Origin of the sequence: Novosphingobium sp. (genome assembly GCF_037133355.1) — a bacterium.
GTDB lineage: Bacteria > Pseudomonadota > Alphaproteobacteria > Sphingomonadales > Sphingomonadaceae > Novosphingobium.
Window position 1 is genome coordinate 56844 of the sequence record NZ_JBAXOI010000012.1, and the last position, 87876, is coordinate 144719.

The 87876-nt window shown below is 66.3% G+C and carries 88 protein-coding genes (1 of these 88 cut by a window edge); 57 read left to right on the forward strand and 31 right to left on the reverse strand.

All coding sequences use genetic code 11. From position 1 onward, the window contains the following. The 3 genes in view from nusB to hisG are tightly spaced (each overlapping or abutting the next) and all read right to left on the reverse strand, a layout consistent with a single transcriptional unit that may run on beyond the window. Nucleotides 1–304, reverse strand: the 5' portion of a protein-coding gene (nusB, locus tag WCL10_RS12935; protein WP_336896067.1) for a transcription antitermination factor NusB. 161 nt of this gene lie to the left of the window's left edge; the window shows 304 of its 465 coding nt (coding positions 1–304); its start codon is at nt 302–304; its stop codon lies beyond the left edge, outside the window. Next, nucleotides 301–1587, reverse strand: a complete 1287-nt coding sequence (hisD, locus tag WCL10_RS12940) for a histidinol dehydrogenase (protein WP_336896068.1) — start codon at nt 1585–1587, stop codon at nt 301–303. Before hisD ends, nusB begins: the two co-directional genes overlap by 4 nt. Further along, nucleotides 1587–2264, reverse strand: coding sequence for an ATP phosphoribosyltransferase (gene hisG, locus WCL10_RS12945; RefSeq protein WP_336896069.1), 678 nt, complete (start codon nt 2262–2264; stop codon nt 1587–1589). The genes hisD and hisG overlap by 1 nt, the downstream gene beginning before the upstream one ends. On the opposite strand from hisG, the gene WCL10_RS12950 reads away from it, so the two are divergent. From WCL10_RS12950 to WCL10_RS12965, 4 genes are all read left to right on the forward strand, one after another. Then, nucleotides 2263–3360, forward strand: coding sequence for a DUF2332 domain-containing protein (locus WCL10_RS12950; RefSeq protein WP_336896070.1), 1098 nt, complete (start codon nt 2263–2265; stop codon nt 3358–3360). The two genes, hisG and WCL10_RS12950, sit on opposite strands and share 2 nt — an antisense overlap. Nucleotides 3361–3466: 106 nt before the next feature. Continuing rightward, nucleotides 3467–4132 (forward strand): HD domain-containing protein, encoded by a 666-nt coding sequence (locus WCL10_RS12955; RefSeq protein WP_336896071.1) that lies wholly within the window; start codon nt 3467–3469, stop codon nt 4130–4132. Nucleotides 4133–4140: 8 nt separating this feature from the next. Then, nucleotides 4141–4719 carry a hypothetical protein gene (locus WCL10_RS12960; RefSeq protein ID WP_336896072.1) on the forward strand — a complete coding sequence of 193 codons (579 nt, stop codon included), beginning with the start codon at nt 4141–4143 and terminating at the stop codon, nt 4717–4719. Nucleotides 4720–4769: 50 nt separating this feature from the next. Further along, nucleotides 4770–5261, forward strand: a complete 492-nt coding sequence (locus WCL10_RS12965) for a GNAT family N-acetyltransferase (protein ID WP_336896073.1) — start codon at nt 4770–4772, stop codon at nt 5259–5261. A gap of 10 nt (nt 5262–5271) precedes the next feature. Here WCL10_RS12965 and WCL10_RS12970 read toward each other — a convergent pair whose 3' ends face one another. From WCL10_RS12970 to WCL10_RS12995, 6 genes are read right to left on the reverse strand one after another with little or no spacing between them, the layout of a single operon-like run. Further along, on the reverse strand, nt 5272–6516 hold the full coding sequence (locus WCL10_RS12970) for a low temperature requirement protein A (RefSeq protein ID WP_336896074.1): 1245 nt from the start codon (nt 6514–6516) through the stop codon (nt 5272–5274). Next, on the reverse strand, nt 6509–7411 hold the full coding sequence (locus WCL10_RS12975; protein WP_336896075.1) for an alpha/beta hydrolase: 903 nt from the start codon (nt 7409–7411) through the stop codon (nt 6509–6511). The genes WCL10_RS12970 and WCL10_RS12975 overlap by 8 nt, the downstream gene beginning before the upstream one ends. Further along, complete coding sequence (locus tag WCL10_RS12980) at nt 7408–8232, reverse strand: SDR family NAD(P)-dependent oxidoreductase (protein WP_336896076.1); 825 nt, start codon at nt 8230–8232, stop codon at nt 7408–7410. Before WCL10_RS12980 ends, WCL10_RS12975 begins: the two co-directional genes overlap by 4 nt. Nucleotides 8233–8256: 24 nt before the next feature. Then, nucleotides 8257–9159 (reverse strand): pirin family protein, encoded by a 903-nt coding sequence (locus WCL10_RS12985; protein ID WP_336896077.1) that lies wholly within the window; start codon nt 9157–9159, stop codon nt 8257–8259. After that, nucleotides 9156–9608, reverse strand: coding sequence for an NUDIX domain-containing protein (locus tag WCL10_RS12990; RefSeq protein ID WP_336896078.1), 453 nt, complete (start codon nt 9606–9608; stop codon nt 9156–9158). The genes WCL10_RS12985 and WCL10_RS12990 overlap by 4 nt, the downstream gene beginning before the upstream one ends. Beyond that, complete coding sequence (locus WCL10_RS12995; RefSeq protein WP_336896079.1) at nt 9601–9873, reverse strand: BolA family protein; 273 nt, start codon at nt 9871–9873, stop codon at nt 9601–9603. Before WCL10_RS12995 ends, WCL10_RS12990 begins: the two co-directional genes overlap by 8 nt. 40 nt (nt 9874–9913) lie before the next feature. Between WCL10_RS12995 and WCL10_RS13000 the strand changes: the two genes are divergently transcribed. Both WCL10_RS13000 and WCL10_RS13005 read left to right on the forward strand, forming a co-directional pair. Next, nucleotides 9914–10507: a J domain-containing protein gene (locus WCL10_RS13000; protein ID WP_336896080.1), complete on the forward strand. Its 594-nt coding sequence runs from the start codon at nt 9914–9916 to the stop codon at nt 10505–10507. A 67-nt stretch (nt 10508–10574) separates the two neighbouring features. Then, nucleotides 10575–12575: an NAD(P)-binding protein gene (locus WCL10_RS13005; protein ID WP_336896081.1), complete on the forward strand. Its 2001-nt coding sequence runs from the start codon at nt 10575–10577 to the stop codon at nt 12573–12575. Nucleotides 12576–12666: 91 nt separating this feature from the next. Here the strand turns inward: WCL10_RS13005 and WCL10_RS13010 are convergent, their stop codons facing one another. Both WCL10_RS13010 and WCL10_RS13015 read right to left on the reverse strand, forming a co-directional pair. After that, nucleotides 12667–13113 carry a hypothetical protein gene (locus WCL10_RS13010; RefSeq protein WP_336896082.1) on the reverse strand — a complete coding sequence of 149 codons (447 nt, stop codon included), beginning with the start codon at nt 13111–13113 and terminating at the stop codon, nt 12667–12669. 82 nt (nt 13114–13195) lie between these two features. After that, the gene (locus tag WCL10_RS13015) at nt 13196–14800 is read right to left on the reverse strand and encodes a phosphoenolpyruvate carboxykinase (RefSeq protein ID WP_336896083.1); all 1605 of its coding nucleotides are present in this window, start codon (nt 14798–14800) and stop codon (nt 13196–13198) included. Between the two features lie 399 nt (nt 14801–15199). Between WCL10_RS13015 and WCL10_RS13020 the strand changes: the two genes are divergently transcribed. The 8 genes from WCL10_RS13020 (at nt 15200) to WCL10_RS13055 (ending at nt 21084) form a co-directional block, all read left to right on the forward strand. Further along, nucleotides 15200–15916 carry a response regulator transcription factor gene (locus WCL10_RS13020; RefSeq protein WP_336896084.1) on the forward strand — a complete coding sequence of 239 codons (717 nt, stop codon included), beginning with the start codon at nt 15200–15202 and terminating at the stop codon, nt 15914–15916. A 28-nt stretch (nt 15917–15944) separates the two neighbouring features. Beyond that, nucleotides 15945–17486 carry an ATP-binding protein gene (locus WCL10_RS13025; protein ID WP_336896154.1) on the forward strand — a complete coding sequence of 514 codons (1542 nt, stop codon included), beginning with the start codon at nt 15945–15947 and terminating at the stop codon, nt 17484–17486. Then, complete coding sequence (locus WCL10_RS13030; protein ID WP_336896085.1) at nt 17483–17941, forward strand: HPr kinase/phosphatase C-terminal domain-containing protein; 459 nt, start codon at nt 17483–17485, stop codon at nt 17939–17941. Before WCL10_RS13025 ends, WCL10_RS13030 begins: the two co-directional genes overlap by 4 nt. A gap of 66 nt (nt 17942–18007) precedes the next feature. After that, nucleotides 18008–18937, forward strand: a complete 930-nt coding sequence (rapZ, locus tag WCL10_RS13035) for an RNase adapter RapZ (RefSeq protein ID WP_336896086.1) — start codon at nt 18008–18010, stop codon at nt 18935–18937. Between the two features lie 178 nt (nt 18938–19115). Beyond that, the gene (locus WCL10_RS13040) at nt 19116–19520 is read left to right on the forward strand and encodes a PTS sugar transporter subunit IIA (protein ID WP_336896087.1); all 405 of its coding nucleotides are present in this window, start codon (nt 19116–19118) and stop codon (nt 19518–19520) included. A 2-nt stretch (nt 19521–19522) separates the two neighbouring features. Continuing rightward, the gene (locus WCL10_RS13045) at nt 19523–19846 is read left to right on the forward strand and encodes an HPr family phosphocarrier protein (protein WP_336896088.1); all 324 of its coding nucleotides are present in this window, start codon (nt 19523–19525) and stop codon (nt 19844–19846) included. A gap of 22 nt (nt 19847–19868) precedes the next feature. Then, complete coding sequence (locus WCL10_RS13050; protein ID WP_336896089.1) at nt 19869–20672, forward strand: RNA methyltransferase; 804 nt, start codon at nt 19869–19871, stop codon at nt 20670–20672. A gap of 10 nt (nt 20673–20682) precedes the next feature. Then, nucleotides 20683–21084 carry a GFA family protein gene (locus WCL10_RS13055; protein WP_336896090.1) on the forward strand — a complete coding sequence of 134 codons (402 nt, stop codon included), beginning with the start codon at nt 20683–20685 and terminating at the stop codon, nt 21082–21084. Nucleotides 21085–21100: 16 nt separating this feature from the next. Here WCL10_RS13055 and rmuC read toward each other — a convergent pair whose 3' ends face one another. The 3 genes from rmuC to recR form a co-directional block, all read right to left on the reverse strand. Beyond that, complete coding sequence (rmuC, locus tag WCL10_RS13060; RefSeq protein WP_336896091.1) at nt 21101–22627, reverse strand: DNA recombination protein RmuC; 1527 nt, start codon at nt 22625–22627, stop codon at nt 21101–21103. A 68-nt stretch (nt 22628–22695) separates the two neighbouring features. Continuing rightward, nucleotides 22696–23262 carry a peptide deformylase gene (gene def, locus WCL10_RS13065; protein ID WP_336896092.1) on the reverse strand — a complete coding sequence of 189 codons (567 nt, stop codon included), beginning with the start codon at nt 23260–23262 and terminating at the stop codon, nt 22696–22698. 70 nt (nt 23263–23332) lie between these two features. After that, nucleotides 23333–23929 (reverse strand): recombination mediator RecR, encoded by a 597-nt coding sequence (gene recR, locus WCL10_RS13070; RefSeq protein WP_336896093.1) that lies wholly within the window; start codon nt 23927–23929, stop codon nt 23333–23335. A gap of 51 nt (nt 23930–23980) precedes the next feature. On the opposite strand from recR, the gene fmt reads away from it, so the two are divergent. From fmt to WCL10_RS13085, 3 genes are all read left to right on the forward strand, one after another. Next, entirely contained in the window at nt 23981–24886 is a 906-nt protein-coding gene (gene fmt, locus WCL10_RS13075; protein ID WP_336896094.1) for a methionyl-tRNA formyltransferase, read from the forward strand. 13 nt (nt 24887–24899) lie between these two features. Further along, the gene (truA, locus tag WCL10_RS13080) at nt 24900–25652 is read left to right on the forward strand and encodes a tRNA pseudouridine(38-40) synthase TruA (protein ID WP_336896095.1); all 753 of its coding nucleotides are present in this window, start codon (nt 24900–24902) and stop codon (nt 25650–25652) included. 66 nt (nt 25653–25718) lie between these two features. Continuing rightward, nucleotides 25719–26831 (forward strand): zinc-binding dehydrogenase, encoded by a 1113-nt coding sequence (locus WCL10_RS13085; protein ID WP_336896096.1) that lies wholly within the window; start codon nt 25719–25721, stop codon nt 26829–26831. Between the two features lie 3 nt (nt 26832–26834). Here WCL10_RS13085 and WCL10_RS13090 read toward each other — a convergent pair whose 3' ends face one another. Together WCL10_RS13090 and WCL10_RS13095 are read right to left on the reverse strand one after the other, a co-directional pair. Further along, complete coding sequence (locus WCL10_RS13090; RefSeq protein ID WP_336896097.1) at nt 26835–27755, reverse strand: hypothetical protein; 921 nt, start codon at nt 27753–27755, stop codon at nt 26835–26837. 34 nt (nt 27756–27789) lie between these two features. Beyond that, a complete protein-coding gene (locus WCL10_RS13095) occupies nt 27790–28782 on the reverse strand; it encodes an AAA family ATPase (protein ID WP_336896098.1) in 993 nt (330 codons plus the stop codon). Between the two features lie 76 nt (nt 28783–28858). Here WCL10_RS13095 and WCL10_RS13100 point away from each other — a divergent pair, with 76 nt between their 5' ends. The 5 genes from WCL10_RS13100 to WCL10_RS13120 are packed head-to-tail and all read left to right on the forward strand — an operon-like array spanning nt 28859 to nt 31823. Next, nucleotides 28859–29524, forward strand: coding sequence for a glutathione S-transferase family protein (locus tag WCL10_RS13100; RefSeq protein ID WP_336896099.1), 666 nt, complete (start codon nt 28859–28861; stop codon nt 29522–29524). Nucleotides 29525–29551: 27 nt separating this feature from the next. Beyond that, on the forward strand, nt 29552–29923 hold the full coding sequence (locus WCL10_RS13105; protein WP_336896100.1) for a DUF1428 domain-containing protein: 372 nt from the start codon (nt 29552–29554) through the stop codon (nt 29921–29923). An 11-nt stretch (nt 29924–29934) separates the two neighbouring features. After that, nucleotides 29935–30729 (forward strand): VOC family protein, encoded by a 795-nt coding sequence (locus WCL10_RS13110; protein WP_336896101.1) that lies wholly within the window; start codon nt 29935–29937, stop codon nt 30727–30729. A 3-nt stretch (nt 30730–30732) separates the two neighbouring features. Then, entirely contained in the window at nt 30733–31368 is a 636-nt protein-coding gene (locus WCL10_RS13115; RefSeq protein ID WP_336896102.1) for a glutathione S-transferase family protein, read from the forward strand. Continuing rightward, the gene (locus WCL10_RS13120; protein ID WP_336896103.1) at nt 31368–31823 is read left to right on the forward strand and encodes an SRPBCC domain-containing protein; all 456 of its coding nucleotides are present in this window, start codon (nt 31368–31370) and stop codon (nt 31821–31823) included. Before WCL10_RS13115 ends, WCL10_RS13120 begins: the two co-directional genes overlap by 1 nt. 10 nt (nt 31824–31833) lie before the next feature. On the opposite strand, the gene WCL10_RS13125 is transcribed toward WCL10_RS13120, so the two are convergent. Further along, nucleotides 31834–33666, reverse strand: a complete 1833-nt coding sequence (locus WCL10_RS13125; protein ID WP_336896155.1) for a DUF885 domain-containing protein — start codon at nt 33664–33666, stop codon at nt 31834–31836. 498 nt (nt 33667–34164) lie between these two features. Between WCL10_RS13125 and WCL10_RS13130 the strand changes: the two genes are divergently transcribed. The 7 genes from WCL10_RS13130 to WCL10_RS13160 all read left to right on the forward strand — a co-directional run bounded on the left by WCL10_RS13130 (nt 34165) and on the right by WCL10_RS13160 (nt 41897). Further along, nucleotides 34165–34725: a hypothetical protein gene (locus WCL10_RS13130; RefSeq protein WP_336896156.1), complete on the forward strand. Its 561-nt coding sequence runs from the start codon at nt 34165–34167 to the stop codon at nt 34723–34725. Nucleotides 34726–34883: 158 nt separating this feature from the next. After that, nucleotides 34884–35243, forward strand: a complete 360-nt coding sequence (locus WCL10_RS13135) for a hypothetical protein (protein ID WP_336896104.1) — start codon at nt 34884–34886, stop codon at nt 35241–35243. Nucleotides 35244–35253: 10 nt separating this feature from the next. Further along, nucleotides 35254–35451 carry a hypothetical protein gene (locus tag WCL10_RS13140; protein ID WP_336896105.1) on the forward strand — a complete coding sequence of 66 codons (198 nt, stop codon included), beginning with the start codon at nt 35254–35256 and terminating at the stop codon, nt 35449–35451. Between the two features lie 88 nt (nt 35452–35539). After that, nucleotides 35540–36376: an SDR family oxidoreductase gene (locus WCL10_RS13145; protein ID WP_336896106.1), complete on the forward strand. Its 837-nt coding sequence runs from the start codon at nt 35540–35542 to the stop codon at nt 36374–36376. Nucleotides 36377–36591: 215 nt separating this feature from the next. Then, nucleotides 36592–38937, forward strand: a complete 2346-nt coding sequence (locus WCL10_RS13150) for a TonB-dependent receptor (RefSeq protein WP_336896107.1) — start codon at nt 36592–36594, stop codon at nt 38935–38937. A gap of 462 nt (nt 38938–39399) precedes the next feature. Next, nucleotides 39400–41013, forward strand: coding sequence for a choline dehydrogenase (locus WCL10_RS13155; RefSeq protein WP_336896108.1), 1614 nt, complete (start codon nt 39400–39402; stop codon nt 41011–41013). 122 nt (nt 41014–41135) lie between these two features. After that, complete coding sequence (locus WCL10_RS13160) at nt 41136–41897, forward strand: SDR family oxidoreductase (RefSeq protein WP_336896109.1); 762 nt, start codon at nt 41136–41138, stop codon at nt 41895–41897. A 52-nt stretch (nt 41898–41949) separates the two neighbouring features. Here WCL10_RS13160 and WCL10_RS13165 read toward each other — a convergent pair whose 3' ends face one another. Further along, a complete protein-coding gene (locus WCL10_RS13165) occupies nt 41950–42606 on the reverse strand; it encodes an alpha/beta hydrolase (protein WP_336896110.1) in 657 nt (218 codons plus the stop codon). 126 nt (nt 42607–42732) lie between these two features. Here WCL10_RS13165 and WCL10_RS13170 point away from each other — a divergent pair, with 126 nt between their 5' ends. The 4 genes from WCL10_RS13170 (at nt 42733) to WCL10_RS13185 (ending at nt 45870) form a co-directional block, all read left to right on the forward strand. Next, nucleotides 42733–43752, forward strand: coding sequence for an aminotransferase class V-fold PLP-dependent enzyme (locus tag WCL10_RS13170; protein WP_336896111.1), 1020 nt, complete (start codon nt 42733–42735; stop codon nt 43750–43752). After that, nucleotides 43749–44816: a cysteine desulfurase family protein gene (locus WCL10_RS13175; RefSeq protein WP_336896112.1), complete on the forward strand. Its 1068-nt coding sequence runs from the start codon at nt 43749–43751 to the stop codon at nt 44814–44816. The genes WCL10_RS13170 and WCL10_RS13175 overlap by 4 nt, the downstream gene beginning before the upstream one ends. 2 nt (nt 44817–44818) lie before the next feature. Further along, nucleotides 44819–45151 carry a 2Fe-2S iron-sulfur cluster-binding protein gene (locus WCL10_RS13180; protein ID WP_336896113.1) on the forward strand — a complete coding sequence of 111 codons (333 nt, stop codon included), beginning with the start codon at nt 44819–44821 and terminating at the stop codon, nt 45149–45151. 68 nt (nt 45152–45219) lie between these two features. Next, nucleotides 45220–45870, forward strand: coding sequence for a hypothetical protein (locus WCL10_RS13185; RefSeq protein ID WP_336896114.1), 651 nt, complete (start codon nt 45220–45222; stop codon nt 45868–45870). Nucleotide 45871: 1 nt separating this feature from the next. Here WCL10_RS13185 and WCL10_RS13190 read toward each other — a convergent pair whose 3' ends face one another. Continuing rightward, nucleotides 45872–46828, reverse strand: a complete 957-nt coding sequence (locus WCL10_RS13190) for a GlxA family transcriptional regulator (RefSeq protein ID WP_336896115.1) — start codon at nt 46826–46828, stop codon at nt 45872–45874. Between the two features lie 82 nt (nt 46829–46910). On the opposite strand from WCL10_RS13190, the gene WCL10_RS13195 reads away from it, so the two are divergent. The 4 genes from WCL10_RS13195 to WCL10_RS13210 all read left to right on the forward strand — a co-directional run bounded on the left by WCL10_RS13195 (nt 46911) and on the right by WCL10_RS13210 (nt 51468). After that, on the forward strand, nt 46911–47600 hold the full coding sequence (locus WCL10_RS13195; protein WP_336896116.1) for a DJ-1/PfpI family protein: 690 nt from the start codon (nt 46911–46913) through the stop codon (nt 47598–47600). Nucleotides 47601–47752: 152 nt separating this feature from the next. After that, nucleotides 47753–48295, forward strand: coding sequence for a hypothetical protein (locus WCL10_RS13200; protein ID WP_336896117.1), 543 nt, complete (start codon nt 47753–47755; stop codon nt 48293–48295). A 114-nt stretch (nt 48296–48409) separates the two neighbouring features. Next, nucleotides 48410–50704 (forward strand): DNA topoisomerase IV subunit A, encoded by a 2295-nt coding sequence (parC, locus tag WCL10_RS13205; RefSeq protein WP_336896118.1) that lies wholly within the window; start codon nt 48410–48412, stop codon nt 50702–50704. Next, nucleotides 50701–51468, forward strand: coding sequence for an SDR family NAD(P)-dependent oxidoreductase (locus WCL10_RS13210; RefSeq protein WP_336896119.1), 768 nt, complete (start codon nt 50701–50703; stop codon nt 51466–51468). Before parC ends, WCL10_RS13210 begins: the two co-directional genes overlap by 4 nt. A 136-nt stretch (nt 51469–51604) precedes the next feature. On the opposite strand, the gene WCL10_RS13215 is transcribed toward WCL10_RS13210, so the two are convergent. Further along, nucleotides 51605–53683, reverse strand: a complete 2079-nt coding sequence (locus WCL10_RS13215; RefSeq protein ID WP_336896120.1) for a protein-disulfide reductase DsbD domain-containing protein — start codon at nt 53681–53683, stop codon at nt 51605–51607. 208 nt (nt 53684–53891) lie between these two features. On the opposite strand from WCL10_RS13215, the gene WCL10_RS13220 reads away from it, so the two are divergent. Then, complete coding sequence (locus tag WCL10_RS13220; RefSeq protein ID WP_336896121.1) at nt 53892–55652, forward strand: alkaline phosphatase family protein; 1761 nt, start codon at nt 53892–53894, stop codon at nt 55650–55652. Next, a complete protein-coding gene (locus WCL10_RS13225) occupies nt 55649–56872 on the forward strand; it encodes an FAD-dependent monooxygenase (RefSeq protein WP_336896122.1) in 1224 nt (407 codons plus the stop codon). The genes WCL10_RS13220 and WCL10_RS13225 overlap by 4 nt, the downstream gene beginning before the upstream one ends. 9 nt (nt 56873–56881) lie before the next feature. Here WCL10_RS13225 and WCL10_RS13230 read toward each other — a convergent pair whose 3' ends face one another. The 3 genes from WCL10_RS13230 to hemC are packed head-to-tail and all read right to left on the reverse strand — an operon-like array spanning nt 56882 to nt 59481. After that, nucleotides 56882–57799, reverse strand: coding sequence for a hypothetical protein (locus WCL10_RS13230; protein ID WP_336896123.1), 918 nt, complete (start codon nt 57797–57799; stop codon nt 56882–56884). Between the two features lie 27 nt (nt 57800–57826). Further along, the gene (locus WCL10_RS13235) at nt 57827–58525 is read right to left on the reverse strand and encodes a uroporphyrinogen-III synthase (protein WP_336896124.1); all 699 of its coding nucleotides are present in this window, start codon (nt 58523–58525) and stop codon (nt 57827–57829) included. Next, nucleotides 58525–59481, reverse strand: coding sequence for a hydroxymethylbilane synthase (hemC, locus tag WCL10_RS13240; protein WP_336896125.1), 957 nt, complete (start codon nt 59479–59481; stop codon nt 58525–58527). Before hemC ends, WCL10_RS13235 begins: the two co-directional genes overlap by 1 nt. 45 nt (nt 59482–59526) lie before the next feature. Between hemC and tsaD the strand changes: the two genes are divergently transcribed. From tsaD to WCL10_RS13260, 4 genes are all read left to right on the forward strand, one after another. Further along, nucleotides 59527–60576 carry a tRNA (adenosine(37)-N6)-threonylcarbamoyltransferase complex transferase subunit TsaD gene (tsaD, locus tag WCL10_RS13245; RefSeq protein WP_336896126.1) on the forward strand — a complete coding sequence of 350 codons (1050 nt, stop codon included), beginning with the start codon at nt 59527–59529 and terminating at the stop codon, nt 60574–60576. Next, nucleotides 60573–61586 carry an NAD(P)H-dependent glycerol-3-phosphate dehydrogenase gene (locus WCL10_RS13250; protein WP_336896127.1) on the forward strand — a complete coding sequence of 338 codons (1014 nt, stop codon included), beginning with the start codon at nt 60573–60575 and terminating at the stop codon, nt 61584–61586. The genes tsaD and WCL10_RS13250 overlap by 4 nt, the downstream gene beginning before the upstream one ends. Further along, on the forward strand, nt 61579–63102 hold the full coding sequence (locus WCL10_RS13255) for an oligosaccharide flippase family protein (protein WP_336896128.1): 1524 nt from the start codon (nt 61579–61581) through the stop codon (nt 63100–63102). Before WCL10_RS13250 ends, WCL10_RS13255 begins: the two co-directional genes overlap by 8 nt. Nucleotides 63103–63188: 86 nt before the next feature. Further along, on the forward strand, nt 63189–63665 hold the full coding sequence (locus WCL10_RS13260; protein WP_336896129.1) for a hypothetical protein: 477 nt from the start codon (nt 63189–63191) through the stop codon (nt 63663–63665). Here the strand turns inward: WCL10_RS13260 and WCL10_RS13265 are convergent. From WCL10_RS13265 to uvrB, 4 genes are read right to left on the reverse strand one after another with little or no spacing between them, the layout of a single operon-like run. Next, on the reverse strand, nt 63662–64186 hold the full coding sequence (locus tag WCL10_RS13265) for a hypothetical protein (protein ID WP_336896130.1): 525 nt from the start codon (nt 64184–64186) through the stop codon (nt 63662–63664). The two genes, WCL10_RS13260 and WCL10_RS13265, sit on opposite strands and share 4 nt — an antisense overlap. A gap of 4 nt (nt 64187–64190) precedes the next feature. Further along, nucleotides 64191–64613, reverse strand: coding sequence for a type II toxin-antitoxin system VapC family toxin (locus tag WCL10_RS13270; protein WP_336896131.1), 423 nt, complete (start codon nt 64611–64613; stop codon nt 64191–64193). Beyond that, complete coding sequence (locus WCL10_RS13275; RefSeq protein ID WP_336896132.1) at nt 64610–64852, reverse strand: ribbon-helix-helix protein, CopG family; 243 nt, start codon at nt 64850–64852, stop codon at nt 64610–64612. The genes WCL10_RS13270 and WCL10_RS13275 overlap by 4 nt, the downstream gene beginning before the upstream one ends. A 55-nt stretch (nt 64853–64907) precedes the next feature. Continuing rightward, complete coding sequence (gene uvrB, locus WCL10_RS13280) at nt 64908–67097, reverse strand: excinuclease ABC subunit UvrB (RefSeq protein WP_336896133.1); 2190 nt, start codon at nt 67095–67097, stop codon at nt 64908–64910. A gap of 120 nt (nt 67098–67217) precedes the next feature. Here uvrB and WCL10_RS13285 point away from each other — a divergent pair, with 120 nt between their 5' ends. After that, complete coding sequence (locus WCL10_RS13285) at nt 67218–67796, forward strand: DUF3617 domain-containing protein (protein WP_336896134.1); 579 nt, start codon at nt 67218–67220, stop codon at nt 67794–67796. On the opposite strand, the gene WCL10_RS13290 is transcribed toward WCL10_RS13285, so the two are convergent. Beyond that, a complete protein-coding gene (locus tag WCL10_RS13290) occupies nt 67793–69859 on the reverse strand; it encodes a molybdopterin oxidoreductase family protein (RefSeq protein ID WP_336896135.1) in 2067 nt (688 codons plus the stop codon). The two genes, WCL10_RS13285 and WCL10_RS13290, sit on opposite strands and share 4 nt — an antisense overlap. A gap of 180 nt (nt 69860–70039) precedes the next feature. Between WCL10_RS13290 and WCL10_RS13295 the strand changes: the two genes are divergently transcribed. The 7 genes from WCL10_RS13295 to WCL10_RS13325 all read left to right on the forward strand — a co-directional run bounded on the left by WCL10_RS13295 (nt 70040) and on the right by WCL10_RS13325 (nt 76596). Continuing rightward, the gene (locus WCL10_RS13295) at nt 70040–71473 is read left to right on the forward strand and encodes a circularly permuted type 2 ATP-grasp protein (RefSeq protein ID WP_336896136.1); all 1434 of its coding nucleotides are present in this window, start codon (nt 70040–70042) and stop codon (nt 71471–71473) included. Between the two features lie 16 nt (nt 71474–71489). Continuing rightward, nucleotides 71490–72437 (forward strand): alpha-E domain-containing protein, encoded by a 948-nt coding sequence (locus WCL10_RS13300; protein ID WP_336896137.1) that lies wholly within the window; start codon nt 71490–71492, stop codon nt 72435–72437. A 14-nt stretch (nt 72438–72451) separates the two neighbouring features. Further along, nucleotides 72452–73264, forward strand: a complete 813-nt coding sequence (locus WCL10_RS13305; RefSeq protein WP_336896138.1) for a transglutaminase family protein — start codon at nt 72452–72454, stop codon at nt 73262–73264. 40 nt (nt 73265–73304) lie between these two features. Beyond that, nucleotides 73305–74066, forward strand: coding sequence for a proteasome-type protease (locus tag WCL10_RS13310; RefSeq protein WP_336896139.1), 762 nt, complete (start codon nt 73305–73307; stop codon nt 74064–74066). 267 nt (nt 74067–74333) lie between these two features. Continuing rightward, entirely contained in the window at nt 74334–74954 is a 621-nt protein-coding gene (locus tag WCL10_RS13315) for a LuxR C-terminal-related transcriptional regulator (RefSeq protein ID WP_336896140.1), read from the forward strand. A gap of 141 nt (nt 74955–75095) precedes the next feature. Continuing rightward, a complete protein-coding gene (locus WCL10_RS13320; RefSeq protein ID WP_336896141.1) occupies nt 75096–75422 on the forward strand; it encodes a hypothetical protein in 327 nt (108 codons plus the stop codon). Nucleotides 75423–75702: 280 nt separating this feature from the next. Then, complete coding sequence (locus tag WCL10_RS13325; RefSeq protein ID WP_336896142.1) at nt 75703–76596, forward strand: hypothetical protein; 894 nt, start codon at nt 75703–75705, stop codon at nt 76594–76596. A gap of 22 nt (nt 76597–76618) precedes the next feature. Here the strand turns inward: WCL10_RS13325 and WCL10_RS13330 are convergent, their stop codons facing one another. Both WCL10_RS13330 and WCL10_RS13335 read right to left on the reverse strand, forming a co-directional pair. Beyond that, on the reverse strand, nt 76619–77758 hold the full coding sequence (locus WCL10_RS13330) for an energy transducer TonB (protein ID WP_336896144.1): 1140 nt from the start codon (nt 77756–77758) through the stop codon (nt 76619–76621). A 102-nt stretch (nt 77759–77860) separates the two neighbouring features. Beyond that, on the reverse strand, nt 77861–78532 hold the full coding sequence (locus tag WCL10_RS13335) for an extensin family protein (protein ID WP_336896145.1): 672 nt from the start codon (nt 78530–78532) through the stop codon (nt 77861–77863). 160 nt (nt 78533–78692) lie between these two features. Here WCL10_RS13335 and WCL10_RS13340 point away from each other — a divergent pair, with 160 nt between their 5' ends. The 6 genes from WCL10_RS13340 (at nt 78693) to WCL10_RS13365 (ending at nt 87320) form a co-directional block, all read left to right on the forward strand. Further along, nucleotides 78693–79823 (forward strand): phosphoserine transaminase, encoded by a 1131-nt coding sequence (locus WCL10_RS13340; RefSeq protein WP_336896146.1) that lies wholly within the window; start codon nt 78693–78695, stop codon nt 79821–79823. Between the two features lie 146 nt (nt 79824–79969). Continuing rightward, on the forward strand, nt 79970–81553 hold the full coding sequence (serA, locus tag WCL10_RS13345) for a phosphoglycerate dehydrogenase (protein ID WP_336896147.1): 1584 nt from the start codon (nt 79970–79972) through the stop codon (nt 81551–81553). Between the two features lie 204 nt (nt 81554–81757). Next, the gene (locus tag WCL10_RS13350; RefSeq protein ID WP_336896149.1) at nt 81758–82174 is read left to right on the forward strand and encodes a nuclear transport factor 2 family protein; all 417 of its coding nucleotides are present in this window, start codon (nt 81758–81760) and stop codon (nt 82172–82174) included. A 260-nt stretch (nt 82175–82434) separates the two neighbouring features. Continuing rightward, the gene (locus WCL10_RS13355) at nt 82435–84432 is read left to right on the forward strand and encodes a hypothetical protein (protein WP_336896150.1); all 1998 of its coding nucleotides are present in this window, start codon (nt 82435–82437) and stop codon (nt 84430–84432) included. Nucleotides 84433–84791: 359 nt separating this feature from the next. Next, on the forward strand, nt 84792–86099 hold the full coding sequence (locus tag WCL10_RS13360; RefSeq protein WP_336896151.1) for an FAD-dependent oxidoreductase: 1308 nt from the start codon (nt 84792–84794) through the stop codon (nt 86097–86099). Nucleotides 86100–86726: 627 nt separating this feature from the next. Then, entirely contained in the window at nt 86727–87320 is a 594-nt protein-coding gene (locus WCL10_RS13365) for a hypothetical protein (protein ID WP_336896152.1), read from the forward strand. Here the strand turns inward: WCL10_RS13365 and WCL10_RS13370 are convergent. Continuing rightward, nucleotides 87317–87640: a hypothetical protein gene (locus WCL10_RS13370; RefSeq protein ID WP_336896153.1), complete on the reverse strand. Its 324-nt coding sequence runs from the start codon at nt 87638–87640 to the stop codon at nt 87317–87319. The two genes, WCL10_RS13365 and WCL10_RS13370, sit on opposite strands and share 4 nt — an antisense overlap. Nucleotides 87641–87876: the final 236 nt, after the last annotated feature.

An 87876-nucleotide genomic window follows, 5' to 3' on the forward strand; every position in this document is an offset into this window, starting at 1 on the left:
GGATCTGCAGCATCGTGCGGTCGAGCCGCGCGACCGACCAGCCATCGGCGAGCCGCCGCGTCAGCAGACCGTCGATCTCCTCGCGCCGCGCCGCCACGCCGCGCACCACGTCGTCGAAGAAGGCGACATCGGCCTCAAGGTACTGGTCGTCCTCGATCTCCGCGCCCAGCCGGTGCATGTGGAACTCGTCGAGCAGCGATGCCAGCGGCGGCTGCTCCATCTCAAGCTGGTAGAGCGCCTGCACCGCGGCAAGCCGCGCGGCAGAACGGGCTGGCAGGCGGGCAGGGCCTTTAACGCGCGTCATATTCCAAGCCTCAATTCGATCGAGCGGGCGTGCGCGGCAAGGCCCTCGGCCTCGGCCAGCGCGACGGCGGCAGGCCCGACCGCGCCAAGCGCCGCCTCGCTTACCGCGATAAAGCTGGTGCGCTTCATGAAATCGAGCACCGACAGCCCGGACGCAAAGCGCGCGCGCCGCCCGGTGGGCAGCACATGGTTGGGCCCGGCGACATAGTCGCCGATCGCCTCGGGCGTATGGCGGCCGAGGAACACCGAACCGGCGTGCCGAATGCCGGCAAACAGCGCCTCGGGGTCATCCGTCGCGATCTCGACATGTTCGGCCGCCAGCGCATTGGCAAGGGCAGGGGCCTCGTCGAGCGAACCCGCCACGATGATCACCCCGTGCGCATCCCAGCTTGCCCGCGCCACCGCCGCCGTCGGCAGCAGCGCGATCTCGGCTTCCACTGATGCCGCCACCGCATCGGCAAACGCGGCATCATCGGTGATCAGGATCGCCTGCGCGGCGGGATCATGCTCAGCCTGGCTGAGCAGGTCTGCCGCGATCCACTGCGGATCGTTGGCCGCATCGGCAATCACGAGGATCTCGGAGGGGCCCGCCACCATGTCGATGCCGACGACGCCGTAAAGCTGGCGCTTGGCTTCGGCCACCCAGGCATTGCCGGGGCCGGTGATCACATCGACCGGCGCAATGCGCTCGGTGCCATAAGCCAGCGCCGCAATCGCCTGTGCCCCGCCGATGCGCCACACTTCATCGACGCCGGCCAGATGCGCGGCGGCCAGCACCAGCGGATTGACCGCGCCCTTTGGTGTCGGCGTCGTCACAACCAGGCGGCCCACGCCCGCCACCTTGGCCGGAATCGCGTTCATCAGGAGCGAGGAGGGATAGGCCGCACGTCCGCCGGGCACATAAAGCCCCGCGCCGTCGACACCGCGCCACTTCGCGCCGAGCCGGACCCCTGCGGCATCCTGATAGTCGCGGTCCTCAGGCAGTTGCGCCTCGTGATAGGCGCGGATGCGCTGCGCCGCGAGTTCGAGCGCGGCGCGAAGGCCGGGCTCCAGCGCATCGAATGCCTCGCGGCAGGTCTCGGCGGAGATGCGCCATTCATCGCCGAGGTCGTGTCCGTCAAACCGCGCGGTATAGTCTGCGAGCGCCGCATCGCCGCGTGCGCGCACATCGGCCAGAATCGCGGCGACATCGCGCGCGACGTCGGCATCGCTCTCGCGCCGGTCGCCGACAACGGCAGCAAAGGCTGCGGCAAACCCCGCCTCGCGCGTGTCGAGCCGCAGCATCAGGACGCCTTTCCGCTGGCGACCAGTTCGCGGAACGCATCGATCAGGGCGCCCATGCGCGCCGGATCAGTCTTGAGCGCGGCGCGGTTGACGATCAGGCGGGCCGAGACCGGCATGATCCGGCTCGTCTCGACAAGGCCGTTGTCCTTGAGCGTGCGGCCCGAAGACACGAGATCGACGATCCGGCTGGCAAGGCCGAGCGAAGGCGCCAGTTCCATCGCGCCGTTCAGCTTCACCACTTCCGCCGCGACGCCCAGCTTTTCGAAATGGCGGCGCGTGAGGCTGGGATATTTGGTCGCGACGCGGGCATGGCTCTCGCGCGTGTTGGCACCGCTGGCCACCATGTCGGCGGGCTCGGCCACTGACAGCCGGCAATGCCCGATGTCGAGATCGACCGGCGCGTAGAGGTCGGCATAGTCGAATTCGTCGATCACGTCCGAACCGACGATCCCTGCCTGCGCCGCGCCATGCGCCACGAACGTCGCCACATCGAACGCGCGCACGCGAATGATCGTCATGTCCGGCCGGCTCGTGGCAAAGCTCAGCTTGCGCGAGGCCTTGTCGAAGAAGTCGGCCTCGGGCACGACTCCCGCCTTGTCGAGCAGGGGAAGCGCCTCCTCGAGGATGCGGCCCTTGGGCAAAGCGAAGACGATAGGGGCAGGTGTGGGAGCGGACATGGCTCGGCGCCCCCTATGGCAAAGGGCCGGAAAGGGCAACCTTATGGACGCGGTGATGGACGGCAATGATGTGGCGGCAGCGATCACCTGGCAGGCGGACCACGCCGCGAACAACGGCTCGCCCTGCACGGCGCGGGTGGTGCGTGCCCAGCTTGCATTGCTCGGCGGCGAAACGGAGACCGGGCGCCGCCTCGCAACTTGGCCGGGCAAGCCGCTGGAGGATGCGCTGCCGCTGCGCCTTGCGGGGGGATTCCACCATCTGGCGCTCTCCGGAACGGACTTGCGTCTCTTCCCTGTCTATCGCGGCGAACTGACTGATCAGCATGCCATCGACTCCCTGATCGTGGACCTCGCCCACCAGTACGACGCCACGCTTTCACCCTGGCTCGATGGCCCGCCGCAGACCAACGAGGCGGGCCGCTCCGCCTCGATCATGGCCGCGCTGCTCTGGCTTTCCCCGCGCCTCGGCCCGCGCTTCGAGTTGAACGAACTGGGCGCGAGTGCGGGCGTCAACACGATGATGGAGCGATACCACTACGATCTTGGCGGCACCGAGGTCGGTCCGGAAAGCTCGCCGATGCGAATCAGGCCCGAATGGCGGGGGCCGCCGCCCGCGCCCGCGCGGGTGGAGATCACCTCCATTCAGGGCTGCGACCGCGCTCCCGTGAACCTTGCCGATCCGACAGAGGCGCTGCGCCTGAAAAGCTACGTCTGGGCCGAAGTGACTGAACGCCTTGCGCGCATCGACGCCGCGACTGCATTGGCGGGTGAGCAGCCCCCGCACCTCGTGCAGATGGATGCGGGCGAGTGGGTCGACCAGCGCCTCGCCGCACCGCTGGAAGCCGATACCACCCGCGTATTCTACCACTCGATCGTCTGGCAGTATCTTCCGCCTGAAACCCGCACCCGGATTACGCGGGCGATCACCGGGGCGGGCGAGGAGGGCCAGCGCCTCGCGTGGATCATGCTCGAAACCAACCGCGAAACCTTCCGCCACGAACTCACCGTCCGCTACTGGCCCGGCGGCGGCGAGCCGGTGCTGCTGGGCGAGGCCCACGCCCACGGCGCTTGGGTAGCATGGCACGGCAATAAATAGGGACAGTCCCCATTTTCTGAGTCGAACCGGCAATGGCCGCACAGGCCAATTGCGCCATCCCGCCCCCATGCTAGCATCCAGCGGTTATCGCCCCGAAAGGCCCCCCATGCGCCCGTTCAGACTGCTCCTCGCTGCCCTCGCGCTCACCGCCGGACCGGCGCTGGCCGATTCCCCGCCGCTCGACTGGCGCGGGCAGGTGCTTGCGTTCAATGCGGAGCATTGCAAACACCCCGCCTGGGGCTTTTCGCATTCCGCGCGCGACTATGCGCTCGCCAAGTCCATGGCCGCCGCCGACAAGGTCACGCTGGATGACGACGTGCTCTTCGCCGCTGCCTACCTGCACGACATCGCCGCGTTCAAACCCTACGAGAAGCCCGATCTCGACCACTCTGATGTCGCGGCCGATCTGGTAGGCGAGATCCTCGCCCCGATGGGTTTCCCGATGGCCAAGCTGCCCAAGGTCCAGGCCGCGATCCGCGAGCATATGTACTACCGCACGCCGACGGTGCCCGAATCGCTCTACCTCCACGACGCCGACGCGCTCGACTGGCTCGGGGCCATCGGCGCTGCGCGCATCATGGCGCTGGCGGACCCCAATGGCGGCCAGCCCGATACCCCAGCCGTGCTGCCGATGCTGAAGGAAAACCTGCGCGACGTGCCAGCGCGGGTGCTATCCCCTGCTGGCAAGGCGCTGATGCCGGCGAAGCGTGATCTGCTCGCCAAATGGCTGGAGACGCTTTCGGCCGAGACGGACGGGTTCAAGACGCTGTAAGCCGGATCATGCGCGCAGCCCCTGCCTTTGGACTTGCGTGTATCGCGGCGCTGCAGGCGCTGCTCGGCGGCTGCGACGGCCACAAGCAGGCTCCAGCCCGGTCCCTGATTGGCGATGGCACCCAGCCTGCTCTCCCGCTTGCTCCGGATGAGACGGTGACGATCGGCTACAACGCGAACAGTCGCTCCGAGCAGCACAATTCCATCATGATCCGTCCCGATGGCACGATCACGCTTGATACCGATGGCGGCACACGCGAATGGCGGACGGTTTCGACCAAGCGAATTCCTGCAAGCGCGTTGAAGGCATTGCGGGACCGGCTTGCGGTCCTTCGGCCTCCAGTTCGGCAGCCGGGCAAGCCAGAGGAGGTCGAATGGTTCCTGCCGGTCGGCTGCCATACAGTGTACGATGGCGGTACATATGGCGGGCTGATATTCCAGAAGACGGGTTACGCTGCGCGTTGGGTAACGATCCCGATGTCAGGCTGCGATACCAACATCGCCAAGCGGATCATGCGCATGCTGAAGCCGATCGTGAACGATGAGCCGATCAATGCGCGGGCGGTAGGGCTGGAGCTTTCGAACTGATCGCATGATCCCTCTTGCAGACGGCGCCTTCTGTCAGCACAGCGCACAATATGTCTACCATCACCTACCGCCCTTATGCCAAGTCCGACGAGGATGCGGTCATTACCCATATCCTTGGGATCCAGCAGGGCGAATTTGCGGTGCCTGTGACTCCCGAGGAGCAGCCCGATCTGCGCGCGGTGGCCGAGGTCTATCAGTCCGGCGCAGGGGGTTTCTGGGTGGCCGAGAAGGATGGCCGGATTGTCGGCACCATTGGCCTGATCGGCTTCGGCAAGGATCAGGGCGCGCTGCGCAAGATGTTCGTCGCGGCGGAAGCGCGGGGGCGTGAGCATGGTGTGGCAGCGCGCCTGCTGGCGATTCTTGTCGATCATGCCCGCGCCAATGGGATCACCGCGGTCACCCTCGGCACCATCGAACGCCTCCATGCCGCGCGGCGCTTCTACGATAAAAACGGCTTTGCCTTGATCGACCCCGATGCCCTGCCCACCGGGTTCCCGCGCATGGCTGTGGACACGCACTTCTACCGGCTCCAACTCGCGTGACGCCAACAGTCTAGGCCGGGCTTGAGCCCCCCGGCCAGAGCCGCATCAGCCGCTCGCGCCAACCACCGTTGTAGGAACCCCATTCCCACACCGCCACCACGCCGAGCGCCATCACGGACGCCTCGGCAAACTGTGTCGCGGGCAGCGGGTGCCACCAGGCCCATCCGGCCAGCGCCAGCAGCAGCACGCTGCCCACGGTGTGCGAGAGCGGGAAGTTGCCGAGCGCATTGCTGAAGCGCTTGAACAGGCCAAGGCCGACCAGATAGGTCACCAGTCCGCCGCATGTGGTCAGGATCAGTTCGTGCGTCGCGTGCGGGTGCGTTCCCTCCAGCAGCAGGGCATCGGCAACCGCGCAGACAATGATGCTGCCTACAATCGGCATGTGCAGATACGTATAGGCCTCGCGCGCTACGCGGCCGGGCTGGGCATGCGTGGTTATGTGCCGCGCGCCGCGCTCCGCGCCGAGGTCGAAGTAGATCCACCACATCAGTACCGATCCGGCAAAGGTGGTCAGAAATGCGGTCACGCGTTCCGTGGTCAGTTCCGCCGCCGCAAGGTTGGTGCCGATCACCACCACCCCTTCGCCCAAGGCTATGATGATGAACAGCGCGCAGCGCTCGGCCATATGGCTGCCCGAGATGTTCCAGTCCGACGGCAGCGAAGTGCCAAGGCCGGGGGCGCGGAAATTCGCGATTGGGCCAAGGTATTCGATGCCGAGTGCGGCCATCCACCAGGCCAGCCGTGCGTCGCCCTCCACGCCAAGGCCCGCAAGCCAGAACACCGAGGACATCGCGAACCAGCTGGAAATCCGCAGCATGTTGAACATGCCGCGCGGATCGTCCCGCCGCATGATTGCAGCCATGAACAACGTGCGCCCCAGCTGGTGCGCCAGGTAACTGCCGGCAAACAGCGGCCCGCTGTCCGCCGCGCCGCTGGCAAAGGCATGGGGCAGCGCGACGGCCATGAGCAGGCTCGCCAGCATCGAGAGCAGCAGCATGATCCGCACCGGCGCGCGGTCCGGATTGGCCCAGTTGGCCGCCCAGGTGGTATACATCCAGGCCCACCACACGGCGAGGAATGCCATCCCAGCCTCGGCCAGTCCGCGCCAGGTCAGGTTTTCCAGCAGCGCATGCGAAATCTGCGTGATGGCAAAGACATAGACGAGATCGAAGAACAGCTCGAGATAGCTGACCGGCGCATGCCCGCCGCCGTGATGGCGCAGCAGCGTGCAGGGGCGCGGGGTGTCTTCAGCCACCGGTCCTATCCAGAAACGCATCCAGCGCCGCGTTGACCTTGGCCGGTGCTTCCCATGGCACGAAATGCCCGCAATCGGGCACCTGCACGAGGGTCAGGTTCGGGATCATCGCGTCCAGCCCCTCAAGATTCGCCGGCGGCAGCGCCATGTCGTCCATCGCCCAGATGACCAGCGTAGGGATCATCAGCGGCGGCAGAGGCGGCGGGGCAAAGCCGTCCGGCAGCGCATAAGGCGCGTCCATGTCCGGCACGTCCATCGAGCTCGCGCGGTACCAGTTGAGCATGGCGATGGCCGCATCGGGGTTCGCCCAGTCGGCCAGCAGCGCGGCGCGCTCTTCCTCTTCCATCACCGGCGCGCGGTCCCAATTCAGCGCCTGCATCAGCAGCGCGCCGAGGCCATGTTCGCGCACCATGGCATCGTTGGCGGTATCCCGGAACGCGCGCATGTACTGGCTCGCCCCGCGCTGCACCGGATCGAGATAGAGCAGCTTCTGGAAGATCCCCGGATGCGGCGCATTGGCGACGACCGCGCGGGTGACGCGGGTGCCTTGCCCCATCAAGGCCACACCCCAGGCAATCGCGCCGCCCCAGTCGTGGCCCAGCACAGTGAATTGCCCCACACCAAGTGCATCGGCGAGAAGGAAAATGTCGCCGATCAGCTTGTCTGGCGAGTAGTTCTCCGCACCTTCCGGTTTCGACGAACCGCGATAGCCGCGCTGGTCGGGTGCGATGCAGCGGAAGCGGCCGGACAAGTGCGCGATCTGGTGGCGCCAGGTGCGGTGCGATTCGGGAAAGCCGTGAAGGAACATGAGTGCCGGAGCATCGCGCGGGCCCGCATCCACAACGTCGAGCTCGATACCGTTTGCCAGCGTAACGCGCTTCAATTCGCTGCTCATGTGCCTTTCCCCATCTTCGCCACGTAGCCATCGGCAAACAGCGCGGCCATCTTGTCGAATATCGCATCGGGGGTGCGGGTCGCTTCGCCGATGTCCAGCTCAAGCCCGCGCGCGATGATGATCTCGCGCTCACCTGCCGCCATCGCCGCGATCATGGCCGCCGCCGCGTCTGCCGGATCCATGCCCTTGTCGATTGCGCGGTCGCTAACGCCGCGCGCGCTGCCATCGCCGTTGAGGGCATTGCGCGAAACTTCTGTGCGCACCGATCCCGGCGCGATCACGTGGACCTGCAGCCCATCGCTGGTCACTTCGGTGCGGAGCGCGTCTGCATAGCCGATCAGGCCGAACTTGGCGGCGCTGTAGGCCGTGCGCATCGGCGAGCCGACCTTGCCGGCAATGCTCGCGACCATCGCGACGCGGCCTTTGCGCCGGGCCACCATGCGCGGCAGGAGCGCCTGCGTCAGCGCGATGGGTGCAAGGAGATCGACCGCGATGATCCGCTCATAGACGGCAAAGTCGGTCTGCGCGGCGATACTGCGCTGCGAGATGCCGGCGTTGTTGAACAGGAGGTCCACCCCGCCGCTGCGCGCCGCTGCCCAGTCCCATGCGGCATCGGCGGCACCGCAGGCAGCCGCGTAGTCGGTCGCCTCGAAAGGCAGGACCAGCGCTTCCCCGCAATCCGCCGCGACAGCCTCGAGCGCTTCCCGGTTGCGGCCCGACAGCACCACATGCGCGCCCTCGGCCGCAAGCCCCCGCGCAATGGCCGCGCCGATCCCCGATGATGCCCCGGTAATCCACGCCACCTCTCCGGCAAAAGCCATGCAGTCTCTCCCTCTCGTTTGTTCTTATGGATTGGCTATCGTGTTCGGCACTTTGGGCAAGGGGATGAATTCGTCCTCGTCCCCCGGCACTTTGGGAAAGCGCCCCTCATCCCAGTCGTGCTTGGCCTGGTTGATCCGCTCGCGGCTGGAGCTCACGAAGTTCCACCAGACGTGGCGCCTGGTGGTGAAGGCCTCGCCGCCCAGCAGCATGACCCGCCCCCCTTCGCGCGAGGTCAAGGTCAGTGCCGCCCCCGGTGCCAGCACGGCAAGCGCAAAGGGCTCAAGCTCCACCCCGCCAACGCGTCCATCGCCGCCTACCAGCATCACCGCGCGCTCGTCCGCCGAGGCGTCGACGGGAATTGCCCCGCCTGCCTGCAGCATGATCTCGGCATAGATTGTCTGGCTGTGCTGCGTCGTCGGTGCGGTCCGGCCCCATAGGGTGCCCATGATCACTTGCGCGCGTACGTCGGTGTCCTCGATCACCGGCAGGTCGGTCTGCTGCTCGAAAGCGGGGTCGATCTCCTCGCGCCCGTCGGGCAGCGCGAGCCAGGTCTGCATGCCGTAGAGCCTTGGCCCCGCCGCGCGCTCGGCTTCCGGCCCGCGCTCGGAATGGACGATGCCGCTGCCTGCCGTCATCAGGTTGACCTGCCCGGGGCGGATCGTGGCGAAAGTGCCCAGACTGTCCCGATGGTCGATCGCGCCCGCATACTTGCCGCCGAACAGCCACGTTACCGTCGCGAGATTGATATGCGGATGCGGCCGCACGTCCATCGCGGTCCCGGCGGGCAGCACCGCCGGGCCGAACTGGTCGACGAAGATGAACGGCCCCACCATCGTGCGCGAAGGCGAGGGCAGCACCCGCCGCACTTCGAACCCGCCGAGATCGTGCGACACGGGCGTCAGGGTCTGAAGAACGGGATCGGTCATGTCGCCCTCTCGGCCTGCAGCAGATCGAGGATGTTCACCGGAAACACCGGCTCGTGCCATTCTGCCAGTTCGGCGGCGGTAAACCAGCGAAATTCCTTGATGAGCGCGCGCTCAAGGTCCGTGTGCCCGGCGCTGTCGGGCGTGAAGCTTGTGGTGCGCACACAGAAGAATCGCTCGTCCGACGTGACCGGCTCGCCCTCCAGCGTGATGAAGTCATCGGTGCGCCGCGCGATCTCCGGCCCGCAGTTTCCGACGCTGAGGCCGGTTTCCTCGAAGAGCTCGCGCACGGCCGCCGCGTGATAATCCTCATCAGGATCGCACTCGCCGCCCACCCCGCACCAGAAAGCGCGGCGCGTGGGCGGGGCGAAGCGGATAAGCAGCAGGCGCTCTTGTTCGTCGATCAGCAGCAGGCGCGCCGCGCGCCGGATCCTGCGCGCCCCCTCACTCACCCGGCGCACGCGCCTTGATCGCGAGGGCGTGGACGCGCTGCCCCGGAATGTCGCCCAGCGCGGCATTGATCATCCGCTGGCGCTGTACCCGCGAAACCCCGGCAAAAGCCGCGCTTTCGATCTCCACGGTGAAATGCGATTCGCCCGAACCGTCATCCCCCATATGGCCGCTGTGGCGGGCGCTGTCGTTGATCACGGCAAGGTGTTCGGGGGCGAAGGCTGCGGTGAGCAGCCGGGTGATTTCTTGGGCAATGGGTCCAGTCATGTCTTCCATCTTAGCCGATCATTGCCCATGTGGAAGCCGAATGAGACATGATCGCTTCCACGGCCGTATCCCGAACTCCGGGCGGCGATGTGCTGTCCCGGGCTGCGCCGAGGCGGGCGAATTCCGCGCGCCCGGCACCCGCGCCCCGGGTTTCGACGGTCCGGGTGACTACCGCTTCATGTGCCTTGAACATGTGCGCGCCTTCAACGCCGGTTACGATTTCTTCAAGGGCATGACGCCTGAAGAGATCATGGCCGCGCAGTCGCCGCTCGCCGGCTGGGCGACCGAAACCCGCGCTTTCCGCCCCACCGCCGGGATCGACCAGGCCCCCCGCTGGAACGATTTCGCCGATCCTCTGGAAGCCATCGCGGGCCGCGCCAAGGCGCGCCGCGCCGATGCGCTGAACCGGCAGGAGGCCGCCCGGCGCGGCATCGGGCCAGAGGAGCGCAAGGCCTACGAGGTCATGGGCCTCGGCTTCGATGCCGACAGGAAGGCATTGCGCAGCCGCTATTCCGAGCTTGTCCGCCGCTTCCACCCCGATCGCAACGGCGGGGATCGCAGCCACGAGGGGCAGCTGCAAACTGTGGTGGAGGCCTACAACCTGCTGCGTGCTACCTCCGCCTTTTCCGGCTGAGCGCTTTCGTGCTGGACAGCGCCGCCGCTGGGCGCAAATCTGCCCTTAAAGGCAAGGGGCAAAGCACATGACCAACGATGACCGGCAGCTCGGAATGGACCGGGCGATCTCGCGGCGCGATTTCATCAACGGCGTTGCCGTTGGCACCAGCGCGCTGGCTGCGGGAATGCCCGGCCTCACCATGGCGGGCGCACCAAAAATGCCCGCCGTGATGGCCGCGCAGAGCGATGCCAGCCCTTATCCCCCGGCGCGCACCGGCCTGCGTGGTTCGCACGCCGGCACGTTCGAGGCGGCGCACATGCTGCGCGACGGCTCGCTCAAGCTGGCCGAGGCGACCGACAGCGGCGAGGTCTATGATCTCGTGATCGTCGGCGGCGGACTTTCCGGGCTCTCGGCCGCGCACTTCTTCCACAAACGCGTCGGCCCCGGCGCCAAGGTGCTGGTGCTCGACAACCACGACGATTTCGGCGGCCATGCCAAGCGCAACGAATTCACCGTGAACGGCCGCAAGATCGTCTGCAACGGCGGCACGCTCAATATCGAAAGCCCGTCGCGCTACGACCAGTGGTCGCGAACCCTGCTCGATGATCTTGGCGTCGATATCGCACGCTACGAGCGCGAAAACAGCGCCAATGCCACGCTCTACAAGTCGCTTGGGCTCGGCCACGGCATGGTGTTCGATGCCGAGACGTTTGGCGGCAAGGATGTGGTGCTGGCCATGGGCGGCGGTTGGCGCGGCGGGCGGATCGAGCCTGAAAAGCTCGAGAAGGCGCCGCTCGGCCCAAAGGCGCGCGCCGATCTTGCCCGCCTCTTCGCGCAGCCCCAGCCCGATTACCTCCCCGGCCTCGACCAGGCAGCCAAGAAGGACTGGCTCGCGCGCCATTCCTACAAGGACTTTCTGATGGAGAAGGTCGGCGTCGACCCACAGGTCTACTGGCTGTTTCAGGATATCGGCAAGGCCAGCTTCTGCGTCGGCGGCGATGCCGTGCCCGCGCTCTTCGCGTGGGTGCAGGGCTATCCCGGCTTTTCCGGCATGGCGCTGGGCGATGTGCCTGCCGATCTCTTCGCCGATCTTCCCGGCGGGCAGCACGGCCGCCAGCGCGAGGGCGACAAATCGATCCACTTCCCTGATGGCAACGCGACGCTCGCGCGCCTCCTCGTCTCGAGACTCGTGCCGGAGGCAACCACCGCCCGCACCCAGGAGGAGATGGGCACCGCGATGATCGACTATGCCGCGATCGACCGGCCCGGCACGCCCACCCGAATCCGCCTCTCCAGCCTCGTTCTCAATGTCGCGCACCGCGGCGATCCCTCCAGCGCGGGCGAGGTTGCGGTGCACTATGCCAAGGACGGCAAGCTGGTCGAAGTGCGGGGCAAGGCGGTCATCATGGCCTGCTGGAACATGATGATCCCCTATCTGATGCCCGAACTGCCGCAGCCGCAGAAGGAAGCGCTCGCCTATGGGGTCAAGGGCCCGATGGTCTATACCAGCGTGGCGGTGACGAACTGGCGGCCGTTCGTGAAGCTGGGCGCTGCCAATTTCCACTGCCCGACGATGTACCATCAGGAAGTCGGCCTTACCGAGGCGGTCAGCCTTGGCGACTTGAAGCACCCGCAGACGCCGGACGAGCCGGTCGTGCTCCACCTCGTCAAGTATATGAACAAGCCCGGCCTGCCTCGCCGCGATCAGCACCGTGTCGGCCGCGCCGAACTGCTCGAGATCACCTTCGCCGATTTCGAGCGCGAGACACGCCGCCAGCTCCAGCGCATGCTGGGCGCCGCCGGCTTCGATGCCGCGCGCGATATCGCTGCGATCACCATGAACCGCTGGCCGCACGGCTATTCCTACACTTACAACTCGATCTATGATCCGGTGGAATGGGTCTACAGCGAAAGCCCTACGCGCCCTTGCGTGATCGCGCGCCAGCCCTTCGGCCTCGTCAGCATCGCCAACAGCGATGCCGCCGCCAGCCCCCATACCGACGCCGCGATCAAGGAAGCCCATCGCGCGGTGCAGGAAGTGGTAGAGCGCCGCACCTTTCCCTTCGTGCCCCGGCGGACGGGGTAAGGGGGTAGACGGGTTCGCGCAGAGGCACGGAGCCGCGGGGGTTTCGCTTCTGGCGGCGCAACCGCGCCTCTGCGCGAACCTGTTACCTTGCTCAACCCACCGCCGCCAGATCGGGCTCCACCCACCCCCGCCGCGCGTCCACGCTGAACAGGCGCTCCTTCGAATAGAAGCACAGCGGCCACCGGCGGTCTCCGATCTCGCTCATCAGCAGCGCGTTGACCGCCTCGACCAGCCCGGTGCCCTCGGGCAAAGTCTCGGCAAAGGCCCGAACCCCGCGGATGTAGAGCTGGGTGAGCGTCTCGTGATAGCCCGCGCTGTCGCTGTTCTCGCCGCCTACCGCCACGTTGTAGCTGCGGATCGTATCAGGCAGCTCGCGCTCCGGCGCAAAGTCCGGCCGCTCGCGGATCAGCCAGAGGCAAGCGGCCAGATGTGCCTCGTGCGTCCATTCCGGCTTGGGCAGGGTGCGCGCCAGAAGGCCTTCGCCGACATGGCGCACCGCCGCATCGTCGGCAAAGGGGCGGATGGAATGCGCGGACATGTTCTGGCCTCTCGAAACAAAAAAGAGGCCTCGCACAGGGCGAGGCCTCTTGCCAGAAAGATTGGGTGAGGCGGTCCAGGCCTCAGGCAGCAACCGGCGCCGCTTGCCGAACGCCTTCGTCGACGTGGTCGGCGAACTGGGCGAAGTTGTCGATGAACTTGCGCACCAGTTCCTTCGCAGTGCGGTCATAGGCGTCCGCATCGGCCCAGGCGCCGCGTGGATCGAGCAGCTTGGTGTCCACGCCCGGCACCGCCACCGGCACTTCGAAGCCGAAGTTCGGGTCGATGCGGAATTCGGCGCTGTTCAGGCTGCCGTCGAGCGCGGCGTTGAGCAGCGCGCGCGTCGCCTTGATCGGCATGCGCTTGATCCCCGGCATCGTGGCGAGCCCGCCCGACCAGCCGGTGTTGACCAGCCAGCACTTCACGCCGCCCTTGGCGATACGCTCCTTGAGGAGGTTGCCGTAGACCGAGGGGTGACGCGGCATGAACGGCGCGCCGAAGCAGGTGGAGAAGGTCGCTTCCGGCTCAGTCACGCCGATTTCGGTGCCTGCGACGCGCGCGGTATAGCCCGAGAGGAAGTGATACATCGCCTGATCCGGGGTCAACCGCGCGATCGGCGGCAGCACGCCATAAGCGTCCGCAGTCAGGAAGATAATGTTCGCCGGGACCGGGCCGAGGTTCTTCTCGCTCGTGTTCGGGATGAACTCGATCGGGTAGGACCCGCGGCTGTTTTCTGCGAGCGAGGCGTCGTCGAGGTCGATCGTGCGGGTTTCGGGATCGATCACCACGTTTTCGAGGATCGTGCCGAAGCGCTTGGTTGTCGCGAAGATTTCCGGTTCGGCCTCGGCCGAAAGGCGGATCATCTTGGCATAGCAGCCGCCTTCGAAGTTGAAGACCGCCGTATCCGACCAGCCATGCTCGTCGTCGCCGATCAGCGTGCGGCTGGCATCGGCCGAAAGCGTCGTCTTGCCCGTGCCTGAAAGCCCGAAGAACACCGCCGTAGTGCCGTCTGCGCCGATATTGGCCGAGCAGTGCATCGGCATCACGCCCTTCACCGGCAGTAGGTAGTTGAGAATTCCGAAGACCGACTTCTTCATCTCGCCGGCATAAGCCGTGCCGCCGATCAGGATCAGCTTCTCGGTGAAGTTGACTGCGACAATCGTCTCGGTGCGGCAGCCGTGGCGCGCGGGATCGGCGCGGAAGCTGGGCAGGTCGATGATCGTGTATTCCGGCGCGAAGCTGGTAAGCTCCTCTGCCGAGGGACGCACCAGCAAGGTGCGCACGAACAGCGAATGCCATGCAAATTCAGTGATGACGCGCACGTTGACGCGGTGATCGGCCTGCGAACCGCCGAACAGATCGGCGACATAGGCCTTGTCTTTCGCGCCCAGGGCGGCGAGGAAATCGACCTTCAGCGCGGCGAACTGCTCCGGCGTCATGGCGACGTTGGTCTTGCCCCACCAGATCGTGTTCTCTGTCTCGGCATCGCGCACGAAGAACTTGTCCTTGGCACTGCGACCGGTGTGCTTGCCGGTTTCGACGACCAGCGGGCCATCCGCTGAAAGCACGCCCTCGCTGTTCCGGATCGCATGCTCGACCAGCGGCGCGGTGCCGAGGTTGGCAAAGATCTGCGCAGGCTCGGGCAGACCCTGCTGCGCGAGGGTAACATTCAATGCGGTATCAGACACAGGTCGGTCTCCCATTGCGGTTCGCCGCTGCCCGTGCCGGTTTGGGCTCCAGGCGAGGCGAGGCCCGCGCGTTGCAATCACACCCAGAATGCACTCGTCCGCCAGGCGACTCCGTACACAGTTTGCATACGAATGCGCTGAGTCCGAAGTGGCGCATAGTCACTGCGCCATGCTGCGTCAAATGGCCTTAGGGCAATGTAGTTTTTTGCGCAGCAAGTTGCACTCGGTACAACTGCCCATTAAACCAGTCGGCGTCCTCCGCCCGGTTGCCAGCCGCGTCTGGGGCCGGTAATCCGGCTCTCCCCGTTCGCTGTACCGGAAACCGCCCTGTCCGAAGTCCCGCCCGTCCCGGTATCGCCAGCAGCCCGCGCCGCGCCGCGCGGCGCCGATGATCCCCGCGTGATCGCGCTGGTGGACGATGACCGGAACATCCTCACCACCGTCTCCATCGCCCTGCAGGCCGAAGGATTCGCAACCCGCCTCTACTACGACGGCGCCGCGGCGCTGAAGGCCTTGCTTGAAAACCCGCCCGATCTTGCCGTGTGTGATATCAAGATGCCGCGCATGGACGGGCTCGAACTGCTCAGCCGCCTGCGCGAGAAGAGCCAGCTCCCGGTGATCTTCCTTACCAGCAAGGATGCCGAGGCGGACGAGGCGCAGGGCCTCGCCATGGGGGCGGACGACTATATCGCCAAGCCGTTCAGCCAGCGTCTGCTCATTGCCCGCATCCGCGCAATCCTGCGCCGGAGCGAGGTCGCTCGCCGCGATGCTGCCGCGCCGGAGGAAGGGCGCGAGGACAGCCAGCCGCTGCCCGAGCCGATCCGTCGCGGCCGCCTCGAGATGGACCCCGCGCGCCATACCGTCACCTGGAACGGCGCGCCCGTCTCGCTCACCGTCACCGAGTTCCTGATTCTGGAAGCGCTGGCGCTGCGCCCCGGCGTGGTCAAGACGCGCAACCAGCTGATGGACGCGGCCTATCACGACGATGTCTTCGTCGATGACCGCACCATCGACAGCCACATCAAGCGGCTGCGGCGCAAGTTCCGCGGGGTCGATACCGCCTTCGCCGCGATCGAGACGCTTTATGGCGCCGGTTACAGTTTCGCCGACGCCTGAGCCGCCCCGCGCAGCCTCCCGCCGCCGCATGTGGCGCGTGCGCGGCGTCTCGCTCACAGCGCGTATCCTTGCGGTTAACGGCATTGCGCTGGCGCTGCTGGCCGGCTCGTTCTTCTATCTCGACAGCTATCGCAAGCAGCTCCTCGCAGAACGCTTCAAGCTTGCCCGCGCCGAGGCGGAAATCGCCGCCATTGCTCTCACCGAGGCAAGCCCTGCTCAGCGCCGCGCCGTGCTCGCCGAAATCGGCAATGCCCAGAAGCTGCGCCTCACGCTCTACGATGCGCACGGCGCGCTCGTGGCCGACAGCTTCCGCCTTGCCCCGCCCCCGTTCGCCTTTGCCGATCCCGCCAAAGGGGCCTGGTACCAGACCGCTGCGAGGCTGCTCGATCGCGGGGTTGATTTCGTGGTCGGCGCCCCTGCGATCGAACGCTACCGCGAACCGCCCGAGCCGGGCGCGGCCAACTGGCCCGAAATCGCCAGCGCCCGCACCGCGCATGCGACGCAGGTCTATCTGCGCTACGCGCCCGACCGCACGCCTGTGATCACCGCAGCAACGCCGGTCGGTACCAGCGGCGAGATGCTGCTCGCGCTGCGTAACGCGAAGGACGTCACCCAGTCGGTGCGCGATGCGCGCCAGTCGCTTGGGGTCATCATTGGCATTGCCTTCATGCTGTCGATCCAGCTCTCGCTGTTCCTGGCGCGCACCATTGTGCAGCCGCTGCGTGCGCTGGTCCGCGCCGCCGTGCGTGTGCGGCTGGGGCGCGACCGCGCGGTGGTCGTGCCGCGCCTGCCCGAACGAGGCGACGAGATCGGCCTCCTCGCCCGCGCCTTCTCCGATATGACCAGCGCGCTGCGCCAGCGCATCGACGCGGTCGAAAGCTTCGCTGCCGATGTCGCGCACGAGCTCAAGAACCCGCTCGCCTCGCTCTCCAGCGCGCTTGAAACGATGGACAAGATCGAGGACCCGGCGCTGCGCGGCCAGCTTGCCGCCATCGCCGCGCACGATGTTCAGCGCATCGACCGCCTGATCACTGAAATCGCCGATGCCAGCCGCATCGATGCGCAGCTGAGCCGCGCTACATTCGCCCCGCTCGACCTTGCGCAGCTTGCGCGCGACGTGGTCGGTGCACGCGGCATGCGGCCCGACCGGCCCGACCGCGCGGTTTGCCCGATCCGCTTCGCGCGCGGTGGGGGCGCAGCCATGGTGCGCGGCGATGCTCTGCAACTCGAACGCGTGCTCGACAACCTGCTCGACAATGCAGTCTCCTTCTCGCCACCGGGCGGCACCGTCGAAGTCGTCGTCTGGGGCAGCGAGGGCCGGGTCTACCTCGCCGTCACCGACGACGGTCCCGGCGTGCCCCCGGCCGAGCGCGAGAAAGTGTTTGAGCGCTTCCACTCCGTGCGCCCACCGTCCGAGGCCTTCGGCGCGCACAGCGGCCTCGGTCTGGCCATTGCGCGCACGATTGCCGAGGCGCACGAAGGCACGCTCGCGATCACCGACCGCCCCGGCGGCGAACCCGGCGCGCAGCTCGTGCTCGAACTGCCAATGGCGGGTGAGGACGAGGAATGACGGAGCCGCTCGATATTCTCCATCACCAGGCCACGGCCGTGTGGATCGACGGGCAGTGCCTGCTCATCGAAGGGGCGCCGGGCTCGGGCAAGTCCAGCCTCGCGCTCGCGCTTATCGATCGCGGCGCGGCGCTTATCGGTGATGACGGGGTTTCGCTTGAGCGCGACGGAACGCGGCTTGTCGCGAGCCCCGTGCCAGCGACATGCGGCCTGCTCGAAGTGCGCAATCTTGGCATCATCGAGATCGCGCCGGTGATGCTGGGTGTGCCGGTCGCTCTCGTCGTCCTGCTCGACCGCGAGGCGCCGCGGTTCATCACCGAGCCCGAAATCATCACGCTGCACGGTGTGGAGCTTCCGCGCATCCGCCTCTGGCCGGACACGCCCGTCCTCCCGCTGCGCGCCGAGCGCGCGCTGCAACATTATGGCCTGCCACCCCCGCGACCTGTCTCCACCTGAAACATAGCCGGGGGCATGCCCTTCTGTGGTCTTTTCAAGGCGCAGCGAACGGCGCAAACGAAGGCCATGCCGCCCGACTCGGAACCGGAAAGCGCCCCGCAGCGCATCCTGCTGGTCACCGGTGTGCTCGGTGCGGGCAAGACAACCGCGCTGCGCACACTCGAGGACATGGGCTGGGAAGCGATTGACAACTTCCCGATCCGTCTGCTCGACCGACTGCTCGAAACCGAACCGGGCTCAGCGCAGCTCGATGCCGGCTCGCCGCTGGCCATCGGTTTCGATACGCGCACCCGGGGCTTTGACCCCGCGCGCACGATCGAGCGGGTCAAGCGCCTTACCGCGCGGCCAGATCTTTCGGTTACCACGCTGTTCCTTGATTGCGGCGGGTCCGAGCTTGAGCGCCGCTACAACGAGACTCGCCGCCGCCACCCGATGAGCGAGGACAAGCCCGCCGCCACGGGCATCGCCGCCGAACGCGAACTGCTCGAACCGCTGCGGCGCTGGGCCGACGTGGTCATGTCCACCACCGATTTCACCACGAACGACCTCCAGCAGGCGATTCGCGAACAGTTCGGCCGCCTCACGCCGCAGCGCACCACGCTCACCATCTCCAGCTTCGGCTTTTCGCGCGGCACGCCTCCGCTTGCCGACCTCGTTTTCGACATGCGCTTTCTCGCCAATCCGCATTGGGACGATGCCTTGCGCCCGCTTTCCGGGAAGGACGCGCCGGTGGGCGAATATATCCGCCGCGATCCGGCATTTAGCGAGGCCTTTACGCGCATCCGCGATCTGCTTCTGCTGCTGCTGCCCCGCTTCGAGGCCCAGGGCAAAGCCTATGTGAATATTGCGTTCGGCTGCACCGGCGGGCGGCACCGCTCGGTCTTCATGGCCGAACAGATTGCTTCTGCCTTGCGCGATGCGGGATTTTCTCCCACATTGCTGCATCGCAACCTGGCCTCTCGTGCCGCCGACATGGTCGAAGGCACGCAGACGTGAGAACAACAAGCACAGCGGCCCCGGCCAGGAGGGTTCGCGGCAATCGGGGGAATGGGCATGCACTGGAAGTTGGCGGCACCGGTCGGGCACTCAGCCGGATATGGTGCCGGACTGTCTTGCCAGTGCGCAGCCTGATCGCGGCCCCGCGCCGCATCGCCCTTCGGAGCCACAGCCCCCAATGATCGGTCTCATCCTCGTTACCCACGGCGCCCTTGCCGATGAATTCATCCACGCGATGGAGCACGTCGTCGGGCGCCAGCCCGATATCGTCGCGGTCTGCATCGGCCCCAACGATGACATGGAGCGCCGCCGCAAGGAAATCGCCGAGGCGATCCGCCGCGTCGACAGCGGGGAGGGCGTGATCGTCCTCACCGACCTGTTCGGCGGCACGCCTTCCAACCTCGCGATCTCGCTGATGGAAGCGGGCAAGGTCGAGGTTATCGCGGGCATCAACCTGCCCATGTTGATCCGCCTCGCCAAGGCGCGCAGCAGCATGGGCGTGCGCGAGGCTACTGCCGCGGCGCGCGATGCGGGGCGCAACTACATCACCATCGCATCCGAATTTCTGGGGCAGGACGCCTGAGCATGACCGACGACGCCGCCGCTGCTTCCGCTTCCGGGTCTACCGAAGTCACCACGGCGCGCGAAACGGTTCTCATCATCAACCAGCGCGGCCTGCACGCGCGGGCGAGCGCCAAGTTCGTCAATGCCGTGGCACGCCTGCCCGAAGGCGTCGATGTCCTCGTGATCAAGGACGGGACCGAGGCACAGGGCGGTTCGATCCTCGGCCTGATGATGTTGGGTGCGGCAAAGGGCGATTCGGTCGAGATCGTCGTGACCGGGCCTGATGCGGAGGCCGTGCTGATGAAAGTTGCCGGGCTCGTCAAGGACGGCTTCGGCGAAGATTGAAGCAGGGACTGTCCTTCCGGCCATGACCCGCCGCCAGATCACCGGGTTCTCCAACCCGACCATCAAGGCCGTGCGCGCCCTGCGCGAAAAGAAGCACCGCAAGCGCGAGGGCCGCTTCCTTGCCGAAGGCCTGCGCCTGCTGACGGATGCGCGCGAGAGCGGGCGCATTCCTGAACTGCTGCTGATGGCCGAGGGGCGCGAGGGGCATCCCCTGCTCGATGCATTAGAAACGGCTGTGGTGCGCGCGGGCGGCGACGTAATCGAAATGCCCGAGGACCTGCTCGCCAAGGTGACCGGCAAGGACAATCCGCAGGCGGTGGCCGGGGTTTTTGCGGAGTGGGACACCCGACTGGAAGCGCTGGACCGTGGCCGCGCACCGCTCTGGCTGGTGGCGCAGGCGATGCGCGATCCCGGCAATCTCGGCACGATGTTGCGCACGGCGGATGCGGTGGGGGCCGGGGGCGTGATCCTGCTTGACGATTGCGCCGATCCCTTCTCGGTTGAAGCCGTGCGAGCCAGCATGGGCGCGGTGTTCACCGTGCCGCTGGCACAGGCGCGCTGGGAGGATTTCCTGCCTTGGCTGCGCGCCGGGGCGGGCCAGCTGGTTGCAGCCTCGCTGCGGGAAGCAGTGCCCTATCGCGGCGCGGCGTATGCGGCGCCTTGCTTCGTCATGGTCGGCAACGAATCGCGCGGGCTGCCGGAGGACTACGAAATGGCCTGCGATGTGCGCGTGACGATGCCAATGAAGGGCCGGGCTGACAGCCTCAATGCAGCGGTCGCGGCTGCGGTGCTGGCATATGAGGTGCTCGCGGCGCTGGGGGGATAAGGAGGACGCCATGACCACGGTTCGCACCGGAAGCTGTCTATGCAGAGCGAGGGCCTACGAGATCGCAGGGGAACTGGACGGCGTCTGGGTGTGTCACTGCTCGCTTTGCCGCAAGGCCAGTGGGGCCAACGGCAACTGGATCCTCATCGTGCCCCGCGCGCAGTTCCGCTGGCTGCGCGGCGAAGACCACGGCGAGACGTTTGCCTTGCGCCAGAGCTACACGGTCACGCGCTGCAAGACTTGCGGCACCCCGCTTCCAGCCGAAGTCGACGACGCCAACATCTACGTCACCGCCGGCACGCTTGATGAACCGCTCGGCGCAGGTGTGCGCGCTCATCTTTTCTGCGCCTCACGCGCGGATTGGGATGCCGATGCACCGGGCGTGCGGTTATTCGACGAGCGCCCGCGCTAGCCGCTCCGCCCGACCCCTATTCCGCTGCTTCGCCGTCCGTGTCCGGCTCGACCAGCGCAAGCTTGGGGCCGCCGTCCGCATCGCCGTGGCGCGGCGCGGTTTCCACCAGCGGCACGTCCTCGATCTCACGCTTGCCGATCTCGATATGCTTGTCGCGCAGGCGGCGCCCGGCCGAAAGCACGTTGCGTTCGAAGCTGCCGACGAACTTGTTATAATGGCCCACCGCGCTGTCTAGGCCCGAGCCGACGCGCTTGAGGTGCTCCGCCGCCACCGCGAGCCGGTCATAAAGCTCGCCGCCCATCTTGCCGATCTCGCGCGCCTCGCGCGCCAGGCCGTCCTGCCGCCAGACTTGCGCGATGGTGCGGGCGATGGCGACGAGGTTGGTGGGGGAAGCCAGCAGCACGCGCCGCTCGAAGGCAAAGTCCCACAGCGCTGGATCACGTTCCAGCGCGGCGGCGATGAAGTGCTCGCCCGGCACAAACATGAGCACATAATCGGGCGCTTCCTCGAACTGGCTCTGATAGCTCTTCGCGCCCAGCGTCTGGATATGATTGCGCATCGACTGCACATGCGCGCCCAATGCGAGCGCGCGGGCATCGTCATCCGCCGCCTCGAAAGCATCCTGATAAGCGTTCAGGGAGACCTTGGCGTCGATCACGAGGATCTTGTTGCCCGGCACTTTCACGATCGCATCGGGCCGCAGCCGTCCGTCCTCGGTATCGACCGAATGCTCGGTGACGAAGTCGGTATGTTCGGCCAGCCCGCATTGTTCGAGCACGTTGCGCAGCTGCAGTTCACCCCAGCGCCCGCGCGTCTTGGGGCCATTGCGCAGCGAATTGCCGAGCTGGAGCGCGGCGGTGCGCACTGCTTCCTGCCCCTGTCGCATCCCCTCGATCAACCCGGTCAGCTGCCCGAAGGCATCGACGCGCTTCGCCTCCAATTCCTGCACTTGCGCTTCGTACTTTTCGAGCCGCGCGCCGACCGGCTCCAGCACCGCTTGCAGCCGGGCCTCGCTGGTCTTCTCGCTTTCCGCAAAGCGGGCGTTGGCGCGCGCAAGAAACGCTTCCTGCGCACGCTCAAGCACCTTGTGCCCGGCGTTTTCGAACTCCTTGCGCAAGGTCTCCTGCGCCTCGATCAACAGGCGCTTCTGCTCGGCAAAGTTCTCAGCATCGGCCTTCATCCGCTCCAGCTCGGCGCGCAGCGCCTCGCGGTCGGCGCGCAGCGCGGCGAGTTCGGGGCGCATCCGCTCCGCCTCGGCGGCGCGCTCCTGCATGGTCGCAAACTTCTCGGCCAGCCCATCGCGCTCCTCGCGCACCGAAGCCACCTCGGCGGCTAGCGCATCATGCTGCCCAGCCTTGACGCTGGCTGCCGCCAGCTCAGTGATGGCGCGGCGGAACTTCTCGTCGAGATCGCGCGCCTCGCCCTCACGCGCCGACAGCCGCGCCTGCAATTCGGCAATCGGCCGCGCACCGAGGAACCAGCCAAGCGCCAGCCCGCCGAGCAGCGCAAGGATCAGGACAACAAGAATGAGAGGACTTTCCACGCATGCTCCGATTCTGGAACGAAGCGTGAACTTATCCTGACTCTACCCGCAGCGCAAGCCGCCGCCTGTCACGCCGCGCGGCGCAGCTTTTCCAGCTTCTTCAGCACCATCGTCCGCTTGAGGCGCGAGAGGTGGTCGATGAACAGGATGCCTTCGAGATGGTCCATCTCGTGCTGCAGGCAGGTTGCCATCAGCCCGTCCATGTCTTCCTCGTGCACCGCGCCATCAAGGTCCTGCCAGCGCGCGCGGATACGGGCGGGGCGCACGACTTCGGCGTACATTTCGGGCACGGAGAGGCAGCCCTCGTTATAGACCGTGCGCTCTTCCGAAGGCGCCAGAATTTCCGGATTGATGAACACGCGCGGTTCGCGCTTGGTCGGCTGGTGATGGTGGTGATGGCCATCATGCGCGCAGGGAATCGGCTCGGCATCCGGATCGTCGGGCTGCAGGTCGATCACCAGCACGCGTGAGGGGATGCCCACTTGCACCGCAGCAAGGCCGATGCCCGGCGCATGGTACATCGTCTCGAACATGTCGGCGACGAGCGTTTTCAGCTCCTCGTCGAACACGGTGACGGGGGCGGAGATCTGCTTGAGGCGCGGATCGGGGACTTCGAGGATTTCGCGGATAGCCATGAGGCTCAGATAATCCCGGCGGGCGCGACTCGCAAGGTGTGGCGAGCAAGGGAGGGCCCACCCCCTGCGCCTAACCCACCGGCCTTCGCGCCCTGAGCGCCTGCGCCAGTGTCCCTTCGTCGAGGTAGTCGAGCTCACCGCCCACGGGCAGGCCGTGCGCCAGCTGCGTCACCCGCAAGGGCAGGGTCTCGATCCGCTCGGCGATATAGTGCGCGGTGGTCTGGCCTTCCAGCGTTGCGTTCATTGCAAGGACCACCTCGTCGATCCCCCCGGCTTGCAGCCGCGCCAGCAGCTTGCCGATCGAGAGGTCCTCTGGCCCCACGCCGTCGAGCGCCGAAAGCCGCCCGCCCAGCACGTGATAGCGCCCGGTGAAAAGCCGCGCCCTATCAAGCGCCCAGAGGTCGGCCACATCCTCCACCACGCAGAGCGCGCGGGCGTCGCGGCGGGGATCGGCACAAATGGCGCATGGGTTTATCGTATCGACATTGCCGCAAGTCTGGCATTCTACAAGCCGCGCGCGCACGCCTTCGAGCGCCTCGGCGAGCTGGACAAGGCTGGTTTCGCGCCGCTTGATCAGCCACAGCACGGCGCGCCGAGCGCTGCGGGGCCCAAGCCCCGGCAGCCGCGCCAGTGCGCTCGCCAGCGCCTCGATCTCTTGCGATGCCATGGGGTGAGAGATAGGGCCGGATGCCGCAAACGAAAGGCCTTTCGAAGCGTTATGCGCATTGTCTTCATGGGAACCCCGGATTTCGCGGTGCCGACGCTGCATGCGCTCGTCGCGGCGGGTCATCAGGTGCTTGCGGCCTACAGCCAGCCGCCGCGTCCGGCGGGGCGGGGCAAGCAGCTCCAGCCGTCTGCGGTGCACCGTGCGGCAGAGGCGCTCGGCATTCCCGTTCGCACGCCGGTTTCGCTGAAGGGCGCGGAGGAGCAAGCCGCCTTTGCCGCGTTGGAGGCCGATGTAGCGGTGGTTGCCGCCTATGGCCTGATCCTGCCGCAGGCGATCCTCGATGCCCCGCGGCTCGGGTGCCTCAATGTCCACGGCTCGCTCCTCCCCCGCTGGCGCGGCGCCGCCCCGGTGCAGCGCGCGGTTCTGGCGGGGGATGCGCGGACGGGCGTCACCATCATGCAGATGGAGCGCGGGCTTGATACCGGGCCGATGCTGGCGACGGTGGAAACGCCGGTGGACGGCAAGACATCAGGCGAACTCACTGCCGAGCTTGCGGAAAAGGGTGCGGCGCTGATGGTGGAGGTGCTGGCCGATCTTCCCGCGCATCCCCCGGTGGTGCAGCCGGACGAGGGCGTGACGTATGCGCACAAGATCGAGAAGGCGGAGAGCCGCCTTGATTTCACCCGGAGTGCAGCCGAGGTGGAGCGACAGATCCGCGCGTTTGCCCCGGCGCCGGGGGCATTTTTTGAACTGGATGGCGAGCGGTATCGGGTGCTGGCTGCCGAAATCGTTTCCGGCGACGATATGCCCGGCACAACGCTTGATGACGCGCTTACGATTGCCTGCGGGGAAGGCGCGCTCCGCCCGACGCTGATCCAGCGCGCGGGCAAACCGGCGATGGAAACCGCGGCGCTCCTGCGCGGGCGGGCGATTCCGGCGGGAACTCGTTTTGCTTGAACAACCCGCACCCATGATCCGATATGCCCTCACCCTCGAATACGAGGGCACCCGGTTCATGGGCTTCCAGCGGCAGGCGCATGGCCCCTCGGTCCAGCAGGCGGTGGAGGAAGCCGCCGAGAGCATTGTCGGCCACGCGGTCACGCTCCATTCCGCTGGTCGCACCGATACCGGTGTCCATGCCCGCGCCATGCGCGCGCATTTCGACAGCGCCAAGCCGCTCCCGCCATTCCGCCTCGGCGAGGCGCTCAATGCCCGGCTGCGGCTGGCGGAGCATGCGGTTGCGGTGCTCGATTGCGTCGAGGTCGATCCCGAGTGGCACGCCCGTTTCACCTGCATCGGCCGCTCCTACGAATACGTCATCGCCAACCGCCGCGCCCCCCTCGCGCTCGAAGCCGGGCGCGCCTGGCGGATCGCGCAGCCGCTGGATGCGGGCGCCATGCACGAAGCGGCGCAAGTTCTTGTCGGTCGGCACGATTTCACCACGTTTCGTTCGGCGCAGTGCCAGTCGGCGAGCCCGGTCAAGACGCTCCGCCACCTTGCCGTCCGGCGCGAGGCCGACCACGTGATCATCGCGGCTGAGGCGCGGAGTTTTCTGCATCATCAGGTCCGCTCGATGGTCGGCTGCCTTGCCATGGTGGGCGAAGGGCGTTGGTCCGCCGCCGATCTGCGGGATGCGCTGGAGGCGTGCGACCGCCGCCGCCTGGGCCACAATGCACCGCCGGGTGGGCTCTATTTCATGCGCGCGCTTTACCCCGGCGAATGAGCCGTTAAGTTGCGGATTGAAACCCGCGCGGAGCACTTCCGGCGCGGCAGCAATCGGGAGAGAATCATGGCATTTACCGGCAAGCAGCTCACCACAAGGCTCGACGCGGACGGCACGCTGACCGTCCAGATCGTGCCCAAGACCTGGGATGCGCCCACTGGCAGCCAGGTCCTCGTGCAGATCGAGGCGACGCCGATCAACCCGTCTGACCTCGGCCTGCTCTTCGCCTCCGCCGATACCGACAATGCCGAATACACCCCCGGCAAGGTCGTGGCGAAAATGCCCGACAACGCCACGCGTGCGATGAAGGCGCGCCACGGGCTTGATATGCCTGCGGGCAACGAGGCGGCCGGTGTCGTCGTCGCCGCCGGTGATGCTCCGGGCGCGCAGGCGCTGCTTGGCAAGCGCGTCGCCTGTGTCCCTGGCACCGCCTATGCCAGCTACGCCTATGCCGAGAGCGGCATGTGCCTTCCGGTGGACGATAGCGTGACCCCGGCGCAGGCCGCCTCCAGCTTCGTCAATCCGATGACCGCGCTGGGCTTTGTGGAGACGATGCGCATGGAAGGCTTCACCGGTCTGGTCCATGCCGCTGCTGCCTCCAACCTCGGCCAGATGCTCGTGCGCATCTGCCAGGAAGACAACGTACCGCTCGTCAACATCGTCCGCAGCGAGGAGCAGGTTGCCCTCCTCAAGGGCCTCGGCGCGACGCATGTGCTCAACATGACCGATCCGGGCTTCAACGCCGCGCTCACCGATGCGATCCACGAAACGGGCGCGATGCTCGGCTTCGATCCGATCGGTGGCGGCACGCTCGCGGGCCAGATCCTCGCCGCGATGGAATCTTCGGCCAGCCGTGGCGCCGCCTTCAGCCGTTATGGCTCGTCGGTGGCGAAAAAGGTCTACATCTACGGTGCGCTCGACCTCGGGCCGACGGTGCTCAACCGCGCGTTCGGCCTCACCTGGGATCTGGCGGGCTGGCTGCTCACGCCGTTCATGGCCAAGGCGGGCATGGAAACCGTGGGCCGCATGCGCGGGCGCGTCGCGCGCGATCTTACGACGACCTTTGCCAGCCACTACAAGGCCGAAGTCAGCCTCGAAGGCATGCTCGATCAAGCCGCAGTCGCGGAATACAACGCGCGCCGCACTGGCGAGAAGTATCTGGTGGTGCCGACCGCCTGAGGCTCAGTAGAAGATGTAGATCGTCTGCGGCGTCGGTTCGATCACGAACCCGTCGAGACGGAAGTCCGTCAGAAGATCGACCGTTGCCGCTCTTGTCACCGGGTCGATCTTCTTGACGGTAAGGCTCGCCGCTCCGAACAGGAACGTGGTCGGCAGCTTGGTGGGCTTGATCGATTGGGTGATCGGCACCCGCGTGCGGAAACTGAAGCCGCGCAGCTGGAACATGTGCAGCGCGGCGAACTGGAACTTCTCCCCCTTCACGCGCATGTTCAGCCAGAACTTGGGGCCGGTGAGCGCGCCGCCGTCGAGGTATTCGACTTCGAGCACGGAGTCGCCGTCAATCGGCGTCAGCGTTCGGGGCACGTAGCGGACAGGTTCGATTGCGACGAGGTGGCGGTCCTCGGCCTTCTTCGTGCCGATCACGAAGGCGCTGTCGAAGTCGCCGTTCGCGTCCTTGTCGACGAGACACACCTGCGTGTCGCTACGCAGCCGCGCGCCGAGCGAAAGAATGCCACCAGTGGCGAGGTTGGCGAGGCCCTTGGCCATGTTGTGGCGGCTGGCGTCGCAGAAGGTGCGGGCAGTCTTGGACAGATCGGCGAGATCGCCGCCGCGCACGCCGACGGCCAGGCGCAGTACGGCATCCTGCGCGACCGCAAACTTCGTCCCGACCGCGTCGAACGACACCGCGCCGGCGAGGTCAGCGGTGCTGAACCAGGCCAGCTTGCCGGAGAACACAATGTCATGCTCCTTAAGCACGACATCCTTTGCCAGCGGCATCGACTTGCCCGAGGCCTCAACGACATAGCCGGTGAGAGTCACGTCAAATGGCTGGTTGCCACCGGCATGGGCGGGAACTGCCGAGAGCCCGAGCCACGCAAGCGCAAACGCCGCGAACTGCGCCGCTGTCTTCCATCTTGCAAACATCTGCTTCCCCAAGGCAGCCGCTCGCAAGCGGCAATCAGTTCTTGCCGACGACGCTTTCCGGCAGGTCCTTGCCGAAAACGCGCTGGTAGTATTCGGCCACCAGCACCCGCTCGGTCTCGTCGCACTTGTTGAGGAACGACAGGCGGAAGGCAAAGCCGGTGTCACCGAAAATGCCCGTGTTCTGCGCCCAGCTGATCACCGTGCGCGGGCTCATCACGGTCGAGATGTCGCCGGCGATGAAGCCCTTGCGGGTGAGGTCGGCGACGCGGACCATGTCGGCTGCGGTCTTTGCATCGAGCCCGGGGACCTTCCCCGTCACCACGTCGATTTCCGTCGCGGCGGGCAGGTAATTGAGCGCGACGACGATGTTCCAGCGGTCCATCTGGCCCTGGTTGATCGCCTGCGTGCCGTGATAGAGCCCGCTCGTATCGCCGAGGCCTACCGTGTTCGCCGTTGCAAACAGGCGGAACCACGGGTTGGGACGGATCACGCGGTTCTGGTCGAGCAGCGTGAGCTTGCCTTCGGTTTCCAGCACGCGCTGGATCACGAACATCACGTCGGGGCGGCCCGCGTCGTACTCGTCGAACACCAGTGCGGTCGGCGTCTGTAGCGCCCAGGGCAGCAGACCTTCGCGGAATTCGGTCACCTGCAGGCCATCGCGCAGCACGATCGCATCGCGCCCGATCAGGTCGATACGGCTGATATGCGCATCGAGGTTGATGCGGATGCACGGCCACTTGAGGCGCGCGGCTACCTGCTCGATGTGCGTCGACTTGCCGGTGCCGTGATAGCCCTGCACCATGACGCGGCGGTTGTGGGCAAAGCCCGCCAGGATCGCCAGCGTGGTATCGGGATCGAACACGTAGTTCGGGTCGATATCCGGCACCCGCTCGTCGGCCACGGAAAAGGCCGGCACGGTCATGTCGACGGGAATGCCGAAAGTCTCCCGCACGCTGAGCGTGGTATCGGGGGCGGCAAGGACGGTGGTGGCGCGGGTGTCGGCCTGCAGGTTCGGGATATCGGTCATCGCTGCATCGCCTATACGGGCCTGCGAAAGGCTGCAATAAGCTTTCCGTGCAGACTCGGTGTGGGAGCGGCAAGCCATGAAATTGTATGGGGGTCTTCTCTCGCCTTTTGTGCGCAAGGTTGCGGTTGTGCTGGGTGAAAAGGGCGTGGATTACACGCCCGCACGCGGCGGGCCCGGCAGCACCGATCCAGAATTCCTCGCGGTGAGCCCGTTCGCCAAGATTCCCGCGATCGATGATGAGGGTTTCACGCTCGCCGATTCGTCGGCCATCGTTCATTATCTCGAGGCGAAGTACCCCGATCCGGCCTTGATCCCGGCCGACCCGAAGGCGCGCGGCCTTGCCATCTGGTTCGATGAATTCGGCGATACGATCTTTGCCGCCTCGGGCCTCAAGATCCTGTTCAACCGCGTCGTCGGTCCGCGCCTACTCGGCAAACCGGGCAACGAAGGGTTGGCTCAGGAAGGCGAGGCTGAACTTCCGCAGATCTTCGCCTATCTCGAAAGCATCGTCCCGGAGGAGGGCTGGTTGGTCGAAGGCGGCTTCTCCATCGCCGACGTTACAGTAGCCTCGGTGCTTTGCACGCTCGTCTATGTCGGACAGGGCCCCAATCCGGCGGCCTGGCCGAAAACCGCCGCGTGGCACAGCCGCGTAACCGCGCGGCCCTCGTGGCAGGCGGTGGCGGCGAGGGAGGCCGCGCTGATGCAGCGCATTCTGCCCGATCTTGCCTGCTTGCAGGCGTGATCGCGGCGCGGGCGGGGGAGGCAAGCCATGGCCTATGTCGATGGCTACATCGTCCCGGTCCGCACCGAAGACCGTGAAGCCTATCGCAGCGCTGAAGCCGCATTCGGCGCTCGGCTGATCGCGGCCGGCGCGCTGCGGGTGGTCGAATGCTGGGGCGATGAGGTTGCGCACGGCAAGGTCACCGATTTCTACCGCGCCATCGCCGCCAAAGACGGGGAGACAGCGGTGTTCAGCTGGATCGAATGGCCCTCCAAGGCCGTGCGCGATGCCGCCATGGCCCGGATCGAGAGCGAGCCCGATCCCGCAGGAGAGCAGGGCCACCCCGCACCGTTCGACGGCAAGCGCATCGTTTTCGGCGGCTTCGTCCCGCTTGTCGACCTTCTCTCCCCACAGTCCTGAGGAGCCCAGCAATGGTCCGCGTCCCCTGCAGCTTCATCTGGTACGAACTCATGACCACCAATGCCGATGCCGCCGCCGCATTCTATGGCGCGGTGATCGGCTGGACGGTGCATCCGCCCGAGCCTGGTTCGCCCATCGCCTATCGCATGATCACGCGCAGCGACGGCGGCGGCCAGGGCGGTGTGCTCCAGCTCACGAGCGAAATGGAGGCCGGAGGCGCGCATCCGGCCTGGGTGCCTTATCTATATGCAGACGATCTTGATGCCGTGATTGCGGCAATTCTGGCAGATGGCGGCCGTCTGCTCGCCCCGCGCATGGACATCCCCGAAGGCAGCTTTGCCATGGTGACCGATCCCGCCGGCACCCCGTTCTATCTCATGCGGCCCAATCCGCCGGCAGACCAGCCCGATGCGGCGAGCGACGTCTGGTCGCGCGAAAAGGCGCAGCATGTGCGCTGGAACGAACTTCCCAGCCCCGATCCCGAAGGGGCCAAGGCGTTCTATGCGCGGCACTTCGGTTTCGCGTTCAACGATGTGATGCCGATGGGGCCGATGGGCGACTATTGCTTCATGGATCAGGGCGACTTGCGGCTCGGCGCGATCATGCCGCGCCAGAATCCGCAGCAGCCTGCGCTGTGGACGCTCTACTTCGGCGTGCCGGATATCGATGCTTCCGCCGCGGCCATCACGGCCGCTGGCGGCACGATCCTGTTCGGCCCGCACGAAGTCCCCGGCGGCGAATACAATGTGATTGCCCTCGATCCGCAGGGCGCCGTGTTCGGCCTTGTCGGCCCCAAAGGAACCTGAACGATGGCAGACTACACTTTCTTCACCGTTCCCATGTCGCGCGGCCAGATCGCCCGCTGGGCGCTGCATGAGGCGGGCGCCGACTACGAGCACGTGCTGGTTGACTGGGCCAGCCGCCCACCCGAACTTGCCGCCGCCAACCCGATGAACAAGGTGCCGACGCTCATCCACCATGCGCCCGAAGGCGATCGGGTGATCACCGAATGCGCCGCGATCTGCGCCTATCTGGCGGATGTCCATCCCGAGGCCGATCTGCTCCCCCACGATGCGGAGAAGGCCGATTACTACCGCTGGCTGTTCTTCGCAGCTGGCCCGCTCGAACAGGCCGTCGTCAGCCGCGCGATGGGCTGGGAAGTGCCCGAGGGCAAGTCGGGCATGGCCGGCTTCGGCACATATGAACGTGCCATCGCAGTGATGGACGGTTTCCTTGCCGGCCGGGACTGGGTCTGCGGCGCGCGCTTCACCATGGCCGATGTCTATGTTGGCAGCCAGGTCGACTGGGGCCTCAATTTCGGCTCGATCCCGCCGCTTCCCTCCTTTGCCGCCTACGCCGAACGCATCCGCACCCGCGCCGGCTATCAGTCCGCCAAGGCGATCGACCGCGAATTGATCAAGGCGGCGCGAGCGGGAGAAGGGTGATGAATGCGCTGACGATAACCCGCACGATTGCCGCCCCCCATGGGCTTGTGTGGGACGTGCTGGTCAACCGGATGGAGGACTGGTGGTGCCCCAAGCCATGGCGCGCCGAAATCGTGCTGCAGGAGCGGCGCGCCGGTGGGGCCGCCAACATGGTGATGCACGGGCCCAACGGCGAGCTCATGCCGAACGAAGGTCTCTATCTGGCATGGGAAGAAGGGCGCCGGTTCGTGGTCACCGATGCCGTCAAGGTCGATGTGGCAACAGGCGCTTTCCTGCCGTCCGGGCCGTTCATGATCGGCAGCTGGGAAGTGGCGGCTGAAGGTGATGGCACCCGCTACACCGCCAGCGCACGGCATTGGACCGAGGATGCGATGAAGCAGCACCAGGACATGGGCTTCGAAGCGGGCTGGAACGCCGCCGCCGATCAACTTCAGGCGCTGTGCGAAGCGGGCTGAGGGCCTTCGGTCAGCCCCGCTTCTCCGCAATGTACCGGTCAATATTCGCAGCCAGCACATCGAGCGGCACGTTACCGCCCTCGACCACCGCGTTGTCGTAGTCGCGCAGGTCATAGGCCTTGCCCAGCGCCGCGATCGCCCGTGCGCGCTGGCGCAAGATTTCGCTGCGGCCGATGAAATAGCCGCAGGCCTGCCCCGGCCAGCTGCAATAGCGCTCGACCTCGCTGGTCACCTCGTCGCGGCCGGAGCCGTTGGTGCTGGAAAACCAGTCGATTGCCTGCTCGCGGCTCCACTCGCGCGCATGAAGTCCGGTGTCGACCACCAGACGGCAGGCGCGAAACGCGATGGACTGGAGGTAGCCCAGCTGCCCCACCGGATCGCCGTCATAGGCGCCCAGCTCGTCGCCCAGTGTCTCCGAATATAGCGCCCAGCCTTCCGAATAGGCGTTGAACGCCAGCAGCGCCCGGATCGTGGGCAGCTGGTTCGAGTATTCGCCCTGCCACACGTGGCCGGGGATCGCCTCGTGATGCACCAGCGTGGGCAGGCTGTAAGTGCTGTGGAGCCGTGTCGTGCCCAGATTGATCCACATCTTGCCCGGCACGGTTCCGTCGATCGATCCTGCCCCGCCATAGGCACCGGGAGCGCCGGGCTCCTCGGCCAGTGGCAGGCGCCGCACTTCCACATTGCCGCGCACGAGCCGTGAAAACGCCCGCGGCATCTGTGCGCGGATATAGGTAAGCCGCTTCTGGATGAACGCGATGATCTGGGCCCGGCCTTCGTCGTTGTCCGGGAACTGGAAGCGCGGGTCGTTGCCCAGCGCGGTCATCCGCTCGCCCACCGTGCCGCTCGTATAGCCCAGTCCGCGCAGGATCGGGTCCATCCGCCCCTGCAGTTCGGCGAGCGATTCCAGCCCCAGTTTGTGGATCTCGTCCGGCGTCATCCGCGTCGTCGTGCTCGCGCGCAGTGCCCAGGCATAGAAGGCATCACCGCCGGGCCGCTGGTGCATGCCCGCATCGTTCGTCGCCTTGGCGCGCTGTGCGATCAGTTCGGCCAACTGCCGCTCCAGCGCGGGCGCGATCCGGGTCGTCACGATTTCCCGCGCCCGGATGGCCCAGTCGCCGGGAATGCCCTTCCCCTGCGTGCGCCGCTCGATCGAGGCAACCAGATCGCCGCCGCCATTCTGCGCGCCCATTGCGGAAAGGCTCGCCCCCATCTGCCGGATTGCTTTCTGGATCAGGAACAAGGGCGCGATCACCCCTTGCGCCGCCGTGGTCCTGAGCCGCTCGGTCTCGCCCGCCAGCACGGCCGGGAATTGCGCCAGCCGCGCCAGATAGGCCTCGGCATCCGCCGCCGTGTCGATCGGATGGTCCGAATCAAGGAAGCGCGGCACATCAAGATAGGCGCCGACGTTCTGGATCACGACATAAGGCGTGTTGCGCCATGACCCCACCGTGATGTCGCCATAGGGCAGGGCAAAACCGTCGAGCGCGGTGCGATAGGCGCTTCTCACCACGGCAAGGCTTGTCCGCGTCGCCGGATCAATCGCGGCATCGGAAACCGCCTCGACTCGCCCAAGGTCGGCGCGCACCAGCGCCGCCACCGCCGCCTGGCCGCCGGCCGAACGATCCTCAAGCATTCCGCGCAAGGCCGCATGCGCGCCCGTATCGATCCCCAGCGTGGTCGCGTTTTCGGGCTTGAGCGCCAGCAGGCGCCACGCCGCCTTGTCGAGCAGCGCAGCGGGGCCTGGCGCGGCCCCGGCCGAAGCGGGGAGCGCAAGGGTGGCGGCGCCGACGGCAAGTCCGGCGATGGCTTCGCGCCGCGTCAGGGCGGCAGGCTCATGCATGGTCATGGCGTCGGACACTGGCTCACCCGCCGCGCGCTGTCAAAGTTGCGGAGCGGCCAATCCACTTTCGGCCAAATGCTCCGATATGGAGAATCTCTGCGGACCAGTGCTGTGGACGCCTGAGCCTTGTCCGCCGGGCCGAAGCGCCTCGGTACGGAAGCCTTCGATCGATTGTACACGGGCTCGGCGTGTGTGTCAGTCCCTGCGGCAGGAGCGGATACCCGCCCGTCCCAATCGGTCACTTTGTCGCCGTGAGTAACAACCAGTCCGGATAGGACGGTTCATTTGGCCCAATTCAGATGATTTATGCGTCCCGCAATTGTCGGTTCAAATATAGTATCGTCTGGAGCCGAATGGGGCAAATTCTGACAGGAAACATAATGAAAACATTGGGCGGGATCTGAAAGTATAAGAGTTTTTACCTAGTACAACATCGAATCTGGCGTCCGAACTCGGGCGTCATGCACTCTTTCAATCAGGAGATTTAACGTGGCAAACATGATTAGCGGCAGCGGGGGTGCCGATATCCTCAAGGGTTCCGGAACCAAGGACGTCATCGCCGGCGGCACGGGCGATGATCAGCTCTGGGGCGGCCGCGGCAAGGACTGGCTTTATGGCGGCGATGGCAACGACGTGCTCAAGGGCGGCGGCGGCCAGGATTCGCTCACCGGCGGCGCCGGCGCGGACCAGTTCGTGTTCCGCTCTGCCGAAGGCTGGGCACCGCTCGCCTACAACGGCCCGGGCGCGCCGCAAACCGATGTGTACCAGTGGGTGATCGTCACCGATCTCACCTTCAATGACGGTGACAACGTGCGCATCACGGGCTTCGACAATGTCTTTGCCACTCTCGGCATGTCGAAGGGCGGCTCCTACTTCATCGACGACCAGGGCGACGTCAACCGCATGGCCGCCTTCCTCAAGGCCAACCCCTCGCAGGGGAGCTACAAGGAAACCTTCGGCACCGACAAGGACGGCACCACCTTCCTGCTCAACGACGGCATGGGTCATACCCAGGTGCTCCAGTTGCTGGGCATCCACCCGGATGCAGTCGTGATCTGATCACGCCGGGCGAAGACCTCGCCGAATTGCGGGCAAGCGCCGGGGGTCACCTCTCGCTTGCCCGCCCCTCGGTTCCGTGTCACTCGCCATCATGGCAGTGGCGTCACACCGCCACAGCGGCTAGTCTCTCTGCTCAGTGAGCCCAAGGGAGATATGCCATGAGCCTTTTTGACCAGATCCTCGGCCAGATCAGCAGCAACGTCGATGTGAAGAACCTCGCAGCCAAGGTCGGCATCGATCCCTCCATGGTCGAAAGCGCGATCGCCGGCCTTGCCGCCGGTCACGCCGCGCCGACCGACACGGTCGAGACCGCCGCCGCCAACACCGGCATCGATGCGGGCATCCTCCAGCAGATCGTCGGCCACATCGGCGGCGAAGGCTCGCTCGCCAGCTTCGCCACCATGCTCACCCAGCACCCGGAGGCCGCCAAGCTTGTCGGCGGTGTCCTCGGTCAGGCTGGCGGTGAAAGCCCGCTTGGCGATATCGGCGGCCTCGCGTCCGGGCTGTTCAAGTCCTGATCCTCCTGCCGTGACCGACGCGGCCCTGTCCCTCGCCATGCTCACCGCGTTCGCGCTCCTGGCGGGCGCGGTGTTCCTGTGGCGCCGGGGCGAACGCCAGCGCCCCGCGCTCATGGCGATACTCGCCGCTGTGATGATCACCAATGTCGTGATCTGGTCGCTGCCGACCAGAGACGGCCAGACCCTTGCGACCACACCCAACCCCTGACCCCTCCATTTTCACGATCCGGAAATGGGGGGGCAGCGCGAAGGGCTGACGGAGGGGTAAAGGTCCCAAGACACCAAGGTAGCCCCTCATGACCAACCACATCGCCGGCAAATCCATCGTCATCACTGGCGCCGGCGGCGGCTTCGGCCGCCTCGTCGCGCAAAAGGCGGCCGCGCTTGGCGGGAAAGTCACCTGCGGCGACATCGACCTCGCCGCCGCACTGGCCACCGTGGACGCCGTCACCAGCGCCGGCGGCACCGCGCAGGCGGTCGAGACCGACGTGCGCGACCTCTCCGCCGTGAAAGCCCTCGTCGCCCAGGCGCTCGAGGCCTACGGCGCGATCGACGTGATGATGAACAACGCCGGCATCATGCCGCTCGCGTTCTTCTCCGATCACGAAGCCGCCTACGATGCGTGGGAACGCTGCATCGATATCAACATCAAGGGCGTGCTCAACGGCATGGTCGCCGCCTATGATCCGATGATCGCCGCCGGGCGCGGCCAGATCGTCAACCTCTCCTCGATCTACGGCAACTTCCCGGTGATCGGTGCCGCCGTCTATGGCGCTTCCAAATCCGCCGTGAACTTCCTTTCGGAATCGCTGCGCGTCGAAAGCCGCGGCAAGATCAAGGTGACCACGGTCAAGCCGACGGGCGTCCCCACCACCGGCCTTTCCGGCACCGTGATCAACCCCGCCGCCGGGGTGGGTATCGTGGCGCACAACATGCCCGATTTCATGGACATGGTCGGCCAGATGGGCGCTGGAACCTTCCCGGCAGAACGCCTCAGTCCCGATTCCATCGACTACGCCAGCCTGGCTCCCGACCATATCGCCGACGCGATCATCCACGCCATCAACCAACCCTGGGGCGTCTCGATCTCCGAAGTCACCGTGCGGGCAGCGGGAGATCATTTCGTGCTGTAACCACCCACCCGCGCCTTCCGCATAGACGGCGGGCGCGAGTTGCTCGGCCTGGCAAAGAGAACCGCATCCGGTCATTTGAGAAGCCACGCCGCCGGCAACAATCCGCCTAACGAATTGCGCAGTGGCCTCACGAACCCCAGAGGTTCACCTTCCCCTGATGGGTGACCGGCAAGAAACGGTATGCCCAATAACAATAAAAACTGGGGAGAGGTCAGATGAAGGGATTGGCGAGCGCCAATTTGGCGAAACTATTCAAGCTTTTGATGATCGGCGGTGCGTTCCTGCCTGCAGCCGCACTGGCGCAGGCGCAAACGTCCGGCACGGAGACCGCCACCGCCAGCGCGGGCGACACCGGAACGATCCAGGACATCGTCGTCACCGCCCGCTTCCGCAACGAGAAGCTGCAGGACACCCCGCTTTCGGTCAGCGCGCTCAATTCCAACATCATCCAGAACTCGGTGCTGATCGACGTCCAGAACATCCAGAAGTTCCTGCCCAACGTGCAACTCGCGCGCATTTCTTTCGCCGGAAACGCGCTTTCCGCCTCGATCCGCGGCGTCAGCTTCGCCGATCTCGAAAAGACCTTCGATCCCGCCATCGGCATTTCGATCGACGGCGTGTTCCTTGGCACCAACACCGGCGCCAACGTCGATTTCTTCGATCTGGAATCCGTCGAAGTGCTGCGCGGGCCGCAGGGCACGCTCTATGGCCGCAACACCATCGGCGGCACCATCAGCATGCGCCGCACAAAGCCCACCGGCGAACTCGGGGCGACGGTCCACGGCCGGTACGGCAGCTACGGCACTTATGACCTCGATGCCGTGATCAACCTGCCCAAGATCGGCGATGTCGCCTCGATCAAGCTCTTCGGCCTCCTGCGCAAGAGCGACAGCTTCACGCGCAACCGCTATACCGGTGAGCGCGAAAAGGGCCGCGATTTCTGGAACATCGGCGGCTCGATGCTGCTCGATCTTGGCCCAGATACCACCGCGCTGCTTTCGGTCGATTACCAGAAGGACCGCTCCGGTTATCCCTCCACGGTCAATCTCACCCAGGCCAGCGGCCTCCCGTTCGGCTTGGGGGGCAACATTTGCGATTTCACCCAGACGATCTTTGCGGCGGTTCCGCCGCTCAAGGAACTCGGCTGCGCCTCTGAGGGCTACCTGAAGCAGGCCAAGGAAAACTACACCCTTGCCAACACCTCGCTGCCCTTCCGCAGCTTCATCGACGGGGTCAACGCCAGCCTCGAAGTCAACGCCAAGCTCGGCAACTTCAAGCTCACCGCGATCACCGGCTATCGCGACACCAACGATTCGCTGCTCGAGGAAAACACCGGCACCCCGCCGATTCCGGTCGCACCGGGCGTCGCCCTGCCGCTGTTCGTTGCAGCCCGCGATCAGTCCTACAAGCAGTTCAGCCAGGAAGTGCGCGTCAGCGGCAACCTGACCGACAATATCGATCTCGTTGCCGGTGCCTATTACCTGCACACCGATTACGCCATCAAACCCTTCCCCTACAACGGCGCGCGCGCCGCGCAGGCCTATATCCTCAACGGGCCGGTGCAGAACTTTACCGCGGGGCAAAAGCTTGATTCCATCGCGGTCTTTGCCGAATCGATCTTCAAGCTTGGCCACAACGTCCGCCTCACCGTCGGCGGGCGCTACACCTGGGAAACCAAGGACTTCAACATCGCCTTCACTGTGCCGGGCAAGTTCTCGGCCGGCGCCAAGAAGACCTTCAGCGATCCCACCGGCCGCGTGATCCTCGATTGGAAGCCCAATCCTGACACGATGCTCTACGCCAGCTGGTCGCGCGGCTTCCGCTCTGGCGGGTTCAACGGCCGGGCCACCTCGGCCACCTCGATCGGACCCTACAACCCCGAACGCGTCGACAGCTACGAAGCCGGCATCAAGAGCGATCTGATGGGCGGCAAGCTGCGCATCAATCCCACCGCGTTCTGGGTGAACTACGCCAACAAGCAGGAAGACATCATCCGCGCCGCCGGGGCCGGCACCGAAACCATCGTCGAGAACGCGTCGTCGGCCCGCATCTGGGGCCTCGAGCTTGAAGTTCAGGCCCGCCCCACGCCCGATCTCACGCTGCGCGCCTCGGGCGGCTACCTCAACGGCAAGTACAAGTCGTTCCTCATCCCGGATCTTGCCAACCCCGGCAAGTTCCTCGACGTCGCCGCCCAGCGCAACTTCCGCCGCGCGCCCAAGGTCTCGTTCAACGCGGGGGTCGACTACGGGGTGCAGGTCAGCACCGCAGACCGCGTGACCTTGACCCTGGACTACGCTTTCATCGATGACCTCACCACCTCGCCGCTCGCCGACACCACCGGCGCCCGGCGCGATGTGATCCCTGCCTACGGCACCCTCGATGCTAGCGTCGCCCTCCTCCACGAAGGCTCCGCGATCAAGAACCTGCGTATCGCCGCCTATGCCCGCGACCTCCTCAACAAGGGCGGCCGCCTCTCCAACGTGCTCGACGCGGGGCTGTTCTACTTCGGCGTCGTCGCGCCGCGCCAGCAGTTCGGCGTCGAAGCGACGATCAAGTTCTGATCGGACGCCCCGTAAAGGCCCTCTCCCCAACAGGGGGGAGGGCCCGCGAGAGGGCAGTCAGACACCGCGTTGGCGGTTGAAAAGTAGCCTCCGGCGGGCAAGGGCCACAACCCTTGCATCCCCGAATATGGCGAATTGAGGGTGACACAGGGTTACACCGTGTCACCCTCAAATTTCGTTCTAAAATTATGATAATCAACGATAAACATGGCGATGGGCGACAGGTGACACACCTCGCCGCACGGTTTTCCAGACCCGACTGACAATGACAATGAGCTCGGCCCGAAAGCTTGTGCGGGCTTATGTCAGATCAGCGCGATGTAGGAAAATGGTGGTATGCTAGTGCGGGATTGGCTTCGGGGGGGGGGCACCTGTTCCGGTGATTCCAGTTCGCATGTTTGGTTCGCACCGATGGCAGCACCCGGATATGGGGCGCTTGGGTTCCGGGGAGAGTGCTTCAACATGGACGGCCAATTTGATTTTGTGATCGTGGGCGGCGGGTCTGCAGGGTGCGCGCTGGCCAATCGGTTGTCGGCCGATGCAGGCACGCGCGTGGCGCTGCTTGAGGCCGGTGGTAATGACAAGAATATGTTGATCCAGATGCCGGGCGGCATCGCCGAAATTATCCCGCCGGACAAGGACAGCCCGTTTGACTGGAGTTTCTGGACCGAGCCGCAGACCCACCTCGGCAATCGCAAGCTCTATTGGCCGCGCGGGCGCGCGCTGGGCGGATCGTCCTCGATCAATGGCATGGTGTATATTCGCGGCCATGCCAGCGATTACAATCGCTGGGCGCAGCTCGGCCTGACCGGCTGGGGCTGGGGTGATGTTCTGCCCTATTTCCGCAAGGCCGAAGACAGCGAGCGCGGTGCGGACGATTTTCACGGCAGCGGCGGCCCCTTGCACACCAGCCGCAAGGGCGCGCTGCCAAGCGTGCTCAACGAAGCCTTCGTGCAAGCTGCTGTGCAAGCCGGATATGCCCGCACCGATGATTTCAATGGCCCGCAATTCGAAGGGGTGGGCCAGTATGATGCCACGATCAAGGATGGCGAACGTTTCTCCGCAGCCAAGGCCTATCTGACCGAGGCGGTGCGCAAACGCCCCAATCTCACCATCCTGACAGGGGTGCAGGTGGAACGTGTGCTGTTTGAAGGCAAGCGTGCGACAGGGGTGGCCTATCGGCAGAACAACACCTCGTTCAGCGCCAATGGCCGTGAGGTCATTCTGTGCGGCGGCGCGGTCAACAGCCCGCAGCTGCTGATGCTGTCCGGCATCGGGCCGGCGGCGCATCTGCAAGGCTTCGGCGTGCCGGTGGTGGCCGAAAGCCCGGATGTCGGCGGCAATCTTCAGGATCACCTCGATGTGATGGTGCAATGGCATTGCAGCCAGCCGATCACGCTGAACAGCAACAGCAGGATGATCAACAAATTGATGGCGCTGGGCAAATGGGTGTTTCTACGCTCCGGCAACGGCGCGCATATGCCCACGCCTATGGGCGCGTTCCTTTCAACCCGCGAAGGTCTTGCCGCGCCCGATATCCAGATGCATTTCATGCCGGTGCTGGGCAATGCGCATGGCCGCAGCGGGCTTGCGAGCCGCCATGGGTATCAGCTCCACGTCTGCCAGCTGCGCCCCGAAAGCCGCGGCACAATCCGCCTGAAATCACCCGATCCGCTGGTGCACCCGGCGATCGACCCGAATTATCTGAGCGCGCCCGAAGATGTCGAAACGCTGCTCAGCGGGGTTGAAATGGCCCGGCGCATCGGCGGCCAGCCCGCGTTTGCTGCGTTCAATGATGGCGAAGCCTGGCCGGGCCCGCAAGTGACCGACCGCGCCGCCTTGCTGGAGAAAATGCGGGGCTGGGCGGAAACCATTTATCACCCGGTAGGCACCTGCCGCATGGGGATCGACGACCTGGCAGTGGTCGATGGCGCGCTGCGGGTAAACGGTGTGGAAGGGCTGCGGGTTGTCGATGCCAGCGTGATGCCGTGTCTGGTTTCGGGCAATACCAACGCGCCGACGATCATGATTGCCGAAAAGGCCGCTGACATGATCGTGGCCCGTAACCGGGCCTGAGATCGGGAGGCTTGGGACGGCGGATTGGAGTTTCGGGGGCACCCCTGCCCAAAACGGGAGTGGCCGCAGCCACGCGCCCTGCCCATGGTCGCGCATCGCAACACGCATAGAAGGAACGCGCAATGGATCTCGGGCTCAAGGACAGGAAGGCCATTCTCGTCGGCGCCAATGGCGGCATCGGGCGCCAGGTGGCGCTCGCACTCGCGGCTGAGGGCTGCCACGTTGCGGTCTGCGGCCGCACGCAGGCCAAGGTCGACAAGATCGTCGGCGAGCTCGCACCGAGCGGGGTCACGGTCTATGCCGAAGCGCTCAATGTCACCGATGCCGAGGCGGTTCCGGCCTTCGTCGACAAGGCGGCCGAAGCGCTCGGCGGGTGCGATATCTTCATCAGCTTCACCTCGGCCAATCTGGGTGAGGACAGCGATGCCGGCTGGGATGCGGTGATGCAGGCCGATATCCTGCCTATGCGGCGCGGCGTCGCGGCGGCGAAGCCTTATCTGCTCAAGTCCGATGCCGGTTCGATCATCTGCATGAGCTCGACCGGCGCGGTCGAGGAATTCATGGGCGTGCAGCCCTACAATGCGCTGAAAGCAGCGGTCATGGTCTATTCGTCAGACCTGTCGCAGGCGCTCGCGCCGCAGGGCGTGCGCGTCAACTGCATCACCCCCGGTCCGATCATGACCGAGGACGGCCCCTGGACTTACATCAAGAACAACATGACGCCCTTCTACGAAAGCACCCTCGCCAAGATTCCGATCGGCCGGATGGCCACGGGTGAGGAACTGGCGCGGGCGATCGTGTTCGTTGCGTCCCCTGCCTGCATGGCGATGACGGGCGCGAACATTGTTGTTGATGGCGGCTATACGAAGCGGGTGCAGTTCTGAGCTGAGAGTGCCCCTCTCCCAACCCTCTCCCCTGAAGGGGAGAGGGTTTGGATTATTTGATCGGGCAATCCGGCGAGAGGCGCATGTCCAGATAGGTGTCCACCGCGCGCATCATTTCGTCGAGTTCGTTCTCGAAGAAGTGGTTGGCGCGGGGCACTTCGTCGTGGTGGATGGTGATGTGCTTCTGCGTGCGCAGCTTGTCGACGAGCTTCTGCACCGCGTTCGGCGTCACCACCGTATCGGCCGCGCCTTGCACGATGATGCCCGAGGCGGGGCAGGGGGCGAGGAAGCTGAAGTCGTACATGTTGGCCGGCGGGGCGACCGAGATGAAGCCGCGGATTTCCGGGCGGCGCATCAGGAGCTGCATGCCGATGAGGGCGCCGAAGGAGTAGCCGGCGATCCAGGTCGTGCTGGCTTCGGGGTGGATCGACTGCACCCAGTCGAGCGCCGCAGCTGCGTCGGACAATTCGCCGATGCCGTTGTCGAATGAGCCTTGGCTGCGGCCCACGCCGCGGAAATTGAAGCGCAGGGTGGCGAAGCCGCGCGCGACGAATGTCTTGTACATCGCCTGCGTGATGCGGTCATTCATCGTGCCGCCCGCCTGCGGGTGCGGGTGCAGGATCATGGCGACGGGTGCGCGCGGGCGTGAAGCGGGCTGGAAACGGCCTTCGAGGCGACCGTCGGGACCGGGGAAGATGACTGCTGGCATCGGGTATCCTGCTATGCCGGCCGAGGGCGAGGCGGCAGCCTCGTAAAAGCCGGGGCTGGGAAAAGGGAATGGTCGCTATATAGAAACGGTTGCCCCAAAAGCAATCATTCCCGCCAGAGTGCCCCGATGTCCGCGATTTACCTCGATCATGCCGCCACCACGCCGCTGCTTCCTGCGGCGCGCGAGGCCATGCTCGAAGGCTTTGCGCGCTGGGCGAACCCTTCCAGCCCCCACGCACCTGGCCGCGCTGCTCGCGCTGCGCTGGAAGAGGCACGCGCCCGCGTGAAGGCCGCGCTGGGGTGGCGGGGTGAGGTGATCTTCACCTCGGGCGCGAGCGAGGCGCTGGCCCTTGCGATCACCCGCAGCGCGGCGCCCTTGGCGGCGGTTTCTGCAGTGGAGCATGAGGCTGTGCTGCGCTGGGCAGGGGATGCGCTGCGCCTGGCCGTAGACAGCGCGGGCCGCGTTCTGCTCGATGCAGCGTTGGGTGGCCTCTTTGCCGTGCAGCATGTGAACAACGAAACCGGCTTGATCCAGCCGCTCGACGAGATCGCCACCGCAGTGCGCGAGGGGGGCGGTGTGCTTCTCGCCGATTGCGCCCAGTCTGCGGGCAAGATCGCGCTTCCCGATGCCGATCTGATCGCCATTTCCGCCCACAAGTTCGGCGGCCCCATCGGCACTGGCGCGCTGCTGGTGCGCGATTGGGCCTTGCTCCGGCCCACCGGCGGGCAGGAGCGCGGCTATCGCGGGGGCACCGAAAACCTCCCCGGCGCGGTGGCCATGGCGGCGGCGCTCGAAGCCGGGCGCGACTGGCTGGTGATGGCGGCCCGTCTGCGGGCAGCGCTCGACGCAGGCATCATCGCGGCGGGCGGTGAAGTCGTCGCGGCAGAGGCTTCGCGCCTCGCCACGATCGCCGGATACCGCATGCCCGGCCGCTCTGCCAATGCGCAGCTGATCCGCTTCGACGGCATGGGATTCGCCGTCTCGGCGGGAAGCGCCTGTTCCTCCGGCTCGCTCAAGGCCAGCCCGGTGCTTACCGCGATGGGCCATCCCCATGCGGGAGAGGTGATCCGGGTTTCGATCGGGCGCGAAACCACGCAGTACGAGATCGACGCATTCCTTGCCGCGTGGCGGGAGATCGGGGGATGATCTACCTCGATTATCAGGCCACCACGCCGCTGGCGCCCGAGGCGCGCGAGGCCATGCTGCGCTGGCTGGGGGACGACGGCTTCGCCAATCCGCACAGCCCGCACCGACCGGGGCGGGCAGCTGCGGCGGCGATGGAAGTGGCGCGTGAGCAGGTGGCGGCGCTGCTGCCCCCCGGCGGCCGCGTGATCTTCACCTCGGGCGCGACGGAGGCGCTCAATCTCGCGATCCTCGGCTGCGGGGTGAAGCGCATAGCCGTCTCTGCCATCGAGCACGCCGCCGTGCTGGATACCGCGCGCTTTGCCGATCCCGCCTGCGCGGTGCTGCCGGTGAGCGGTGCCGGGCTGGTGGACGCAGGCACGCCGATCCCCGAGGGCACCGGTCTCGTTGCCGTCATGCAGGTCAACAACGAGATCGGCACGGTCCAGCCGGTCGAGGCGCTGACCGATGCCGCCCATGCGGCTGGCGCGCTGTTTCTATGCGATGTGGTGCAGGCCGCGGGCAAGCTCCCCCCGCCCGCCAATGCCGATATGATCGCCATTTCCGCGCACAAGCTCCACGGCCCCAAGGGCATCGGTGCACTGTGGGTGCGTGACGGCCTGAGCCTTGCGCCGCTGATTCACGGCGGCGGGCAGGAGCAGGGCTTGCGCTCCGGCACACTCAGCCCCGCGCTTTGCGCCGGTTTCGGCGCCGCCGCCGCGCTGTGCATAAAGCTGCGGGAAACGGACGCACAGCATGTGAAAAGCCTGTGGACCCTTGCCCGCAGCCTCTTCCCCGGCTGGACGCTCAACGGCGACGCCGACCAGCGCTGGCGCGGCAATCTCAACATCCGGCGCGAGGGGCTGGATGTCGCGCGGTTGATGTCCGATTGCCGCAATATCGCCTTTTCGGCGGGCTCCGCCTGCGCCAGCGGCTCGGGCCGGCCCAGCCATGTCTTGCGCGCGCTCGGACTTTCGGACAGGGAAGCGAAAACCGCGATCCGGCTTGGCTTCGGACGCTATACGAGGGCAGAGGAGCTTGAACGGGCGGCCGCGGCGATAAGCGTCGCGGCTGATGGAGCGTTATAGCCATGGTCAGGATCACCTTCGTTACCGCGCGGGACCAGCGCATCACGGCTGAAGCCGCCCCCGGGACGCGTCTGCTGGAAGTGGGGCAGAATGCCGGCATGCCGCTGGAAGGCACGTGCGAGGGGCAGATGGCCTGTTCCACCTGCCATGTGATTGTCGCGGCGGACTGGTTCGACAAGCTCGCCCCCGCCAGCGAGGACGAGGAGGACATGCTCGATCTCGCGGCCGGCGTCACCCGCACCAGCCGCCTCTCGTGCCAGATCGTGCTCACCGAAGCGCTCGACGGGCTGGAGGTGCGCGTGCCGGAGGAAGCGCGGGACATGCAGGGGCGCTAGCGCCAAAAACCCCTTGCGGCCTCGGGCCCATTCCGCGATGCCCTGCGCATCCGCCCGGAGCCGCGACAATGATCCCCGCGACACTACCCCAGCCCCGAAGCCTTGGCGCCTGCGCGGCTCTTGTGCTGGCGCTGCTTGCCCAGCCGCTCGCCGCCCAGCCCGCGCCGGAAACGGCGGCGCAAGCCCAGCCAGCCGAAATGCAGCTCGACCTTCACCGCCAGCTCGATATCAGCGCCCTGCGCGCCGCCACGGTACCTTATGGCCAGGCCGGGCGCTGGTCGGTGCGCATCGATCAGGTCGCGGGCTACGGCTGCTTCATGGCCGCGCAGTATGACAACGCGCTCGGCATCCGCTTCCAGTTCAGCCCCGCCGAGGGTGCCACGGTGATCTATGCCGGCAGCACCAACTGGCGCTCGATCAGGGAAGGCGACCGCAAGGACATGAGCCTTTCGTTCGAAGGCCGCGATACCTGGTCGGGCGCAGCGCTCGGCATGGATGTGGAAGGCATGCACTGGCTGACCTTCAAGGCCAAGGGCACCGGCATCTTCGACGAAATGCAGGCGGCCCGCTGGTTCGCGCTCAAGATCGACACGCTCGAACTCGGCGTCTACGAAACCGGCGAGATCACCCGCGCCGTCGCCCTGCTGCGCCAGTGCCAGACGGTGGCCGACAAGGCGGTCGATCCCTTTGCCGCCAAACCTCCCGCGCAGGGACAATAAGCTAAACGGTGCGCGCCATCCGGCGCAGCGCCTGCGGTGGCTGACCAAAGGCGCGCAAAAACGCGCGGCGCATCCGCTCGGGGTCGTGAAAGCCAAGGCCTGCCGCGATCTGCTCGATCGGCGCCGGGCTGTTCTCCACCCTTTCGCGCGCCATCTCGAGCCGCAGCCGCTCGACCGCCTTGGCCGGGCTCATGCCCATGTCGCGGGCAAACGCGCGCGAGAAATTGCGCGGGCTCATCGACGCTTCGGCGGCCAGCACCTCCACCGTCAGTCGCTCGCCGAGATGCGCGCGGATCCAGTCGAGCAGGCCGGCAAACGGCCCAGGCTCGCCGCCCAGTTGGGACAGCGCCGAAAACTGTGATTGCCCGCCCGGGCGGCGAAAATAGACCACCATTTCCTGCGCTGCTGCGCGGGCGGGCTCCTCACCCAGATCCTCGGCAATCAGCGCGAGCGCGAGATCAATCCCCGCCGTGATCCCGGCCGAGGTCCAGACCGGGCCATCGCGCACGTGAATGCGGTCCGGCTCGACGATCACCCTGGGAAACAACCGGGCAAGCTGCGCCGCGCGGCGCCAGTGGGTCGTGGCGCGCCGCCCGTCGAGCATGCCAGCACCCGCCAACACCAGCGCGCCCGAACAGACGCTGCACAGCCGCCGCATCGCAGGGGCGACCGCGCGTATATAGGCCAGCGTCGCCTCGTCGCGCATCGCCTGCCGGCTGCCGTCGCCGCCGACGACCATCAACGTGTCGAGCGACCTTGCGTCCGCAGCCGCGTTCGCCGCCACCGTTTCCAGCATCACGCCAGCAGAACTGCGTACCGGCCCGCCCGCGGCCGAGAGCAGCTTGAGCGGATAAGGGGACTGCGCCAACCGCCCGGCCACCTCGAAGCTGGTGATCGGACCGCAGGCATCGAGCAGCTGGAAATCATCGAAGAGATAAAGGCCGATTGTGCGGGGCATGGCTTGAAATGAGGGATCATTGTCATTTCGTCAATCGCGGTCATGCGCGATCAAGGCGTTGTCCGCATCACAGGAGCCCGCAATGACCCAGCCGCCTTTCCGCATTGTCTTTGCCGTCTATACCGGCATGACCCAGCTTGATTTCACCGGACCGCACCAGTTCCTCTCGCGCTTGCCCGGCGGCGAGACGCTGGTGGCGAGCCGCGATGGGGGCGATATCGCGACCGAAGGCCTGGTGTTCGGCGGCACGCACCGCCTCGCCGATATCGCCGCCTGCGATCTGATCTGCGTGCCCGGCGGCTTTCCCGCCACCGCGATGGCGCTTGATGAAGCCTTCATCGGCGAAGTGCGCCGCCTTGCGCTTGGGGCGCGCTATGTCACTTCGGTCTGCACGGGGTCGCTGATTCTCGGTGCCGCCGGGCTCCTTCAGGGCAAGCGCGCCGCCTGCCACTGGGCATGGCGCCACCTGCTTCCGCTTTTTGGTGCCGTGCCCGATGCGGGCCGGGTGGTGCGCGATGGCAACGTGATCACTGGCGGCGGCGTGACTGCCGGGATCGACTTCGCGCTCACCGTCCTTGCCGAACTGGGTGGGCCCGATCTGGCCCAGACGCTTCAGCTTGGTCTGGAATATGCCCCAGCGCCCCCATTCAATGCCGGAACGCCCGAAACCGCGCCGGCCGCGATCCTCGCCGGCTATAACGGTCGCTTCGCCCAGATCATGCCGGCCATCGAAGCCGAAGCCCGCAAGGCTGGTGAGCGGTTGCCGGGCTGAAACGTGCACCCCGCGCAGTGGCTGGTCTGCAGGCGAGTCAATCGCAGTAGCGCGCAAATGAAGCGTAACTTGCGGTTTCCACTCTTGTCGTCCGAATACTTTGACGTACAAGATAGTGCCAAGAGATTCGTAGTGCTGCTGGGAGGAAATTTATGCCGATTAGCGGAAGCGGCTGGGAAATCCTGATCGAGCGACACGCCGTTCAGCGCCGCAGCTCGGATGGCAAGCCGCGTACGGTGGGTCGTTATCAGGTCTTCAACAACGGCGTGGCCGTGCATGATCTGTCGGGAACGACTGCCGAATCCGGTGGTCTGGGTTCCAATCAGACGAAGGGGCGGCGGATCGCGCAAGGAGTCTATCCGCTCGCCACGCAGGACGGCACCAATTACTGCACCATCGGCTACACTTCCAACACCAACCACGCGGCAATTCGCCGGCCCGGCATCGAGCTGCGCAATACCGGCGGGCGCACCGAAATTCTGATCCATCCCGGCATCGGTTTCCTCTCCTCGATCGGGTGCATCAATCTCTGCAAGATCCTGCCCGATGCGTCCGAGCCGATCTCCTTCGGCGGCAGCCGGCTGCGCGTGATCGCGGTAATCGACAATATGCGCGCGTTTCTCGGGGGCGATTTCCCGGCCTCAAACGGCCATGCAATTCCGCGCGCCTTTGCCGTGATCGAAGGGGAGCCCTGAGCCCACAGTCCCGCTTACTCTCGCGGGCCGGGGCCCATGCGCAAATGATCGGGGTAAACTCGCGGGGGCCCCTGTTCCCCTGAGGGCGCCGGGGTTGCTATGGCCATTCAAGCCATGACCAAGACCGTAACCCCGGACGAGCCCGATCCCTTCGACGCCATCGTCGATGCGCCCTTCGATGCCGCGCTGTCGGAGCGCTATCTCGTCTATGCGCTCTCCACGATTACCGCGCGCTCGCTGCCCGATCTGCGCGACGGGCTGAAGCCGGTGCACCGGCGGCTGCTCTGGGCGATGCAGCAGCTCAAGCTCGATCCTACCGGCGCATTCAAGAAGTCCGCGCGCGTCGTCGGCGATGTCATCGGCAAATATCACCCGCATGGCGATGCCTCGGTCTATGATGCGATGGTCCGTCTCGCGCAGGATTTTGCGCTGCGCTACCCGCTGGTCGAGGGGCAGGGCAATTTCGGCAATATCGACGGGGATAACGCCGCTGCCTACCGCTACACCGAAGCGCGGCTGACGCGCACGGCGATGCGGCTGATGGCGGGGCTCGAGGAAGGCACCGTCACCTTCCACCCCACCTACAACGGCGAGGAGGAAGAGCCGGAAATCTTCCCCGGCCTCTTCCCCAATCTCCTCGCCAACGGTTCCAGCGGCATTGCCGTGGGCATGGCGACCAATATCCCGAGCCACAATGTGGCCGAGATCGTCGATGCGACGCTCATGCTGATCGACAATCCGGCGGCCACCCATGCCGAGTTGATGGACGTGTTCCACGGCCCCGATTTCCCGACCGGCGGCCTCGTGGTTGATAGCAAGGCCGCGATCAGCGCTGCCTATGAAAGCGGCAAGGGCGCGATCCGGGTGCGCGGCCGCTTCTCCACCGGGCGGCTGGACGATGGCACGTGGGAAGATACCGGCATCGAGAAGCTCGGCGGCGGCCAGTGGCAGCTCGTGCTCTCCGAAATCCCCTACCAGGTGCAGAAGGGCAAGCTGATCGAGCAGATCGCCGCGTTGATTGCGGACAAGAAGCTGCCGATCCTGGAGGACGTTCGCGACGAAAGCGATTCGGCGATCCGCATCGTGCTCGTGCCCAAGAGCCGCAATGTCGATCCCGATCTGCTCAAGGAATCGCTGTTCCGCCTGACTGATCTGGAAGTGCGCTTCGGGCTCAACCTCAATGTGCTCGATGCGCGGCGCACTCCCGGCGTGCTCGGGCTCAAGCTCCTGCTGCAGGAATGGGTGATCGCCCAGATCGACATCCTGCTGCGCCGTTCGCGCCACCGGCTCGAGAAGATCCTGAACCGGCTCGAGCTGCTGGGCGGCTACATCATCGCCTACCTCAATCTCGACCGGGTGATCGAGATCATCCGCACCGAGGACGAGCCCAAGCCGATCATGATGGCCGAGTTCGAGCTGACCGACCGGCAGGCCGAAGCGATCCTCAACATGCGGCTGCGGTCTTTGCGCAAGCTCGAGGAAATGGAGCTCAGGAAGGAGCGCGAGGGCCTGATCGCCGAGCAGACCGACCTGCAGGCCCTGCTTGATGATCCCAAGCTGCAGAAGAAGCGCCTCAAGGCTGATTTGAAGGCGCTGCGCAAGGAATACGCCGAGACCACCCCGCTCGGCGCGCGCCGCACTACGCTCGCCGAAGCCGCACCGACGCGCGAATTCAGCATGGACGCGATGATCGAGAAGGAGCCGGTCACCGTCATCCTCTCGCAGCGCGGCTGGATCCGCGCGGCCAAGGGCCACCTGCCGCTCGACAGCGATTTCAAGTTCAAGGAAGGCGATGGCCCCGCCTTTGCGCTCCACTGCCAGACGACCGACAAGCTGCTGTTCGCCATCGACAACGGCCGGTTCTACACATTGGGCGCCGACAAGCTCCCCGGCGCGCGCGGATTTGGCGAGCCGGTGCGCACGATGCTGGATATCGATCCCGATGCGCAGATCGTCGCGCTGCTGGTGCACAAGGCCAAGGGGCAGTTGCTGCTCGCCGCCGATACCGGGCGCGGCTTTGCGGCGGAGATGGACGAACTGCTGGCAGAAACGCGCAAGGGGCGCGGCGTCGTCTCGACCAAGCCGGGCGTCAAGCTTGCCATCGTGCGCGAGATCGCCGCCGAGCACGATCACGTCGCCGTGATCGGCGACAACCGCAAGCTCGTCGTCTTCCCGCTGAGCGAGGTGCCTGTGCTGGCGAAAGGGCAGGGCGTCACCCTCCAGCGCTACAAGGATGGTGGCCTCGCCGATGCGGTCACGCTCACTTTTGCGGATGGCCTTTCCTGGGCAATGGGCGGAGAAAGTGGGCGCACGCGCACCGAGAAGGACCTTCTGCCGTGGAAGGTCGCGCGCGGTGCGGCAGGGCGCTTGCCGCCCACCGGCTTTCCAAGGGACAACAAGTTCGCATGACAGGCACCAGACTTTCAGGCCGCATCGCGCTGATCACCGGCGCTTCCTCGGGCCTCGGCGCGCATTTCGCGCGGCTCTATGCGGGCGAGGGCGCTGCCGTGGTGATCGGCGCGCGGCGCGTGGAGCGCATTGCGGCGCTGGCGGATGAGATCAACGCGGGCGGCGGCAAGGCGCTCGCGTTGGCGCTCGATGTGAACGACGAAGCCTCGATCATCGCGGCGTTCGATGCGGCCGAAGCGCAGATCGGAGTGCCGGACGTGGTCGTCGCCAATGCCGGGATCGTGGTGCCGGGCCGCGCGATCGATGTGCCGGCCGAGGGTATCCGCAGCGTGGTTGAAACCAATTTCACCGGCGTCTACCTCACCGCCCGCGAAGGCGCGCGCCGCATGATCAAGGCGGGGTCGAAGCAGAGCGAGAAGGGCCGCGTCATCCTGATCGGCTCGATCACCTCGCACATGACCGGGCAGGGCGATGCCTCCTACGCCTCCACCAAGCTCGCGGTGCAGCACCTCGGCCGCCAATTCGCGCAGGAATGGGCGCGGCTGGGGATCAGCGTCAACACGATCCAGCCCGGCTACATCAGCACCGAAATCGCCGGTGACTGGTTCGACACCGAAGGCGGCAAGGCGCAGATCAACACCTGGCCCCGCCGCCGCCTGACCGACATCACCGCGCTGGACGAACCGATGGTGTTCTTTGCGAGCGATGCTGCGCGGCAGGTGACCGGCTCGCACATCACGGTGGATGACGGGCAGAGTTTGTAGGCGCTCTCCCCCAAGATAACTTCGTCATTGCGAGCGTAGCGAAGCAATCCAGAGCCTCACGCACATCCGCTCTGGATTGCTTCGCTGCGCTCGCAATGACGTAGAGGTTGGGGCGTATGCGGCGGCGAGGGCAGCCTCACCCCTTGGCAGGCAGCCCCGCCATAAAGTCCGCGCTCAGCACTTGCGGCAGCTTCTGCGCCGCCGCAGCCTTCGCCGGATACCACAGGTAAAGCGGCACGCCCGCCGCGCCCTGCTGCGAGAGGAAGCTGGTGATCTTGGGATCGCGCCGCGTCCAATCGCCCACCAGCACGACGACGCCGGCCTTGCGGAAGGCGTCGCGCGTGGTCTCGCGTTCGATGGCGGCGGCTTCGTTCACCTTGCAAGTCAGGCACCAGTCCGCCGTGAAGTAGGCGAACACCGGCTTGCCCGCTGCACGGGCTTCGGCAAGCGCTGCTTCGCTGAAGGGCTTGGCATCGAGCAGCCCGGCCTCGACCGCGCCGCCGGGACCAGCGGTCGCGAGGCGAGGGGCGGCCGCCAAGGCCAGTGCGGCGAGCACGACGCTGCCGGGCAGCGCCCAGCGTGCGGTACCCAGGCCCTGGCGCTGCGCCCGCCCTATGGCGATGAGCAGCGCTACCACGAGTACCGCGAGCGCAATCGCCGCTCCGGCATAAGCCGCGCCGCCGAGCCGCCATGACAGCCAGCCCAGCGCCAGCACGGTGAGGCCCATCGGCACCGCCATCGCATGGCGGAAGCGCACCATCCATGCACCGGGGCGCGGGATCATGCGCCGTAATGCAGGCACGAAGCCCAGCAGCAGGAACGGCAGCGCCAGCCCAAGGCCCAGCGCGGCAAACACCGCCATCGCCGCCCAGGCGGGCAGGATGAGCGCCGCACCAACGGCGGCGGCCATGAACGGACCAGTGCAGGGGGTTGCCACGAAGGCCGCAAGCAGGCCGGTGCCGAATGCGCCGATCCAGCCGCCCTTGGCCGCGCCGCCGCTACTTTCGATCGAAAGCCCCGGCAATTCATAAAGCCCGGCAAAGTTGGCGGTGATCGCCACGGCAAGCAGCAAGAGCAGCGCCACTACGCCCGGGTCCTGCAACTGGAACGCCCAGCCCACTTGCGTCCCCGCCGCGCGCAAGCCCAGCATTACTGCGCCGAGCCCCATGCAGGCCAGCATCACGCCCGCCGTATAGGCCAGGCCCTCGACATGCGCGTTGTGGCTCCCCGCGCGGGCCAGCGCCATGGCCTTGAGGCTGAGGATCGGGAACACGCACGGCATGACATTGAGGATCAGCCCGCCCGCCAGTGCGCCGAGAATTGCCAGCGCGAGCGTTGCGGCTGAGAAAGGCACGGGCGCATCGCCCTTGCCGAGCGGCGTGCCGCCCGTCGGCACCGTGCCCGGTGCAGCGGTGAAGGCAATGCCGCCCAGCGACTCGCCTTTGGGCCCCGTGCCCAGCGAGAGGACGCCGGACAGCGTCGCGGGCGGTTCAGGCGCGGGGAAGGCGGCCTTGGCGAGTTCGATCACCAGGGTATCGCCCACCCGGCTGAACGCCTGCGGCTTGGCATAGTCGGCCACGCCTTCGGACTGGATGAAGAAATGCGGCTCACCGATGGAGGCACCTGCCGGAAACGGCACCGCAACGTGCCAGCCGGTGGGCGAGGCGGCGAACGTGCCCTGCCGGTCAAGCGGTGCAGGCAGCGCGGCGCGCCACGCGTCGAAGCGCGGATCGGCGGGGCCGGCGCCAACCGTGACCGTGCCTTGCAGCGTGGCGCTTTCGGGCACGCAGATGCCTTCGGCGCAGGCGAGCCAATCGGCCTTGGCGCTGATCGGCAGGTTTGTGCCGGGCTTGGCATCCTTGGGCACCGTAAACGAAACGAGCACGGCATAGTCGTGCTCGTAGACATGGTTCATGAGCCCTTGCACCAGCAGCGTCTGCGGCACGGGGAACTGCAAGGCGCCGGTGCCCGCGCCCTGCGGCAGCGTCCATTCGAGCGTGACCGGCAGGCCCGCATCGCCCGGGTTCGACCAATAGCCGTGCCAGCTCTTTTCCGGCTGCATCAGCACCGCCAGCGTGACCGTCTCGCCAGGCTGCGCGGGCCGCTCCACCAGCAGCGAGGCACGGATATGTGCGGTTTGCGCGGCGGCGGGGAGGGCGCCCAGCGCGAGCCAGCACGCAAGGGCGATGGCAACGAATTTTCGCATGATCGACATGCACCCCATCTATCCCACAACACGGGGTTTGGCCACCGGCCCGCCCCGCAGGGCAACCCACGCGATGTCTTGGCCCCAAGCTTTGCGTATGCGTGCAGCCAGGCGCGTGCACCCTCTTGCGCCGGATGGCTGGCGGGGCCATCACGCACCCGGCCGGAACGCGGGGCAGGCGAGTCCGGTCCTGACACGTTCCGAGGAAGGTTACCCCATGGCGCTTCGCAAGTTCCGGTCCCTCCGCTGGGGCGCTGCCCTGCTCGCCGCCGCGATGGTGCTGCCGCAGGCGGGCGCCGCCCGCCCGCCGGCCAAGCCCGCCGCACCGGCTCCGGCGCCCGTCCAGCCGTCCAGCACCGCGCCCAAGCTGATTGTGGCCATTGCCGTCGATCAGTTCTCCGCCGATCTCTTCGCGCAGTACCGCCCGCACTTTACCGGCGGGCTTGCCCGGCTCGCTTCGGGCGCGGTCTTCCCGGCTGGCTATCAGAGCCACGCGGCGACCGAGACCTGCCCCGGCCATTCGACCATTCTCACCGGCATGCATCCCGCGCGCACCGGGATCATCGCCAATACCTGGATCGACCAGTCGGTCGCGCGGGCGAAGAAGGTGATCTATTGCGCCGAGGACGAGACCAAGGCCGCGGCGGACACGAGGGACTATGTCGCCTCGGTCGTGCATCTCCTCGTCCCCACGCTGGGTGATCGGCTCAAGGCGCTCTGGCCTGCCAGCCGCAATGTCGCCGTCTCGGGCAAGGATCGTGCGGCCCTGATGATGGGCGGCCATGCGATCGATCAGGTCTACTGGTGGAAGGGTTCCGGCTTCGCTTCGCTTGATGGCCGCACGCTGGCACCATCGGCGGTGAACGAGAACAAGGCGCTTGCCGATCGGCTCGCGGCGGGCGCCCCCGGTTTCGAGCTGCCTGTCTGGTGCGCGGGCAAGGACCGCGCCGTGCCCCTCCAACCGAACGGGAGCGCGGATGGACTCAGCAGTCTCGCTGCCGGGCTGACCGGCCCTGCCCGTGCCTTCACGGTGGGCACGGGGCGCTTTGCGCTGGGCGCAGGCGACAAGAACGGCTTCCGCGCCTCGCCGCGTCTCGACCGCGCAACGCTCGATCTGGCGACCGAACTGGTGGACGAGAACAAGCTGGGCAAGGGCACCGTGCCCGACGTGCTTTCGGTGAGCCTTTCAGCCACCGACTATGTCGGCCACGCCTACGGCACCGAAGGCGCGGAAATGTGCATCCAGATGCAGCAGCTCGATCTCGCGCTGGGAGATTTCTTTACCGCGCTGGACCAGCGCGGCATCGATTATGCCGTCGTGCTTACCGCTGACCATGGCGGCTTCGACTTGCCCGAACGGCTGGGTGAGCAGGCGCTGCCCGCCGCGCACCGGGTGAGCAAGGCACTGCTGCCCGAAGCCCTGAGCGCCGCAGTCGCGGCCAAGACCGGGCTCGATGCGAAGGGCCTTGTCCTGTCCGAGGGTGCATCGGGCGATATCTGGCTGCGCCGCGATCTCGCAGGGGCGGACAAGGCCCGCGCGCTGGAAGCGCTCAAGGCCGAACTGCTGGCCAATTCCGACGTGGCCGCCGCCTTCACTGCCGATGAACTCGCCGCCGCGCCCGTGCCTTCAGGCTCGCCCGAAACCTGGTCGCTGCTCGACCGCGCCCGCGCCTCGTTCCACCGCCCGCTATCGGGTGACGTGGTTCTTATGCTCAAGCGCGGGGTGGTTCCGATCGTCTCGCCCGCGCCCGGGATCGTTGCCACCCACGGCTCGCCATGGGACTATGACCGGCGCGTGCCGATCGTGTTCTGGCGCAAGGGCATGACGGGGTTCGAACAGCCCAGCCCGATCGAGACGGTGGATATCGCCCCCACGTTCGCCGCATTGGTGGGCTTGCCGGTGGCAGCCGGTACGTTCGACGGGCGCTGCCTCGATCTCGATGCCGGGCCGGGCACGACGTGTGGAGCTGCGAAGTGAGCGAGACGCTGAGCACCGATATCGTCATCCTCGGCGGCGGCCTTGTCGGCATGACGCTGGCCATCGGCCTCGCCAAGGCCGGCATCCCGAGTGTGGTGATCGACAATTCCGACCCCGCCGCGCAGACCGCCGAAGGCTTTGACGGCCGCGCATCGGCGATCTCGACCGCGAGCTGGAACCTCTACACCCACCTCGGCCTTGCTGCGGCGCTCGAACCGCTCGGCTGCCCGATCGGGTCCATCGCCGTGACCGACGGGATGAAGCCGGGGCGGATCGATTTCCAGCCCGGCCCCGCGGATGGCACCCTGGGCCGCATGTTTGCCAACCGGGATCTGCGCATCGCCATGTATGCGGCGGCGGCGCAGGAAAGCCTGATCACTTTCGTGCCCAATGCCCGCGTGGCGGAGCGCGAGCGCGGCGAGCATGGTGTCACCGTGACGCTTGCCGATGGCCGCATCGTCAAGGGCCGTCTGCTGGTCGGCGCCGAGGGCCGCGCCTCGCCGACCCGTGACGAGGCGGGCTTTACCCCGGCGCGCTGGAGCTACGGGCACCGCGCGATCATCGTCGGCCTCGCGCACGCAAAGTCGCACGGCAATGTCGCGTGGGAAATCTTCTATCCCGCCGGCCCCTTCGCGCTGCTGCCCCTGCTCGATGATGCGGATGGCAACCACCGCTCCGCGCTGGTGTGGACCGTGGGCGAGAAGGACGCGCCGGGTGTGCTCGCGCTGCCCGATGGCGCCTTCCGCAGCGCGGTGCAGGAGCGCATGGGCGAAGTGCTGGGCACGGTTCGGCTGATGGGGACGCGCTCCTCGTGGCCGCTCAATTTCCACCACACCGCGCGCATGGTGGACCAGCGCCTAGCGCTTGTCGGCGATGCCGCGCATGGCATGCATCCCATCGCGGGGCAGGGGCTCAACCTTGGCCTGCGGGATGTGGCGGCGCTTGTCGAGGTGCTGACTGAGGGCATGCGCCTTGGGCTTGATCCGGGTGATGCGCAGGTGCTCGCCCGCTACGAGCGCTGGCGCGCGTCCGATACGTTCATGGTTTCGGCGGCGACCGACGTGCTGACGCGCCTGTTCGGTGTGCCGGGGCGGATCCCCAGCGCGATCCGGCGGCTGGGCATGGCGGGCGTGCAGCGCCTGCCCGCGCTCAAGCGATTCTTCATGGATGAGGCGCGCGGCATGAGCGGCACTTTGCCGAGCCTGCTGCAGCCGGCCTGAAGCGGGGCTTCAGGCGGCTGGTTTGGTTACTGGAGACGCGCTCGCTGCGGGTGCGGCTGCGGAAGGGCTGGCCGAAGGCGCCGCTTCGGGCGCATCGCTTTTCACCACCGGCGGTGTCGGCGGGAATGAAAGCGCTGCGGTCTCCAGCTGGTCCAGCGCGTGTTCGACGCTTGCGAAATCACGCGCATGGGCGAGCCATTCGGTCGCCGCATCCTTGCCCGGCATGCGTTCGACTTCGGCAATCGCCACGTCGATCCGCCCGCCGGCCAGCGCCTCGCGTACTCGCAGCGCGCGGCTTTCGGCGGTGGGCGATGGGCTGTCGGCCGGGCGAATCACGAAGAGTTCGCTCATCTGGCGCGTGAACCAGTCCCAGCTGCCCTCGCTTTTTGCGCCGCCGATCAGCTCGGGACGCAGCTTTTCGAAGGTTTCGTTGAGCAGGGCGAGCGTGACCGGCTTCTGCGCAGCGGCAATCACATGATCGACCGCCGCTTGTTGCGTCGCGCCGAAGCGCACGCGCAGCTGGCTTTCGAGATAACCCAGCGGCTGCCCGCGCTCGATCGCGCGGCGTGCGGCAAAGGCGACGAGAAGCGCCTCGGCCTGCGTCGCCTGCCCGGCGGCGGCCATGGCCTGCTGGTTGAGCTCGGCGAGGCGCTGCTCGAGCGCGGAGACTTTGGCGGCAGCGGCAGTCAGCGCGGCATCGGTGGCGGCAAGGTTGGCGGTGGTCTGCGCGGCAGCCTGCGAAATCGTGGCCGATGGGGTGGGTTCGGGCAGCGAGGGCAGGCCGGAAATGTGCACTTCCAGCCAGCCCGTCCGCCAGCCGTACCAAGCCCCCCCGGCAAGCGCCGCGAGCACCAGAAGAACTGCCAGCGTAGCCCTGCCGCGCCCCGAGCGGGCGCGTTGCAGAGCCAGTGGCGAACCAAAGGTCATGTCCTGCATAGGATCATTTTTCAGTTGTCAGTGTCCTCTAGGTGACACTTTCTTGCACATTTGCGCGGCGAGTGCCAGCACTGCTTGGTCGGTACGTGTCTGTGCTATTTCAACATGTTGCCAGCCAGGCCCGGCCAGCTCAGCGATTCGCGGGGCGAGGCAGGCCAGCGAAATCCTGCCGCGTGGGGCGCCAAGCCGGGCCGATTCTGCGGCGAAATGCAGCGCCGCCTCGCCCGAGTGGAGCAGCACCACTGCCGGCTCTGCAAGCGCGGCGGCAAGCGCGGGCGGCATCGGCATCCCGGCTGCCGCATAGACCACCACATCGTCCACCTCGACCCCGTCCGCCAGCGCCAGCGGCACCCGTTTCTCGCCCGCCAGCCGAAGGTAGCGCCCCGGCGCCAGCGCCGAGGCCATGGGCTGCAATCCGCCCTCGCCGATGGCGGCCACCGCAAAACCTGCACCGCGCGCCGCCTCGGCCGTCACTGCACCCACGGCATGGACCGGCAGGCCTGTCAGCCGCGACAGCCCGTCACCGCCGAGGCGAAACACATTGGCGCTCCCCGCCAGCAGCGCGCGATAAGGGGCCGGATCGGGGGCCTCCCACGGCGCTGCGGCCATGTCGAACAGGGGAAAGGCCCGAGGATCGAGGCCCATGTCCCGCGCCGCCGCCACCGTCGCGGCATTGCCGGGTTCGGGGCGGATGACGATAACCGGGACCGGCGCCATCAGCTGCCGGTAAAGTGCCGGCGGATGCTTTCAGGCGCATCGCCCAGCAGGGTGCGGGCGAGCGCGGCGGGGCCATCCGCATCGTCGGCGGCAAAGGTCGCGCTTGCCTCGATCCGGTCCGCCCCGTCCGGGCTGAACAGCGCGGCGCGCAGGGTGAGCATATCGCCATCCGCGGTGGTGAGCAGGGCAATCGGGCTGTGGCACGTTCCGCCAAGCCCGCGCAGCAGGCCGCGCTCGGCATCGATGGCGGCATGGCTCGGCCGGTCGTCGATGGCGGCGAGCAGCGCGACGATATCGGCGCGGGCGGCCAGGCACTCCACCCCGATCGCGCCTTGTGCCGGGGCGGGCAGCCAGGTGTCCGATGGCAGCGGGCTGCCGATCCCGTTCTGCCCCAGCCGGTTGAGGCCCGCAGCGGCCAGCAAGGTCACATCGGCCTCGCCCGATTCGAGCTTGGCCAGTCGCGTCGCGACATTGCCGCGAAAGCCCACGACCGTCAGATCGGGCCGCGCGTGCAGCATCTGCGCAGCCCGGCGCGGTGCGCTGGTGCCCACGCGCGCGCCTGCGGGAATGGTTTCCAGGCTCTCGGCCCCCACCAGCACATCGCGCACATCCTCGCGCGGGAGCACTGCTGCGATCGTCAGAATGGCGGGCCGTTCGGTCTCCACGTCCTTCATCGAATGGACCGCGAAATCGATGCTGCCATCGGCCAGCCAGGCATCGAGTTCCTTGGTCCACAAGGCCTTCCCGCCGATCTCGGCGAGCGGGCGATCGAGCACCTGATCTCCGCTCGCGACAACCGAGACCAACTCGATTGCGGCCTCCTCCCAGCCATGCGCCGCGCAGAGCCGCGCGCGGGTTTCTTCGGCTTGCGCCATGGCAAGCGGCGAGCGGCGGGTACCCAGCTTGAGCGGGTTTGCAGGCGAGGGCGCGATAAGCGGCGTTACGGGCGTGTTCATGCGTGACTTGCCGTAACCGGGAATGTCTCTAAGGGAAAGTCTCCCATGGCCCTGATCCTCGGCATCGAATCCTCTTGCGACGAGACCGCCGTCGCCGTGATCGACGGAGCCGGCGCCACGCTCGCTTCGCGCATCTTGGCGCAGCGCATTGCCTCGCAGGATGATGAACACCGCCCCTATGGCGGTGTCGTGCCCGAAATCGCCGCACGCGCCCATGCAGAAACGCTCGCCCCGATGGTCGGCGCGGTGCTGGAAGATGCCGGGCTGACGCTTGCCGACATGGACGCAATTGCCGCTACCGCCGGTCCGGGCCTGATCGGCGGGGTCATGGTCGGGCTCGTCACCGCCAAGGCGCTCGCCATGGCGGCGGAGCGGCCGTTGATCGCGGTGAACCATCTCGAAGGCCACGCGCTCTCCGCCCGCCTGGCAGAGCCGGGGCTCGCCTTCCCCTATCTCCTGCTGCTGGCATCGGGCGGGCACTGCCAGATCCTCGAAGTGCGCGGCCTTGGCGCGTACCGCCGCCTCGCCACCACCATCGACGACGCGCTGGGCGAGGCGTTCGACAAGACCGCCAAGATTCTCGGCCTCGGCTTTCCCGGCGGCCCTGCGGTCGAGCGGCTGGCGCGCGAGGGCGATCCCCGCGCCGTCCCGCTGCCGCGCCCGCTACTGGGCAGCGCGGAGCCGCATTTCTCGTTCGCCGGGCTCAAGAGCGCGGTGATGCGTGCGCACGCTGCAGGCACGCATGATCCCGCCGACATTGCCGCCTCGTTCCAGCAGGCCGCGATCGATTGCGTGATCGACCGGACGCGCCGCGCGGTGGCGGCGGCTGGACCGGTTACCGCGCTGGTCGTCGCGGGCGGGGTTGCCGCCAATGCCGCCTTGCGCGCCGCGCTCACCGCGCTGGCCGGGGAAAGCGGCCTCCCGCTCGTCGCCCCGCCGCCGAAGCTGTGCACCGACAACGCCGCAATGATCGGCTGGGCCGGCGCGGAGCGCTTCGCCGCCGGGCTAACCGATCCGCTCGATGTCCTCGCACGCCCGCGCTGGCCGCTCGATCCCGCAGCCGAACCGGTACGCGGCGCGGGAGTGAAGGCATGAGTGGGGCCGCGCAGGTCGGTGTGGTGGGAGGCGGGGCCTGGGGCACCGCGCTCGCGCAGGCCCTTGCCAGCGATGGCCGCGAAGTGCTGCTCTGGGCGCGCGAGCCCGACGTGGTCGAGGCTGTCAATGCTGCGCACCGCAACCCGCGCTTCCTGCCTTCCACCGCGCTCCACCCGGCCATTCGGGCCAGCGGCAACCTTGCCGATCTCGCTGGGCTCCCGGTCCTGCTCATGGTCACACCCGCGCAGCATCTGGGCAGCGTGCTCGCAGCACTTGGCCCCCAAGGCAGCGATGTGGTGCTTTGCGCCAAGGGTATCGAGCAAGGCACTGGCCGCCTGATGAGCGAAGTGGCCGCCGCCGCCGCCCCCGGCGCTGCACTGGCCGTGCTCTCCGGCCCAACGTTCGCGCACGAAGTGGCGGAAGGCCTCCCCACCGCCGTCACGCTCGCCTGCGCCGGCGGCGAAGCGCAGTGGGATCGGCTCGCGCCGGTCATCGCGCGCCCTGCGTTCCGCCCCTACTACTCGGCGGACGTAGTCGGCGCCTCGATCGGCGGTGCGGTCAAGAACGTTCTGGCGATTGCCTGCGGCGTGGTCGAGGGGCTCGGTCTCGGCGCCAATGCCCGCGCCGCGCTGATCAGCCGGGGTTTTGCAGAGATGCAGCGCTTTGGCCTTGCCTTGGGCGCGGAAGCGGAAACGCTGGCGGGGCTTTCGGGCCTCGGCGATCTCGTGCTCACCTGCTCCTCGTCCGAAAGCCGCAATTTCGCGCTCGGCATGGCGCTCGGCCAGCAGGGCGATGCGCCCGGCGGTGCGGCGGCGCTGCTCGCGGCGCGCAGCACGGTGGCCGAAGGCGCCTTCACCGCGCCGGTGCTTGTGCGCCTTGCAGCAGAGCGCGGCATCGCCATGCCCATTGCCGCCGGGGTTGCCGCGCTGGTCGAAGGCACCGTCGCCCCGCGCGCGCTTGTCGCGCAGCTATTGTCCCGCCCCTTGCGCGCGGAGGCCGCTCTTGGCTGATCCCGCCGCACCTCTGTCGGCAGACCAACTGGCCGCCGAACAGCAGGACATTGCCGCGCTGGCCAAGGGCGGGCGCACCAATTTCTTCGGTTTCCTGCTGCGCCTTGCCGCGCGCATCCCGTTCCTGTTCATCGCGGGTCGCCTCTACGGCGCCGAGGACCTTGGCCGATTCGCCTCCGCGACGATTGCGGTCGAACTGGCCGCCCAGCTCGCCACGCTCGGCCAGAAGCGCGGCCTTGCCCAGCAGCTCGCCCGCGATGATCGCGACGGCGCCGAGGTCGTTGCCGATGCGCTGCTGCTCTCGGGCTGCGTTTCGGCGTTCTTCGCGGTGCTGCTCTATGCCTTCCCCGCGCCGATGTTCCCGAGCGGCCATTTCACCCCGCTCCAACGCCTCCTCCCGCTCACCATCGTGCCGCTGGCGCTGGGCGATATCGCGCTCGCCGCGCTCGCCTACCGCTTCGATGTCGGCGCCACTGTGCGCGCGCGCTCGGTGGTCGAGCCGTGGACGCTGAGCCTTGTGGCAGGCACGGTCTGGCTCATCGGCATCGCCTTCCTGCCTTTGCGCGAAAGCGGGCTGATCCTCGCCTACGTCGCCTCGATCTTTGCCGCGACTCTCACGGCCTTCGTCCCCCTGCTGCGCAGCTATGGCCTCCCGCGCCAATGGTCGCCGCGCCCGATCGATCTCCTGCGTCTCGCGCTCGGCAACCTGCCGCTTGCCGGGGCCGATGCGATCGAATGGGGCACGCGCAAGCTCGATCTGTTCCTGCTCGGTCTGTTCCACGCGCCCCCGGCGGTGGTGGGCGTCTACTATGTCGCGCAGCAGGTCGCGACTTTGCCGCAGAAGCTCAAGACCAGCTTCGAGCCGATTCTGGGCCCTGTGATCACGCGCAACCTGCAAGGCGGCAATTACCCCGCTGTTGCCCGGCAGGTCTGTCAGGTCGGCTTCTGGATCACTGCGGCGCAGGCCGGAGTCGCGCTGGCACTCGGCATTCCCGGCTCGGCGGTCATGGGCCTGGTCGGGCCGGGCTTTGTTGCGGGCACGGCGGCGCTTGCGCTGCTGCTCACCGCCGAAGTCGCTGCCGCGCCGGCCGTGGTGAGCGAGGCGGCGCTGATCTACGTCGCGCGGGTCCGCAATCTCTGGATCAGCCTCGGCACGATCGCGCTTCAAGGTGCGCTCACCGTGGCCTTCATGCTGGCGGCGCGCCGCGCCGGGGCCGATCCGTTGATGCAGGCAGCAGGCGCGGCGGCGGCGCTCGCCATCGCGCTCGCCTGTGCCTCGCTGGTCAAGTCGCGCCTGCTCGGCAGCATTCTGGGTGAGCCGATCACCAACTGGCGCTGGGCATTGATCTGGGCCGCCGCGCCTGCCGTGCTGGTTGGTGCGGGCATGAAGCTCATGCCCGAATGGGTCGAGCTGGCGCTTGGTATCCCGGCGATTCTGGGCGTCTACGGGCTTGTTATCTGGCGGCGCGGTTTCGGGCCCGAAGACCGCATCCTGTTCCGCAAACAGACAGTCTGATCGTCCCGGCACCCCCTTGGCTTTCCCCGACGCGCGTGGGAAAGCGTGGGGCAGGGCGATTCAGCCAAGGCCAAGGGTAGGCAACGATGGAATGGATTCAGGCAAATGCGGTTGTGGTTGGCGCCATTGCGGCGCTGCTCGTGCTGGCGCTCGTGCTGCTTCTGCGCCGGGGCAAGCCGCTGCCTCCGAAGCGCGAATATCGCGATGTCCTGTCCGAAGGTGCCGCCCCCGCACAGCGCAACGCGGCGCTGATCGACGCGCCCCCCGCCGCCGCGATTGTCCCCCCGCCAGTGCTTGCCGAGGCGCCGGTGCCGGCTGCTGACGATGGCGACGATCTCACCCGCATCAAGGGCCTTGGCCCGAAGATCCGCACCGCGCTCGCGGCGCTCGGCGTCACCCGCTATGCCCAGATCGCCGCGTGGACCGAGGAAGACGTTGCGCGGATCGACGCCCAGCTTGGCGCCTTCGCCGGCCGCGCCACGCGCGACAACTGGATCGAGCAGGCCCGCCTCCTGTCGGGCGGCGATACGGCGGCCTACGAGGCCAGGTTCGGCAAGCTCTAACCGCCTGCGCAGCGCTTGATCAGCGCGCGGGGGGCATCGCTGGCGGGCACTTCGATATGGCCGCCGCCGGGCAGTGTTCCGGCGAACCTGGCCTTGAACAGCGCGAGGCGCCGGTCGTCGGCGGCAATCGTCCCCTGCCAGACATAGCCGCGCTGCCCCGGAACCGCGGTCGCATCGACGGGCAGGCGCAGGATCCAGCCACTTCCCTGCAGCGCGAAGAGTGCCTGCGCGCCGACCGGCGCGGCAACATTGCGCGTCACCACCAGCGCGCCATTGCGGCATTCAAGGCTGATCAGCGGCGCCTCGCCGGAATAGCCGAAGCGGGCGAAACTGCCGTCGGGCGCTGCGACCCAGGCGCCTTGCGCGCCATCGGGGTGTGCGGCGGGCGGCGGCGCGGCATCATCGGGCATCGCCACGCGCACAGCATCGAGCGGGCCGTCGGCCTGCTCGGTCGAGGCGGACGAAGGAGAGCATGCGGCAAGCAGCAACAGAAGCAGGGCAGGCACAGCACGCGCAGTCACATCGTCATCCTTCAAGCACACGAACTTTCGGCCAGGCCGCGACCGCCTTGGCGGCAAACCGGCGGTCACTGGTCAAAAGCTCGCAGCCCATTTTCATCGCCAACGCAAGATAGATGCAATCCTTGAGCGGATGGCCGAGATCGAGCGCGAGCCCGGCGGCCCGGACCATGGCGGCGGTGCCGGTCTCGTCCATGGAGATAACTTGCTCGTCGATCAGGGCCAGAAACCCGGACAGCGCAGTTTCCATGTCGCCGCGGATCGCCTTGCTCATGTTCGCCTGCCGGACAAGAGCACCGGTCACTTCGAGAACAAATACATCCGGCACGATGATCTGGCCGCCATGCTGGGCAAGCGCGCTCTCCGCAGCCTGCGATCCCGGCTCATCAAGGTACCACTTCAGTGCCAGACTGGCATCGAAAACGATCACCAGCTATCCCGCTCTTCGCGCAGCAGGTCCAGCGAGGTCTTGCCGTCAGGCATCCGGAAAGGATTGCGTTCGCGAATTTCGCGCATCTGGGCCATCAATTCCTCAAGCCGCCGACGCCGCGCCGCCTCGGCGATCAGCGCGCGCAGTTCCTCGGAGATGGAACGCCCGTTTGCGGCTGCCATCGCGGTGAGCGCGGCATAGTCCTTGTCATCGACATTGCGTGCGGTTGCGGTAGCCATTTGCTGATCCCTATGACGACAATCTGCTAGCAGATTTGGCCAGAATCAGCAAACATCACTTCCCCCATTTCCGTTGCGTTTTCCCAAAACGTGTCTTGCGCGTCCCCGGCTTGCCCTCGTTGCTGCGGCCCACCAGCGGCGCCTTCTTCTCGCCATCGGGCAGACCCAGTTCGTCTGCTTCCAGCCGGCGGATCTCGTCGCGCAGCCGCCCGGCTTCCTCGAATTCCAGATCGGCCGCGGCCGCGCGCATCTTCTTTTCGAGTTCCTCGATATAGGCGCGCAGGTTGTGGCCGACGAGGTTGTTGGCCCCGCCTTCCGCCTCGATCTCCACCAGCACCCCGTCGCGGCTCGCGGTGTCCGCCACGATGTCGTGGATGTCGCGCTTGATCGATTCAGGCGTGATGCCGTGGAGTTCATTGTAGGCGCGCTGCTTTTCGCGGCGGCGGTCGGTCTCGGCGATGGCGCGTTCCATGCTGCCGGTCATCCGGTCGGCATAGAGGATTACCCGCCCATCGACGTTGCGCGCCGCGCGCCCGATCGTCTGGATCAGCGAGGTTTCGCTGCGCAGGAAGCCTTCCTTGTCCGCGTCCAGAATGCAGACCAGCCCGCATTCGGGAATATCGAGCCCCTCGCGCAGCAGGTTGATGCCGACGAGCACGTCATAGACCCCTAGCCTGAGGTCCCGGATCAGCTCGATGCGCTCCAGGGTCTCGACGTCAGAATGCATGTAGCGCACGCGCAGGCCGGCCTCGTGCATGAATTCGGTGAGGTCCTCGGCCATGCGCTTGGTCAGCGTGGTGACGAGTGTGCGGTAGCCGGCCTGCGCGGTCTTGCGGCATTCGGCGATGCAGTCCTGCACCTGGTCCTCGACCGGGCGGATTTCCACCGGCGGATCGATCAGGCCGGTGGGGCGGATCACCTGTTCGGCAAACACGCCGCCCGCCTGCTCCATTTCCCAGTGTCCCGGCGTCGCCGAGACGGCCACGGTCTGCGGCCGCATGGCGTCCCACTCGTTGAAGCGAAGGGGGCGGTTGTCGATGCAGCTCGGCAGGCGGAAGCCGTATTCCGCCAGCGTGATCTTGCGGCGGTGATCGCCTTTCGACATCGCGCCGATCTGCGGCACGGTCTGGTGGCTTTCATCGACGAACAGCAGCGCGTTGTCGGGGAGATATTCGAACAGCGTTGGCGGCGGCTCGCCCGGCATCCGGCCCGTCAGAAAGCGCGAATAGTTCTCGATCCCGGCGCAACTGCCGGTGGCGTGGATCATCTCAAGATCGAAATTGGTGCGCTGTTCCAGCCGCTGCGCTTCCAGCAGCTTGCCTTCCGCTTCCAGTTCCTTGAGCCGCTCGGTCAGCTCGAAACGGATCGCATCCGCCGCCTGCTTCATCGTCGGCCCCGGCGTCACGTAGTGCGAATTGGCGTAGACGCGCACTTTGGAAAGCTTCGTCCCCGCCTTGCCGGTCAGCGGATCGAACTCGCTGATGGCCTCGATCTCATCGCCGAAGAACGAGACGCGCCAGGCCATGTCTTCGTAGTGCGAGGGGTAGATTTCGAGATTGTCGCCCCGCACGCGGAAATTGCCGCGCTGGAAGGCGGCGTCATTGCGCTTGTATTGCAAGGCCACCAGCTTGCGGATGATCTCGCCGCTGTCGACGCTCTCACCCACCTTCAGGTCGAAGATCATCGCCGAATAGGTCTCGACCGAGCCGATGCCGTAGAGGCACGAGACCGAGGCGACGATGATTACGTCATCCCGCTCCAGCAGCGCCCGCGTGGCGGAATGGCGCATCCGGTCGATCGCCTCGTTCACCGAGCTTTCCTTCTCGATGTAGGTGTCCGACCGGGGAACGTAGGCTTCGGGTTGGTAGTAGTCGTAGTAGGAGACGAAATACTCGACCGCGTTCTCCGGAAAGAAGCTCTTCATCTCGCCATAGAGCTGCGCGGCGAGGATCTTGTTGGGCGCGAGGATCAGCGCGGGGCGCTGCAGTTCCTCGATCACCTTGGCCATGGTGAAGGTCTTGCCCGAGCCCGTCACGCCGAGCAGCACCTGTGTTACCTCGCCGTCCTGCGTCGCCGCTACAAGATCGGCAATCGCGGTCGGCTGGTCGCCCGCCGGCTGGTATTCGGAGACGACCTTGAACGGCCTCCCACCTTCCGATTTCTCGGGCCGCGCCGGCTTGTGCGGCACGAAATTGGCGGAGGTATCGGGCTCTTCCAAGCCCCTGCGGATAACGAGTTCGGCCATGTGGCGAATATGGGGAACAAAGCGCGTCCATGCAATCGGCACAAGGGTGTGATGCGCCTCATTGGAAATCGGCGCAGCGGGTGTTAGCCCATGCAGACAACGCCGAGAGGACCCAGCCCCATGCGCCAGCCGATTCTGCCCCAGATCGCCACAGCTTTAGCCCTCTCCGCCGCTCTGGCGCTGGCCGGGTGTGGCAACGAGAAGACCGTCACCGCTACCAACGAGAGCGTATCGGGCGTGGCCAAGAAGGTTTCCGATGCCGGGCTCAAGTTCAATCCGGGCCGGTGGGAATCGACGGTGAAGTTCGTCAAGCTCGAGATGGAGGGCATGCCGCCCGAAGCGCAGGCGTTGATGGGCAAGGTCATGGGCAAGGACCGCACCTTCGCCACCTGCCTCACCAAGGAGGAGGCCGAAAAGCCCGATGCCAAGTTCTTCGGACAGGCCGACGAGCGCTGCAAGTATGACAGCTTCAGCATGGGTGGCGGCAAGATCGATGCGAAGATGACCTGCAAGGCCGAGCAGGGTGTGCAGACCATGACGATGGCGGGCAGCTACACCCCCGAGACCTACCAGATGACCATGTCGATCAATGGCAAGGGCGCGGAAGGCAAGTCCATGTCGATGAGCATGGAACTTGCCGCCAAGCACAACGGCGCCTGCAACGGCACCGAAGAGGCCAAGCCGCAAGCCCCGCGCTAGGCGGCCACCACTTCCACCGCCACGCCCGAAAGCGCCGCGTTGCCCGATAGCGGGTCCAGCGCATCTGATTCCGTCAGTGCATTGGCGTTCACTCCGGCGCGGGCGCGTGCCACCTGCATCGTCATGCCGGGCAGATCATGCCCCCAGCCGTGCGGGATCGAGACGGTGCCGGGCATCATGTCCTCGGTCACTTCGGCGGGCAGGGTGATTGTTCCCGAGGCCGAACGCACCGTGGCCGGCGCGCCGTCTTCCAGCCCCAGCGGGGCGGCATCTGCCGGGTGGATCATCAGGGTGCAGCGGTTCGGCCCCTTGGTCAGCCGGTGGCTGTTGGCGAGCCAGGAATTGTTGGTGCGCAAATGCCGCCGCCCGATCAGCGTCAGCGTACCCGCGCGCGCCGGGGCCGCTTCCGGCACCTGAAGCGCGGCCAGCGCGTCCATGAAGGCGGGCACGGCGCAGGCCACGGTCGGTTCGTCGCTGCGCAGCCGCTCGGGCAGAACGCCTGTCTTGGGTGGCCCGAAATCGAGGCCTGATGGCGCAGCCTCCACTTGCTTGAGCGATACGCCATAGGGCCCGCCCTGCAGCAGGCCATCCAGCGCTTCGCGCGGGGTCGGCGCCTGCACCGGCTGGCCGCTGATCGCGCTGGCGAGGCCGCGCAGGATCTCCCAGTCGTGCAAGGCGGCAGGGTCCTCGCGCTCCAGCGTGGGCGGTGAATAGACCGCCACGTTGCGCACCGCCATCGGCAGCAGGAACAGGCCGTAGTGGTCGCGCTCCAGCGGGCCCGTCGGCGGCAGGATATAGTGCGCGCGGCGGCTGGTGGCGTTGCGGTACATGTCGACCGAGACCATCAGTTCAAGGCCCTCCAGCGCCTTGTCGAGGCGGGGGCCGTTGGGCGTCGAGAGCACGGGATTGCCCGCCACCACGAACAGCGCCTTGATCTGCCCTTCGCCCGGCGTCTCGATCTCTTCCGCCAGCGCGGCGGCGGGAAATTCGCCCAGCACCGATTTGTGGCCCGACACGCGCGAGGTGAACTTGCCGAGCGATCCGCGCGGCAGCATCGCCAGCGTATCGAGCGCGGGGATCGGGAACACCGTGCCGCCCTCACGGTCGAGCTGGCCCGCCGCGATATTGATCAGCGCGATTAGCCAGGCGTTCAGCGTGCCGTGCCGCTGCGTCGCGATGCCCAGCCGGCCATAGAGCGCGGCGGGGCCGGTGGTCAGCCGCTCGGCGAGCCAGGCAATGTCCTCCGCCGCCACGCCAGAGGCCGCGCTGCACGCCGCATCGTCGAAGTGCGCGAGCAGGGCGGCGACCTCGTCCAGTCCGGTGACGAAATCCTGCACCGGCTGGTGGGGGCGGCGCGACATGACGGCCTTGAGCAGCGCGATCAGCAGAAACACGTCGCTTGCGGGATGGATGAACAAGTGCCGGTCGGCGATCCTGGCGGTCTCGGTGCGGCGCGGGTCGATCACCACCAGCTGGCCGCCGCGCGCTTTCAGCGCCCGCGCGCGGTTCCGGAAATCGGGCACGGTCCAGACCGAGCCGTTCGAGGCCATCGGATTGCCGCCGATGATGATCAGCGTCTCGGTGCGATCGATGTCCGGAATGCCGAACATGCTGGCATGCCCATAGAGCATCAGGTTCGCCACCTGGTGCGGCATCTGGTCCACCGTGCTCGCGGAAAACTGGTTCTTTGTGCCGAGCGCCTTGGTCAGGTGCTGGGCATTGAGCGCGTTGCCATAGGAATGCGCGTTGGGATTGCCGATGTAGGTTGCGGTGCTCGCGGGATCGCGCGCCAGAATGGCGCGGGTGCGCTCGCCGATCTCGGCAAAGGCCTGCTCCCACGAAATTGCCTGCCAGTCCTCACCCACGCGCTTTTGCGGGGCGCGCAGGCGGTCGGGATCGTTCTGCAGGTCTTCCAGCGCGGTCGCCTTGGGGCAGATGTGCCCGCGCGAGAGGGGATTGTCGGGATCGCCCTTGATCGACAGGACGCGCCGCCCCTCCACTTCCACCAGCACGCCGCAATTGGCCTCGCAGATGTGGCAGGTGCGGTGATGGATCTGGCCCATCGCAATCTCTCCCGATTTTAGTTGTTTGATTAAACGTGTCACCTTGGCGCGGGCATGGCAAGCGCGAAGCGTGGCGGCTGCTTCCCGGGCAATCCGGTTACAAATTTGTCTCGCACATGCAGCACGGCGCTTGGCAAAGGCCGCGCGCTGTGCAAGCGTTGCGTTCATCGGGATGATCGCATGACCAACGCCTCTCCCTCGTCCTATGACGAGATGTTTGCCGCCGATGGCTCGGTGCGCCCGGCCTATAGCGGCTACAGCGAATGGTATGCCAATCAGCCCGCCGATCTCCTGCGCCGCAAGGGCACTGAGGCCGAGGCTTTCTTCCGCCGCACCGGCATCACGTTCAACGTCTACGGCAGCGAGGATGCCGAGGAGCGGCTGATCCCGTTCGACATGGTGCCGCGCATCATCACCGCGCACCAGTGGCGCCGCCTTTCGCGCGGGATCGAACAGCGCGTGCGGGCGCTCAATGCGTTCCTGCATGATCTTTACCACCGGCAGGAAATCGTACGCTCGGGCCGCCTGCCCGCCCGGCTGCTCGAAAAGAATCCCGCGTTCCTGCCGCAGATGGTCGGCTTCACGCCGCCGGGCGGGGTCTACACCCACATCGTCGGCATCGATCTCGTCCGCACCGGCGAGGACGAGTTCATGGTGCTCGAAGACAATGCGCGCACCCCCAGCGGCGTCTCCTACATGCTGGAGAACCGCGAGACGATGATGGCGATGTTCCCGGAACTGTTCACGCGGGTCCGCGTGCGCGAGGTTTCGGACTATCCCCGCCGCCTCGCCCGCAGCCTGGCCGCCTGCCTGCCGCCCGCCGCGCGCGGGCACCAGCCGGTCGTCGCGGTACTCACCCCGGGCATCTACAATTCGGCTTATTTCGAGCACGCGTTCCTTGCGGACCAGATGGGCGCCGAACTCGTCGAGGGCAGCGATCTCAGGATCGAGAACGGCCGCATCGCCATGCGCACCACGCGCGGCTACACGCCGATCGACGTGTTGTACCGCCGGGTCGACGATGAATTCCTCGATCCGCTGACGTTCAACAAGGATTCGGTGCTCGGCGTTTCGGGCATCATGGATGTCTACCGCGCCGGCGGCATCACCATCGCCAATGCGCCGGGTACCGGCATCGCCGATGACAAGGCGATCTATTCGTTCATGCCGGAAATCGTCGAGTTCTACACCGGCGAGAAGCCGATCCTGCCCAATGTGCCGACCTGGCGCTGTTCGGAGCCGGACGCGCTGAAGTATGTGCTCGAGCACTTGTCGGAACTCGTCGTCAAGGAAGTCCACGGTTCGGGTGGCTACGGCATGCTGATCGGGCCAACCTCGACGAAGAAGGAAATCGCCGCCTTCGCCGCCAAGCTCGCCGCCCGGCCGCACAACTATATCGCGCAGCCCACGCTGTCGCTGTCCACCGTCCCGATCCTCGGCCGCGCCGGGCTCACCCCGCGCCACGTCGATCTTCGACCCTTCGTGCTTGTCTCCCCCGGCGGGATCGACATCACCCCCGGCGGCCTCACCCGCGTCGCGCTCAAGAAGGGCTCGCTCGTGGTGAACTCGTCGCAAGGCGGCGGCACCAAGGACAGCTGGGTGTTGGACGACTGATGCCCAAGGTCTTCTCATGCTAGGCCGCTCCGCCAACGGCATCTTCTGGCTGTTCCGCAACCTTGAGCGGGCGGAGAACACCGCGCGCCTGATCGAGGCGGGTTTCCGCATGGCGCTTACGCGTGATGCGCGCGATGCGAGCGACGAATGGCGGTCGGTCATTGTCACGCTTGGCCTGCGTTCGCTCTACGAGGCCAAGTTCGGCTCCGACTATGCCGGGGCCAACGTGATCAACTTCATCCTGCGCGACCGCGACAACCCCGGCCACGTTCTCGCTATGTGCGAGCTTGCCCGCACCAATGCCCGCATGGTCCGCGCCGGGATCACGCGCGAGGTTTGGGAATCGGTCAACGACAGCTGGCTGCGCATGCGCGAGCTGCTTGCACGCCCCGTCACCGAGACCCGCCTCGGCGCGGTGATCGATACCATCCGCCGCCAGTCCACCCAGGTGCGCGGCGCGATGGAAGGCACCATGCTGCGCAACGAGATCTACAATTTCGCGCGCATCGGCAGCTTCATCGAACGGGCGGACAACACCGCGCGCATTCTCGATGTGAAGTACTATGTGCTGCTGCCCTCGATTTCCTACGTCGGCTCCAGCCTCGACAACGTGCAGTGGGAAAACGTGCTGCGCAGCCTCGCCGGAGAGCGCGCCTATCGCTGGCTCAATGCGGGCCGCATGGAAGCGCGCGGCATTGCCGAGTTCCTCATTCTCGACAGCCGCTTCCCGCGCAGTCTTGCCTTCTGCTACGGGAAGCTGCGCTCCAATCTTGCGCACCTCGCGCGCGAATACGGCGCGGAAACGTCCGCTCACGCCATCCTGCAAGAGGCCGACTGCGATCTTCAGAACCTGACGATCGACACGATCTTCGAACAGGGTCTGCACGAATTCATCGCCCAGTTCATCAGCCGCAACACCCGGCTCGCGAACCAGATCCAGCACGACTACCGCTTCATCGATTAAAGGGGAGCCAGCGCTTGCGGCTTTGGGTCGACCACACCACGCACTACACCTTCTCCGCCCCGGTCACGCGCGGGCTGCAGCGGCTGCGCCTGACGCCCAAGACCAGCGCGGGCCAGTCGATCGCCAGCTGGTCGATCGGCCTCGAAGGCGCGCGGCGCGAGGTCGAGTACGATGACGAGAACGCCAACCACGTCACCCTCATCGCCTTCGAGCCGGGGGTGAGCGAGGTGACGATCCGCTGCGAGGGCGTGGTCGATACCAACGACAAGGCGGGCATCGTCGGCCAGCATTCGGGCTATCTGCCGCTCTGGCATTTCCGCCAACCGACCGAGCTTACCGCCGCCGGCCCGCGCGTGCGCGCGCTCCTGTCCAGCATCAGCGGCAAGCAGAGCACGCTGGAGAAGCTCCATGCGCTTTCCGCCCTCGTGCGCGGCGCGGTCGAATATGCCTCGGGCCATACCGATACCGCAACGAATGCCGAAGGCGTCCTCGCCGCCGCGCGCGGGGTCTGCCAGGATCATGCCCACGTGTTCATCGCGGCGGCGCGCGCGCTCGGCATTCCGGCGCGCTATGTCAGCGGCTACCTGATGATGACCGATCGAATCGAGCAGGACGCGGGCCACGCATGGGCCGAGGCCATGGTCGAAGGGCTCGGCTGGGTGGGCTTTGATGTGTCCAACGGCATCTCGCCCGATCCGCATTACGTGCGCGTCGCCACGGGGCGCGACTACCGCGATGCCGCCCCCATTACCGGCATCCGCTACGGCCTTCATGACGAAACGTTGCACGTGAAGCTTGCCGTCTCCCAGCAGCGTGTGGAACAGTGACCGCGCACGCGATTCCGGGGCAGGCGAAGGGGCAGGGCTGATGACGTATTGCGTGGGGATGGTGCTCGACAAAGGCCTCGTGCTGATGAGCGACACCCGCACCAATTCGGGCGTCGACAACATTTCGGTGTTCCGCAAGATGTTCACCTGGTCCGAGCCGGGCGAGCGGATCATCTCGATCATGACCGCGGGCAATCTCGCCACCACGCAGGCCGTGATCAGCCAGATCGAGGAGCGCACCAAGGCGCCCGGTGAGCGGCGCCCTTCCATCATGGAAGCGCCGACCATGTTCCAGATCGCGACCATCGTTGGCCGCATGCTGCGTGATGTGATCGAGGGGCGGCAGGATGCTGGCATGCAGGGCGAAGGGCCGCGCTTCACCGCCTCGATGATCGTGGCCGGGCAGATCAGGGACATGGAGCCGCGCCTCTTCCTTATCTATCCAGAAGGCAATTTCATCGAAGCCTCGTTCGACACGCCCTTCTTCCAGATCGGCGAGACCAAGTACGGCCGCCCGATTCTGGTGCGCGGCTACGACAAGACGATGAGCTTCGAGGACGCGGTCAAGCTGCTCATGGTCTCGTTCGATTCGACGCTGGCCGCCAATCTCTCGGTTGGCCTGCCCTTCGATCTCATGGTGATCGAGCGCGACAAGTTCGAGCCGCTGCACCACAAGCGCATCAGCGCCGAAGATCCTTTCTTCAAGCTGATTTCCTCAAGCTGGGGCGAGGCGCTGCGCTCGGCGTTCTACTCGCTCCCGAACTACAGCTTCGAGGATCCGGCCCCCCGCCCGGCGGCCTGACGCGGGTCTGCAGGGAGCCCCGCTTGCCCAAAGGCAAGTTGCGGCACATGCCTGCCTTCCATACGTGAAATTACCTATCCAAATAGGTTAACACTGTGAGGTGCACCGAAGGAGCGCTACTTAGCGGCAATGCGAGTTATTGAGTCCATTCCCGAGTATAATTCCCTTAGGTAATTGGACTTGGAGAGCGTGAAGGCCGTGCTTGTGGGTTCAGAACGAAACTAACCTCGTTGGCGTGATGACGCGGTTGCGTGGTTTGGTTAACCCATGATCGAACGCGTCACCCTCCACGTCCTGGACAGCGACTCTGCCCGCCGCGCGCAGCTCGCCCGTCTCGCCTTTGCCGCAGGGCATCATGCGGAAATCTATGCCCACGCAGACGAGTTGCTGAGCCATGCCCCGGCCGGCGGTCTCGTCCTCGCGCAGGATGAGCCGGTGGGGGAGGGGATATCCGCTCTCGTCGCGGCCATGATGCGCGCCGGGCAATGGCTGCCGGTGATCGCGATAGCCGAAGCGCCCACGATCACGGCGGTCGTCTCCGCGATCAAGGCCGGGGCGCTCGACTATCTCACCGTGCCCGAACAGATCGCCGCACTGAACGAAGCGGTAGCCCGCTCTGCCCGCGAAGCCGACGCCCAGCGCCTCCAGCGCGCCCGCGCGGCAGAAGCGCGCCAGCGCATCGCCCGCCTCTCGATGCGCGAGCGCGAAGTGCTCGACCGGTTGGCGGAAGGCTGCAGCAACAAGGCCATCGCCCGCGATCTCGAAATCAGCCCGCGCACCGTGGAAATCCACCGCATGAAAATGATGGGCAAACTCGGCGCGCGCCACGCCGCCGAAGCCGTGCGCCTGCGCATCGAGGCGACCGGGCTGGGGGATGTCGCGGCCTGAGCCTCTCCGTTTCACCAAAGGCAAATGGGGGGGGACCGCTCCCGCAGGGCGTGGTGGAGGGGTAGCTGCGGTGCAGGCAAGGCCGGGTTTGAATGCTACCAGGCAGGTCTTGCGCTTAAGAATGGCGGATGTCCGAGGTAGGTGGCAAGCGCGCATCCGACCATCTACGGTCCGGCGATGCCGCTCGCCCGCAAGCTCATTCTGCACGTTCCTGTATCGGATGAAGCCCTGCTCGATGGCTTTGTCGAAGCGTGTCTAAATGACGGAGTGTCGCTTGTGGCTGTGGTAGGGCCCGGCTGTGCGCGAATTGAAGATATCATCGACGAGATCGTTGTCGGTGACGGCAGCGACGAGACACGCTTTCTCTGCACCTCCTCTCATCCAGACGAGCAATTTGAAGATGTGTTGAACATGGTGATGACGTGGGAGTTCGAGCGCGGTGATCCCGTGGAAGAGGTCAGGCTTTAGGGGTTTGTCCCTGAGGTTTGGGCTTCCAGACCATACTCCTCCCGGTTTCAGGCATCCCAGGCCTCACACCCCCTCTTCCCCAGCGCCGCCGTTTACAATTCACCGCCGCGCTGGATACTGGCGAGGCAGCGGGAGAATCGTGATGTTTGCGAAAATGCGGCACAGGCGGATTGCCGGCGCGCTTTTGCTCCCCGCGCTGCTCCCGGCCAGCGCGGCCATGGGGCAATCAGCTCCCATGCCGCTGCCTCCGCCGCCTCCGTCTCCTGTCCACAAAGCGGGCATGTCGGTTGATCTGACCGGGCTGGGACAGCTCACATATGCCATACCCAATTCCGCGCTCGTGGCTTTGGGCACCGCGCTTGAGCGCTATCCGGCGACTGTCGCGGTTGCCGTGGATCCGGCCGGTGCGGTCACGGGTTGCGACGTTGCCAACGGTACGCCTGCCGCGCCGGCAAAGGCAGGCGCGGCGCTGTGCGAGGCGATTGTGCGCACCGGCAAGTTCGATGTGCCCGATTGGTATGCGCCGGCCATGGCGGGCGGGACAATCGCGCTGCGCATCGTCGCCGGCAGGTCTCCGGTTCCGCGAAGGCCCGTCCGGTTTGTCGCTGCGCCAGCCGGCAAGCTGGTCACCGTATTGCAGACGCGCGGCGAATGCACCGTGGCGGAGCCCTTCATGCGCCTTGGCGACAAGGCTGCCGTCTGCGCCGCGTTTGCCAAGGCCGGCCGCCCGCGCTTGCGCGGGAGCGGGGCGGTCAAGGGCGCCAAGCTTCGTATCGCGCTGGCCCCCGGCGCCGGGCCTTATAACGTGTGGGTCCGGCAGGGCATTCAAGACGCGGACACGTCCATTGTCTTCGACTTCGCCCCCCCGCAACCAGAGCAGGTTCTGGGCGCGGCCGATGGCCAGATTTCTTCGACCGTCGGCATGATGGACTACCCCGTCGAGGCGCTGCGCGCGGATATGGGGGGCGAGGTTGCGGTGCTGCTCGGCTTCGACCGGACCGGCAAGGCGCGGTCGTGCCGCCCTGTCCGGTCTACCAACTCCAGCTATCTCGCAAATGTGTCCTGCGCCGTTCTGGTCGGCAAGACCCGGTTCGATTTCGCCGCGTCGGCCCCACCATTCGATGGGCTGCGTTACAAGGAAGTGCCGATCCGCTGGATCATTCCCGACCCGTGATCACACCGTGCCCGCCGCGGCATCACTCCGTTTCGAGCGGAAGGATCCAGCGCACCGAGACGACGTAGTAGCGCTGGTCCATGAACTTGGGCACATTGGCATTGAATTCAAAGCGCACCCGCCGCGTGATCACGTCGCAGGTTGCGTTGTCGAGGTACGCGTTGCCGGAGGATGTGAGCAGGCGGCAGGTCCAGACCGAACCGTCGCGCACGAAGCCGACGAGGGCTGAAACTTTGCCGGCCATGCTTTCCCGCAGGGCGAGCATTGGATAGTCGAAATTGTCGATCGACGACTTGAGTAACCCCTCGCCTTCCCGGATCATGGTGAGCAGGTGGGTCGGGGCATAGGGGTAGACAAGGTCAACATCCCGCCACAGCGGCCGCTCGCGCACGGTCACCGTCCACGCCTTCTTGCCCAGCGGGACCGAGAACTGCGCCATGGCCCCGCGTTTGGGCGCCTGCGCGGCGGCGCTCTTGCGCGGCCCGGCCGCCGCTGCCTTGCGCGCGGTTCCGGGCAGGCCGGGCCGCTTTGCCCTGATCCACGCGGCGCAGATCGCCTGTCTGTCGGCCTCGCTGAACGGATTGCCGAGGATCGAACACCCCGGCATGCCCGCGCCGCCTGTCGCCACCACGGTGACCGGGTAGTCGCGGCCGCCCGGGCCGATCACGATCGGGCGGCGCGGCGCCAGGACCTGCTGCATGCGCATGGTGAAGCCCAACCGCGCAACATCGGTCATGACCACATAGGTTTCATGGCGGCGGAACCGCGCCCGCGTGATGATCTGCTTGCACAGCGCTTCCTCGGCCTTCCGCGCGGAGCCGCCTGATTCGCCGTCGCAGGCGATGGCCCGCCCGGCATTGTTGAACACGATCACGCCCGAACCTTCGGTGACCGGCTCGTCGGGCAATTGTGCTGCGACGACCGGTGCGGCATCCCCTGTGAAATCGAGCGTCCCGGCGCCCGACAGATCAAGGTTGTCGCCCGAGATCACCACGCGCTTGCGCTTGATCTGGGGGGTGTCAGGCAATTCGCCTTGGGTCACGGAAACGCTGGGCTTGTCCGGCACGGCAGCGGCTGGCGGCTTTTCGTCCGGCGCTGCGGTCGCGGGCGTGCCGGGCGGGGCGGTTGCCGCAAGAGCCAGCGCGAGCAGTGGGAGTGCCATCACGCCAAGGGTAGCGGCCCGGGGCGCGGCTGGGAAGCCAATCGAACCATTCCGGCGAACCATTCCGGACTTCCGCCCGGCAAGCCGGTCGGCCGCGCCGGTTCAGGCGCAGAACGGCCTTCCGCCCCCCACCTCAAGGTGGATGTGATCGCGATGCGCCGCGTTGTACTGCGGGCTCAATACCGTCCCGAAACGCTTGCAGGCGCTCGCCCGCACCGTGCCCAGAAACGCGCGCACTTGCGGGCTGTCGCTGTTCCAGTCGCGCAGCACGGTGATGCGCCGCCCGTCCGCCAGCACGAAGCCGCTCACATCCACTGCATTGGCGCTGGCGTGGGCTGAGAGGCGATTCGTGCCCGCTATGTTGCGGCACGAATAGCTGCCCATGGTCTCGATCCGCACCAGCGGGCTGCCCAGAATCTGCTGCGCCGCCCGGTCCACGCCAAAGCGCGCCCAGCCCGATAGCGTGCTGGCAAGCGGGCAGGTGACGGGGCCGAGGTTCGAAAGCTGCAGCATCCCCGCATCGCTGCGCAGCGAGGCGAGCTTGACCGCCCCCACCGCCGAACATCCCGCGCCGTAGTACTGATCCGGCAGAGGTGTGAAACTGGCGTAAGTCTGGCTGAGGTTGGTGAGGCACATCCGGCCTTCGGGCGCAGATGGCGGCGTCCAGCTTGCCGCGGTGCGCAGTGGCCGCGGCGCCGGCTGAGGCGCGCCGACACAGCCGGTGAGCAGCACCGGCAGGACTGACGCGAGCGCGAGGGCAAGGGGCCGAACCATTGTCAAGCAGCCTGCACCACCGTGGTAAAGATCGGGTTAGGGCGGTCTGCGGAAATGCTGCGCCCGCTCACGCAGGTTGACAGGATCGCCCTTGGCCCTATGAGCGTCCCCGGGCCACGCGGTCCCAACGCCGCGCGTGCTCTCTGCAAGGAGAGACTACATGACTGCACAAATGCCGGCGCGCAAACCCGCGCGCCCTCACTTCTCGTCCGGCCCCTGCGCCAAGCCGCCCGGATACGATCCCGCCAAACTCGCCACCGAAGTGCTCGGGCGTTCGCATCGCTCGAAGATCGGCAAGACGCGTCTGCAGCTCTGCATCGACCTGATGCGCGAAGTGCTCGGCCTGCCCGATACGCACCGCATCGGCATCGTGCCTGGTTCTGACACCGGCGCCTTCGAAATGGCGATGTGGACGATGCTGGGCGCACGCCCGGTGACGACGCTGGCATGGGAAAGCTTTGGTGAGGGATGGGTCACCGATGCAGTCAAGCAGCTGAAAATCGATCCCACGGTCATGCGCGCCGATTATGGCGCGATCCCCGATCTCGCAGCGGTCGACTGGTCGACCGACGTCCTCTTCACCTGGAACGGCACCACCTCGGGCGTGCGCGTCCCGAACGGTGACTGGATCCCCGACGACCGTGAAGGCCTGTCCTTCGCCGACGCGACGAGCGCCGTCTTCGCCTACGACATTCCGTGGGACAAGATCGATGTTGCCACCTTCTCGTGGCAGAAGGTGCTGGGCGGCGAAGGCGGCCACGGCGTGATCATCCTCAGCCCCCGCGCGGTCGAACGTCTCGAAACCTACACCCCGGCATGGCCGCTCCCCAAGGTGTTCCGCCTCGTTTCCAAGGGCAAGCTCACCGAGGGCGTGTTCAAGGGCGAGACGATCAACACCCCCTCGATGCTCGCGGTGGAAGACTCGATCTTCGCGCTCGAATGGGCCAAGTCCGTCGGCGGCCTCGAAGGCCTCAAGGCCCGCTGCGCCGCCAACGCCGCCGCGCTCGATGCCCTTGTGCAGGAGCGCGATTGGCTCGGCCACCTCGCCGCCGATCCCGCCTCGCGCTCGATGACCTCGGTCTGCCTCACTGTCGAAGGCGCGGACGAAGCCCTTATCAAGGCCTTCGCCGGTCTGCTCGAAAAGGCGGGCGCGGCCTACGATATCGCCGGTTACCGCGACGCCCCTCCGGGCCTGCGCATCTGGTGCGGCGCCACCGTGGATGCGGCCGATATCGCCGATCTTGGCCCCTGGCTCGATTGGGCCTGGGCTGAAGTGCATCAGGCCGCCTGACCTTAAATAGCCCTCTCCCCTTCAGGGGAGAGGGTTGGGAGAGGGGCAAGCACGCCACCTCTCAAATCCTCATCCAACCACAGGGCCGGACGAGACAAGTTCCCCTCTCCCCGGCCCTCTCCCCTGAAGGGGAGAGGGAGAAAATCATGACTAAGCCCCGCGTACTGATTTCCGACAAGATGGACCCCAATGCCGCGCGCATCTTCGCCGAAAGCGGCTGCGACGTGGACGTCATCACCGGCGAAACCCCCGAACAACTCATCGCCCGCATCGGCGAGTACGATGGCCTCGCCATCCGCTCCTCGACCACGGTGACCAAGGCGATCCTCGATGCCGCGACCAATCTCAAGGTCATCGGCCGCGCCGGCATCGGCGTCGACAACGTCGATATCCCCTATGCCTCCACCAAGGGCGTGGTGGTGATGAACACCCCGTTCGGCAACTCGATCACCACCGCCGAACACGCCATCGCCCTGATGTTCGCGCTCGCCCGCCAGATTCCGGAAGCCAACGCGCAGACCCAGCAGGGCCTGTGGCCCAAGAACGGCTTCATGGGCGTTGAAGTCACCGGCAAGACGCTCGGCCTGATCGGCGCGGGCAATATCGGCTCCATCGTCGCGAGCCGTGCGCTTGGCCTCAAGATGAAGGTCGTTGCCTACGATCCCTTCCTCACTCCCGAGCGCGCCATCGAGATGGGCGTCGAAAAGGCCGATCTCGATACGCTGCTCGCCAAGGCAGACTTCATCACGCTGCACACCCCGCTCACCAGCGAAACGAAGAACATCCTCAGCCGCGAAAACCTCGGCAAGACCAAGAAGGGCGTGCGTATCATCAACTGCGCGCGCGGCGGCCTTATCGATGAAGCCGCGCTCAAGGACCTGATGGATGCGGGCCACGTTGCCGGCGCCGCGCTTGACGTGTTCGAGACCGAGCCCGCCAAGGAATCGCCGCTGTTCGGCACGCCGAACTTCATCTGCACCCCGCACCTCGGGGCGAGCACCACCGAAGCGCAAGTCAACGTGGCGCTGCAGGTGGCTGAGCAGATGGGCGAGTTCCTCACCACCGGCGGCGTTACCAACGCGCTCAACATGCCCTCGCTCTCGGCCGAGGAAGCGCCCAAGCTCAAGCCCTACATGGCGCTCGCCGAACGTCTCGGCAGCCTGGTGGGCCAGCTGGCGCATGACAACCTCACCAAGATCGCCATCGAAGTGGAAGGCGCCGCCGCGCAGCTCAACCAGAAGCCGATCACCGGCGCGGTGCTGGCGGGGCTGATGAAGCAGTATTCGCAGACCGTGAACATGGTCAACGCGCCCTTCCTCGCCAAGGAGCGCGGGCTCGATGTGCGCGAAGTGCGGCATGACCGTGAGGGCATCTACCACACGCTGGTGCGCGTCACCGTCGGCACGGCGCAGGGCGATCGCTCGGTCGCGGGCACGCTCTTCGGCAACGGCGATCCGCGCCTTGTCGAAATCTTCGGCATCGGCATCGAGGCGGACCTTGCCGGCGACATGCTCTACATCGTCAACACCGACGCGCCGGGCTTCATCGGCTCGATCGGCACGCTGCTCGGCAAGGCCGGGATCAACATCGGCACCTTCCACCTCGGCCGCCGCGAGGCTGGCGGTGAGGCGGTGCTGCTGCTCTCGGTCGATAGCCCCGTCACCGAGGCCGTACTCGCCGAAGCCCGCTCTGTCCTCGGCGTGCGCACGGTGCGCGCGCTGAAGTTCTGATCACGGCGTAGCGGCCAACATCCTTCGACAGGCTCAGGATGAGCGGGGTTGGTTTTCCAACCGATTGAACCGCTCGTGCTGCGCTTGTCGAAGCGCCGCACCCGTCGCCCGCCCAAAAGGGCCGCACGTTGCACCGCATTTGACCTGCCCGCCAAAGCCCCATAGCCTCCGCCCCCGGGGACCATTCCCAAGGGGGCTTACACAATGCGCAAGATGCTTCTGGCTGCGGCCACACTCGCCTTTTCGGCAACACCCGCACTCGCCAACGACAACGCGATGATCCAGGCGGCTGACGACGCGCTCGCCGCGGCTTTCAACAAGGGCGACACCGTTGCCGTCGGCGCAATGTATGCGGCCGATGCGACGATGCTCCCCAGCGACAACAAGCTCTACAAGGGTGCGGACATCACTGCATGGTGGACCGGCGCTGCGACCGCGATCACCAACCTCAAGCTGACCGTGCTCGATACCGAGCGCCTCTCCCCCACCTACATCCGCGAAATCTCGCGCGTCGAATACGACACCAAGGGCGCCAACTCGGTCCACGCCAACGTCACCGCCGTCGTTGTCTACAAGCTGGTGGACGGCAAGTGGATGCTCTGGACCGACATCTTCCACTGATCGGAGGCCAGCCCTCTGCCCCGTCCATTCCGAATCCGTTGACGGACAGGGCAGAGGGCTCGCCCCGCATTCTCCAAAGTTTCACCGCAGTCTCATCGCAAAAGGCGCGAGGTTTTTCGCGCCTTTTCGCGTGCTCGCGCGCCGTTGGTCGGCAGTTTGCGGCAATTTGTCGGTAGGGTGAGATTAACCCGGTTCGTTAGCCGACGGAAAGGGCCTGAAAGCTAAGGCCTCGTTACGAAAAGCAACGGGACCGCACGCAAATGACAATCTTGAATGGCGATGCCGCTAACAATTACCTGGTCACGGCCAACGGTGATGACATCATCTACGGCTTCGACGGCATCGACTTCCTCTACGGGCGTGGCGGGAACGATGCGCTCTACGGCGGCAATGGCGAGGACAGCCTGTTCGGCGAAGACGGTATCGACACGCTCGACGGCGGTGCGGCCAACGACCAGCTCGACGGCGGCTGGGGCAACGATACGCTGACCGGCGGCACGGGCGACGATACGTTCATCGTCAACGATGACATCGACTCGATCACCGATCTCGGCCTTGGCAAGGATGTGTTGAGCGTCGGCCCTGGCGCCACTGCCAATGCGACCGTCGTCGCGGCCTGGGCCGCGACTGCCGCGACCATCAACGACGGCATCGTCAATATCTTGACCGCAGGCTTCGCAGTCGATCTCAGTCTCGCCGGCGGCAGCACGGGCTTCACCGTGACCAACACCGGCGGCGCGGCCGCGCTGACGGGCTCGGCGCAGGCCGATACGCTGAAAGGGGGCGCAGGCACGGACACTCTGAACGGCGGCGCCGGAAACGACACAATGGTCGGCGGGCAGGGCAATGACCTCTATATCGTTGATGCAGCCGGCGACGTGGTGACCGAAGCGGCGAGCGAGGGTACCGATACGGTGCAGACCTCGCTCTCGAGCTACACGCTCGCCGCCAACGTCGAGAACCTGACTTTCACCGACAGCGCGGCGCACACCGGCACCGGCAATACGCTGGCCAACGTGATCACCGGCAACAGCGGCAACGACACGCTGAACGGCGGCGCGGGGAACGACACTCTGGTCGGCGGGCTGGGTGACGACAGCTATGTCGTCGATGCGGCTGGCGATGTGGTGACCGAAGCGGCGGGCGAGGGCACCGATCTTGTCACCGCCTCGGTCAGCTGGACGCTCTCGGCCAATGTCGAGAAGCTGACCCTGTCGGGCTCGGCGGCGCTGAACGGCACCGGCAATGGCGATGCCAACGTGATCACCGGCAATTCGGGCGCCAACACGCTGACGGGCCTGGGCGGTAACGATACGCTGAACGGCTGGCTGGGCAATGACACCATGATCGGCGGCCTGGGCAACGACATCTACGTCGTCGATGCGGCCGGCGACGTGGTGACCGAGCTGGCCGGCGAGGGTACCGACGCGGTCTCCTCCGCGATCAGCTGGACCTTGGCGGCAAACGTGGAAAATCTCACGCTGACCGGCACGGCCGCAGTCAACGGCACGGGCAACGGCGATGCCAATTCGCTGACTGGCAATTCGGCCGCGAACACGCTGACGGGCCTTGGTGGCAACGATACCCTGAACGGCGGTGCAGGCATTGACACCATGCTCGGCGGGCAGGGCAACGACATCTTCGTTGTCGACGCGGCCGGCGATGTGGTCACCGAGGCGGCGGGCGAGGGCACCGACTCGGTGCAGACCGTGCTCGCGAGCTATACGCTCGGCGCCAATGTAGAGAACCTGACCTTCACCGACAGCGCGGCCCACACCGGAACCGGCAATACGCTGGCCAACCTGATCACGGGCAACAGCGGCAACGATACGCTGATCGGCGGGCTGGGCAACGACACGTTGCAGGGCGGCATTGGCAACGACCGGCTGACCGGCGGCAATGGCAACGACACGCTGAACGGCGGCGCCGGGGCAGACACCTTCGTGTTCGACACCGCGCCCAATGCGTCAACCAATCTCGACACGGTGCAGGACTTCACCTCGGCGAGCGATGTGCTGTCGATCAGCCGCGCGGCGTTCACCGGCTTTGCCGCGACGGGGGCCATGAGCGTCGACGCATTCTGGTCCGGCGCTGGAGTCAACGCGGCGCACGATGCGACCGACCGCTTCATCTACAACACCACCACCGGCGTGCTGCGGTACGACGCTGACGGCACCGGCTCGGCCGCTGCGGTTCAGGTGGCCGTGTTCACCGGGATGCCGGCGCTGGCCTTCAGCGATTTCCTGATCGTGGCCTGAGCATCCGCTGAACCCGCAACCCCGCCCGGGGTGACGTTCCAAATCTTCAAACCCTCTCCCCGAACCGGGAGAGGGTGATCCGCCCCTTGTCCGGTCTGCGGGCCTTGGTAGGGCAATGGCGAAATGCCCCAAGCGCGCGATCCCTCGCACCATGCCGATGGTGAGCGGGTCGCCAGATGCCATTGCAGGCCTGATCCGCTGCGGGCACAATCCCCCCTGAAGCACGCTTTGCGATCAAGGGTGAGTTTGGGGATTCAGCAAAGCGTCACCGTGAATCTCGATGGCACGCAGCGCTTCTGGCTGTAGCTGCTCAACCAAGGATCCCCATAGATATCTCATGACGAAGGGCTCAGTCTGAAATGTCCGAAAAAAGTGCGTATGACGCGGTTGTCATCGGTGCCGGCGTCATCGGCTGCGCCATCGCGCTCGATCTCGCGCGGCGGGGCCTCAGCACCCTCAACGTCGATCGCGGCCCCGCACCGGGGCACGGCTCCACATCCTGGTCCGCCGCGATCATCCGGCCCTACTATTCGACGATCGACGGCACCGCGCTCGCCTATGAAGCGCACTTCGCCTGGCAGAACTGGACTGACTATCTCGGTTACCGCCCGGATACGGCGCTGCACTACAACGAATGCGGCTGCCTCGTCCTCGAGGCGGCGGACAACCGCCAGCTCGCAGGCACGCGCGCCATCATGCGCGAGGTTGGCGTTCCGTTCACCGATGTGGGGCCAGCCGAGCTTCCCGAATGGCTCCCCGGCGCGGACCTGCGCCAATTCAGCCCGGCGCGCCGGATCGATGATCCCCGCTTTGGCGAAACCGCCGGCGAGCCCATCACCGGCGCGATGTTCTGCCCGACGGGCGGCTATATCAGCGATCCCCAACTGGCCACCGCGCAGATCGCAGGGGCCGTGGAGCGCGCCGGCGGGCAGTTCCGCTTCAACGACACGGTGCTCGCCATCCACCAGTCCTCCGGCGAGATCACCGGCCTGACCTGCGAGAAAGGCGGCCTGATCCACGCGCCCATCGTGATCAACGCCGCCGGCCCCGCCTCTCGCTGGGTGAACGACCTCGCCGGCCCGCGCCAACCAGACCAGATCGTCACCCGCCCGCTGCGGCAGGAAGTGGCCCACGTCCGCATGCCGCAGACGCCGCAAGGCCCGGGCCTGCGCTTCGTCCTCACCGATGCGGACTGCGGCATCTACATGCGCCCGGAACAATCCGACCACCTCCTGATCGGCTCGCTCGAACCGGCCTGCGACCACCTCGAATACCTCGACAGCGAAGACTACGAGACCAGCCTCACCGAGCAATGGACCAACCAGGTCTGGCGCGCCGCCTTGCGCTTTCCAGACCTCGGCATTCCCAACACCGCCACCGGCTTCGCCGCGCTCTACGACGTCAGCGAGGACTGGATCCCCGTCTACGACCGCAGCGATATCACCGGCTATTTCACCGCCATCGGCACCAGCGGCAACCAGTTCAAGAACGCGCCGCTCGTCGGCCAGCTGATGGGCCACCTGATCGAAAGCGTGATGAACGGCGCCGACCACGACACCGCCCCCTTGCGCTTCCACCTGCCCGTGGCCGGCCGCGACGTAGGCCTCGAAGCCTTCTCCCGCCTGCGCCCCATCAACCGCGCGAGCAGCTTTTCGGTGCTGGGGTAGCAAGCGGAATTTCTATGGGGCGCCTGAATGCAGCACCACCTCCAACCCCCTCCTCTTCAGAGGAGGGGGTTGGAGGTGGTGTTGCGCCGCAAGCGCAACGCCTGAAAGAAAAAAGCCTCCGGCGGGCAAGGGCCACAGCCCTTGCATCCCAATACCTTTCCCGGCCCGAACCCAAGCCTTCGCCGTTCATCCACCCCTCGTCATTCCCCCACCCTCGTCATTGCGAGCGGAGCGAAGCAATCCAGAGCGGCAAACGCCTCGGCGCGGCAAACCCCTCGGCCTTCGTCATTCCCGCGCAGGCGGGAATCCAGAGCCACCAACACCCCACCCGCCAACCCGCCGCATCACCCCCGATCCTCCCCATTTTTGCAAAGCACAAACAGGGAGAGAGGCCGCTCGCCAGAGCTTGTCGAAGGGCAGCGGTGGCGGGGTAAGGGCGCGGGGTCTGTTGGCGGTACTTGAGGTAGCGAGCGTACTGAGACAGATGGGTTGGCGTTGGATGTGATGGCTCGGGGCTTTGGCAAAGGGTCGCCGTAGTCCGAAAGTGGTAACTTAATCCAAAAAATCGAGTCCCTAGAGTCACTTAGGTCAACTTGACTAACTTCCTGATTCTGATAGATTATTTTTATGGATGCAACATATCATCTCAACGGTGGGTTCAAGCCGACAGTCAAGCGGTTCGCCGATCTCGACGGCCCTGACTTTTTTCCTACCCCTGCATGGGCAACTCACGCCTTGATAGACAACGAAGAGTTCGTTGGTGATGTATGGGAGAGTGCTTGCGGTGACGGCGCGATGTCTAAGGTGCTTGAGCTGACCGGTAATGCGGTCATAAGTTCTGACTTGATTAATCGGGGATACGGCGAGGGCGATCACGATTTTTTAGACAGCTGGCGAAGAGCGCCCAACATTATCACGAACCCGCCATACAATGCGGCTGAGGGATTTGTGCAGGCCGGCTTGGAGAGAGCTGGCAAGAAGTTCGCTCTGCTGCTGCGGCTGGCGTTCTTGGAGGGAGCGAACCGGCAGCGCACGATCTTCACCGATGCGCCGCCGTCGCGGGTTTGGGTCTTTAGTGAGAGGATTACATTCTACCCAGCTGGAGCCGTCCAGAAGGGCACTGGGACGACCGCCTACGCTTGGTTTGTTTGGGATAAGGACGCGACAAGCGGGACAGAGCTCAAGTGGTTTAAGCCTGGATACAAGGCGCTCTACACCTAAGTATTGCGCTTCTTTAGGTACGTCTCTCCTGAGGGCGTGAGAAACCACACTCCTGCATCATAAGAAATTAGGCCACGATTAATAAAATTATCTGGCGAGTCGTTTCTGTGACTGACGATGTTTCCGACAACCTGCTGCCATACTTCTTCGTTTGGTCGGGTCTCGGAGGCCTCTCGGTCATCGACTGTCAGTGTGATAAAGTTCGGGACATGCTGTTTGACCTCAGCCGTCGTTGCGCTTCTGGTAGGGGTGGTCGCCAAATACTTCATTGCCGCAAAGGCAATATCATGTTCGCTTGAGCGATTGGGCTTGCTTGGCATCGGATGCCTCCTGTTGTGGGGAAGCCGATATTGGTTGAGACCAAAAGCGTTACAAGTGCAGCGATCTCGTTTTGATTGTCGGCCAACAAGTTGGACGAACAGGGCTTTGGCAGCGAGGTCACGCGAATAGGGTTGGGCTGAGATGTGCTGGAACCCTGAATTCCGATTTCAGCAACCGCAAGGTCGGGGACTGTCAGGATTTCCGTGTGTGGGCGGGCGGTTAAACATTACGCCGC

Excerpts from the sequence above, each read along its gene's own strand:
- hisD (WP_336896068.1), bottom strand. The coding sequence starts at position 1,587 with ATGCTGCGGCTCGACACGCGCGAGGCGGGGTTTGCCGCAGCCTTTGCT.
- WCL10_RS12950 (WP_336896070.1), top strand. The coding sequence starts at position 2,263 with ATGGCTCGGCGCCCCCTATGGCAAAGGGCCGGAAAGGGCAACCTTATG.
- hisG (WP_336896069.1), bottom strand. The coding sequence starts at position 2,264 with ATGTCCGCTCCCACACCTGCCCCTATCGTCTTCGCTTTGCCCAAGGGC.
- WCL10_RS12955 (WP_336896071.1), top strand. The coding sequence starts at position 3,467 with ATGCGCCCGTTCAGACTGCTCCTCGCTGCCCTCGCGCTCACCGCCGGA.
- WCL10_RS12960 (WP_336896072.1), top strand. The coding sequence starts at position 4,141 with ATGCGCGCAGCCCCTGCCTTTGGACTTGCGTGTATCGCGGCGCTGCAG.
- WCL10_RS12965 (WP_336896073.1), top strand. The coding sequence starts at position 4,770 with ATGTCTACCATCACCTACCGCCCTTATGCCAAGTCCGACGAGGATGCG.
- WCL10_RS12975 (WP_336896075.1), bottom strand. The coding sequence starts at position 7,411 with ATGAGCAGCGAATTGAAGCGCGTTACGCTGGCAAACGGTATCGAGCTC.
- WCL10_RS12980 (WP_336896076.1), bottom strand. The coding sequence starts at position 8,232 with ATGGCTTTTGCCGGAGAGGTGGCGTGGATTACCGGGGCATCATCGGGG.
- WCL10_RS12985 (WP_336896077.1), bottom strand. The coding sequence starts at position 9,159 with ATGACCGATCCCGTTCTTCAGACCCTGACGCCCGTGTCGCACGATCTC.
- WCL10_RS12995 (WP_336896079.1), bottom strand. The coding sequence starts at position 9,873 with ATGACTGGACCCATTGCCCAAGAAATCACCCGGCTGCTCACCGCAGCC.
- WCL10_RS13000 (WP_336896080.1), top strand. The coding sequence starts at position 9,914 with ATGAGACATGATCGCTTCCACGGCCGTATCCCGAACTCCGGGCGGCGA.
- WCL10_RS13005 (WP_336896081.1), top strand. The coding sequence starts at position 10,575 with ATGACCAACGATGACCGGCAGCTCGGAATGGACCGGGCGATCTCGCGG.
- WCL10_RS13010 (WP_336896082.1), bottom strand. The coding sequence starts at position 13,113 with ATGTCCGCGCATTCCATCCGCCCCTTTGCCGACGATGCGGCGGTGCGC.
- WCL10_RS13025 (WP_336896154.1), top strand. The coding sequence starts at position 15,945 with ATGTGGCGCGTGCGCGGCGTCTCGCTCACAGCGCGTATCCTTGCGGTT.
- WCL10_RS13030 (WP_336896085.1), top strand. The coding sequence starts at position 17,483 with ATGACGGAGCCGCTCGATATTCTCCATCACCAGGCCACGGCCGTGTGG.
- rapZ (WP_336896086.1), top strand. The coding sequence starts at position 18,008 with ATGCCGCCCGACTCGGAACCGGAAAGCGCCCCGCAGCGCATCCTGCTG.
- WCL10_RS13040 (WP_336896087.1), top strand. The coding sequence starts at position 19,116 with ATGATCGGTCTCATCCTCGTTACCCACGGCGCCCTTGCCGATGAATTC.
- WCL10_RS13045 (WP_336896088.1), top strand. The coding sequence starts at position 19,523 with ATGACCGACGACGCCGCCGCTGCTTCCGCTTCCGGGTCTACCGAAGTC.
- WCL10_RS13050 (WP_336896089.1), top strand. The coding sequence starts at position 19,869 with ATGACCCGCCGCCAGATCACCGGGTTCTCCAACCCGACCATCAAGGCC.
- WCL10_RS13055 (WP_336896090.1), top strand. The coding sequence starts at position 20,683 with ATGACCACGGTTCGCACCGGAAGCTGTCTATGCAGAGCGAGGGCCTAC.
- def (WP_336896092.1), bottom strand. The coding sequence starts at position 23,262 with ATGGCTATCCGCGAAATCCTCGAAGTCCCCGATCCGCGCCTCAAGCAG.
- recR (WP_336896093.1), bottom strand. The coding sequence starts at position 23,929 with ATGGCATCGCAAGAGATCGAGGCGCTGGCGAGCGCACTGGCGCGGCTG.
- fmt (WP_336896094.1), top strand. The coding sequence starts at position 23,981 with ATGCGCATTGTCTTCATGGGAACCCCGGATTTCGCGGTGCCGACGCTG.
- truA (WP_336896095.1), top strand. The coding sequence starts at position 24,900 with ATGATCCGATATGCCCTCACCCTCGAATACGAGGGCACCCGGTTCATG.
- WCL10_RS13085 (WP_336896096.1), top strand. The coding sequence starts at position 25,719 with ATGGCATTTACCGGCAAGCAGCTCACCACAAGGCTCGACGCGGACGGC.
- WCL10_RS13090 (WP_336896097.1), bottom strand. The coding sequence starts at position 27,755 with ATGTTTGCAAGATGGAAGACAGCGGCGCAGTTCGCGGCGTTTGCGCTT.
- WCL10_RS13095 (WP_336896098.1), bottom strand. The coding sequence starts at position 28,782 with ATGACCGATATCCCGAACCTGCAGGCCGACACCCGCGCCACCACCGTC.
- WCL10_RS13100 (WP_336896099.1), top strand. The coding sequence starts at position 28,859 with ATGAAATTGTATGGGGGTCTTCTCTCGCCTTTTGTGCGCAAGGTTGCG.
- WCL10_RS13105 (WP_336896100.1), top strand. The coding sequence starts at position 29,552 with ATGGCCTATGTCGATGGCTACATCGTCCCGGTCCGCACCGAAGACCGT.
- WCL10_RS13110 (WP_336896101.1), top strand. The coding sequence starts at position 29,935 with ATGGTCCGCGTCCCCTGCAGCTTCATCTGGTACGAACTCATGACCACC.
- WCL10_RS13115 (WP_336896102.1), top strand. The coding sequence starts at position 30,733 with ATGGCAGACTACACTTTCTTCACCGTTCCCATGTCGCGCGGCCAGATC.
- WCL10_RS13120 (WP_336896103.1), top strand. The coding sequence starts at position 31,368 with ATGAATGCGCTGACGATAACCCGCACGATTGCCGCCCCCCATGGGCTT.
- WCL10_RS13125 (WP_336896155.1), bottom strand. The coding sequence starts at position 33,666 with ATGCATGAGCCTGCCGCCCTGACGCGGCGCGAAGCCATCGCCGGACTT.
- WCL10_RS13130 (WP_336896156.1), top strand. The coding sequence starts at position 34,165 with ATGATTAGCGGCAGCGGGGGTGCCGATATCCTCAAGGGTTCCGGAACC.
- WCL10_RS13135 (WP_336896104.1), top strand. The coding sequence starts at position 34,884 with ATGAGCCTTTTTGACCAGATCCTCGGCCAGATCAGCAGCAACGTCGAT.
- WCL10_RS13145 (WP_336896106.1), top strand. The coding sequence starts at position 35,540 with ATGACCAACCACATCGCCGGCAAATCCATCGTCATCACTGGCGCCGGC.
- WCL10_RS13150 (WP_336896107.1), top strand. The coding sequence starts at position 36,592 with ATGAAGGGATTGGCGAGCGCCAATTTGGCGAAACTATTCAAGCTTTTG.
- WCL10_RS13155 (WP_336896108.1), top strand. The coding sequence starts at position 39,400 with ATGGACGGCCAATTTGATTTTGTGATCGTGGGCGGCGGGTCTGCAGGG.
- WCL10_RS13160 (WP_336896109.1), top strand. The coding sequence starts at position 41,136 with ATGGATCTCGGGCTCAAGGACAGGAAGGCCATTCTCGTCGGCGCCAAT.
- WCL10_RS13165 (WP_336896110.1), bottom strand. The coding sequence starts at position 42,606 with ATGCCAGCAGTCATCTTCCCCGGTCCCGACGGTCGCCTCGAAGGCCGT.
- WCL10_RS13170 (WP_336896111.1), top strand. The coding sequence starts at position 42,733 with ATGTCCGCGATTTACCTCGATCATGCCGCCACCACGCCGCTGCTTCCT.
- WCL10_RS13175 (WP_336896112.1), top strand. The coding sequence starts at position 43,749 with ATGATCTACCTCGATTATCAGGCCACCACGCCGCTGGCGCCCGAGGCG.
- WCL10_RS13180 (WP_336896113.1), top strand. The coding sequence starts at position 44,819 with ATGGTCAGGATCACCTTCGTTACCGCGCGGGACCAGCGCATCACGGCT.
- WCL10_RS13185 (WP_336896114.1), top strand. The coding sequence starts at position 45,220 with ATGATCCCCGCGACACTACCCCAGCCCCGAAGCCTTGGCGCCTGCGCG.
- WCL10_RS13190 (WP_336896115.1), bottom strand. The coding sequence starts at position 46,828 with ATGCCCCGCACAATCGGCCTTTATCTCTTCGATGATTTCCAGCTGCTC.
- WCL10_RS13195 (WP_336896116.1), top strand. The coding sequence starts at position 46,911 with ATGACCCAGCCGCCTTTCCGCATTGTCTTTGCCGTCTATACCGGCATG.
- WCL10_RS13200 (WP_336896117.1), top strand. The coding sequence starts at position 47,753 with ATGCCGATTAGCGGAAGCGGCTGGGAAATCCTGATCGAGCGACACGCC.
- parC (WP_336896118.1), top strand. The coding sequence starts at position 48,410 with ATGACCAAGACCGTAACCCCGGACGAGCCCGATCCCTTCGACGCCATC.
- WCL10_RS13210 (WP_336896119.1), top strand. The coding sequence starts at position 50,701 with ATGACAGGCACCAGACTTTCAGGCCGCATCGCGCTGATCACCGGCGCT.
- WCL10_RS13215 (WP_336896120.1), bottom strand. The coding sequence starts at position 53,683 with ATGTCGATCATGCGAAAATTCGTTGCCATCGCCCTTGCGTGCTGGCTC.
- WCL10_RS13220 (WP_336896121.1), top strand. The coding sequence starts at position 53,892 with ATGGCGCTTCGCAAGTTCCGGTCCCTCCGCTGGGGCGCTGCCCTGCTC.
- WCL10_RS13230 (WP_336896123.1), bottom strand. The coding sequence starts at position 57,799 with ATGACCTTTGGTTCGCCACTGGCTCTGCAACGCGCCCGCTCGGGGCGC.
- WCL10_RS13235 (WP_336896124.1), bottom strand. The coding sequence starts at position 58,525 with ATGGCGCCGGTCCCGGTTATCGTCATCCGCCCCGAACCCGGCAATGCC.
- hemC (WP_336896125.1), bottom strand. The coding sequence starts at position 59,481 with ATGAACACGCCCGTAACGCCGCTTATCGCGCCCTCGCCTGCAAACCCG.
- tsaD (WP_336896126.1), top strand. The coding sequence starts at position 59,527 with ATGGCCCTGATCCTCGGCATCGAATCCTCTTGCGACGAGACCGCCGTC.
- WCL10_RS13250 (WP_336896127.1), top strand. The coding sequence starts at position 60,573 with ATGAGTGGGGCCGCGCAGGTCGGTGTGGTGGGAGGCGGGGCCTGGGGC.
- WCL10_RS13260 (WP_336896129.1), top strand. The coding sequence starts at position 63,189 with ATGGAATGGATTCAGGCAAATGCGGTTGTGGTTGGCGCCATTGCGGCG.
- WCL10_RS13275 (WP_336896132.1), bottom strand. The coding sequence starts at position 64,852 with ATGGCTACCGCAACCGCACGCAATGTCGATGACAAGGACTATGCCGCG.
- uvrB (WP_336896133.1), bottom strand. The coding sequence starts at position 67,097 with ATGGCCGAACTCGTTATCCGCAGGGGCTTGGAAGAGCCCGATACCTCC.
- WCL10_RS13285 (WP_336896134.1), top strand. The coding sequence starts at position 67,218 with ATGCGCCAGCCGATTCTGCCCCAGATCGCCACAGCTTTAGCCCTCTCC.
- WCL10_RS13290 (WP_336896135.1), bottom strand. The coding sequence starts at position 69,859 with ATGGGCCAGATCCATCACCGCACCTGCCACATCTGCGAGGCCAATTGC.
- WCL10_RS13295 (WP_336896136.1), top strand. The coding sequence starts at position 70,040 with ATGACCAACGCCTCTCCCTCGTCCTATGACGAGATGTTTGCCGCCGAT.
- WCL10_RS13300 (WP_336896137.1), top strand. The coding sequence starts at position 71,490 with ATGCTAGGCCGCTCCGCCAACGGCATCTTCTGGCTGTTCCGCAACCTT.
- WCL10_RS13310 (WP_336896139.1), top strand. The coding sequence starts at position 73,305 with ATGACGTATTGCGTGGGGATGGTGCTCGACAAAGGCCTCGTGCTGATG.
- WCL10_RS13315 (WP_336896140.1), top strand. The coding sequence starts at position 74,334 with ATGATCGAACGCGTCACCCTCCACGTCCTGGACAGCGACTCTGCCCGC.
- WCL10_RS13325 (WP_336896142.1), top strand. The coding sequence starts at position 75,703 with ATGTCGGTTGATCTGACCGGGCTGGGACAGCTCACATATGCCATACCC.
- WCL10_RS13330 (WP_336896144.1), bottom strand. The coding sequence starts at position 77,758 with ATGGCACTCCCACTGCTCGCGCTGGCTCTTGCGGCAACCGCCCCGCCC.
- WCL10_RS13335 (WP_336896145.1), bottom strand. The coding sequence starts at position 78,532 with ATGGTTCGGCCCCTTGCCCTCGCGCTCGCGTCAGTCCTGCCGGTGCTG.
- WCL10_RS13340 (WP_336896146.1), top strand. The coding sequence starts at position 78,693 with ATGACTGCACAAATGCCGGCGCGCAAACCCGCGCGCCCTCACTTCTCG.
- serA (WP_336896147.1), top strand. The coding sequence starts at position 79,970 with ATGACTAAGCCCCGCGTACTGATTTCCGACAAGATGGACCCCAATGCC.
- WCL10_RS13350 (WP_336896149.1), top strand. The coding sequence starts at position 81,758 with ATGCGCAAGATGCTTCTGGCTGCGGCCACACTCGCCTTTTCGGCAACA.
- WCL10_RS13355 (WP_336896150.1), top strand. The coding sequence starts at position 82,435 with ATGACAATCTTGAATGGCGATGCCGCTAACAATTACCTGGTCACGGCC.
- WCL10_RS13360 (WP_336896151.1), top strand. The coding sequence starts at position 84,792 with ATGTCCGAAAAAAGTGCGTATGACGCGGTTGTCATCGGTGCCGGCGTC.
- WCL10_RS13365 (WP_336896152.1), top strand. The coding sequence starts at position 86,727 with ATGGATGCAACATATCATCTCAACGGTGGGTTCAAGCCGACAGTCAAG.
- WCL10_RS13370 (WP_336896153.1), bottom strand. The coding sequence starts at position 87,640 with ATGCCAAGCAAGCCCAATCGCTCAAGCGAACATGATATTGCCTTTGCG.